Origin of the sequence: uncultured Lactobacillus sp., assembly GCF_944327175.1 — a bacterium.
Taxonomy (GTDB): domain Bacteria; phylum Bacillota; class Bacilli; order Lactobacillales; family Lactobacillaceae; genus Lactobacillus.
Genome location: NZ_CALVGT010000017.1, coordinates 1 through 112,255 on the forward strand (window position 1 = coordinate 1; position 112,255 = coordinate 112,255).

Annotated in this window: 111 protein-coding genes, 1 tRNA gene and 1 other RNA gene (1 of these 113 cut by a window edge); 17 read left to right on the forward strand and 96 right to left on the reverse strand. The window is 51.6% G+C overall.

What is annotated here, in order from left to right:
• Positions 1–177: 177 nt before the first annotated feature.
• The 3 genes from Q0J41_RS02355 to Q0J41_RS02365 all read right to left on the reverse strand — a co-directional run bounded on the left by Q0J41_RS02355 (position 178) and on the right by Q0J41_RS02365 (position 3,997).
• The gene (locus tag Q0J41_RS02355) at positions 178–1,779 is read right to left on the reverse strand and encodes a peptide ABC transporter substrate-binding protein (protein WP_296225639.1); all 1,602 of its coding nucleotides are present in this window, start codon (positions 1,777–1,779) and stop codon (positions 178–180) included.
• 174 nt (positions 1,780–1,953) lie between these two features.
• On the reverse strand, positions 1,954–3,294 hold the full coding sequence (locus Q0J41_RS02360; protein WP_296225640.1) for a glucose-6-phosphate isomerase: 1,341 nt from the start codon (positions 3,292–3,294) through the stop codon (positions 1,954–1,956).
• 76 nt (positions 3,295–3,370) lie between these two features.
• Positions 3,371–3,997 carry a VanZ family protein gene (locus tag Q0J41_RS02365; RefSeq protein ID WP_296225641.1) on the reverse strand — a complete coding sequence of 209 codons (627 nt, stop codon included), beginning with the start codon at positions 3,995–3,997 and terminating at the stop codon, positions 3,371–3,373.
• Positions 3,998–4,146: 149 nt separating this feature from the next.
• Between Q0J41_RS02365 and Q0J41_RS02370 the strand changes: the two genes are divergently transcribed.
• Positions 4,147–6,369 (forward strand): LTA synthase family protein, encoded by a 2,223-nt coding sequence (locus Q0J41_RS02370; protein ID WP_296225642.1) that lies wholly within the window; start codon positions 4,147–4,149, stop codon positions 6,367–6,369.
• A 47-nt stretch (positions 6,370–6,416) separates the two neighbouring features.
• On the opposite strand, the gene Q0J41_RS02375 is transcribed toward Q0J41_RS02370, so the two are convergent.
• From Q0J41_RS02375 to Q0J41_RS02475, 21 genes are all read right to left on the reverse strand, one after another.
• Positions 6,417–7,982 carry a HAMP domain-containing sensor histidine kinase gene (locus Q0J41_RS02375; RefSeq protein ID WP_296225643.1) on the reverse strand — a complete coding sequence of 522 codons (1,566 nt, stop codon included), beginning with the start codon at positions 7,980–7,982 and terminating at the stop codon, positions 6,417–6,419.
• A complete protein-coding gene (locus Q0J41_RS02380) occupies positions 7,979–8,704 on the reverse strand; it encodes a response regulator transcription factor (protein WP_003613569.1) in 726 nt (241 codons plus the stop codon). Before Q0J41_RS02380 ends, Q0J41_RS02375 begins: the two co-directional genes overlap by 4 nt.
• 178 nt (positions 8,705–8,882) lie before the next feature.
• Positions 8,883–9,038: a hypothetical protein gene (locus tag Q0J41_RS02385; RefSeq protein WP_296225674.1), complete on the reverse strand. Its 156-nt coding sequence runs from the start codon at positions 9,036–9,038 to the stop codon at positions 8,883–8,885.
• Positions 9,039–9,332: 294 nt separating this feature from the next.
• Positions 9,333–9,694: a transfer-messenger RNA gene (gene ssrA, locus Q0J41_RS02390) on the reverse strand.
• Between the two features lie 66 nt (positions 9,695–9,760).
• Positions 9,761–10,948 carry an acetate kinase gene (locus Q0J41_RS02395; RefSeq protein WP_296225676.1) on the reverse strand — a complete coding sequence of 396 codons (1,188 nt, stop codon included), beginning with the start codon at positions 10,946–10,948 and terminating at the stop codon, positions 9,761–9,763.
• A 33-nt stretch (positions 10,949–10,981) separates the two neighbouring features.
• Positions 10,982–11,980, reverse strand: coding sequence for an N-6 DNA methylase (locus Q0J41_RS02400; RefSeq protein WP_296225678.1), 999 nt, complete (start codon positions 11,978–11,980; stop codon positions 10,982–10,984).
• Positions 11,981–12,122: 142 nt separating this feature from the next.
• On the reverse strand, positions 12,123–12,728 hold the full coding sequence (locus Q0J41_RS02405; protein ID WP_366937237.1) for a hypothetical protein: 606 nt from the start codon (positions 12,726–12,728) through the stop codon (positions 12,123–12,125).
• Positions 12,697–12,963, reverse strand: a complete 267-nt coding sequence (locus Q0J41_RS02410) for a type II secretion system protein (RefSeq protein ID WP_296225683.1) — start codon at positions 12,961–12,963, stop codon at positions 12,697–12,699. Before Q0J41_RS02410 ends, Q0J41_RS02405 begins: the two co-directional genes overlap by 32 nt.
• Positions 12,953–13,390 carry a type II secretion system protein gene (locus Q0J41_RS02415; RefSeq protein ID WP_296225686.1) on the reverse strand — a complete coding sequence of 146 codons (438 nt, stop codon included), beginning with the start codon at positions 13,388–13,390 and terminating at the stop codon, positions 12,953–12,955. Before Q0J41_RS02415 ends, Q0J41_RS02410 begins: the two co-directional genes overlap by 11 nt.
• Complete coding sequence (gene comGC / locus Q0J41_RS02420) at positions 13,387–13,710, reverse strand: competence type IV pilus major pilin ComGC (protein WP_296225688.1); 324 nt, start codon at positions 13,708–13,710, stop codon at positions 13,387–13,389. The genes Q0J41_RS02415 and comGC overlap by 4 nt, the downstream gene beginning before the upstream one ends.
• Before the next feature lie 17 nt (positions 13,711–13,727).
• Complete coding sequence (locus tag Q0J41_RS02425; RefSeq protein WP_296225691.1) at positions 13,728–14,726, reverse strand: type II secretion system F family protein; 999 nt, start codon at positions 14,724–14,726, stop codon at positions 13,728–13,730.
• Positions 14,698–15,669, reverse strand: coding sequence for a competence type IV pilus ATPase ComGA (gene comGA, locus Q0J41_RS02430; RefSeq protein WP_296225694.1), 972 nt, complete (start codon positions 15,667–15,669; stop codon positions 14,698–14,700). Before comGA ends, Q0J41_RS02425 begins: the two co-directional genes overlap by 29 nt.
• A 166-nt stretch (positions 15,670–15,835) precedes the next feature.
• On the reverse strand, positions 15,836–16,705 hold the full coding sequence (locus tag Q0J41_RS02435; protein WP_296225697.1) for an ROK family protein: 870 nt from the start codon (positions 16,703–16,705) through the stop codon (positions 15,836–15,838).
• Positions 16,706–16,845: 140 nt separating this feature from the next.
• Entirely contained in the window at positions 16,846–17,952 is a 1,107-nt protein-coding gene (gene ugpC / locus Q0J41_RS02440) for a sn-glycerol-3-phosphate ABC transporter ATP-binding protein UgpC (RefSeq protein ID WP_296225699.1), read from the reverse strand.
• Positions 17,953–17,968: 16 nt separating this feature from the next.
• On the reverse strand, positions 17,969–19,243 hold the full coding sequence (locus tag Q0J41_RS02445) for a glycoside hydrolase family 32 protein (protein WP_296225701.1): 1,275 nt from the start codon (positions 19,241–19,243) through the stop codon (positions 17,969–17,971).
• Positions 19,244–19,248: 5 nt separating this feature from the next.
• Entirely contained in the window at positions 19,249–20,094 is an 846-nt protein-coding gene (locus tag Q0J41_RS02450) for a carbohydrate ABC transporter permease (protein WP_296225703.1), read from the reverse strand.
• Positions 20,087–20,968 (reverse strand): carbohydrate ABC transporter permease, encoded by an 882-nt coding sequence (locus Q0J41_RS02455; RefSeq protein WP_296225705.1) that lies wholly within the window; start codon positions 20,966–20,968, stop codon positions 20,087–20,089. The genes Q0J41_RS02450 and Q0J41_RS02455 overlap by 8 nt, the downstream gene beginning before the upstream one ends.
• Positions 20,969–21,014: 46 nt before the next feature.
• Positions 21,015–22,307: a sugar ABC transporter substrate-binding protein gene (locus tag Q0J41_RS02460; RefSeq protein ID WP_296225707.1), complete on the reverse strand. Its 1,293-nt coding sequence runs from the start codon at positions 22,305–22,307 to the stop codon at positions 21,015–21,017.
• A 176-nt stretch (positions 22,308–22,483) separates the two neighbouring features.
• Entirely contained in the window at positions 22,484–23,503 is a 1,020-nt protein-coding gene (locus Q0J41_RS02465) for a LacI family DNA-binding transcriptional regulator (RefSeq protein ID WP_296225709.1), read from the reverse strand.
• A 136-nt stretch (positions 23,504–23,639) separates the two neighbouring features.
• Positions 23,640–24,371 carry a YebC/PmpR family DNA-binding transcriptional regulator gene (locus Q0J41_RS02470; RefSeq protein WP_296225711.1) on the reverse strand — a complete coding sequence of 244 codons (732 nt, stop codon included), beginning with the start codon at positions 24,369–24,371 and terminating at the stop codon, positions 23,640–23,642.
• A gap of 82 nt (positions 24,372–24,453) precedes the next feature.
• Positions 24,454–24,975: a VanZ family protein gene (locus Q0J41_RS02475; RefSeq protein WP_296225713.1), complete on the reverse strand. Its 522-nt coding sequence runs from the start codon at positions 24,973–24,975 to the stop codon at positions 24,454–24,456.
• A gap of 108 nt (positions 24,976–25,083) precedes the next feature.
• On the opposite strand from Q0J41_RS02475, the gene Q0J41_RS02480 reads away from it, so the two are divergent.
• Complete coding sequence (locus tag Q0J41_RS02480) at positions 25,084–25,965, forward strand: zinc ABC transporter substrate-binding protein (RefSeq protein ID WP_296225715.1); 882 nt, start codon at positions 25,084–25,086, stop codon at positions 25,963–25,965.
• 82 nt (positions 25,966–26,047) lie between these two features.
• On the opposite strand, the gene Q0J41_RS02485 is transcribed toward Q0J41_RS02480, so the two are convergent.
• Both Q0J41_RS02485 and msrA read right to left on the reverse strand, forming a co-directional pair.
• Positions 26,048–26,896, reverse strand: a complete 849-nt coding sequence (locus Q0J41_RS02485) for a patatin family protein (RefSeq protein ID WP_296225718.1) — start codon at positions 26,894–26,896, stop codon at positions 26,048–26,050.
• A 17-nt stretch (positions 26,897–26,913) separates the two neighbouring features.
• Positions 26,914–27,441, reverse strand: a complete 528-nt coding sequence (msrA, locus tag Q0J41_RS02490; protein ID WP_296225720.1) for a peptide-methionine (S)-S-oxide reductase MsrA — start codon at positions 27,439–27,441, stop codon at positions 26,914–26,916.
• Between the two features lie 258 nt (positions 27,442–27,699).
• On the opposite strand from msrA, the gene Q0J41_RS02495 reads away from it, so the two are divergent.
• Positions 27,700–29,331 (forward strand): APC family permease, encoded by a 1,632-nt coding sequence (locus Q0J41_RS02495; RefSeq protein WP_296225722.1) that lies wholly within the window; start codon positions 27,700–27,702, stop codon positions 29,329–29,331.
• 86 nt (positions 29,332–29,417) lie between these two features.
• Here Q0J41_RS02495 and Q0J41_RS02500 read toward each other — a convergent pair whose 3' ends face one another.
• The 18 genes from Q0J41_RS02500 to murB form a co-directional block, all read right to left on the reverse strand.
• Entirely contained in the window at positions 29,418–30,074 is a 657-nt protein-coding gene (locus tag Q0J41_RS02500; protein ID WP_296225724.1) for an NAD(P)H-binding protein, read from the reverse strand.
• Between the two features lie 96 nt (positions 30,075–30,170).
• Positions 30,171–30,629, reverse strand: coding sequence for a low molecular weight protein-tyrosine-phosphatase (locus Q0J41_RS02505; protein WP_296225727.1), 459 nt, complete (start codon positions 30,627–30,629; stop codon positions 30,171–30,173).
• A gap of 265 nt (positions 30,630–30,894) precedes the next feature.
• Positions 30,895–31,650: a hypothetical protein gene (locus Q0J41_RS02510; RefSeq protein WP_296225728.1), complete on the reverse strand. Its 756-nt coding sequence runs from the start codon at positions 31,648–31,650 to the stop codon at positions 30,895–30,897.
• A complete protein-coding gene (gene crcB, locus Q0J41_RS02515; protein WP_296225730.1) occupies positions 31,647–32,006 on the reverse strand; it encodes a fluoride efflux transporter CrcB in 360 nt (119 codons plus the stop codon). Before crcB ends, Q0J41_RS02510 begins: the two co-directional genes overlap by 4 nt.
• A 4-nt stretch (positions 32,007–32,010) precedes the next feature.
• Entirely contained in the window at positions 32,011–32,397 is a 387-nt protein-coding gene (locus tag Q0J41_RS02520; protein ID WP_296225732.1) for a CrcB family protein, read from the reverse strand.
• A 137-nt stretch (positions 32,398–32,534) separates the two neighbouring features.
• Positions 32,535–34,454: a copper-translocating P-type ATPase gene (locus tag Q0J41_RS02525; protein WP_296225734.1), complete on the reverse strand. Its 1,920-nt coding sequence runs from the start codon at positions 34,452–34,454 to the stop codon at positions 32,535–32,537.
• A complete protein-coding gene (locus Q0J41_RS02530; protein ID WP_296225736.1) occupies positions 34,454–34,828 on the reverse strand; it encodes a cupredoxin domain-containing protein in 375 nt (124 codons plus the stop codon). The genes Q0J41_RS02525 and Q0J41_RS02530 overlap by 1 nt, the downstream gene beginning before the upstream one ends.
• On the reverse strand, positions 34,822–35,265 hold the full coding sequence (locus Q0J41_RS02535; protein WP_296225738.1) for a CopY/TcrY family copper transport repressor: 444 nt from the start codon (positions 35,263–35,265) through the stop codon (positions 34,822–34,824). Before Q0J41_RS02535 ends, Q0J41_RS02530 begins: the two co-directional genes overlap by 7 nt.
• Positions 35,266–35,345: 80 nt before the next feature.
• The gene (locus tag Q0J41_RS02540; protein ID WP_296225740.1) at positions 35,346–36,308 is read right to left on the reverse strand and encodes a serine hydrolase; all 963 of its coding nucleotides are present in this window, start codon (positions 36,306–36,308) and stop codon (positions 35,346–35,348) included.
• Positions 36,309–36,366: 58 nt separating this feature from the next.
• On the reverse strand, positions 36,367–37,179 hold the full coding sequence (locus tag Q0J41_RS02545) for a Cof-type HAD-IIB family hydrolase (protein ID WP_296225741.1): 813 nt from the start codon (positions 37,177–37,179) through the stop codon (positions 36,367–36,369).
• 149 nt (positions 37,180–37,328) lie between these two features.
• The gene (gene glmM, locus Q0J41_RS02550; RefSeq protein ID WP_296225744.1) at positions 37,329–38,681 is read right to left on the reverse strand and encodes a phosphoglucosamine mutase; all 1,353 of its coding nucleotides are present in this window, start codon (positions 38,679–38,681) and stop codon (positions 37,329–37,331) included.
• 23 nt (positions 38,682–38,704) lie between these two features.
• Positions 38,705–39,655, reverse strand: a complete 951-nt coding sequence (locus Q0J41_RS02555; RefSeq protein ID WP_296225746.1) for a CdaR family protein — start codon at positions 39,653–39,655, stop codon at positions 38,705–38,707.
• Entirely contained in the window at positions 39,655–40,494 is an 840-nt protein-coding gene (gene cdaA / locus Q0J41_RS02560; protein WP_296225748.1) for a diadenylate cyclase CdaA, read from the reverse strand. Before cdaA ends, Q0J41_RS02555 begins: the two co-directional genes overlap by 1 nt.
• 31 nt (positions 40,495–40,525) lie before the next feature.
• A complete protein-coding gene (locus Q0J41_RS02565) occupies positions 40,526–41,608 on the reverse strand; it encodes an ABC transporter substrate-binding protein (protein ID WP_296225750.1) in 1,083 nt (360 codons plus the stop codon).
• Complete coding sequence (locus Q0J41_RS02570) at positions 41,605–42,408, reverse strand: ABC transporter permease (protein WP_296225752.1); 804 nt, start codon at positions 42,406–42,408, stop codon at positions 41,605–41,607. Before Q0J41_RS02570 ends, Q0J41_RS02565 begins: the two co-directional genes overlap by 4 nt.
• The gene (locus tag Q0J41_RS02575; protein ID WP_296225754.1) at positions 42,405–43,217 is read right to left on the reverse strand and encodes an ABC transporter permease; all 813 of its coding nucleotides are present in this window, start codon (positions 43,215–43,217) and stop codon (positions 42,405–42,407) included. Before Q0J41_RS02575 ends, Q0J41_RS02570 begins: the two co-directional genes overlap by 4 nt.
• Positions 43,218–43,219: 2 nt before the next feature.
• Positions 43,220–44,308, reverse strand: a complete 1,089-nt coding sequence (locus Q0J41_RS02580; protein WP_296225755.1) for an ABC transporter ATP-binding protein — start codon at positions 44,306–44,308, stop codon at positions 43,220–43,222.
• A gap of 39 nt (positions 44,309–44,347) precedes the next feature.
• Entirely contained in the window at positions 44,348–45,241 is an 894-nt protein-coding gene (gene murB / locus Q0J41_RS02585) for a UDP-N-acetylmuramate dehydrogenase (protein ID WP_296225757.1), read from the reverse strand.
• A gap of 124 nt (positions 45,242–45,365) precedes the next feature.
• On the opposite strand from murB, the gene Q0J41_RS02590 reads away from it, so the two are divergent.
• Positions 45,366–45,899 carry a 3'-5' exonuclease gene (locus Q0J41_RS02590; RefSeq protein ID WP_296226023.1) on the forward strand — a complete coding sequence of 178 codons (534 nt, stop codon included), beginning with the start codon at positions 45,366–45,368 and terminating at the stop codon, positions 45,897–45,899.
• 53 nt (positions 45,900–45,952) lie between these two features.
• Here the strand turns inward: Q0J41_RS02590 and tsaE are convergent, their stop codons facing one another.
• Genes tsaE through Q0J41_RS02605 form a run of 3 tightly spaced genes read right to left on the reverse strand, consistent with a single transcriptional unit; the run spans position 45,953 to position 48,144 of the window.
• Complete coding sequence (gene tsaE, locus Q0J41_RS02595) at positions 45,953–46,441, reverse strand: tRNA (adenosine(37)-N6)-threonylcarbamoyltransferase complex ATPase subunit type 1 TsaE (protein ID WP_296225760.1); 489 nt, start codon at positions 46,439–46,441, stop codon at positions 45,953–45,955.
• Between the two features lie 10 nt (positions 46,442–46,451).
• On the reverse strand, positions 46,452–47,441 hold the full coding sequence (gene pta / locus Q0J41_RS02600; protein WP_296225762.1) for a phosphate acetyltransferase: 990 nt from the start codon (positions 47,439–47,441) through the stop codon (positions 46,452–46,454).
• Positions 47,442–47,460: 19 nt separating this feature from the next.
• Positions 47,461–48,144, reverse strand: a complete 684-nt coding sequence (locus tag Q0J41_RS02605; RefSeq protein WP_296225764.1) for a uracil-DNA glycosylase — start codon at positions 48,142–48,144, stop codon at positions 47,461–47,463.
• Between the two features lie 161 nt (positions 48,145–48,305).
• Here Q0J41_RS02605 and Q0J41_RS02610 point away from each other — a divergent pair, with 161 nt between their 5' ends.
• A complete protein-coding gene (locus tag Q0J41_RS02610; RefSeq protein ID WP_296225766.1) occupies positions 48,306–49,190 on the forward strand; it encodes a Cof-type HAD-IIB family hydrolase in 885 nt (294 codons plus the stop codon).
• Positions 49,187–49,756, forward strand: coding sequence for a hypothetical protein (locus Q0J41_RS02615; RefSeq protein WP_296225768.1), 570 nt, complete (start codon positions 49,187–49,189; stop codon positions 49,754–49,756). Before Q0J41_RS02610 ends, Q0J41_RS02615 begins: the two co-directional genes overlap by 4 nt.
• Here Q0J41_RS02615 and Q0J41_RS02620 read toward each other — a convergent pair.
• The 5 genes from Q0J41_RS02620 to Q0J41_RS02640 all read right to left on the reverse strand — a co-directional run bounded on the left by Q0J41_RS02620 (position 49,713) and on the right by Q0J41_RS02640 (position 54,916).
• Complete coding sequence (locus tag Q0J41_RS02620; RefSeq protein WP_296225770.1) at positions 49,713–50,279, reverse strand: GNAT family N-acetyltransferase; 567 nt, start codon at positions 50,277–50,279, stop codon at positions 49,713–49,715. The two genes, Q0J41_RS02615 and Q0J41_RS02620, sit on opposite strands and share 44 nt — an antisense overlap.
• A gap of 455 nt (positions 50,280–50,734) precedes the next feature.
• Entirely contained in the window at positions 50,735–51,493 is a 759-nt protein-coding gene (gene tpiA, locus Q0J41_RS02625; protein WP_296225771.1) for a triose-phosphate isomerase, read from the reverse strand.
• Between the two features lie 18 nt (positions 51,494–51,511).
• Positions 51,512–52,723, reverse strand: a complete 1,212-nt coding sequence (locus Q0J41_RS02630) for a phosphoglycerate kinase (protein ID WP_296225773.1) — start codon at positions 52,721–52,723, stop codon at positions 51,512–51,514.
• A 95-nt stretch (positions 52,724–52,818) separates the two neighbouring features.
• The gene (gap, locus tag Q0J41_RS02635) at positions 52,819–53,835 is read right to left on the reverse strand and encodes a type I glyceraldehyde-3-phosphate dehydrogenase (RefSeq protein ID WP_201330120.1); all 1,017 of its coding nucleotides are present in this window, start codon (positions 53,833–53,835) and stop codon (positions 52,819–52,821) included.
• Between the two features lie 37 nt (positions 53,836–53,872).
• Positions 53,873–54,916, reverse strand: coding sequence for a sugar-binding domain-containing protein (locus tag Q0J41_RS02640; protein ID WP_296225778.1), 1,044 nt, complete (start codon positions 54,914–54,916; stop codon positions 53,873–53,875).
• Between the two features lie 296 nt (positions 54,917–55,212).
• Here Q0J41_RS02640 and Q0J41_RS02645 point away from each other — a divergent pair.
• Positions 55,213–55,284 (forward strand) — tRNA-Arg (locus Q0J41_RS02645).
• 85 nt (positions 55,285–55,369) lie between these two features.
• On the opposite strand, the gene Q0J41_RS02650 is transcribed toward Q0J41_RS02645, so the two are convergent.
• From Q0J41_RS02650 to Q0J41_RS02665, 4 genes are all read right to left on the reverse strand, one after another.
• Positions 55,370–56,134 carry an ATP-binding cassette domain-containing protein gene (locus tag Q0J41_RS02650; protein ID WP_296225780.1) on the reverse strand — a complete coding sequence of 255 codons (765 nt, stop codon included), beginning with the start codon at positions 56,132–56,134 and terminating at the stop codon, positions 55,370–55,372.
• Entirely contained in the window at positions 56,127–57,023 is an 897-nt protein-coding gene (locus tag Q0J41_RS02655) for an ABC transporter permease (RefSeq protein WP_296225782.1), read from the reverse strand. The genes Q0J41_RS02650 and Q0J41_RS02655 overlap by 8 nt, the downstream gene beginning before the upstream one ends.
• Positions 57,024–57,041: 18 nt before the next feature.
• Positions 57,042–58,022, reverse strand: coding sequence for a tryptophan ABC transporter substrate-binding protein (gene trpX, locus Q0J41_RS02660; protein WP_296225784.1), 981 nt, complete (start codon positions 58,020–58,022; stop codon positions 57,042–57,044).
• Positions 58,023–58,382: 360 nt separating this feature from the next.
• Complete coding sequence (locus tag Q0J41_RS02665; protein WP_296225786.1) at positions 58,383–59,879, reverse strand: SH3-like domain-containing protein; 1,497 nt, start codon at positions 59,877–59,879, stop codon at positions 58,383–58,385.
• A 182-nt stretch (positions 59,880–60,061) separates the two neighbouring features.
• On the opposite strand from Q0J41_RS02665, the gene Q0J41_RS02670 reads away from it, so the two are divergent.
• Positions 60,062–60,646: an ATP-dependent Clp protease proteolytic subunit gene (locus Q0J41_RS02670; protein ID WP_296225788.1), complete on the forward strand. Its 585-nt coding sequence runs from the start codon at positions 60,062–60,064 to the stop codon at positions 60,644–60,646.
• Positions 60,647–60,713: 67 nt separating this feature from the next.
• On the opposite strand, the gene whiA is transcribed toward Q0J41_RS02670, so the two are convergent.
• The 18 genes from whiA to Q0J41_RS02760 form a co-directional block, all read right to left on the reverse strand.
• Positions 60,714–61,646 carry a DNA-binding protein WhiA gene (whiA, locus tag Q0J41_RS02675; protein WP_296225790.1) on the reverse strand — a complete coding sequence of 311 codons (933 nt, stop codon included), beginning with the start codon at positions 61,644–61,646 and terminating at the stop codon, positions 60,714–60,716.
• Between the two features lie 7 nt (positions 61,647–61,653).
• A complete protein-coding gene (locus Q0J41_RS02680) occupies positions 61,654–62,673 on the reverse strand; it encodes a gluconeogenesis factor YvcK family protein (RefSeq protein WP_296225792.1) in 1,020 nt (339 codons plus the stop codon).
• 9 nt (positions 62,674–62,682) lie between these two features.
• Positions 62,683–63,561: an RNase adapter RapZ gene (rapZ, locus tag Q0J41_RS02685; RefSeq protein ID WP_296225794.1), complete on the reverse strand. Its 879-nt coding sequence runs from the start codon at positions 63,559–63,561 to the stop codon at positions 62,683–62,685.
• Positions 63,562–63,661: 100 nt separating this feature from the next.
• Positions 63,662–64,720: a P1 family peptidase gene (locus Q0J41_RS02690; RefSeq protein ID WP_296225796.1), complete on the reverse strand. Its 1,059-nt coding sequence runs from the start codon at positions 64,718–64,720 to the stop codon at positions 63,662–63,664.
• An 8-nt stretch (positions 64,721–64,728) separates the two neighbouring features.
• Positions 64,729–65,532 (reverse strand): M55 family metallopeptidase, encoded by an 804-nt coding sequence (locus tag Q0J41_RS02695; protein ID WP_296225798.1) that lies wholly within the window; start codon positions 65,530–65,532, stop codon positions 64,729–64,731.
• 120 nt (positions 65,533–65,652) lie between these two features.
• Positions 65,653–66,195 carry an HdeD family acid-resistance protein gene (locus Q0J41_RS02700; protein ID WP_296225800.1) on the reverse strand — a complete coding sequence of 181 codons (543 nt, stop codon included), beginning with the start codon at positions 66,193–66,195 and terminating at the stop codon, positions 65,653–65,655.
• Between the two features lie 95 nt (positions 66,196–66,290).
• On the reverse strand, positions 66,291–69,149 hold the full coding sequence (uvrA, locus tag Q0J41_RS02705) for an excinuclease ABC subunit UvrA (RefSeq protein ID WP_296225802.1): 2,859 nt from the start codon (positions 69,147–69,149) through the stop codon (positions 66,291–66,293).
• Positions 69,139–71,181, reverse strand: a complete 2,043-nt coding sequence (gene uvrB, locus Q0J41_RS02710; protein ID WP_296225805.1) for an excinuclease ABC subunit UvrB — start codon at positions 71,179–71,181, stop codon at positions 69,139–69,141. The genes uvrA and uvrB overlap by 11 nt, the downstream gene beginning before the upstream one ends.
• A 120-nt stretch (positions 71,182–71,301) precedes the next feature.
• Positions 71,302–72,234, reverse strand: a complete 933-nt coding sequence (gene trxB / locus Q0J41_RS02715; RefSeq protein ID WP_270447514.1) for a thioredoxin-disulfide reductase — start codon at positions 72,232–72,234, stop codon at positions 71,302–71,304.
• A gap of 70 nt (positions 72,235–72,304) precedes the next feature.
• Entirely contained in the window at positions 72,305–73,321 is a 1,017-nt protein-coding gene (locus Q0J41_RS02720; protein WP_296225808.1) for an NAD(P)H-dependent glycerol-3-phosphate dehydrogenase, read from the reverse strand.
• Between the two features lie 5 nt (positions 73,322–73,326).
• The gene (gene lgt / locus Q0J41_RS02725) at positions 73,327–74,160 is read right to left on the reverse strand and encodes a prolipoprotein diacylglyceryl transferase (RefSeq protein WP_296225810.1); all 834 of its coding nucleotides are present in this window, start codon (positions 74,158–74,160) and stop codon (positions 73,327–73,329) included.
• Positions 74,160–75,119 carry an HPr(Ser) kinase/phosphatase gene (gene hprK / locus Q0J41_RS02730; protein ID WP_296226026.1) on the reverse strand — a complete coding sequence of 320 codons (960 nt, stop codon included), beginning with the start codon at positions 75,117–75,119 and terminating at the stop codon, positions 74,160–74,162. The genes lgt and hprK overlap by 1 nt, the downstream gene beginning before the upstream one ends.
• Positions 75,094–75,396, reverse strand: a complete 303-nt coding sequence (locus tag Q0J41_RS02735; protein WP_270447506.1) for a hypothetical protein — start codon at positions 75,394–75,396, stop codon at positions 75,094–75,096. The genes hprK and Q0J41_RS02735 overlap by 26 nt, the downstream gene beginning before the upstream one ends.
• Before the next feature lie 10 nt (positions 75,397–75,406).
• A protein-coding gene (gene prfB / locus Q0J41_RS02740; protein WP_296225813.1) for a peptide chain release factor 2 occupies positions 75,407–76,523 on the reverse strand; the annotation gives its coding sequence in 2 pieces (ribosomal slippage) (positions 75,407–76,450 and positions 76,452–76,523; 1,116 coding nt in all).
• Positions 76,524–76,610: 87 nt separating this feature from the next.
• A complete protein-coding gene (gene secA, locus Q0J41_RS02745; RefSeq protein ID WP_296225815.1) occupies positions 76,611–79,013 on the reverse strand; it encodes a preprotein translocase subunit SecA in 2,403 nt (800 codons plus the stop codon).
• Positions 79,014–79,172: 159 nt separating this feature from the next.
• Positions 79,173–79,730 carry a ribosome-associated translation inhibitor RaiA gene (raiA, locus tag Q0J41_RS02750; RefSeq protein WP_003614803.1) on the reverse strand — a complete coding sequence of 186 codons (558 nt, stop codon included), beginning with the start codon at positions 79,728–79,730 and terminating at the stop codon, positions 79,173–79,175.
• Positions 79,731–79,809: 79 nt separating this feature from the next.
• Positions 79,810–80,496, reverse strand: a complete 687-nt coding sequence (locus tag Q0J41_RS02755; RefSeq protein ID WP_296225820.1) for a ComF family protein — start codon at positions 80,494–80,496, stop codon at positions 79,810–79,812.
• The gene (locus tag Q0J41_RS02760) at positions 80,493–81,770 is read right to left on the reverse strand and encodes a DEAD/DEAH box helicase (protein WP_296225822.1); all 1,278 of its coding nucleotides are present in this window, start codon (positions 81,768–81,770) and stop codon (positions 80,493–80,495) included. Before Q0J41_RS02760 ends, Q0J41_RS02755 begins: the two co-directional genes overlap by 4 nt.
• A 44-nt stretch (positions 81,771–81,814) precedes the next feature.
• Here Q0J41_RS02760 and Q0J41_RS02765 point away from each other — a divergent pair, with 44 nt between their 5' ends.
• Entirely contained in the window at positions 81,815–82,474 is a 660-nt protein-coding gene (locus tag Q0J41_RS02765; RefSeq protein WP_296225824.1) for a YigZ family protein, read from the forward strand.
• 52 nt (positions 82,475–82,526) lie between these two features.
• On the opposite strand, the gene Q0J41_RS02770 is transcribed toward Q0J41_RS02765, so the two are convergent.
• The 13 genes from Q0J41_RS02770 to Q0J41_RS02830 all read right to left on the reverse strand — a co-directional run bounded on the left by Q0J41_RS02770 (position 82,527) and on the right by Q0J41_RS02830 (position 96,870).
• Positions 82,527–83,741 carry a glycosyltransferase family 4 protein gene (locus Q0J41_RS02770; protein ID WP_296225826.1) on the reverse strand — a complete coding sequence of 405 codons (1,215 nt, stop codon included), beginning with the start codon at positions 83,739–83,741 and terminating at the stop codon, positions 82,527–82,529.
• Positions 83,742–83,844: 103 nt separating this feature from the next.
• Positions 83,845–85,488, reverse strand: a complete 1,644-nt coding sequence (gene rny / locus Q0J41_RS02775) for a ribonuclease Y (protein ID WP_296225829.1) — start codon at positions 85,486–85,488, stop codon at positions 83,845–83,847.
• 148 nt (positions 85,489–85,636) lie between these two features.
• Positions 85,637–86,746: a recombinase RecA gene (gene recA / locus Q0J41_RS02780; protein ID WP_296225831.1), complete on the reverse strand. Its 1,110-nt coding sequence runs from the start codon at positions 86,744–86,746 to the stop codon at positions 85,637–85,639.
• 208 nt (positions 86,747–86,954) lie between these two features.
• Positions 86,955–87,518, reverse strand: a complete 564-nt coding sequence (pgsA, locus tag Q0J41_RS02785; protein WP_296225833.1) for a CDP-diacylglycerol--glycerol-3-phosphate 3-phosphatidyltransferase — start codon at positions 87,516–87,518, stop codon at positions 86,955–86,957.
• A 44-nt stretch (positions 87,519–87,562) separates the two neighbouring features.
• On the reverse strand, positions 87,563–88,699 hold the full coding sequence (locus Q0J41_RS02790) for a helix-turn-helix domain-containing protein (RefSeq protein WP_296225835.1): 1,137 nt from the start codon (positions 88,697–88,699) through the stop codon (positions 87,563–87,565).
• A 68-nt stretch (positions 88,700–88,767) separates the two neighbouring features.
• On the reverse strand, positions 88,768–89,496 hold the full coding sequence (locus Q0J41_RS02795; RefSeq protein WP_296225837.1) for an SDR family NAD(P)-dependent oxidoreductase: 729 nt from the start codon (positions 89,494–89,496) through the stop codon (positions 88,768–88,770).
• Positions 89,493–90,746: a pitrilysin family protein gene (locus tag Q0J41_RS02800; protein ID WP_296225839.1), complete on the reverse strand. Its 1,254-nt coding sequence runs from the start codon at positions 90,744–90,746 to the stop codon at positions 89,493–89,495. The genes Q0J41_RS02795 and Q0J41_RS02800 overlap by 4 nt, the downstream gene beginning before the upstream one ends.
• Positions 90,743–91,966 (reverse strand): insulinase family protein, encoded by a 1,224-nt coding sequence (locus Q0J41_RS02805; RefSeq protein WP_296225841.1) that lies wholly within the window; start codon positions 91,964–91,966, stop codon positions 90,743–90,745. Before Q0J41_RS02805 ends, Q0J41_RS02800 begins: the two co-directional genes overlap by 4 nt.
• Positions 91,967–91,971: 5 nt before the next feature.
• Positions 91,972–94,299 carry a DNA translocase FtsK gene (locus tag Q0J41_RS02810; RefSeq protein ID WP_296225843.1) on the reverse strand — a complete coding sequence of 776 codons (2,328 nt, stop codon included), beginning with the start codon at positions 94,297–94,299 and terminating at the stop codon, positions 91,972–91,974.
• A 19-nt stretch (positions 94,300–94,318) separates the two neighbouring features.
• Positions 94,319–94,714 carry a DUF1149 family protein gene (locus Q0J41_RS02815; RefSeq protein ID WP_296225845.1) on the reverse strand — a complete coding sequence of 132 codons (396 nt, stop codon included), beginning with the start codon at positions 94,712–94,714 and terminating at the stop codon, positions 94,319–94,321.
• 30 nt (positions 94,715–94,744) lie between these two features.
• Complete coding sequence (locus Q0J41_RS02820; protein WP_296225847.1) at positions 94,745–95,302, reverse strand: tRNA (cytidine(34)-2'-O)-methyltransferase; 558 nt, start codon at positions 95,300–95,302, stop codon at positions 94,745–94,747.
• The gene (locus tag Q0J41_RS02825) at positions 95,299–96,480 is read right to left on the reverse strand and encodes an AI-2E family transporter (RefSeq protein WP_296225850.1); all 1,182 of its coding nucleotides are present in this window, start codon (positions 96,478–96,480) and stop codon (positions 95,299–95,301) included. Before Q0J41_RS02825 ends, Q0J41_RS02820 begins: the two co-directional genes overlap by 4 nt.
• Before the next feature lie 9 nt (positions 96,481–96,489).
• Entirely contained in the window at positions 96,490–96,870 is a 381-nt protein-coding gene (locus tag Q0J41_RS02830; RefSeq protein WP_296225851.1) for a PTS glucitol/sorbitol transporter subunit IIA, read from the reverse strand.
• A 164-nt stretch (positions 96,871–97,034) separates the two neighbouring features.
• Here Q0J41_RS02830 and Q0J41_RS02835 point away from each other — a divergent pair, with 164 nt between their 5' ends.
• The 3 genes from Q0J41_RS02835 to Q0J41_RS02845 all read left to right on the forward strand — a co-directional run bounded on the left by Q0J41_RS02835 (position 97,035) and on the right by Q0J41_RS02845 (position 99,156).
• On the forward strand, positions 97,035–98,045 hold the full coding sequence (locus Q0J41_RS02835; protein WP_296225853.1) for a lactonase family protein: 1,011 nt from the start codon (positions 97,035–97,037) through the stop codon (positions 98,043–98,045).
• Positions 98,046–98,068: 23 nt separating this feature from the next.
• On the forward strand, positions 98,069–98,896 hold the full coding sequence (locus tag Q0J41_RS02840) for an undecaprenyl-diphosphate phosphatase (RefSeq protein ID WP_296225855.1): 828 nt from the start codon (positions 98,069–98,071) through the stop codon (positions 98,894–98,896).
• 71 nt (positions 98,897–98,967) lie between these two features.
• Positions 98,968–99,156, forward strand: coding sequence for a hypothetical protein (locus Q0J41_RS02845; protein WP_270447475.1), 189 nt, complete (start codon positions 98,968–98,970; stop codon positions 99,154–99,156).
• A 59-nt stretch (positions 99,157–99,215) separates the two neighbouring features.
• Here Q0J41_RS02845 and Q0J41_RS02850 read toward each other — a convergent pair whose 3' ends face one another.
• From Q0J41_RS02850 to Q0J41_RS02860, 3 genes are read right to left on the reverse strand one after another with little or no spacing between them, the layout of a single operon-like run.
• Entirely contained in the window at positions 99,216–100,109 is an 894-nt protein-coding gene (locus Q0J41_RS02850) for an RluA family pseudouridine synthase (RefSeq protein ID WP_296226028.1), read from the reverse strand.
• 14 nt (positions 100,110–100,123) lie between these two features.
• Positions 100,124–100,921, reverse strand: a complete 798-nt coding sequence (locus tag Q0J41_RS02855; protein WP_296225857.1) for an NAD kinase — start codon at positions 100,919–100,921, stop codon at positions 100,124–100,126.
• The gene (locus Q0J41_RS02860) at positions 100,918–101,550 is read right to left on the reverse strand and encodes a GTP pyrophosphokinase family protein (protein ID WP_296225859.1); all 633 of its coding nucleotides are present in this window, start codon (positions 101,548–101,550) and stop codon (positions 100,918–100,920) included. Before Q0J41_RS02860 ends, Q0J41_RS02855 begins: the two co-directional genes overlap by 4 nt.
• 104 nt (positions 101,551–101,654) lie before the next feature.
• Between Q0J41_RS02860 and Q0J41_RS02865 the strand changes: the two genes are divergently transcribed.
• Both Q0J41_RS02865 and Q0J41_RS02870 read left to right on the forward strand, forming a co-directional pair.
• Positions 101,655–102,263 (forward strand): CYTH domain-containing protein, encoded by a 609-nt coding sequence (locus Q0J41_RS02865; protein WP_296225861.1) that lies wholly within the window; start codon positions 101,655–101,657, stop codon positions 102,261–102,263.
• 74 nt (positions 102,264–102,337) lie between these two features.
• Positions 102,338–102,982, forward strand: coding sequence for a DsbA family protein (locus Q0J41_RS02870; RefSeq protein ID WP_296225863.1), 645 nt, complete (start codon positions 102,338–102,340; stop codon positions 102,980–102,982).
• 12 nt (positions 102,983–102,994) lie between these two features.
• On the opposite strand, the gene Q0J41_RS02875 is transcribed toward Q0J41_RS02870, so the two are convergent.
• The 6 genes from Q0J41_RS02875 to Q0J41_RS02900 all read right to left on the reverse strand — a co-directional run bounded on the left by Q0J41_RS02875 (position 102,995) and on the right by Q0J41_RS02900 (position 107,691).
• Complete coding sequence (locus tag Q0J41_RS02875) at positions 102,995–103,855, reverse strand: competence protein CoiA family protein (protein ID WP_296225865.1); 861 nt, start codon at positions 103,853–103,855, stop codon at positions 102,995–102,997.
• Between the two features lie 102 nt (positions 103,856–103,957).
• On the reverse strand, positions 103,958–104,707 hold the full coding sequence (locus tag Q0J41_RS02880; protein WP_296225867.1) for an adaptor protein MecA: 750 nt from the start codon (positions 104,705–104,707) through the stop codon (positions 103,958–103,960).
• A gap of 102 nt (positions 104,708–104,809) precedes the next feature.
• Positions 104,810–105,214 carry a transcriptional regulator SpxA gene (gene spxA, locus Q0J41_RS02885; protein WP_270447465.1) on the reverse strand — a complete coding sequence of 135 codons (405 nt, stop codon included), beginning with the start codon at positions 105,212–105,214 and terminating at the stop codon, positions 104,810–104,812.
• A 175-nt stretch (positions 105,215–105,389) separates the two neighbouring features.
• Positions 105,390–107,117, reverse strand: a complete 1,728-nt coding sequence (ptsP, locus tag Q0J41_RS02890) for a phosphoenolpyruvate--protein phosphotransferase (protein ID WP_296225870.1) — start codon at positions 107,115–107,117, stop codon at positions 105,390–105,392.
• On the reverse strand, positions 107,117–107,383 hold the full coding sequence (locus Q0J41_RS02895; RefSeq protein ID WP_003614073.1) for a phosphocarrier protein HPr: 267 nt from the start codon (positions 107,381–107,383) through the stop codon (positions 107,117–107,119). Before Q0J41_RS02895 ends, ptsP begins: the two co-directional genes overlap by 1 nt.
• 107 nt (positions 107,384–107,490) lie before the next feature.
• Complete coding sequence (locus Q0J41_RS02900; protein ID WP_296225879.1) at positions 107,491–107,691, reverse strand: hypothetical protein; 201 nt, start codon at positions 107,689–107,691, stop codon at positions 107,491–107,493.
• Positions 107,692–107,860: 169 nt separating this feature from the next.
• On the opposite strand from Q0J41_RS02900, the gene Q0J41_RS02905 reads away from it, so the two are divergent.
• The 3 genes from Q0J41_RS02905 to Q0J41_RS02915 form a co-directional block, all read left to right on the forward strand.
• Positions 107,861–110,056 (forward strand): ATP-dependent Clp protease ATP-binding subunit, encoded by a 2,196-nt coding sequence (locus tag Q0J41_RS02905; RefSeq protein ID WP_296225882.1) that lies wholly within the window; start codon positions 107,861–107,863, stop codon positions 110,054–110,056.
• Positions 110,057–110,172: 116 nt separating this feature from the next.
• A complete protein-coding gene (locus Q0J41_RS02910) occupies positions 110,173–110,451 on the forward strand; it encodes a DUF1827 family protein (protein ID WP_296225884.1) in 279 nt (92 codons plus the stop codon).
• Between the two features lie 298 nt (positions 110,452–110,749).
• Positions 110,750–112,255 carry the 5' portion of a multicopper oxidase family protein gene (locus Q0J41_RS02915; protein WP_296225886.1) on the forward strand. 132 nt of this gene lie beyond the right edge of the window, so the window shows 1,506 of its 1,638 coding nt (coding positions 1–1,506); it begins with the start codon at positions 110,750–110,752; its stop codon lies beyond the right edge, outside the window.

The following is a 112,255-nucleotide window of genomic DNA, read 5'->3' on the forward strand; positions in this document are numbered from 1 at the left end:
CCTTGGGTGTGATGACATGGATAACGTAGTTCCTCTATCCAGTCAGCCGAAGCCGATTGGATAGCTTAGTCTAGACAATGAAAGCCGGATTTCTCCAGCTTCCCTGCTAAAGATAAGAGACCTAAAGGTTGCGCTTCAAGCCTCTTACTTCAGTAAGGGGTTACCATTGACATTACTTTACTTAGTCACATAGGCTTCCTTGAAGTTCCACTCGCTCCGCTTACAGATCCAGCCCTTGGCGTTTGACCGGATCAGCCAGGCATCGTCCTCGTAATAAAGCGGGATGACGCCGGCATCGTCAAGCAGGATGCTTTCCGCCTCACTCATGTCCTTGAGCCGCTTTTCCTGGTCATTGGTGTTCTTGGAAGCCGCAATCAGCTTGTCATACTGGCTGTTTTTCCAGGAGCCGTAGTTGGAGCTGTTTTTACTGGTCAAAAGTTCCAAGAAGGAAATCGGGTCACCGAAATCAGCGATCCAGTCTGACCCGCAGATCTGGAACTGGCCTTTTTCCCGCCGGGCCAAGCGGGTCTTGAAGGGAACGCTGGTGACCGTCAATTTCAGCCCTGGCAGCTGGGTTTCCAGCATGCTCTGCAGGGCCTCGCCAGTCTTCTTGCCCCCGTCGCTGTCACTGGTCAAAAGGTTCAAGGTCAAGCTGGACTTGCCGACTTCACTTAGGCCCTTTTGCCAGTACTCTTTGGCCTTGCTTGGCTGGTACTTGTAGAGGTCTTTGGCCGAGGAGGAAATCATGCTGGTGTAGTCTTCCCCGTCATATTCAGTCAAGCCCTTGGCTGTGTAAGTATTGGCCACTTGGTTGTTGCCGCCTAAAATCCGGATCAGGTTCTCCCGGTTGATGGCCAGGGAGATGGCCTTGCGGATGTTGCTGTTGGCCAGGTTCGGGTTCTTTTCATTAAGTTCCAGGTAGTAAGTCCCCCCGTTGGAGAGGCTGTAGTAGTTCTTCTTGCCCTTGAACTGCTTGGTCAAATTGGAGTCCAGGCCCAGGGCATCAATCTTGTTTGACTGGTAGAGGTTGTAGGCGGTAGTCGCCGTCTTGTTAACCGTGAAGTTGATCTGGTCAAGCTTGACGCTCTGCTTGTCCCAATAATCCGGGTTCTTGACCAGTTTCCAGGACAGGTTGGAACCCGTCCATCCCTTTTGGATAAAAGGCCCGTTATAAGCCATGTACTTGGAAGCCGTCCCGTACTTGTCCCCATATTTCTTGACAGCTTTTTCCTCCTGCGGGAAAAAGACTGGGAAGGCCATGAGGTCCTTAAAATATGCCATCCGCTTCTCTAAAATGACGACCAGCTTATACTTGCCCTCAGCCTTGATCCCCAGGCTGGAAACCGGCTTTTTGCCGTTTTGGATGGCATTGGCGTTCTTGATCCCGGAAAAAAGATATGAGTACTCGGCCTCAGTCTTGGGATTGACGGTCCGCCGCCAGGAGTAGACAAAGTCCTGGGCAGTTACGGGCGTGCCGTCATTCCACTTGGACTTGCACAAGTTGAAAGTATAAGTCAGCCCATCCTTGGAAACCTGGGCGCTAGTGGCCAGGCCCTGACTTTGCCCGTCCTTGCTGTTTCTGTAGAGCCCTTCCATTGAATTGATCATCTGGCTGAAGCTGACCACGTCCGTAGCCTTGGAGGGGTCCATCGTGGTGATTTCCCCGCCGACTGACCAGTTCAAATCCTGCTCCTTTTGACTGCTCTCCTGCTTGCTGCAGGCTGTTAACGTTAACGCAGCTAAAGCAAGTCCGGTCAAGGCAATTTTACTTGATGACATCTTCCTTTACCCCCCTATTACTAAAACGGTAACATAAGCAATACTCTTTTGGTTTCCCTTAAATTGTAGCACTTAATCTAATTATTTTATTATCTTTGGCCGAAAAATGTCAAATTGAACAAAAAAAGAGCAAGATCCGCGGATCTTGCTCTTCTTAGTTTCATTTACGAAAGATTACAGGCGGCTTGCCAGTTCGTCGTGCAAGTCTTCGTAGCCTGGCTTGTTCAAAAGGCCAAACATGTTGCGCTTGTAAGCTTCAACGCCTGGCTGGTTAAATGGGTTGATCCCATTCAAGTAGCCGGAGATGGCAACTGACAATTCGAACCAGTAGATCAAGTAGCCCAAAGTGTGTTCGCTTTGGTCAGCGATGTTGACGGTCATAACTGGAACCCCGCCGTCAGTGTGGGCCAAAACAACGCCTTCGTAAGCCCGGTCGTTGACATAGTTCATGGTCTTGCCGGCCAGGAAGTTCAGTTGGTCCAGGTTGCTTTCGTCATTTGGAATTTCCACGTCAGCCCGTGGGCCAGCAACGCGGACAACAGTTTCCATCAAGTTCCGGCGGCCTTCTTGGATGTATTGGCCAAGTGAGTGCAAGTCGGTCGTGAAGTTAGCACTTGACGGGTAGATGCCCTTTTGGTCCTTGCCTTCTGATTCACCCATCAATTGCTTCCACCATTCGCCAAACATTCTGATGCTTGGTTCGTAGTTTTCCAAAAGTTCAGTGGTGTAGCCCTTGCGGTAAAGGATGTTTCTCAAGGCAGCGTATTGGTATGGAGAGTCCTTGCTTACGTCAGGGTCAGTATAAGCAGCCCGGGCGTCAGCGGCACCTTGCATCAAGGCGTCGATGTCGCAGCCGGCAGCAGCAATTGGCAAAAGGCCAACAGCTGACAACACGCTGAAACGGCCGCCGACGTCATCTGGAACTACGAATTCTTCGTAGCCTTCAGCGTCAGCTTCGGTCTTCAAGGCACCCTTTTGGCGGTCAGTGGTTGCGTAAATACGCTTGGCTGCTTCTTCCTTGCCGTACTTTTCAATCAACTTGGCCTTCAAAACCCGGAAGGCAACTGATGGTTCAGTGGTGGTACCGGACTTGGAGATGATGTTCAAGGAGAAGTCCTTGTCGCCCAGCCAGTTGATCAAGTCTGACAAGTAAGTGCCTGACAGACTGTTACCGCAGAAGACAACTTTAGGATAGTCGCTCTTTTCAGCCATGTAGAATGATGAGTTCAAGAATTCAATGGCTGCTTGGGCACCCAAGTATGAGCCGCCGATCCCGATCCCGATCAAAACGTCGGAGTCGCTTTGGATCTTCTTAGCAGCCTTCTTGATGCGGGCGAATTCGTCCTTGTCATAGTCAACTGGCAGGTCCAGCCAGCCGCGGAAGTCGTTGCCGGCACCAGTGCCTTCGCGAAATTCCTTGTCAGCGGCGTTAACCATTGCTTGCATTTCCTTCAGTTCGTTTTCGTGAACAAAAGGAGTCAATTTACTACTGTCAAAACTTACTACACTATTCATTGATTTATGCTTCCTCACTAGAAAATGTTAAATAAATCATTCACAAGATAATAGTATCATTGTTGCCCTTTCATTGCTAGTCTTTATTGGGATTTTTTACACAAATTTGAACTAGCAAAAAGTAGAGCCCGTAGCCCAGCAGGACCCCGCAGGCATTGAAGAAGACGTCGTCAATGTCGCTGACCCCTGTCATGAGCAAAAACTGCAGGATCTCGATCATTACCGATGACAAGACCCCCAGGAAAAAGACCCGGCCAAAACAACGCTTGACTTGCAGCAGATTGGGCAGCAGGGCCCCGAAGGGTACGAAGGCTAAGATATTGCCCATAGAGTTATAGTAAAAATCGACCTTACTCTGGGCATAGATTAATTTCCAGGTATTCTTCATGAAGACCAGGTTGATATTGCTAAGCGGCCGCGTCCAATGGAAATTCAGTTCCCAAGGGAAGTAGAATGACCTGAAGGTCGTCAGCATCAGCACCAGGAGAAAGTAAAAGACGAAGAGCCAGAGGCCGAATTCTGACCAGAGCCCGCGCCTTTTACGGACAGCCAAAAGCCAGATGACCCGGACCAAGGCAAAGAGCAGAAAGTAAAAAATAGTTTTGTCCAGGCCCTGCAAGGTTAACTTGATTAGGGCAAAGTGATTGATCCTGGTGGCGTACTGGCTGGCTAAATAATTGTATAAAGGTGCTAAAAACAACATGCTCGCTGGGTCCAATCTACTAGGGTCTGCTTACATTATACAAGCTTTTTTTGGGGAAAAATTTTAAGAAAGCAATAACTCTGGGGAAATATTTGTCTATTTTTGCCACAACCTTTAAAATTAAGACAGTTATAAAAGGAGAAACGACATTGAAACACAGCAAATTTCTCGGCAAATTTCAAAGCCGGACTGGCTTTTTGGCCCTCCTGGTCATCTGTTACTGGCTGAAATACCTCTTTGTCGCTTACTGCGACTTCAATCTAGGCCTGGCCAATCCCCTCCAGCACATCATCATGTGGTTCAGCCCCCTGGGCATGAGCATCATTTTGATCAGCCTGGGCTTTTACTTTTCCAAGCCTCTGGCCTCCTACATCGCCATGCTGGCCCTCGATTTTGCCAACACGGCGCTTTTATTTGCCAACGTCCTTTACTACCGGCAGTTTACCGACTTCATCACGGTTAAAACCATGGCCAACATCAGCAAGGTTTCCCAGGGCCTGGGCAAGTCCAGCGCGGCCCTTTTGGCGCCCAGCGACATTTTGATCTGGCTGGACCTGGTCGTGATCATTATCCTGCTGGCGATAAAAGTAATCAAAATTGACCAGCGGTCATACGGCTTTTCCAGGACCTTTGCCATTACATCCTTCGGCCTTTTCGTTTTAGGCCTTAACATGATGATGGCTGAATGCAACCGGCCCCGCCTGCTCAAGAACACTTTTGACCGGACTTACGTGGTCAAGTACCTGGGCATTGACACCTTCACAGTTTATGACGCTATTAAGAACGAATCCAGCTCGACCGTAACCAAGAATGCTTCGACCAGTGAATTGAACAAGATCATCAACTTCACCCGGCAGAATTACGCCCCGGCTAATTCCGAATACTTCGGAGCGGAAAAAGGGAAAAACGTGATCATCATCCACCTGGAGAGCTTCCAGCAGTTTTTGATCGGGATGAAAGTCAACGGCAAGGAAGTTACTCCCTTCCTTAATTCCCTCTACAAAAACAAGCACACCCTGTCTTACAGCAACTTCTACCACCAGGTTGGCCTGGGCAGAACCAGTGACGCGGAAAATATGCTGGAGACCAGCACCTACGGGATTTCTGACGGGTCACTCTTCACTTCATTAGGCTCCAACAACACCTTCCAGGCTGCCCCGCAAATCCTGCGGGCAAACAACAACTACACCTCTGCCGTCTTCCACGGCAATGTCGGCAGCTTCTGGAACCGGAATGATGTTTACAAGAATATGGGCTACAACTACTTCTTTGACAAGAACTACTTCAGTCAGGAAAGCAGGGACAGCTCCGGCTACGGGCTTAAGGACAAACTCTTTTTTGCCGAAAGCGTCAAGTACCTGGAAAGAATGCAGCAGCCCTTCTATGCCAAGTTCATCACGGTCACCAACCACACACCTTTTGAACTGGCCACGGCTGATCAGGATCCAAACTTCAAGACCAGCTCAACCAGTGACGCGACAATCAATAATTACTTTTTGACCGCTCACTACCTGGACCAGGCCTTGAAGGAATTTTTCAATTACTTGAAAAAATCCGGTCTCTATGGGAAGTCGATGATCGTCATCTACGGGGACCACTACGGCTTGAGCAATGAAGAGTACACCACCCTGGCGCCTTTGATCGGCAAGGATCCGAATGACTGGTCCAGCTACAACACCGCCCAGATGCAAAAGGTACCTTTCATGATCCACGCTTCCAATTTAAAGGGCGGGATCAAGTCAACCCTGGCCGGTGAAATCGCCGTCCTGCCAACCATCCTCCACCTGCTGGGCATCTCCAGCAAGCAATACGTCCAGTTTGGCACGGACATGCTGTCAGCTAAGCACAAGCAAATTGTCGTCTTCAGAAATGGGACGGTCATCAGTCCGAAATACGTCTTGATCGGGGGCAAGACCAGCAAGGGCAATGTCTATGATGCCAGCGGCAAGCTTTTGACCAAGCTGACCGAAAAGCAAAAAGCCGAAGTCAAGAAGCTGGCTGCTTATAGCAAGACCTCCCTGGCTTACTCGGACTCCCTCAACAACAAGAACCTGCTCCGCTATTACACCCCAAAGGGTTTCAGCCCGGTCATCCCGAGCGATTACAACTACAGCACCAACTACCAGCAGATGATGGACCTGATTGAACAGCTGGGCAAGCAGTCAACAGCCATCATCAGCCAAAAAGGCGACACCAGCAAGCTCTACAAGACCGACGCAAGTGAACTGGCCAAGCGGCAAAGCGAGATCACCCAGATCCCGGAAAGCGTCCTGTCCTCATCCAGCTCCATGAATGAGAGCATGACTGCAAGTTCATCCAGCTCAAGTAAAAGTTCCAGCTCAAGTAAAGCCAGCAGCAAGAAAACTAAATAGAAGAAGCAAAAAGCTTACCGGCAGCAGTCGGTAAGCTTTTTTAGTCGCTATTCTTTATCTTTGGACTCTTTCTTGTCCTTTTTATCATAGTGCTTCTCATGCCCTTGGTCAAAGAGGGTGATCATGAAGGTTGAGCCTTCATGCGGCTTGGAAGTAACCTTGATTTCCCCGCCGTGCTGGCGGACCAAAGAGAGGACGATCGACAAGCCCAGGCCGGATTCACCAGTGCCGCCGTAGCGGGCCCGGGCCGGGTCAGCCTTGTAGAAGCGCTCGAAGATGTACTTGCTTTGCTCCTGGGTCATCCCGATCCCGGTATCCTGGACGCTGAAGGTCGCCCCATGCTGGAAGCGCCGGCCCCTAAGCGTGATCGTCCCGTTGTTGGTAAACTGGATGGCGTTCTGGGTCAAGTTGACCAGCATCTGCTTGAAGCGGTCCTGATCAGCATAAACCGGTAAATCTTCTGGGGCATCAAGGATGATCTTGTCCCCATTCTTGGCCGCGTTCTGGGTCAATTGCTGCTGAACGTCGTTCATGATGGTCCGGGCATTGAACTGGGACTTCATCATCTGGATCTTCCCACTTCTGATCTTTTCGTAGTCCAGGTTTTCATTGACCAGGCGAATCAAGCGCTTGGTTTCCCGGTTCATGAGGTCAATGGACTCTGGAATTGATTCTTCCGGGATGGCATCATACTTCATCCCTTCCAAAAGGCCATTAATGGTCGTCAGAGGCGTCCGCATTTCGTGGGCCACATCCTGCATGAACTGTTCCCTGCGCTCTTCCTGAGCCTTGACTTCTTCATTTGAGGCCTTTAGAGACTGAACCATTTCGTTGAAGTTTTCAGCCAGGTCGTCGATTTCATCGGCATGGCGGTGGTCAACCTGGACGTCCAGGTCACCGTCAGCAACCTTGCGGGCAGCCAGGGAGAGCTTCTTGATCCGGCCAGTTTGGTAGTAGGCCAGAACAAAGCTCAAGATCAAGCTGACTGCGAAGGTGATCACCAGGGCCCGGGCCAGGTTTGCCTTGGCCTGACTCACGGCCTGCAGGACGTCCTTAACCCGGGAACCAATCATGATGGCCCCGACTACCTTCTTGTTTGAACCCGATCCTTGGATCTGGGGAACCACGACCCAGGTATAGCTTTCAGCAGCAAAAAGTCGGTTGCTCCGCTTTCTTAAGCCATCGCGCTTTACCCAGCCCTGGATTTTCGGGGCAAGGCCCTGCTGCTCGCTGCTGTGGTCGTCTTTGATCCGGACTACCTGCCCCTTTTTCAGCATCGATTTAGCTGACTTCTTCAAGATGTCATAGCCGCCAAGGGGATAAGTCGTCTTAAAATTCTTATCCATCAAAAACAGTTTAAGATTTTCATCCCGCATGACGAAAGAGAACTTCTGCAGAAAATCCGTGGAAAAAACCGGCGGTGAGTTCTTGCTCTGCGTCTTTTTAGAGTACAGCTGCAGGGTCGAGAGATTCTCGGCATAACTTTCCAAGCGCGTATAGTTGCTTTGATAGGCCTGTTCCTTCTGATAATTGATCGTTGAAAAGCCAATGATCATGACTGAAGTCAAGATGACTACCAAAAAACTCAGAATATGCTGATAAATCAGTTTCATGCGTTAACCTGTGAATCGTCAAACTTGTAGCCCACGCCCCAGACGGTTTGAATGATCTGCGGGCCGGACTTTTCCAGCTTCTGGCGCAGCTTCTTGATGTGGGCGTCAACAGTTCTTTCTTCACCGAAGTATTCGTAGCCCCAGACAAGTTCCAGGAGCTGTTCCCGGGAGAAGACTTGCTTTGGCTTCTGGGCCATGGTGTAGAGCAGGTCAAATTCCTTTGGCGTCAAGCCTTCAACCCGGTTTTCGTCAAAGTAGACTTCCCGCCGGCTCTTGGAGATCCGGATGTGGTTGGTTTCCAGGTCGAAGTCGTTGCTTGGGATGTTCTTCGGCAGGTTTCTTGGCTGCCCTTCCAGCATTACCCGCCGGTGCAGGGCCTTGATTCTGGCAATCAAGGCGATTGGGCTGAATGGCTTGGTTACGTAGTCATCAGCTCCGACGCCCAGGCCGAGAACTTGGTCAGATTCGCTGTCACGAGCCGTCAGCATAATAATCGGAACCGTTTCAGAAATCCGGCGGATTTCCTTGGCCACTTGAATCCCATCCTTCTTTGGCAGGTTCAAGTCCAAAGTGATGATATCAAAGTCCCGCGGGTGAGTCTGGAAAATTTCGACTGCTTCTTCACCGTCGTAGGCAGAAACTTGTTCCCAGCCTTCCTTCTTGAAGAACAATTCCATCATTTGTGAAACTGACTTGTCATCTTCTACCATTAAGATCTTCATGTTTTAACCCCTTACCAAAAAATTGTGCAATCCACACTGTATTATCATCGTAGCAAAAAAGTATCAAAAGCCGCCAATCATTCTATGAAAAAAGCTTGAAACTTAACTCACAAGTTTGGGGCTAATTGACTCAACTATATAGTTTTTCACTTAATTCCTACAAGAAAAAAGTTTACTTTTAATCATCGCCGCTGGTCAAGAATTTGTAAACCACCCAGGCAAAAAATGCCGTTGGCAGCAGGCCTGGGGAAAGGTCGACCTTGAGCTTGGTCCTGCCCTTGTCATTGACTTCTTGGCAGCTATAAGCTCCTAGCAAAAATTCTTTGAGTTTCATAGTTGACCTCCCGCACTAAAAAGTGTATTTACAGTCAAAACAATAGCTTCTACTCTTTTAATTATACTCTTGATTCCTTTGCGATTTATTGCATTTGTTATTTTATTCCAGTGGCTAGCTTCGGAAAATCATTTTCATTTCTTCCCCTTTAGTTACACCTTCTAAACACTTATCTCTTATACTATACCGCTCTTTCCAGCTTATCGTTGCATATATTGGAGAATTCTTTCATTTTTGAAGATAAAAATTCCACAAAAAAGACGCGTGCATTAATCACACGCGCCTTCTTTAGACAGATGGAGATGAGGGGAATTGAACCCCTGTCCAAACGCATCCCGTCACTAATCTCTACGATCATAGTCATATTATTTAACCTTCACCGGGGCAAAACGCCATATGACAGGGCTAAACAGCTACGGCTAACCTGTTAGTCTCTTCTCGCTTATTCAGGTGTGATAAGCAAGCGTATCCCGTAAGGTTGATACCGCAAGACCGCCACGGGCAGGCAGTCTATTGGCAGCTGGGCTGAACTAAGCAGCTACAGCGTATGAGTTTTCGTTTGCAGTTAATTTAAACTGTTTAACGTTTTAACGTAGACGTAACCTACGAATCGCAACCAGCGCGGGTCTGCGCCTGTCGAATCCCAAAACATCCCCAAAATAGAGAACATGATTATTTTAGCAAAAAATGACCATGCCCTCAAATATTCTGCTTAAAAACTTTTACTTAAGCTTAGCCAAACGGACAACGTCACGTTCGATCATCAATTCTTCGTCAGTTGGAATTACCAAGCCAGCCAGCTTGGAATCTTCCTTGGTGATGAAACCTTCGTCGCCCGCCTTGTTAGCTTCGACATCAAAGTCAACGCCCATGAATGACAATGCCTTCATGACCCCTTCACGGACTTCATCATCGTGTTCGCCGATCCCGGCAGTGAAGACAACCGCGTCTGCCCCGCCCATTTCAGCAATGTAAGAGCCAACGTAGCGGACTACCCGGTTGACGAAGACAGCACCAGCCAACTTGGCACGCTTGTCATCACTTTCTCTGATGTCCCGCATGTCGCTGGAGACGCCGGAAATGCCCAGGAGGCCTGACTTGTGGTTTAAAATGTCGATCATTTCGTTGAAGTCAGTGATGCCTTCCTTCTTCATGATGTACTGCAGAACTGACGGGTCAACGTCACCTGACCGGGTCCCCATGGTTACCCCAGCCAAAGGTGAGAAGCCCATGGAAGTGTCGTAGCACTTACCATCCTTAACTGCAGTAACTGAAGCGCCTGAGCCCAGGTGGCAGACAACCAGCTTAAGGTCCTTGAGGTCCTTGCCCAGGAATTCAGCCGCCTTGCCGGAAACGTAACGGACAGAAGTGCCGTGGGCACCGTACTTACGGGCCTTGTACTTCTCGTAGTATTCATATGGCAAGGAGTAGATGTAGTGTACTTCATCCATTGACTGGTGGAAGGAAGTGTCAAAGACGCCAACTTGCGGCACGTCCGGCAGGAGGTTCATAAAGGCTTGAATGCCGCGGCCTTCTGCAGGGTTGTGCAGAGGAGCGTAGTCAGTCAAGTCGAAAATCTCGTGGATGTTGTCCTTGTCGATGATTGCTGAGTCTGGGAACAATTCCCCGCCGTTCACGATCCGGTGGCCAACGCCGACAATTTCCTTAACGTCTGCAATAACGCCGTATTCCTTCAGCCAGTCAAGCAGGGTTTGCACGGCTACTTCCTGGTTTGGCAGGTCAACTTCTGCTTCATACTTACTTCCATCAGCCAACTTCATTGAAAAGGTTGAACCATCGATACCAATACGGTCGCCCAAGCCGGAAGCTAATACACTCTCATCAGCTAATGAGAACAGCTTATACTTAAATGAAGATGAACCAGAGTTGATTGCTAAAATCTTATCCATTATTAAAAGACTCCTTTTACTCACTTCACAAACTTAATTATCTTTTTTAGTATACCACTCGTTCAGTTTAATATTAAGGGCTACCAAAGATTCTTCCTTCTTCAGATTCTCAAGCTTTGTGAGCAAAACTTCCTTCGGCGGCTTGCTTTGGCCGTGGTTTTGGAAGATAAGGATACTTTTTTGACTTATCTTGCTTTGGAATAAGCTGCTTGGCAATTGCACGATGGCCTGCAGGTGGACCTTGCTGGCCAACCAGGGCATAAAGTCGGCCCCAACCGTCCCGGTCAGCATGTTCTGCGGCACCAGGAGGAAGGCAAAGCCGTCTTCAGCCAGGTTCTTGACGATTTGCTCAACGAAGAGGGCGTGCGCGTAGGCGTGCCCCTCCTTGGTCCGGAGGTCAAAGTTCTTGGCATTGTCATCGTTGGCGTAAAAGCCGATCGGCAGGTCGCTGACCACTACGTCTGGCTTGACTGGCCAGTCGGTCAAGGCATCCTGGCAGTAAAAGTCTGCTTTTAACCCCGCCAAGTGGGCGGCCACGTCGGCTAAGTTAAGCATCTCTTCGTCATTGTCCAGGCCAACCAAGTTAAAGCGGTCTGCTGAATGGTTCTGGGCAGCCAATTGCTGGTCAACTGAGAAGAGCAAGTTGCCGCTGCCAACTGCCGAGTCCAGCAGAACTTGCTTTTTCTTAGGCAGGAGCTTGTCCATAAACAGGGTCAAGACCGTGGCCAAAAGTGGCGGAGTCGGCATTTGGTTGGCATCCCGGCCGTCATCATTGATGGCCTTAAGGACCAGGAGGCCATAAACCTGCTCTTTCTGGGCCTTGGACCAGTTCTTGTAGTCCAAAGCTGCGTAGCGTTCTTCAAGCTCAGCCACCGTCTTTTGCTCCGGGGCTCCCATTTCCACGCGGATTTCCCCGCTTTCCAGGTTGTCAAAAGTTTCCACCAAGGCATCAGCCAGGGACACGTTCAAGGCTTCTTGCAAGCATTCGACTGCTTCCAGAGTCTGCCCAAACAGTTCTTCTATTCTATTCATGACTTAAGTCCACCCTTCTTTGCAATACATACCAATTCTAATGATTTACAAGGAAGGGTGCAAGAAATTTCACCCACCCCAGAGGTAATTTGCCAGCAGCTGGTTGATCCAAATAATGTGCTTATAGGCATCCAGATATCTTTCAATCAGCAGAATGGTCGTGGCTAGCAGCAGCACGCTGGTCAGCAGGGCGCTCCCCCTTTGCCGGTTTAGCCTGATCTTCACTCTTTTTCTCAGCCTCCTTCTCTTTTTCCGGCGCCTTATCGACTTTAAAATACAAAATTGACCTTTTCCCCTTTTCATTGATATGGACCTCCATCAAGCCATCCTTGGCCGCGAATGTTGCCCCCCAGATTGGCAGCAGGGTCATGTTGCCGCCGTCTGTCCCGGATCTTCTGACCCGAAGATTATTTCCGCCATTGTCCATCTCCAAGACGTAGCCAACTTTGTCTATCTTTTCTTCCCCCTTCTTATCTTTCTTTTTCTCTTCTTTGATAAACATGATCTTCAAAGGATTGGTATAGTCAAAATCAATATAAGTTCGCTGGCTGTCCTTTTTCAAAAACTTGGCGAACTGGACGTAAGAAAAGGCCAGTTCATTGGGGTCGTGCCGGTCTTTTTCAAAAAGGGTAAAAAGCTTTAGGCACGATGACAAGAGAGACAGGCAAATCACCGTCACTAAGAGGGCGACCATGGTCTCCATCAAGCTAAAAGCCTTACTTCTGGCAAATCTTCTGCTGGGTTTCATCATACAGGTCTCCTTTGCCGGTCAAGACATACTCATGGTCTCTGACCTTAACCCGCTTGACCGGGCACTCTTTCAGCATCCGGTAGGCCAGGGCCTGGTTGGCCCGCTGGCTTGACTCTTGCTCTAGTTTCTTCAGCCCGCTGAGGCAGTTCACCATGGCGGTTAGCGCGATGCAGACGATGGCCAGAGCGACTACTGCCTCTAGGGCCAAAAAGCCTTCCTGTTTACTTTTCATTGATCTTCCCCCACGACAGCAAAAAGGTATATTTTTTAACATACTCCTCTTTCCCCTGATCGTTTTTTACGATTTTCAAGGTAAACGGCTGGCTGGTGGTCCCGTCACCGGTGATGTTGAAGCCGGTTTTATCACTGAAAGATGTATAGACCGAAACTCCATCCGGAATCTTGAGGCACTCATGCTGGCCGTCTTGAATGACTTCCAGCTTGCCCTGGCTGCTTTGGTTGTAGACTACGACCCTTTTTCCCGTAATGGCGGCACTTCTGATTTTCTCTTGAAAAAGTCCCGCCGCCTGCCGGCAGAAGCAGTCGAAATTGATCTTGTCCTCAAAGCCTTGAAAGCTCATCTCCCCGATACCCAGCAGCATCCCCGCGATAGCCAAGGTTATCACCGTCTCCAGCAGGCTGAAGGCTCTCTGCCTCATTCTCCGCTCTTGGCGAAGTCACCGATCGCCAGCTTCTTATCCTCAGCCTGCTTCTCCTGCTTTTGCGTCAAGTAATGAGCATCCACCATTTCCTGGAAAGAAACCGGAGTCTTGCCCGTATTTTCCTCATATAGCTCCACTTGGGTCTGGATGGTCGTATTAAAAGCATCGTTAGTCCGCTGGTCAGCGCGATCCTTTTGGGCCAGCAAATTCGGCGAGATCAAAAGAACCAGGGTCGCGATAATTGCCACCACGATCACCATTTCAATCAGGGTAAAAGCCCGCTGGCGCTTTGGCCAGAACCGTCTTAAATGTTTCATTTTTTTCCTCCGCAATACTAAAGCTGCTGCATACTGTCGTAAATCGGCAAAAGCAGCTTCAAATACATCCCGATAATGCACAGGCCGATCAAGATAAAGCAGACCGGCTGCACATTGACAATCAGCTTGGACAGCTTTTGGCGCAAGCGGTTGAACAAAAGCCGGGACAAAAGCAGGCACTGCCGGCTTAGTTCCTCCCGCTCACTGCCCGCTTGCAGCAGTATCAAGAGCTCCTGACTTAAAAAAGGCTCTTTCTGGATGACCTCTTCCACCTTCTTGCCCCGCAAGATCGCGTCTCTTGCCCGCCGGCCCACTTCTTCTTGCAGTGACCCCGGCGCCTGCCGGCAAGCAAAGTCGCACATCTGCTGCAGGGAAAAGCCGCTGGCTAAAAGCATGCCCAGGTCATAGGAGATCAAATACTGTCCGTACAAGGCCACCACCGGCCCTAATACCGGCCAAGTTAAGAGCATTTTGAAAGACTGGTAATCCTGCTTTTTCAAATAAGCAGCCGCGATAACGACTAACAAGATAACCAAAACCAGTAAAAAGACCAAAAGCAGCAAGAGCAGGTCTCCCTGCTTGGCGGAGCTTCCAGCAAATTCTACCGACAAAAAGTTCTGCATAAAGATCAAAATCAAGGTCATCATCCCCGCCAAAACAACCGGGTAGGCCAGTTCCCCCTGCAGCTTCTTGACCTGTTCATTCTTCATCCGCCCCAAAAGGGCCAGCTGGGCCAGGGATTCATCCAGCCGGCCCTGGCTAAGCGCCATATCCAGCTGGGTCACCGTCGTCTTGTTAAAGCCCAGACCCGCTAAAAGCTGACCTAGGTCTTCACCTTGCCGCATTTTTTCATCCAGCCGGGCCAGCTGCTTTTTCCGCTTGGGCCAAAGCAGGGGCAAAAGCTGCAGGCTCTTGGTCAAGGAAAAGCCATTCTTCAGGCAGTTGGCCAAAAAAGCCAGCAAGTCCACTTGCTCACTTTGCTTCAGCTTAGCCGCCTTTATATTGCCTTGCCACATTTTCCGTAATCTCTCCTTTCTCCACCAGCTTGCTCAAGTTTTCCTCCCAAGCCGCGAAATTTCCTCTGACCGGCTGGTTTAAAGCGGCCAGCAAGTCCTCCCGGCTGGCTAAGTCCAGCAGGCAGGCTGGCCCCTTTTTGCCTGGCAAAAGGCGCTGGTAAGACACCGCCGTCAGGCAGTTGACCAGCTCGTTATTTTTAACTCCCAGGCTCTCCAGGCGGGAAATGGTTTGGTAGGTACTTTTGGCATGCACTGTGGCTAAAACCAGGTGGCCGCTTAAAGCCGCGTCAACCGCCAAATGGGCCGTCTCTTCATCGCGGATTTCACCGATGATCAAGACGTCCGGCCGGTGGCGCAGGGCCGCCTTTAATAGACTGACATAGCTGATCCCGGCGCCGGCATTGACTTGCGCTTGAAAAAAGCTCTCCTCATACACTTCCACCGGGTCTTCAATAGTCATCACCATTTTCGTCTGGCTGAGCCTTCTGGCCAACTCATACATGGTCGTGGTCTTACCCGACCCCGTCGGCCCGCTGGTCACGATCATCCCTCGCCGCCAGCAAAGGTCCACCAGGTCCTTAAACTGGTCCGGGAAAAAGTACCGGCTTTCCCCCAAAGCATAGATGATCCGGATGACTAATGAGTCCTGCCCCCGGTAGTCACCCACGCTGGATAGGCGGAGCCAATAGTCTTGCCCTGCCAGATTGACGGCCATGCTGCCGACTTGCGGGCGGCGGTGTTCAGCAATATCCATTTCGGCTTGGTACTTGAACCAGTTGACTAGTTCATTGCCTACTTCCAGGGTCAGGTCTGGCCTTTCTTCCAGATACCCAGCCCGCAGGAGCAATTTATAGCCCCCCTTCTTGGGCAGGAAAAAGATGTCGCTGGCCCGGATCTTGACCGCCTCTTCCAGCATTTGCCGGGCTTTGTCTTCAACTTCCACAAGCTTCTCCTTTCTTTTTCTCTTTTTTCCTCCTCCACTTACTAGTACGCCAAAAGTCGCGATTTTTTTCTGAGAAGGCAAATTTTTTCCAAAAAATCGGAAAAGAAGACAAAAAAACACGGCTTTCCTCAGAAAGTCGCGTTTTACGCTATATAGTTTATAAACATTACTTTTCTAGCAGCTGCCGGGCCAAGTCAAAATTGCCTAAGGTGGCTGACCCATTATCAGCCACGACCGGGCGGACAATCAAATCTTCCAGCGCCGGCGTTTGCACATAGTTATTATTGAATTTGTCAAAGAACTCGCGCACGCTCTTCAAATCATCTTCGCCTAAAACTGAGCCGCCAACGATCATCACGTCAGGCCGGGCAACCAGGTAGGCATTAAAGAGGCACTGGGCGATGTAATAGTGCACATAGGTGAAGACCTGATGGTCACGAGGCAAGTCCTCCCCTTTAATTCCCGTCCGACCTTCCAGACTAGGGCCAGCAGCCATCCCTTCCACGCAGCGGCCATGAAATGGGCAATGGCCTGGGTAGTCATCACCTGGATAAGGTATTACCGGCATGTGGCCCATTTCCGGGTGGTTGGCATAACCAACGAAGTGGCCATTTTGAATGATGCCGCCGCCAATCCCTGTCCCAACCGTCAAGTAGAGGTAAGTCTGGTCATCCCGCCGGCCCCGGGCGACATATTCACCGTAGCAAGAGCCATTGACATCGCTGGTCAAATAGACCGGTATTTTTAAGGCTTTTTCAAAAGTCCCCTTCAGATCAGTCATTGACCAGCCTGGCTTCGGGGTCTTGGTGATGTAGCCACTGGTTGGTGAATGCGGATTGATGTCAACCGGACCAAAAGATGAGATGGCCAGGGCATCCACGGGATATTTTTGGAAAAAGTCCCTGCAGGCTGCCAGAGTTTCCTTAGGACTGGTCGTCTTGATCCGGACCTGTTGCAAAATCTGCCCGCTTTCGTCGGCGCGGGCCAGGATGAATTTAGTGCCGCCAGCTTCAATGCTGCCTAGTTTGATAGTCATGAGTTGCCTCCAATTGCTGCTTAATCAAGTTTTGTTTGATAATAAAAGGCCCGATACTTGATCGAGCCTTTGACACTTTAACCAGAAATTCATAAAGAGAAGTTTTTGAAAAGTTTTATAGAGGAAATAGAGTTTAGTGTTTAGTCAAGTGTCATTTCCGTTGCCGGATCAAAGAAGTGAGCCTTGTTCATGTCAAAGCCCAGTTTAACCTTGACACCGGGCTTGACATAATCGCGGGAGTCGACCTTGCAGACTACTTCATTATTGCCAATGTTTGTGTATAATTGGGTCTCTGCCCCAAGGAGCTCAGAAACCGTAACTTCAGCAGTGGCAATATCTTCTGGGAAGGTTTCCATGAACATCTGCTCTGCGTGAATGTCTTCTGGTCTGATCCCCATAACCAATTCCTTGCCTTGGTAGCCCTGCTGGCGCAGCTTCTTCAGCCGCCCTTCTGGCAAGAGGAAGTTCATGCTCCCGTCATCTGACACTACATGGTCACCATTTAAGTGAACCCGGCAGAAATTCATCGCTGGTGAGCCGATGAAGCTGCCGACAAAGACATTGACTGGGTGCCGGTAAACTTCTTGAGGAGTCCCAACCTGCTGGATCTTCCCGTCCTTCATGATGACAATCCGGTCTGCCAGGGTCATGGCTTCAACTTGGTCGTGAGTCACGTAAATCGTGGTGGTCTTCAATTGGTGGTGAATTTTAGCAATTTCGGCACGCATTGAAACACGGAGCTTGGCGTCCAAGTTTGACAAAGGTTCGTCCATCAAGAAGATTGGCGCGTCCCGGACGATGGCTCTACCCAGGGCCACCCGCTGTCTCTGCCCACCGGACAGGTCGGCCGGCTTGCGCTTCAAGTATTCGGTCAAACCCAAGACCTTGGCCGCGTTCTTGATCTTCTTGTCAATCACGTCTTTAGGAGTCTTGCGGATCTTTAAGCCAAAAGCCATGTTATCATAGACAGACATGTGCGGGTAAAGGGCGTAGTTTTGGAAAACCATGGCGATATCCCGGTCCTTGGCCGGCAAGTCATTCATCCGCTTGCCCCCGATCTTCAAGTCCCCCTTGCTGATGTCTTCCAGGCCCGCGATCATCCGCAGGGTTGTTGACTTGCCGCAACCTGACGGGCCAACGAAGACAATGAATTCTTCATCATTGATGTGCAGGTTGAAGTCAGTAACGGAATAATCCTTCGCCTTCTCATATTTTTTGTATACGTGTTCTAAATCAATTTGTACCATTGCTACTCTTCCTCACTTATTCCCAGATTGCTTGCTTAATCCCGTAAATGAAGGTAAAAAGACTTAAAGTCTGCTTTTGGGCAAACAGCTCCAGGCATGAATTATCAAAATTAAGGCTCAAGTCATCACCAGCTGCTGGCAATTGGTATGACCGCTGGTAAATTGGCGAGACAACCGCGACTTGATAGCAGTCCGGCTGGCGGCTGATTTCAATCCGCCCGTTTGTGCCGATCAAGCTCAGCTTCTTGCCAGGCTTGAAGTCTGGCAATTGATAACTTCCATTTTCAACTTCAGGGCCAAATTCCTTCCACTCAGTTACCGGGCTTTGGACCAATTGCCCATCAAGCAGGCTGAGCCGGCGCGGCAAGCCCATCATGCCATTCCAATTATGGCCAGTATCAGCCAGGTAGTCAGCTTGATCCACGCTTCTCAGCCAAGGAATCATGATTCGCCGGCCATCTTTGTCAGTGAATGATTGTGAAGCATAGAAGTCAGGACCGGCGTCGAAGAGCTGCTGGTCAAGCGGGGTCATTTCTCCGCTTTCCCAGTCCATTTCTCCCTTGACAATATTGACTGTGCTGAAGTGACCATCACCATGAATCGTACTGAAGGCCAAGAAGGCTTGACCATCAATTTCAAAATAGTCTGGGCATTCAGTCATCCGGCCCATATATGGCTGGTCCTTCAAGATGGCTGAAACATATTCCCACTTGACCAGGTCGGCTGATTTAAACAGGAGAACCTGCCCGTGACCATTTACCGCCCCGGCAACAACCAGGTAGTAGCTGCCGCCATGTTCAAAGACCTTTGGGTCCCGGAAGTCAGCCTTGGCTAGTCCGGCTGGGCCATCGGCCGCCGTTAAAATCGGGTTTTCGGGATATTTTTCGAAATTCAAGCCATCGTCTGAATACGCCAGGCACTGAGTCTCATCAATCGTCCCGTCACTGGCAACGTGGTGGGCCGTGTAGAGTAGATATAAGCGGTCATCCTTGACGATGGCAGAGCCGGAAAAGACTCCGCCCTTTCTCTCGTAAGCTTGGTCTGGCTCCAGGGCCACCCCCAAGTCTTCCCAGTGCTTCAAGTCCTTGCTGCGGGCATGGTACCAGTGCATGGTATCCCAATGGGCCCCGTAAGGGTTGTACTGGCAGAAAAGGTGGTACCAGCCCTTAAAGTAAATCAAGCCATTTGGATCATTGATCCAGCCAACCGGCGCCGTAAAGTGCTGGTCTGGCCGGAAAGGATCTTGGTCAAGAGCCCGGACTTTTTGATAGATATATTGATTAGCGTTCATTGTCATTATTTGTCACCATTACCTGCTGAGCCCAAACCTTGGACCAGGTACTTTTGCGCGAAAATGTAGACCAAGACCAATGGAATCGTAGAGATCGTCAAGATAGCCATCACTTGGTTCATGTAGACTGGCTGGGTTACATTGACATTGGTAATTGCCACTTGGAGCGGGAACTGGCTTGAGTCGTTTAAGACCATCAGTGGCCAAACGTAGTCGTTCCAGCTGCCGATAAAGGCCAGAGTGCCGACCGTGGCAATGGTTGGCTTAGCCATTGGCAAGAGAATATTCCAGAAGATCCGGAAGCTGCCGGCCCCTTCCATGGCTGCGGCTTCACTAACGCTTTCCGGGATGGCTTCAAAGGCATTCTTGAACATGTAGATGTAGAAAGGACTCGCCATCCCCGGCAAAACAACTGCCAGGATCGTGTTCAGCAGACCCATGTTTTTGGCAATCTGGAATTGCTGGATGATCAAGGTCGCGCCTGGAATAACCATCATCGCGATCAAGATGCTGAACAAAATCTTGTTGCCAGTAAATTTGAACTTGGCAAAACCATAACCGGCCAAACCATTAATGACTAAAGATCCAGCGGTAAGACACAGGGCATAAGTCACTGAGTTCAAAATATAGTGCATGATTGGGAAACGCTTGAACAGTTGCGCGTAAGCCCCAAACCATTCATTGATATTAGCTGATGGCAGGAAGGCCTTCCAGCTGGTCATATTTTTGTAAATTTCTGCTTCGCTCTTCATGGATGAAGTAATCATCCAAACCAATGGGAATAAGAAGAACAAGGCAATCAAAGTAATCAAGACAGTCGTCCAGATCAGATTGAATCTTTTTCTAGTCATCTTTTTGCGCTCTCCCTTCAACCTTTCTTTGAATGATCGTAAAGAAGATAATGACGATACCGTAGATGACACTCATCGCGGAGGCCAGGCCCAGTTGTCTGTCCGTAAAGCCAGTCCGGTAAATGTAGTAGATTGGCGTCATCGTCGCGTTGTCCGGCCCACCCTGGGTCATGATCATGGCTTGGGTCATCAAATTCAAAGCCGCAATCAAGGTCGTAGTCATAATCATCATCGTCGTTGGCCGCAAAGACGGCATGGTAATGTGGCGGAAACGCTGCCAGGCATTGGCTCCATCTAATTCAGCCGCCTCATACAAGCTGTGGGGAATATCCTGCAAACCAGCCAGGAAAATCAGCATTTGGTAGCCAGCTCCCTGCCAGGCAGAAATCCCGATGATGACAAACATCGCCTGTTTAGGTGAAGTCAAGAGCGGCTGCGGACTGATATGAATCAAGCCAAGCAAGTTGTTCAGCAAACCTTGGTCAGGGTTGACAATATACATCCACAAAACGGCAGTAACCGTCAATGAAACCACGTTTGGGGCAAAGAATGAGATCTTAAAGAACATGTTACCCGGCCGCTTTTTATTAACGATCAAAGCTAAGCCTAAGGCCATCCCCAACTGAATTGGGATAATGAAGACCACAAATTGCAGAATATTGCGCAAACTCTTGATAAAGACCGGGTCTGTAAGGGTTTGGATATAGTTTTGCAAGCCGACAAACTTTTTCAGACCTGGGGTCAGCATGTTGTAGTCAGTAAAAGAATAGTTGACTGACATGCAGAATGGAATAATCAAGAATGTCAACAGCAGTAGCAATGCTGGCAAGACATAGAGCCAGCCAACTTGCTTGTGCCAGCCTTTTTGATTCATTTTGTTTCCTCTTCTCAAAAACTCTGTTTACCTGTCAAATGCAAGTCTAGTTCTTTTGGTCCAGGTACTTTTGCATTACCTTGGCCTGCTTGTTCAACAGGCTTTGCACATCGGTATTTGGCTTGTAAGTCGCATCTTGCAGGGTTTCAGCAAAAGTTCTGGTGATTTGCGGGTAGTTGACGATAACTGGACGGGCGTGGCCGCTTTGCTGGTTTTGCTTGATAAAGAATTTGGTTGCTTCATCAGCCTGCTTCAGCATCAGCTTAGAAGTTGACTTCCGGGCTGGCAAAACAGTGTTGGCCATGTCGGTCCGGTAGCTGGCCTTAGTGCCAGCCAGGTAGTTGACTAAGGCCCCAGCAGCCTTCTTGTTCTTGGCTTGGGATGACATTGCATATTGCCATGAACCAGTTGGAGAAACCAGCTTCTTGGTCTTTGGTGATACTGGGTAAGGCAAAACGCCCCAGTCAAGGTTCTTGTATTGGGTCTTCAGAGTTTGCACTTCCCAAGTCCCAGTCATCAGCATCGCGTACTTGCCAGTTTCAAAGCCCTTGTCCTTTGGGCTGACAGTGGTGTACTTGTTCTTAACCAAGTCTTGGATAAACTTCACGGCTGAAGCAGTTTCTTTGGAATTGAAGTAGCCCACAGCCTTAGTGCCAGCCTTGTTGGTAATGTCGCCGCCAGCTGACCAAATAAATGGTGCCAGTGAGTACAAGGACATTTCTGAGTGGTCGTTCAAGCTCATGTTCAAAATTGGCGTCTTGTACTTGTCATGCAACTTCTTGCAGATCGCGTTAAACTGGTCCCAAGTCCATGGCTTGCTCAAAGTTGGCAATTCAGAATCGCTGATACCGGCTGCCTTGAACATCTTCTTGTTGTAGTAAAAACCAATGCTTGATTCTGAGTAGCCAACTGCGTAAAGCTTACCCTTGTAAGTCCCCTGGGCCTTGATAGTTGGCAGGATATCATCCTTCTTGGTGATATACTGGCCAACTGGTTGGATAATCTTAGCATTGGCGTAAGCCGCCGTATTTGGCCCGTCCAAAGTCAAAACATCTGGCAAACTGCCGGAGTTCACGGCCGCGTTCAGCTTGTCTTCATAACCGCCACCTGAACCTGACCGCGGGATATACTTGACAGTTGCATGATAGCCATGCTTGTTGCTCTTGTTGAAATCCTTGATGTTCTTGGCCAAGGCCTTGCCTTCTGGGTCAGTATTTGAGAAGTGAACCCACATGGTAATGTCCTTGCTGTCAGCGTTTTTTGATCCATTTGAGCAGGCTGTCAAGCTCAAGCCAGCCAAGGCTGCCACCGTCATCACGCCAATTTTCCAATGCTTCATATTTTTTCCTCCTATGAATTTGAAACGTTTCAAATTCCATCTTATTTAAAAGTGGCCGAACGATTTTTGACCACTTTTTGAAACGTTTCATTTTACAATATTAACTATAATAGCGCTTGCAGGAGATGTCAAGCGCTATTATAGAAAATATTTTTATTTTTTGCCAGGTATTTTTATCAAGGCATGGGATCTTTGAGCAGCTTGTCCCAGTCTTGGCTGCAGTTATTCTTAGTCGTAAAGCCTTCGACAAACTTGACTGGGAAGAAGATGTGCTTTTCCTTCATCATTGGATTTTCCAGCTTGTCCAGGGCCAATTTAACGGCCATCTCTGCCATCGCCTTGATCGGCTGGGCAATTGTTGAAACCGGCAACCGCTGCTGTTCAGTCATCCTCATGCCATCATAGCCTACCAGCTGCAGCTGCTGGGGGACTACGATGCCACGGGCAAAGCTCCAGCGCCAGACATCATATAAGAGTGTATCCGTATTGCAAAAAAGCCCATCGATCTCAGGGTGCTGGTCAAACAGCTGATCCAATAAAGGGAAAAAGCTGGCAACCGGTTCTAGTTCCCGGATTGCCAAAATTGGCAGCTCTCTTTCTTTTAAGTAGTCACAAAAGCCTTCATACCGGCGTCTGGTATCGTTGGGATACTGGTTGTAGCTGCCGACAAAGGCTAGGTGTCTGGCCCCGTGCTTTAGCAGTTCGGCCGCAGCCATGCGGCCCCCTTCATAGTTCTGACTGGCGACGTAAGAAACCCGCTGTTTATAATAACGGTCAATCGAAATAAAGGGCAGGCGTGAATCAACATATTTATCGATATCACCATAGCTGATTCCAATAATCGCGTCAATTTTGTTTTCCTTGACCATTTGGATATAATCCAGTTCTCGCTTGGGATCAGCGTCATAGTCGCAGAGCAGCATTTTATAGCCTTGCTTATCTAATGCCTTTTCCACGTGATAGGCAAATTCCGCGTTAAAGGAGTTCCAGATCGTCGGCACCATCAAAGCGATTGTCATCGACCGCTGAATCTTCAAGCCGCGCGCATACTGATCCGGGATATAGTTCAGTTCTTCAATTGCCTGCTTGACCTTGGCCAAGGTGGCTGGCTTGATCCCGCTGGCATGGTTGATGACTCTGGAAACCGTCCCTAAACTTACTCCAGCCTTCTTGGCCACGTCCTTCATTGTCGGCATTTTAACCACCCCGATTTGTTTATTGTCCTGTATTTAATATACGCTCTTTTTAATATACGCTCTTTGTCCCAAGTCCGTCAAAAAACACGGCTTTCCTCAGAAAGTCGTGTTTTGGATAGCTTAATTTACAGCTTGCTTATTCTTCGTCTTCAGCTGCAGCGGTGTAAACGTTGGAAACGTCATCGTCGTCTTCCAAAGCGTCAACCAGCTTTTCGAATTGTTCCTTCTTGTCGTCTGGAACCGGAGTGGTGTTTTGCGGCACCATGGTCAGTTCGGAAACTGCCAGCTTGTAGCCGGCCTTTTCCAAAGCATCGCGGACAGCAGTGAAGCTCTTGGCGTCAGTGTAGATTTCGTAAGCGTCGTCGCTGGTTTGCAGGTCGTCGCCGCCGGCTTCCATAACGTCCATCAGCATTTGGTCTTCGTCTGCGTCAGTAGTTGACCGGTCGATTACAATGTAGCCCTTGCGGTCGAACATGTAGGCAACTGACCCCGTAGCACCAAGGCTGCCGCCGTTGCGGGTGAAGGCCACGCGTACGGATGAGGCAGTCCGGTTCTTGTTGTCAGTCAAGGCTTCAACCAGGATGGCAACACCACCCGGTGCGTAACCTTCGTAAGTTACTTCATCGTAGTGTTCGTCTGAGTTGCCTTCAGCCTTCTTGATGGCCCGTTGGATGTTGTCCTTTGGCATGTTGGCAGCCCGTGCCTTGTCCATAACCAAACGCAAGCTTGGATTACCTGAAGGGTCAGGACCACCACTCTTTGCAGCCATGTAAATTTCACGGGAGAGCTTTTGGAAAACCTTCCCTCTCTTAGCGTCTTGCGCATTCTTGCGGCCTTGAATATTGTGCCATTTTGAATGTCCTGACATTTAGGATCCTTCTTTCTGTAATTAATATAATCAACTTTTTTATAATAACTCAGGAAGGGCAGAAATTCAACGGTTTCAGCCCTTAAATGGCCGACTTTTTTCGCTCCCGCTCCTGCCTCATTTGATAAAAAATCACCGCCAAAACAATGGCCAGCAAGGCCCCGTTGGCGTCCAGCATCACGTCGTGCACACTGGGGGTCCGGTCCCCGGTTAGGAACTGGTGGAACTCATCCATAGCCGCGAAGGCAAAAGCGCTGGCCCAGACAAAGAGGGGGCCGGTCCATTTGATAACAAAAACTCGCCGCAGACCCAGATAGGCAAAAAGGCCATAGAAGAAGTAGCTGGTAAAGTGGGCCATTTTCCGGACCACGAACTGGGTAAAGCCGGCTGACCCGTCAGTCTTGACATTGTGCCAGACCCCGCCGTAATAGATGTTGAGCCGGTGAATCAAATCTTCCAGCCAGCTCAGGTAGGTATGGATAAAACCGGCCTTCATCTTCTGCTCATGGTAGGTCATCGAGCTTGAGATGAAGAGCATGACCAAGACAGCCAGGGCCAGGAGGAGGTAAACTTTTTCTCTTTTGCTAAACTTAAAATCATTCATGTCGTTTATTTTACCATTATTTTCGTCATTCTTATTGACTTTTGGTTGTTTTTCCCGTATTCTAGTATGATTTGCAGGCGTGCTGTAAATCTTGAAAGGAAAAGATTTATGAAGAAAAAATACAGACAGTTAATTATCTGGCCAATTTTACTTTTGGCCACTCTCTTTTTAGCCGGCTGCGCCAAGGATGAACAAACTTCCAAGAGCCAGATCAAGATTATAACTTCGACCAATATTTATGCCGACATCGCCCAAAATATCGTCGGCAAATACGGGAAGGCTACCGCCTTGATCGCCAACGGCAACTCTGACCCTCATGACTATGAGCCGACGACCAATGCCGCCAAGACGATGGCTGACGCCGACATCATCGTTGCCAACGGGATGGGCTATGACAGCTGGATGGGCAACCTGGCTGCCTCCAACGGCAAAAAAGCCGTCAAGGTTGGGGAAGACTTGATGCAGCTGGATTCCAGCGCCAACCCCCACATCTGGTACAACTTAAATATGCCGAAAAAGTATGTCACCTACCTGGTCAAGAAGCTCTCTAAGCTTGACGAAAAGCACACCAGCTACTACCAGGCCCAGGCCAAGAAGTACTTGAAGAAGATCGCCAAGATTGAAAAACTAGCTGACCAGATCAAGGGTAAAGATGCCAAGCCGGTCTTCGTCAGCGAACCGGTTTTTGACTACGCTCTAGAACGGACCGGCTTCAAGATCGGCAACAAGAACTTTGAAGAAGCTACTGAAAAAGAAACCGACCCAAGCGCGGCCGTGATCGCTCAGATGAATGAGGCTATCAAGAAAAAGCAGATCGCCTTCTTCGTCAACAACACCCAGGCCAGCTCAGACATGGTCAAGTCCTTCGTCAAGAAGGCCAAGAAGCAGGGCATCCCGATCGTGGAAGTCCGCGAGACCATGCCAAACAAGATCAGCTATGCTGACTGGATGCTGGCCAACTACCAGAAGCTGGCCAAGTTCGGCGACTAAAAGAGAATAAAGAGAGAACACTTAACAAGTGCAAATTAAAACGGTGGTTGAGCCTTAGCTCAGTCACCGTTTTTGCATATCATCAGTCTTGTAAAAATTCCTTCAAGGCAGCCATTTGCCGCTTGGCATCCCTGACACCAACCTGGTAGACCGCCTTGAGGCGGTTGGAATCCTTCTCCATGGCGCTGACGTCGATCCCCTGGCTGGGCCGGAAGACAAAGAGGCGGCCAGCTGCTTCCTCTTTGGCGATATAAGCCAGGCAGTCATTATATTCCAAATGCCGCTGCCTTAGGCGCGCCACGACCGCCGGGTACTTTTTCAAGACCCGGTCAACGACTGGCTGCAGGCGTGACGGTCCTTTTTGATAGCCAGCTGGCTGGGTCAAAATAACCACTGCCTTGTCATATCCCTTGTCCAAAAGAAAGCGGACCGGGATGGAGTCGCTGACTCCCCCGTCCCAGTAAGCGCGACTGCCGATTTTAACCGGCCGGGCAAAAAAAGGAATCGAGGCTGAAGCCCGGATCCAGGCCACATCCCGCCCCTTGCCGGTGGTCAATTTGTGGTAGGCCGGCTGAGCCGTTTCCACGTCCGTTGCCACGCACCAGAAGTCCATGGGGTTTCTGGCAAAGGCCGCCGTGTCAAAAGGATCCAGTACTTCCGGCAAAGTGTAGTAGCAAAAGCCCGCTCCATAGAGATCCCCGGTCTTCAGCCAGGACCGCCAGCTCTTAAACTGGGGCCGGCCACCGTAGCGGAGGTTGTAGCGTAAAACTCTCCCGGGCTGCAGGGACTTATAGTTGCAGCCAAAGGCCACTCCGGCTGAAACGCCAACCGCCCCGTCAAACTTGATCCCGTATTTCATGAGGACGTCCGTCACCCCGGCCGTATACAGGCCTCGCATGGCGCCGCCCTCCAACACTAAACCTTTCTTCATGCCATCCCCCCTAATGCCTACTTGCCCCAGTGCTCCTTGATAAACTGGGCCCGGCCGCCGGCTTCTTCAGCCGCGTAGCGGACTGGATGCTTTAAATAGAACTGCTGGTGATAGTCTTCCGCTTCATAAAAAGGGGCTGCCGGTTCAATCTTGGTCACGATCGGGTCATCAAAGCGGCCGCTTTCCGCCAGTTCCTGCTTGGACTTTTCCGCTGCCGCTTTCTGCTCTGGTGAATTGTAAAAAATCACCGGCCGGTAGTTGTCCCCCCGGTCCTGGAACTGGCCGCTGGCATCGGTCGGGTCCGTCACCTGCCAGTAGTAGCCCAGCAAGTCCTCATAAGACATAAGGTCCGGGTCAAAGACGATCTTGACCGCTTCGGTGTGGCCAGTCGTGTGGCTGCAAACTTGTTCATAAGTCGGATTAGGCACGTGCCCGCCCGTGTAGCCCGCCGTGACGCTCTCAATGCCCGGCAAAGTGTCAAAAGGAGCAACCATGCACCAAAAGCAGCCGCCTGCGAAAATCGCGCTGTCTAATTTTTTCTCCATAAAATCACCTCGTCAAATTTAACTTGTCCTTAATTGTACTCCAAATAAAACAGATGGGAAATCTTCTGCTCAGAAAATATTCGCCCAGGAACCGTTATCATGGTTAAAAGACTATTTTTCCCTTTATAAGTACTGTAAAATAGATTTTGCTTTAAAAAAGCTTAATAATCGCTAGATTGGAGATGAAAATGGATTCGCTGAACAAGTCCCCGGGCCAGACTTCTTGTTAGTGCAAGTGATTAACAGGAAGGATTTTTTATGGACGAATTAGATAAAAAGGGAAATTATATTTCCTGGCAGACTTTAGCCATGATGGCCTTTGTTACGGTCATCGGGCTGGAAGATATCATGTACAACTTCCAAAACCAAGGGATGGCGGTCATCACCTCCTGGGTTTTGATGATGTTCCTTTACGTGGTTCCTTACGCTTTGATCGTTGGCCACTTGGGCTCCGTTTTCAACCATGAAGGCGGCGGCCTCTCCTCTTGGGTCAGAGCCACTGACGGTGAGTTTTTGGGCTATTTCACGGCCTGGACCTACTGGGCCGCTTCGATTCCCTACGTGGTCGACACGGCCAACTGCCTTTTGGTCGACGTCGGCTGGGGGCTGACCGGGACTGACGAGTTTGAAGACCCGAAATTCCTTTCAACCGCCATGTTTACGGCCATCACCTTTGTCATTTTTATCCTTTTGACCCTGCTGGAGCACAAATTCTCTAAGTCAATGGAAATTTTGTCTAACATCGGGGGCTGGGCCATGTTCATCATGACCATCCTCTTCGTGCTCTTGGCCTTTGCCGGCCTGGCCAAGTCCGGCGGCAAGACCGCGACACCATTTACCTGGAAGACCATCATCCCCAAGTTCGACCTCAAATACTTCTCAACCGTGGGGATGCTGATCTATGCCGTCAACGGGTCTGAACTGGTCGCCCCATACGTAACCAGGATGAAGGACCCGAAGCGGGAATTCCCTAAGGCCATGATCGCCCTGGCCCTCATGACCTGCTTTTTGACCATCTTCGGCTCAATTGCCCTGGGCATCTACATCGATGCCAACCACATGCCAAACGACTTGAAGATGAACGGTGAATACTATGTCTTCGGCGCCATGGGCAAGCAATTCGGCGTGGGCAACTTGTTTGTCTACATCTACGCCTGGGCCTCCTTCTTCTACAATGTGGCCCTCTTGTCCGTTTTGCTGGACGCCATGACCAGAATGCTGATCTCCGACACCGGGGACAAGTACATGCCGAAGTTCCTCAAGAAGACCAATAAGGACGGCCTGCCGATCAACGGCTACATTCTGACTGTCTTTTTGAGCGGCTTTATCATGGTTCTGGGGATTTTCCTGCCGGACATGAACGACATCTTCAACTGGCTTTTGAACTTGAACGGGATCATCTCTCCAGCTGTTACCTGCTGGATCTTCTACTCCTTCATGAAGGTCCGGGGCAAAAATTCCTCTAAGTACCCGTCAGTTTACCGCTATATTAAAAATGACACTTTTGCCTGGTGGGTCGGCTTTGCCCTCCTGGCCGTCACGGCTGTCGCTACGGTCTTAGGCTTCATGCCCCAAGACGTCAAGGAAGGAAGCTGGGTTTGGTGGTATGAACTCTCCATCAATATCGTAGCCTGCCTGGTCTTGATCGGCCTGGGCGGGATCTTCCCGGGCATCCGCAGAAGAGAAGAAGAATACGGCCTGGCCTTTGACAAGCAGCAATGGACCTGGATGATTACCCTGGTTTTGGGCTCAATCGTCTTCAACGTCTGGCTGGGCGGGACCACTATCAAGCTGCGGGCCCTCTACATTGTCATTGAATCAGTCATCGCCATCTTAGCTGTCTGGCTGATTGGCCGCCGCCTGCCAAAAGGGGCTAAAGGCAGCAAGTAAAGGCAATAACGGCTAAAAAACAATATGCGATATTTTTAAACCAAAAAGGCCTGCACGCTCGTGCAGGCCTTTTTCTTTGGCTTATTTTAGTAAACTGGCCGGACGTAACCCGCCGTTTCCGGCTGGGAGATGCCGACGCTGGCGCGGGAGTACTGGCTTGGATCAGCCATGATCTGCAAGACCAGGTCAGCCACGCTGGCTCTTGAAACCGAGGTGCCGACGAATTCGTCATAGCGGCCGGTCAAGGAGTACTTGACATCTGGCCAGTCAGTCAAGGCCGGCATTCTGATCAAGGTGTAGTCCAGGTCAGCTTCTTCCAGACGGCGGGCAGCCTCTCTGGCTGGCAAAAAGCGGCCAGAGCCCACCCATTCATCAACCCAGGTGCCGAATTCCCCGGGAATTTCATAGTAGAGGCCGGCCAGGCTTAATTCAATAACCCGGTCAAAGTCGTTTTCCTGGCTTGCCTTAACCAGGTTCTTGCTGATCACCGTGAACTTCTTGTCGTCAACCTTGCCCAAAAAGACCAGGTCGGCGTCCCTGGTAACTTCCAGGATCTTGTCCAGGTCGGTTGCCGTCCCTTCGGTCAGCTTGATCCGGTCAGCCTCTGCCAGGTCTGCCAAAAGTTCCGGCCGCTGGGTCAAAAGTTCCAGCTCCACGTCACTGAACTGGGGGGCAGCCAGCAAGTGCTTGATGACCAGGCGGGAGATCCGGCCAGTTGGGTGTAAAATGACATACTTTTTCATAAACAAATCCTTACTATTTCCAAAAACAATTAAAAAATTTCTTACAACTTACACCCTTAATTGTACTCGCTTTAAGCGTTTTCGTAAATTCCCAGCCTAAAGCTGGTCTAACAGGCCCCGGCAACCCCGGCTGATCTCTTGGAAGGCCAGGTCAAAGTCATTTGTATACCAGGGATCATCAATGTCATCATAGCTGCCGGCAAATTGAAGCAGCTTGTACTGCTTTCTTTCCGAGTCTCCCCCGCAAATCTGGTTCATAGCCATGAAGTTCTCACTGTCCATGGCGATCAAGTAATCATACTTGTCATAGTCTTCCCGGGTCAAGAGCCGGGCCCGGTGCTGGCTAAAAGGCACCCCGTGCTTGGTCAGTTCCCTTTGGGCCCGGGGGTCCAGCGGATTGCCGACCCCGCCAATAATTTCATCGCCCGTCACGGCCGCGGAAGCAACTTCCACCTGGTCAGCCTTGCCGGCCTCAGCCAGGAGCTGCTTCATGATAAATTCGGCCATTGGCGACCGGCAGATGTTGCCATGGCATAAAAATAAAATTTTCCGCATTTTTGTCACCTTTCCCTAAAGTGCAAAAAATATTATAGCATGCAGCTTTTTCAAAGGAAAAAGAGACGCCTCAGTGATATAACCCCCGAAATTAGTGTCCCAATTTTGGGGGTCACATCAATTGCCCAGTATTAATCTATTTTTTATATTATATAAAAGTTGTTATAGCAGAGCAAGCAGAGTCCCTCTTTCCATAAGAAAAAGCAGGGCTTTTCCCGGCATAAAAAGAGTCAAGACTAGCCGCCTTGACTCTTAACATAGTTTCTTAATTATTTTTAGCTTCTTTATCCGCAACTTTGCTTGTCCCCTTTTTTGTCCGGTAGCGGCAAACATCCAGATAAAAAAGGTAGCCGGCCAGGGCCAGGGCCAGGAGAAAGCCAGCCCAGCTGCCCCAGGAGTAGGTGAACAGCATCTTGGAGTAAACTTCCTTTTGGACCATTTCCGTCAAGGTATGGGTAATAAAGACCTGGAAGCCAAAGGCACTAGCCGCTCCCAGCACAAAAGGCAGCCAGGACCAGTAACGGTTGAAGAGGAGTAGGGCCACGCCCAGCAAGTAAAGGACGCAGATGATCCACAAGGAGAGCTGGTAGATTTGCGTAATCTGCTGCAATTCCCCTTCATGTACCTTCAGTTCGCTATTGACCAAATAGAGAATTAAATCATCCATAAAAAGCTGGACCTTGTTCTTGGCTGGCAGCTTTAAATTGCTTGACTGCAGGCGCTTGTTTTGCCGGTAGCGGGAAACCAGCCGGTAGAGGCTGAGATAGGACTCGCTGATCTCTACCTTGTCTGGCAACTGATCCACCAGGTCCTGCTTCAGACCCGACTCAACCGCCGCTTTAGCCGCGATCGACATGGCACCGCCATCGCTTTGATTGGCAAAAGTGTCGATTAAACTGGACGCATAGTCCTTGACCTCATACATTTTAAAGGTGACAGGGCTACTCAAAAGAGCGACCAGGGAAATTATGGCTGCCAGGCTGCACAAGCTCTTGCGCAGAATTAGTTGGCTTTTTTTCATAGCAGGCTTCCAAGATAATATCCGCCAGTCAAAAGGACAGCCCCGCCCAGATAGCTGGCCAGCAGATAACGCTTGAGGACGTGCTTTTGCCCGTTTTCAGCCAAAGAGACCATTTCCGTGTTCAAGGTAGAAAAAGTCGTGTAGCCGCCCAGGACGCCGGTGCCTAAGAAGGCATAGACTCTAGCCGGTAGCTGCAAGGCAAAAGCCAGGCCCAGCAAAAAGCTCCCTGTCAGATTGATCAACAGAGTCGGCCAAGGAAAAGCTGTCCCCTGCATCCAGTGCTTCTTGCCATAACTGGTCAAAGCGTAGCGGGCTACCGCTCCTAGGCTGGCCCCAAATCCAACCGCGAAAATCATCTTGTTACCCCCTTTCCAAAAGTTTGTCTGCGGCAAGGTTGGCTGCCTGCTTGCCTGCCCAGGCAAAGAGGAAACCAGCCGCGATCGTGCCGATGAAGTAAAGCAAAGCCCCCAGACTCTGCCCACCAAGCAGGAGCTTGAAGGCGTCCAGGTTGAAGCTGGAGAAAGTCGTAAAGGCCCCGACAAAGCCGGTCCCCAGGCCGGCGTTCAGCCAGGCCCGGGTGCTCGCTTTTCTTAGGAAAAAGTAAGTCAAAAAAGCCAGAAGAAAGCAGCCCAAAAGGTTGGCAATCACCGTCCCGTAAAAGGAAAATGCTTCCGTTAAGCCATAGCGGGCCAGACCGCCCCAAAAGGCAAAAAAAGCCACGCTAAGATAATTTTTTACTGCATCCATATTTGTCTCTTCCTACATCGTTTATTAACGCACTAATTATTAGATTACATCAGAAAGCGCTTTAAAGGCAAACAAAAAATGGAAGCACCAGCCTGGCACTTCCATTTAAAGCTTTATTTTATTATTTCATAGTTGCTTTATCTACTTTCGCTGGCCCCGGCAACCTTGGTCCAGTTCAGCATGAGAGATGAGAGCAGGACTGAGACGGAACTGAAGGCCATGGCCAAAGCCGCCAGTTCCGGACTGAGGCTGACCCCAATAAAGGAGAAGAGGCCGGCAGCAACCGGAATCCCGATCAAATTGTAGATCAAGGCCCAGAAAAGGTTCAGCTTAATCCGCGTGAAGGTCTGCTTGGACAAGTCAAGTGCCCGCAGAACCCCGGTCAAGTTGCTGGTCATCAAGACGATGCCGCCGGCTTCTTTAGCCACGTCAGTCCCGCTGCCCATGGCAATGCCGACATCAGCTAGTGACAGGGCTGGCGCGTCATTGATCCCGTCGCCGACAAAGGCTACTGGCCCTGCTTCTTTCAACTTGGCCAAGCGGTCTGCCTTTTCCCCGGGCAAAAGGCCGGCTTCAACCTGGACAATACCTAGCTGCCGGCCGATTTTTTCCGCCAGCTGCTGGTTATCGCCAGTCAGCATGACAGTCTTGATTCCGCGCTTTTTAAGCTCTGCCAAGACAGCTTTAGCTTCTGGGCGGGGAGCATCCTGCAGGGCTAAGAGGCCAATGACGGCAGAATCTTTTTGCACATAAACTACCGTCTTGCCGGCTTCCGCCAAGCCTTTTGCCTGCTGGCGCCAAGCGTCCGGGGCGCTAACATAGTCAGCCCGGCCCACCTTGACTAGGTGCCCGGCTACCTTGCCTTCTACCCCCTTGCCTTCTTCAGCCGAAAAATCGTTGACTGGCCAAAGGCGCTGGCCGCCTTCTTTAGCGCTGGTCACGATGGCCTGGGCCAAGGGGTGTTCAGAATTTGCTTCTAGACTGGCCGCCAGGCTGAGGCTTTCCGCCTCTCCCGCCTGGTCAACCAGCTGGGGCTGGCCGACCGTCAAAGTCCCGGTCTTGTCAAAAACAATGGTCTTAATTTTCGCTGCTGCTTCCAGGATTTCCCCGTCCTTGATCAAGACGCCCATCCGGGCGCTGCGGCCGCTAGCCACTATCAAGGCTGTCGGAGTTGCCAGGCCCAAGGCACACGGGCAGGCAATCACGATGACGGAAACAGCGTAGAGCATGGCCTGGACCGGCCCTACCGGGCTGAAGACCTGCCAGAGGGCAAAGGCCAGAATGCTAGTGATCAAAACCGCCGGCACAAAGTAGTTGGCGACCTTGTCCGTCAGCTTTTGGATTGGGGCCCGGGAATTCTGGGCCTGCTTGACCACTTGGACGATCTGGGCCAGCATGGTCTCTTCCCCGACTTGTTCAGCCACCATCAAAAAGCTGCCGCTGCCGTTGATGGTTGCCCCGATCACCTTGTCACCCGGCTTTTTTGCGACTGGCATGCTCTCCCCGGTCACCATGGCTTCATTGATGCTACTTCGCCCGGAAAGCAGGCGGCCGTCAACCGGCACCTTGCCGCCCGGCCGCACCTTGATTATGTCTCCGGTCTTGACCTGGTCCAGGGGAAGCTTGACAAAATCTTCTCCCCGCTTGACTTCAGCTTCACTGGCTTGCAGTTCCAGCAGCTTGTTTAATGAGGCCGCTGCCCGGTCGTGCATTTTTTCTTCCAGGGCATCCCCCAGCAAAACAAAAATCAAGATAAAAGCCGCGCTTTCAAAATAGACCGGCCGGCCCGTGAAGTAGGCAAAAAGGCTGTAGACATAAGTCACGCTGGTGCCAATAGCGATCAGGCTGTTCATGTTGGCCTGGTGGCGTTTTAAAGCAGCCCAGGCGCTTTGAATGTAGGGGCCAGCCGCGACCAGCATAATCAAGCTGGTCGCGATCAGCGAATAAGTCTTAATCCCGGCCAGCATGATTCCCCAGATCATGAGCAGCATCTGGGCCAGCATCGGCAGGGCTAAAAGCAGGGAGAGCCAGAAGCGGCGCCAATTAGTCAATTTCATTACTTAACCACGATCTTTCCACGAAACATGTCCATGCCGCAGGCGTAGTCGATTTCCCCGGCCTTGTCAGTTGGGATCTGGACTTTGGCCAGCTTTTCCTTGCTTAGGTCCTTTTCAACGCCCAACGAAGAAAAGACCACATGGCTGAGGCAGGAAGTCTTGTCTTCCATCTTAAAAGTCACTTCCGCCGGCACGCCCTGCTTTAAGTAGAGAACTTCCGGCTCATAGCCGCCTTTGACGACCACTTGCCCTTCCTGGCGGCCATTGGCCAGGTCCGCCTGCTGGCTGCTCTTTTGGAAATTACCGAAAAACCACCAGATGATCAAGCCGATCAAAGCTGCCGCAGCCAAAATTACTAATCCATTAACTAACATTCCCGTTCACCTTCCATATGTTCACAAGCACTTAAACAATTGCAATCAACTTTTTCCGGAGCTGTCTTCGCCTTTTCAGCTGCCTTTTTGGCAATCGCTTCAAGGTCGCTTTTGCTTAAAGGCAGGTCATCCAGCAGCCGGAGAAGCATCTCTCCCTTGTGCATGTCGCACATAGCAGCAAATTCAGCCGTCAGGCTCTCATGCATCGCTTCGCCTTCTGCTTTAGCCGCCCGGTACACGAAGCGGTGACCTTGCCGGTCAACCAGCAAAAAGCCCTTCTTTTCCAGGCGCCGCAGCAAAGTTTTGACCGTTGACGAGCTCCAGGCACATTTTGCCGCTAATTGTTCAATAATCTGGCTGCTATTGGCCTGACCCAGGGTCCAGACAACCCGCATAACCTGCCATTCCGCGTCTGAAATCCGGCAATCCTCGTTCATTTCCTTCCTCCTCGTTTACATCTGTAGCCTTTATAAATACTATTCTACACTATCGTTTACATTTGTCAACGGATTATCTTTTACTTTTCTTGCCGGTAGCCGCCGCCAAAAAATGTCTTGGCCGCCTGCCGGCGGGCTAGCAGCCAGGCCTCGTTGCCCCGCTTGGGGTAAACTGAGCTGGCCAAAATAACCAGGGTCCGCCCATTTTCAAAGTCCAGGCCTAATCCCGGGCCAGTAAAGCCGGTATGCCAGAGAAAGCGGCGGCCTTTTTGCCAGCGGATCCAGGCCAGGGTACGCTCAAAGCAGTCATAGTCAAACAGGCTGGTAACAAAGGGTCTATCCGTCGTCAGATAAAAAGAGCTGAAGCGGGCCAGGTCATCCAGCGTTGAAAAAAGTCCGGCATGGCCGGCCAGACCGCCCATTTGCCAGGCCGTTTCGTCATGGACGTTGCCCCAGACCTGCCCTCTTTCTTTGGTTACTTCCGTTTTGACAAAGCGGTCCCTTTTCCCTTTAAGCAAGAAGCCGGTCTCCAGCATCCCCAAAGGGGCAAAAATCTCCTCCCGCAAAAAGCTGCTTAAGTCCTGCCCGCTGACCTGCTCTAAAATCTTGCCCAAGATAATGAAGTTGAGGTCGGAATAAATTGACTCCTGGCCAGGTAAATAAAGGGGCTTAGTTGCTAATACCGCCTCCCAGACTTCCCTTGGGCTCTGGTATTGCCAGACATTGTCCAAGTCAGCCGGCAGGCCACTGATATGCAAAAGCAGATCTTTTACTGTAACAGCTGAACAAGCCGCTGGGAAAAAGTCCCCCACCTGGTCATCTAAGCTGATTTTCCCCTCATCTATTTCTTTAAAAATCCCGCTGGCCGTCCCCACCACCTTGGTCAAAGAGGCCAGGTCATAGAATTGTCCTGGCTCAGCCTGGCCCAGGTAGTGCCGGCTGATCCTTCCCTGGTCAATTAAGGCATAAGAAACCCCGTTTACTATTTTTTGCTTAACCGCCTCTTTAAAAATATCAGTGATTTTTTCTTCAATTTCTGCCATAGTGATTTTTTCCTCTTGAAAAAGAAAAAGGGCAGATCCGCAGATCTGTCCTCTTCTCTTATAAAACTAATTTCCGCAGTGCCTTGGCGATCCCGTCGCGCTCGTTGGTGTCGGTGACGTAGTCAGCCAGGTCCTTGATCTCGTCGATGGCATTGCCCATGGCCACTCGCTTGAAGTCAGGGATTTCAAACATGGACCGGTCGTTGCCCTGGTCACCGAAGATCATGACTTCACTGTTCGACAGGCCCAGTCTTGAGGCCAGTTCGCTGACGGCGTAGCCCTTTGAAGCGGCCAGCGACCCGACTTCAATGACTTCCGGCCAGCTGCGGACAACCGCGTAGCTTTGGAAAAACCAGTCTGGCAGCCGGTTCCATAAACGGTCAACCTGGTCCGGGTCATCGCACTGATAGACTGCCTTGGCAAAGGTAAAGTCCTTCTTGAAGTCGCTTCTGTCTTGAATCCAGAGCTGGTTCTTGGTTTCCGCCCCGTCGATCTGCAGGCGGATGGAAATCTTCTTATCCAAAGTGTAGAAGCGGTCTGGGGTTTCAAAGTCCAGGTTGACGTCACTGAGCCGCTGCATGTGTAGCAGGGTGTTGAAGTCGCCAAAGTCCAGTTCATGGCTGATCAAGACCCGGCCGTCTAAGTTCTGCACCACGGCCCCGTTGAAGAGGATCGCGTACTCTTCACTGCCGCTTAAGCCTAATTCTTCCGCGTAACCCTTAATGCCCGACAGGGGCCGGCCGGAAGTCAGCACAATCTTGATCCCGGCTGCTTTTGCTTCCTGCAGGGCCTTGTAAGTCCCTGGCAAAATCGTCTTGCTGTCAGTCAGCAGGGTGCCATCCAAGTCGATGGCCAGCATTTTAATCGCCATATTTTCCTCCTATCTAGTCCAAAGCCTGTTCTTAATTTATTATTGCAGAATTTTTCCCGTAAAAAAAGAAAAAATCCATCCAAAAGAAAAGGAAAGCTCATTTTGAACTTTCCTTTTTCACCGGCTTTACAGCCATTTAACTTGCTTTTTTATTCGCCCATTTCTGCCGTAACTACCTTGACGATCCGGTCAACGTATTCCTTGGTGATTTCCTGGGTTGGGCCTTCAGCCATAACCCGGAGCAGCTCCTGGGTACCTGAAGGACGGACCAGGACCCGGCCGTCACCAGCCATGTCTTTTTCAACTGATTCGATAGCGTCGACAACTGCCTGGTGATTCTTCCAGCTGTTCTTGTCCTTAACTGGAACGTTGACCAAAACTTGCGGGTATTCCTTGAAGTCGGCCAAAAGTTCAGTCAAGGACTTGCCAGTCTTCTTCATCACCAGCATCAAGTGAATCCCAGTCAGCATCCCGTCACCAGTGTTGTGGTAATCGCTGATGATCACGTGGCCGGATTGTTCCCCACCAAGGCTGTAGCCGTTGGCCCGCATTTCTTCAGAAACGTAGCGGTCACCGACTTGGGTGCGGATATTCTTGATGCCCCGGCGCTCCAAAGCCTTGGTGAAGCCCAGGTTGCTCATGACAGTCGTCACGATCGTATCCTTCTTTAAGCGGCCGTAGTCAGCCAGGTAGGAGCCAATCACGTACATGATGTGGTCACCATCGACTTCGTTGCCGTTTTCGTCAACCGCGATGCAGCGGTCAGCATCCCCGTCAAAGGCCAGGCCCAATTGGGCACCCTGCTTGACGACTTCTTCTTGCAGGCGCGCCGTGTGGGTGGCCCCGCAGTGGTCATTGATGTTCAGCCCGTTCGGGTGGGTTGAAATAGTGGTAAAGTCTACGTCCAGGTCAGCAAACAAACGGGAGATGAAGGCACTGGCTGCCCCGTTGGCCCCGTCAATTACGACCTTGATCCCGCTCAAGTCTTCTGGAATGGTGTTTTCCAAGAACTGGATGTACTTGTTGCTGCCATCACGGAAGTCGGTTACCGTGCCCAACCCCTCTGCTGATGGCCGCGGCAGCATGTCCTGCTTGGCGTCGATCAGTTCTTCGATTTCTTCTTCCTTGGCATCAGACAGCTTCAAGCCATCGCTGCCGAAGAACTTGATCCCGTTGTCTTCAACCGGGTTGTGGGAAGCGGAAATCTGCACGCCGGCGTCGGCCCCTTGGGCCCGGACCAGGTAGGACAGGCCAGGCGTAGTCATGACCCCGCATTCCAGAACTTCGATGCCGACTGACAGCAAACCGGAAATCAAGGCGTATTCCAGCATTTCACCAGAAATCCGGGTATCTCTTGAAACCAGAACCCGGGCCTGGCCGCCGTCTTCCTTTTCCTTGGTCAGCACGTAGCCGCCCATCCGGCCCAGTTTAAAGGCCATTTCCGGGGTCAAAACCTTGTTGGCTTCACCGCGAACACCGTCAGTACCAAAATATTTAAGCATGTTGAAAGAACCTTTCTTTATTTCTAGTTGTTCGAATCACTGACTTCGATCTGGACGTCCACGCTGCCTGGTGAAATCCAGGCAACTCCGCTTGGAACTGGCAGGCGGAATGATTTGGTGACCGAAGACTTGATATTAGTCAGATCAACGTCCAAAGTCAGGGAACTGATCTTTTTCAGGGCTTCTTTTTGCCCATAGAGGGTAACTTTTTCCTCTTTGGCCGTCAAGGAGTAAACTTTCTTGCTTGAGCCATGACTAGCATTTAGCTTCAGCTTGACCGTCTTCTTGGAAACCGACAAAGGCAGGGTTACCCGGGCCGTTGCCGGACTGATCACCACGTTGAGCTGGTGACCCTTGGCGTCATAAGCAGCCAGAAGCACGTTCCGCCGCACCGTTTCGGTGCTGCCGTTCGGCACGACCAGCTGGGCCTGCACGTAGTCGATCGCTTTTACTTCGCTCTGGGCCCCGGTGACTTCAACCATCTCCGGGCTGACTGTCGGCGTACCGATGTCATAGCCTTGAGCAACAGCATTTTTATTATAACCTATTTGGACCGGCAAGGTGCGGGACTTTCGCTTTTGGATGTTGACTTTCACGCTTTTTTGCGACAATTTGTAGGAAACCTGTCTGGGCAGGCCGCTGACCTTGACCGGGACCTGGTGGCTGCCGACGCCCAGCTTGTTTAGGTCAATGTAGACCCGGAAGTTCAGGGTGTTGACGGCGGAAGTAACCAGGGCATTCGGTCCTTCCAAGGTCACCTTGATCTTGGAAGGATAGCCGGTGACATAGTACTTGTCAGCATCCACCGACACCTGCAGGGCTATCTTCAGGCTCTGCTCAGTGCTGGCCGTTTCCTGGACCTTGGTCTGGTTGCTGGTGTTGACCTGAGTGTTGTCAACGAAGGCAACCAAGACGATGGCCAAAAGCAGGGAAAAAAGCTTGTAAAACCATTTTTGCTCAATCAGTTTGTGCATTATTTATCCCCCCAGTTCCAAATGCCCCGGGCCAGGCGGATCGGCCATGGCTGCTTCCTCTTTTCTTCAGTGACCAGTTCGGCCCGCAGGTACTTGAGGTATTCCTGCTGGCTGAGGTCGACCATGAACTGGCCGTTTCTGGTGATGGTCACCCCGCCCGTTTCTTCAGAAACGACCACGGTGATGGCATCGGTTACTTCAGAGATTCCGACGGCTGCCCGGTGTCTGGTCCCCAGGCTCTTGGGAATCATGGCATTGTCAGACAGGGGCAGGTAGGCTGAGGCTACCTGGACCCGGTTGTTCTTGATAATGACCGCCCCGTCGTGCAAAGGAGTGTTGGGGATGAAGATGTTGATCAATAATTCCCCAGTAACCAGGGCATCGAGCTTGATCCCCGTTTCCACGTATTCTTCCAGGCCGGTCTTTTGTTCCAAAGTAATCAAGGCCCCGATCCGACGCTTAGACATATATTGGATCGCCTTGTCCAGCTCCTTGACCAGCCTCTCCTGCTGCTCGTGCTCGCTGTTTTCCAAATCAGAAAACAGGGAGACCCGGCCCAGGCGCTCCAGGCCCCGGCGGATTTCGGGCTGGAAGATGACGATAATCCCAATGACTGACCAGGAAACAATCTGGTCCAGAATAAAAGTAACGGTCGTCAGCTGGGCCCAGCCGGCCAAGACCCGGGCCACCATGATCAAAATGATCCCGTTGGCCAGCTGGACAGCCTTGGTCCCCTTGATCAAAAGGGTCAAGTGGTAGATGAAGTACCAGGTGATCAAGACGTCCAGGACCACCGACAAGGTATGCCAGGTCCATAGACTTGCAAAATCAAACTGCATGAAATTTTCCCTTTCTAAAATCTTCTGTCAGCTAGTTGCGGGCATACATCTTGAACTCCAGGAAGAGGTCATTGTATTCCTGCACCTTGCTGCTTGGCAGATCCCGATAAACTTCCAAATTCTTGACCGTCGACATTGGCGGGTAAAACTGCTGGTCTTCCCTAACGGACTTGGGCAGGAGCTTTTGAGCCGCGGTGTTCGGGGTTGAGTAGCCGATGTATTCGGCGTTTTGAGCCGCGTTCTTGGGTTCTAGCATGAAGTTGATGAACTGATAAGCGGCTTCCTTGTTCTTGCAAGTCTTCGGAATAACGATATTGTCAAACCACAAGTTGGACCCTTGAGCCGGCACCACATAGTGGATATGGGAGTCCTGGTCCATCATCGTCGCAGCTTCCCCGGAATAGGTAACCCCGATCCAGGCCTCATTTTGCACCATGTACATCTTCAGCTCGTCAGCCACGATTGCCTTGACGTTCTTGCCAATCTTGTCCAGCTTGGCCTTGGCGGCCTTGAGGTGGGCAGAATCGGTGTCATTCATGGAGTAGCCCATGGAAACCAGGGACATGCCCATAATATCGCGGGCTGAGTCAACCAGCAGGATCTGCCCCTGGTACTTTTTCTTCCAGAGATCATTCCAGGTCTTGATCTCGCCCTTTTTGACATAGCGGTCGTTGTAGACGATGCCCAGAGTTCCCCAAAAGTAAGGCACTGAGTACTCGTTTTTCTCATCAAAGGACTTGTGCAAAAATTCCTTGCCGATGTACTTAAAATTGCTCAAGCGGCTGGTATCAATCTTATCCAAAAGATTGTCCCGGTGCAGCTTGGTAATCATGTAGTCTGACGATACGGCCAGGTCATAGGCCGTCCCGCCCTGCTTGATCTTGGTGTACATAGCTTCGTTTGAGTCAAAAGTCTCATAGATGACATGGTAGCCGGTCTGCTTTTCAAACTTGGTGATCAAGTCTGGATCGATATAGTCCCCCCAGTTGTAAATAATCAGGTCTTTCTTGCTTGAGGCTGAGCCGTCGCTGGAGCTGTCCAGCTGCTGGGCGCCCAGGTAAAGGCCGAAGCTGACCAACAGAATGGCCAGGGCCGCGGAGAGGATTTTTTTCATCGCAGCAGCCCTCCCAACTTATTGGCCTTCTTGCCCTGCCGCTTGGTCAAGACATAGTAGCCCCCAACCAAAAGAAGGACAAAGAAGAAGATAATCGTACTTAAGGCATTCACTTCCAGGTCGATCCCCTGCCGGGCCCGGGAATAGATTTCAACGGACAAGGTGGTAAAGCCGTTCCCGGTCACAAAGAAGGTAACCGCGAAGTCGTCCAAAGAGTAAGTCAAGGCCATGAAGAAACCTGACAGGATCCCCGGCGTAAGGGCCGGCAGAAGGACCTGACTGAAGACCTGGTAGCTGCTTGCCCCCAGGTCCCGGGCCGCGTCGACCAGGGAGTTGTCCATTTCCTTCAGCTTAGGCAGGACCATCAAGACCACGATCGGCACTGAAAAGGCGATGTGGCTGAGCAAGACGGAGGCAAAGCCCAGGCTGAAACCCAAGGCGGTAAAAAGGATCAAGAAACTGGCCCCGATAATAACGTCGGGTGACACGATCAAGATATTGTTTAAAGAGAGCAGGACCTTGCGGGAAGCCTCCTTGCTGCGCTGGATGGCGATGGCCCCGAATGTCCCCAAAACAGTTGCCGCCAGGCTGGACAAAAGGGCCAGCATGATCGTCTCTAGCAAGATGGCCAAAAGGCGCTTGTCATTAAACAAGGTCTGGTAGTGCTCCCAGGTAAAGTGGCGGAAGTGATCCATGCTGGAGCCGCTGGAGAAAGAAAAGTAGATTAGGTAGAAAATCGGCAGGTAGAGGATCAGCAGCACCAGTCCAAAGTATACCCTGCCCCAAATGGTCTTTTTCATAATTCAATTTCCTTCTTGTGCTGCTTGCGCGAAGTCAGCAGCATTACAATCGACATCAAGGCGATCAAGATAACCCCGATGGTTGCCCCCATATTCCAGTTCATCGTCGTCAAGAAATACTCTTCAACCGCCGTACCCAGGGTGATTACCCGGTTACCACCGATCAAGCGGGTCAGCATGAAGAGGGACAGAGACGGGATAAAGATGGCCTGGATACCCGATTCAACCCCTGGCCAGGACAAGGGCCAGATCACGTAGCGGAAGGTCTGCCAGAAGTTGGCCCCCAGGTCTGAGCTGGCGCTTAAAAGAGCCGGGTCAATTTCCTTCAGCGAGTTGTAGATGGGCATAACCATGAAGGGAATTTCGATATAGGTCGCCACGAAAATAAAGGCGAAGTCGGTAAACATGATCCCGACCGGACCAATGCTAAAGAGGCCCAGGAACTGGTTGACCATCCCGCTTCGGGAAAAAATCCCGATAAAGGCGTAAGCCTTGAGCAAGAGGTTGATCCAGGTCGGCAAAATGATCAGCATCAGCCAGAACTGCTGGTTTTTCAGCCGGGTCAAGACCAGAGCTGCCGGATAAGAGACCAGCAGACAGAAAAAGGTGATCAAGAGGGCATACCAAAATGAATTGGCCATCATCCGCAAAAAGGTGCCGCCAGAGAAAAAGGCGGCAAAGTTTTGCAGGGTCAAATGACTATGAGCATCAGTCAGTGAGTAGCCCAGGATCAAGACCAGGGGGGCGATGACGAAGAGGCCGATCCAAAGCAGGTAAGGCAAAAGAAACAAAAGCCGGTTCTTTTTCATGGCTAGTCCTCACCTTCATAAGCTTCCAGGCGGGCATCGAACTCTTCTTCGGTTTCGCCCAGCCGCATGACGTGGATGTCTTCTGGGTCAAAGAAGATGCCGACTTTCTGGCCGGTCTGGACCCCGTTGGTGGAATGGATCAGCCATTCAAAGCCGTCCTGGCCGATGGCCTTGATTTCAAAGTGGTCGCCCAGGAAAAGCTGGCTCTGCACCGTTACCAAGAGCTTGCCAGCGGCTGCTTCCGTGATATCCAAGTCTTCTGGCCGCAAAACGACTTCGACTTTTTCCCCCGGGGTAATCCCGGCATCGGCACATTCAAAGTCCTTGCCAGCAAATTCCACGGCAAAGTCCCGGATCATCCGGCCAGACAGAATGTTGGAGTCCCCGATAAAACGGGCAACAAAGTCGTTGACCGGCTCGTCGTAAATGTCTACCGGTGACCCGCTCTGCTGGATCTCCCCGTCGTTTAAGACGAAAATCTCGTCACTCATGGCCAGGGCTTCTTCCTGGTCGTGGGTGACAAAAATAAAAGTGATGCCCAGCTTCTTCTGGATGGCCCGGAGTTCAAACTGCATCTCTTTTCGCAGGCGCTTGTCCAAAGCTGACAGGCATTCGTCCAAAAGCAGCACCTTAGGTTCATTGATAATCGCCCGGGCGATCGCCACCCGCTGCTGCTGACCCCCGGAGAGTTCAGAAATCTCCCGGTTGGCATAGCCATCCAGGCGGACAGTGTGGAGGGCATCCTTGACCTTTTCCCGGATTTCGCTTTCCGGCCGCCGGCGCAGTTTCAAGGCAAAAGCAACATTTTCATAGACATTCAAGTGCGGAAAAAGGGCATAATTCTGAAAAACCGTATTGATATGCCGTTTTGAGGCATCAAGATTGGTGATGTCCTGGCCGTCAAAATAGACCTTGCCAGCTGACGCTTCCGTAAAGCCGGCAATGATCCGCAAAATCGTTGTTTTGCCCGAGCCTGATGGCCCCAGCAAAGAGTAGAACTTGCCGGACTCAAGCTCAAGGTTGATGTCCTTCAAGGCTACAAAGCCATCATCATACTGCTTGGTGATGTGATCTAACTTAATAATTTCCATTTGCTGTTCCCATTTTTCTTTTTCTCTTATCCTAAGCTATTATTCCTCGCCAATGATGCGGACTTCTGTCTGCAAAGCAATCCCGTCTTTTTCCTTGATCGTCTTTTGAATATAGTGGATCAAATTGAGGTAGTCAGTTGCCGTGGCCTCGCCCTTGTTGACGATAAAGCCGGCATGCTTGGTTGACACCTGGGCCCCGCCGATCTGCTTGCCCTGCAGGCCGGCCTTGATGATCATCGGGCCGACAAAGTGGCCGGTCGGCCGCTTGAAGACAGAACCGCAGGACGGGTATTCCAGGGGCTGCTTGTAGCTTCTAAGAGCGTTCAAGTAGTTCATCTGGTCCAAGATAGTTGCCTTATCGCCGGCCTTTAAGGCAAAAGTTGCCTCGATGACGATCTCATCATTTTCCTGCAAAAGGGAGTGCCGGTAGGAAAAATGCAGGTCCGCGTTCGTGTAAGTCTTGACCTCACCGTCTCTGGTGACGACCGTGGCGCTTTCCAGGCAGTCCTTGGTTTCACCGCCGTAAGCCCCGGCATTCATGAAAACCGCCCCACCGACTGAGCCGGGAATGCCCGCGGCAAATTCCAGGCCGGACAGGCCGGCTTCCCCAGCGGCGAAAGAAGTATCGATGATTCTGGCACCGGCTTGGGCGTACACCTTGTCAGTTTCAACCTTGATCTCTTTCATTTCCGTTAAAATGATCACCAGGCCCTTGATCCCCCTGTCACGGATGATCAAGTTGGACGCGTTGCCGATCACCGTAACCGGCAGCTGTTCTTCCCTGGCCGCGGCCAAGAGTTCTTTTAATTCTGCCAAATTCTTGGGAAAAGCCAGGTATTCTGCCGGTCCCCCGGTTTGGGTAAAAGTATAGTGGCTCAAAGGAATGTTTTCTTGCAAATCCAGTCCTTGCGCTTTTAAGTCATACAGATTCAATTAAAATTGCCTCCTCTAAATCTTCCTTTTGATATTTTACCGCATTCACGCTATGTTATACTAGCTTGGACCAAGTTTGCTTGGCTTAATTTAACTTACGCGCAAACGGAGGCTTTTACAAATGATGAATTTCGTCGCCATGGACTTTGAAACTGCCAACCAGCACCCAGCCAGCGCCTGCTCTTTGGCCCTGGTTTTAGTGCGGGAGAGTATGATTATTGACCGCTTCTACACGGTTATCAATCCCCAGATGGCTTTTGACGCCCGGCAGGTCAAGGTCCACGACATTACGGCTGAAGACGTGGCGGGAGCTCCGACTATGGCCGAGGTCTGGCCCAAGATCCAGCCCCTTTTTCAGCCAGGGATGCTGGTGGCGGCCCACAATGCCCGCTTTGACTGCAATGTAATGAAGCAGTCCCTGGCCCGCTACGGGATTGCCGAGCCCCACTACCTGGTTTTAGACAGCCTCAAGGTCAGCCGGGAACTGGAGCCGGGCCTGGAAAACTACCAGCTCAACACTGTTTCTGACCTTTTGGGCGTGGAGCTTTGGCACCACCATAACGCCTTAAGCGACAGCGAAGCCTGCGCCGGCATCCTCTTAAAAGAAGAGGAAAAGCAGGGCTGTGAGCTTTTGAAAAAATTTGTCTACCAAGTCTAGGCAAAAAAATGGATCAGCAGGCAGCTGGTCCATTTTTTCTTTAGTTCTTACTTTTATTTCTGCTTTTCCTGGTAAAGGCGGCAGGCTTCTTCTGCCCAAGCAGCCGCTCTTTGCCCGTGCGGGACAAGCGCAACTAAACGCTTGGTTGAATCCCAGGAGTCGTCGACCCGGGTCAAAACCAGCTCTAAGAAGTCACTGGGCAGGTCAGCCTGGATCACCTGGGGCCATTCGATGATGACCACCCCTTCTTCAGCCAGGTAGTCATTTAAGTCGATTGAAGCCAGGTCATCGCCTTCCAGCCGGTAAAAGTCCATGTGAAAAAGAGGCAGCTTCCCTTCCCGGTATTCCCGGACCAGGGTAAAAGTCGGGCTCTTAACTGGCCGCTTGATCCCCAGGGCCCGGCCGAAGCCCTGGGTCATCGTGGTCTTGCCGGCTCCCAGGTCCCCTTTTAAGAGCAAAAGGTCATGGGGCTGGGCGCTTTGGGCCAGGGCCGCGCCAAAGGCCTGCATGTCAGCAGCGGAATTAATTGCTAATTCTGTCATCTCTTGCTTTTTATCCTTCCATAACAGCTTGAGCAGCCGTCAAAATTCCGATCTTGTAGACGTCATCAGCGCTGCAGCCCCGGGAGAGGTCGTTGACCGGCTTGGCAATCCCCTGCAAAACCGGTCCGATGGCCGTAAAGTTGCCCAGGCGCTGGGTAATCTTGTAAGCAATGTTACCTGACTGCAGTTCAGGGAAGATGAAAACATTGGCCTTACCGCCTACGGCTGAACCAGGTGCCTTAAGTTTAGCAACTGCCGGCACGAAGGCCGCGTCAAATTGCAAATCACCGTCAGCAGGGATGTCCGGATACTTTTCCTTAAACATTTTCGCCGCTTCTGCCACCTTGTCTACCTGCGGGCCCTTGGCTGAGCCATGGCTTGAGAAGCTGAGGAAGGCCACCTTTGGGTCAATCCCGATCATCTTGGCCGTAGCTGCTGACTGGGCCGCGAATTCCACCAGCTGGTCGCTGGTCGGGTCGATGGAAATCGCGCAGTCAGCAAAGACATACTTTTCTTCCCCTCTTTCCATGATGAAGGAACCGGAAATCCGGTGCATCCCCGGCTTGGTCTTCAAAATGAAGAGGGCTGGCCGGACCGTGTCGGCCGTTGAGTGAGCCGCCCCGGACACCATCCCGTCGGCCTGGCCGGTGTAAACCAGCATGGTCCCGTAGAAGTTGGCATCGTGCATGGCGGCTTCAGCTTCTTCCATGGTCTGGAAGTGTTTGCCCCCGGCCATCCGGTCGTGGAACTTTTCCACCATCTGGTCAAAGTCCGAGCTGTTTTGGTAGTCAACGATTTCGATCCCAGTCATGTCCAGTCCTTCTTTTTCAGCCAGGGCCAGGACCTGGTCCTTTTGCCCCAAGACGATCGGTTCCACCAAGTCATCTTGCTTTAAGCGGCTGACCGCCGTCAAAATCCGCGGGTCCTCCCCTTCCGGGAAAACGATCCGCTGCTTGTCCTTTCGCTTAATCAATTGCTTTAATTGTTCAAAAACTTCCATCAATAATCTCCTCAAAAAATCATGCTTCCGGGTCAGGCGGCAATTGCCAGTCAACCGGAGTCAAGCCAAATTCCTTTAGGGCCACGTTGCATCTTGAAAATGGCCGGGAGCCGAAGAAGCCGCGGTTAGCCGAAAAAGGACTGGGGTGGGCGGATTTGATAATGACGTTCTTTTCCTGGTCGATCAAGGGAATCTTGTTTTGGGCAAAACGGCCCCACAGGATAAAGACCACTTGCCCCCGCTCACTCAAGGCCTTGATGGCGGCGTCTGTCACCATTTCCCAGCCCTTGCCCTGGTGGCCGTTAGCCTGGCCGTAGGGCACGGTTAAAACGGCATTGAGCAAGAGGACGCCCTGGTCGGCCCAGCGCTTAAGATAGCCGTGGTTGACCGGCTGAGCCCCGACATCGTCATAGAGCTCCTTATAGATATTGCGCAAAGACGGCGGCAGGGGCGTGCCCGGCATGACAGAAAAACTCATGCCGTTAGCCTGGCTGGGATTGTGGTAGGGGTCCTGGCCCAAGATGACAACCTTGGTGTCTTTAAAAGGGGTCAGCTTGAAGGCCGTAAAGATATGGTACATGTCCGGGTAGATCTGCCTAGTCTGGTATTCTTTTTTCAAAAAATCATGCAGCGTGTGATATTCATCACTTTCAAAAACCGGGGCAAGCACCTGGTCCCAATCATTTCCAATAAAATGTTTCATCTATAATTCACCTTAGTCAATCTTACCATGATTGCCCCTTGATTTAAAGAAACTAGTGAAATAATTCACGACAACTTTTTTCAAATAAAGAAATGCTTTGCAGTAATCAAACTTTCTCCTTTATGTTATTATGAAATCGATAACAACAAGGAGGAAATAACATGATTAAACTGATTGCCTGTGACTTGGACGGGACCCTGCTGAACTCTTCTATGGAAATTTCTGACACCAATGTTCAAGCCATTAAACGCGCCCAAGAAAACGGCATCGAATTCATGGTGGCCAGCGGCCGGGCACCCCATGAATCCCAGCCAATACTTAAAGAATACGGGATCGACTGCGGCTTTATCAACTTAAACGGGGGTCTGGTCTTTGACACGGCCGGCAACTTGATCGTCAAGAATCCCTTGAAGCTGGAAACGGCCAAGAAGATCTGCCGCCTGCTCAAGAAGGAAGGCTTTTACTTCGAACTGGTTACCAGCAACCACGTCTACTCAGAAGACTTGAGCCAGCGGATTACCAACGTGGCCCACTTAATGGTGGAACTGAACCCAATGCTGACCTTCAAGGAGGCTGTTTTGGTTTCAGCCAGCAAGCCGGCCATCGTCAGCATCCAGCAAGTGCCAAGCTACGAAGACTTGATGGATGAGCCAGGCACGGAAGTAATGAAGATTTTAGTCTTCGACTCCCGGGGCCAGTACGCCTTCACCAACGTCATCAAGAAAATCAAAGAGATTGACAAGCTTTCGATCACTTCCAGCGCAGCCGATAACATTGAAATCAACGCTGCTGGCGCGCAAAAGGGCCAGTCCCTGCTGGACTACGCGGCGGCCAAGGGCATCCAGCGCGAAGAAATCGCAGCTATCGGCGACAACTTGAACGACGAAAGCATGATTCAGGCTGCTGGCACCGGCGTAGCCATGGGCAATGCCGTTCCGCAGATCAAGACGATTGCCAGCTTCGTCACCAAGAGCAACAATGAAGACGGGGTAGCCTGGGCTATCAACAAGATCATTGCTGACAACCAAAAAGAGCAGGGCCAATGATTTACACCCTCTACCTGACCCAGGAAGGCCGCACGGGCCAGATTCCGATCACCGATGAGGAAGGCAAGCCTTTTGGCTCTATCCGCGGCCGGCTGGACAATCCAAACCACACTCTTTACCTGCTGGACACCAGCGGCAATGAAATTGGCCGTCTGTTTAGCGACGGAACGGGCTTGATTGCCTCTTATACCCTGGATGTGATTCACCACTCCCTGGTCCACGTCAAGAAGGTCAACAGCCGCCAGACCAACCTGTTCTACATCACCCGGCTCAACTACTGGGTCAATGGCAGCGTCAAGCAAGGCAGCTACTCCTTCCGCGGCGGCTTTAAGAAGGTTGCTTCCGTTGACACTGTCGTTGCCGACAAGGGGATTAGCTTGACCTGCCAGATCAGTCGGGAGGAAGATACCCCCTTTATTTTGCTGATCGCGGTCCTCTTTACCCAGTGGCACGTCACCCCGCTTGATCTGCCGGACCTTTTTCCAAATATCAACCGACGGGCAACCAGCACGGCCAGCTTCTTTAAACTTCTTTTATCATGTGGTCGTAAACGCGGTCACCAATAGTCATCGAATTAGTCGTTTTGAAACCCTTGCGCAAGTATAACTGCTGTGCGCGAGGGTTTTCTAGATCCACGTTCAAGCTGACCTTCTTGTAGCCATGCTTCTTGGCCAGTTTCGGGGCCAGTTCCATTAAGCGGCTGGCAATTCCCTTCCCCCAGTCCCGCGGGGAGACGGCTAAGGCATCGATATACCATTCCCCCTTTTGAGCTTCCTTATCGGTGAAGATATCAGTTGTCATCGGCAGACCAACCTTGGCCATCTCTTTTCTGAGGACCACGTCAATAATCCCCTGGGCCTTGTCCGGATACATACAGATCATCCCCCGGACCCGGTCATTTTCGTCGGTCTCGACCCAGATCCGGTTGTAGGAATAGCGGTAGTTTTCTGAGATGAAGCCCAGCCGCATCAAGTCGTAGAACTGGCTCTCCGGCAGGCGGTTGATGGTATCCATATCCATCTCGTCAAAAATCTGCTTTAAAATCGGGTAAACTGCTTCAAAGTCGCTCTTTCTTGCCTTGCGAATCATATTATCTTTTTCTCCTTTTTCTTGTTATTTTTCTATATAAATTGTTTTCTTACAATTCATGTTACTATAGTCAAGAGAAAAAAGACAATCTATCGCCTTTTCTTGGCAAACAAAAAGTTCCTAACAGTTAATCTACTCACGTACTTAACCGTTAGGAACTTCTTCTATCTTCAATTGTCGACTGCATTTTATGGTGGTCTCAGTCCTTTCCCGAGCCTAATTTAGTTATGCTCTGCGAATTTAAGCTAAACTTTCTGGTGGAATATCCTCCTTGAATATTAACTCTTTTCCTTTGTTTACACTTATATAATACCATCTTTGTAAGCGTTGTCAACCGATAGACTGAGATTTTTTAGAAAAAAGTTTTAAAAAGCAAAAGACAATAGAGAAGTAAAGAATACCGGATAAAAGAAAAACGCTCCCGAAGGAGCGTTTTTTGATATGACAGTCAAAAATTAGTCTTGGTAGTTTACCAAAGCCAGGTATGAGTCTGGTACCAATGATGCACCACCAACCAAGCCACCGTCGATGTTTGGCTTAGCCATCAATTCCTTGACGTTGGCTGGCTTTACTGAACCGCCGTATTGGATGCGGACGTTTTCAGTAGTTTCTTCGTTGTACAAGTCCTTAACAGTTTCCCGGATAGTCTTGCACATTTCTTCAGCTTGGTCGCTTGAAGCAGTCTTGCCAGTGCCGATCGCCCAGATTGGTTCGTAAGCGATCACCATCTTGGAAACTTGTTCACTAGTCAAGCCTTCCAAGCCAGCCTTGATTTGGCTGACAACCCATTCGTTTTCCTTGCCGGCTTCACGGGTTTCCAGTGATTCACCGCAGCAAAGGATTGGAGTCAAGCCGTTGGCGAAGATAGCCTTGGCCTTCTTGTTGATTTCTTCATCAGTTTCGTGGAAATAGTCACGGCGTTCTGAGTGGCCGATGATGACGTATTGCACGCCCATTTCCTTCAAAACTGCTGGAGAAGTTTCACCAGTGAAGGCACCGGAGTTTTCCCAGTAGCAGTTTTCTGCACCGACGTGCAGGTTTGAGCCTTCGGCAGCCTTCAGCAAGGCGTCCAAGTCAACTGCTGGTGCACAAATCACTGATTCAACCTTTGATGGGTCTGGCAATTGGTCCTTAACAGCGTTTACGAACTCAACAGTTTCCTTTGGGTTCATGTTCAGCTTCCAGTTACCAGCAATAATTGGGGTACGTGACATTTGAAAAATCCTCCTAAACTACTTATCTGAAACGCAAGCGATACCTGGCAATTCCTTACCTTCAAGGTATTCAAGAGATGCGCCACCACCAGTTGAGATGTGAGTCAACTTAGGAGCGATCCCCAATTGCTTGGCAGCAGCAGTTGAGTCACCACCGCCGACGATAGTAGTAGCGTCTGGCAAGTCAGCCAAAGCACGGCCAACTTCCAAAGTACCCTTGGCGAAGTTTGGCATTTCGAAGACGCCCATTGGCCCGTTCCAAACAACAGTCTTGGCACCTTCAAGAGTCTTCTTGAAGAGTTCAACAGTCTTAGGACCGATGTCCAAGCCCATTTCGTTGTCTGGGATGTCTTGGCCAACAACTTCTGAAGCAGCATCGTTGTTGAATTCAGTTGCAGCAACGTTGTCGATTGGCAGAACCAGCTTGTCGCCAGCCTTTTCCAGCAATTCCTTGGCAAATTCAACCTTGTCGTCTTCAACCAGGGACTTGCCGATCTTGTGGCCTTGAGCCTTAAGGAAGGTATAAGCCATGCCACCACCGATGATGATGTGGTCAGCCTTTGGAATCAAGTTGGTGATAACGCCGATCTTATCAGAAACCTTAGCACCGCCAAGAATAGTCACAAATGGGTGAACTGGGTTAGCAACAGCGTTGCCCAGGAACTTGATTTCCTTTTCAAGCAGGAAACCAGCAGCTGCAGGCTTGCCGGCAGCCTTCATGGCCGTAGCGATACCAACGTTTGAAGCGTGGCTTCTGTGAGCAGTACCGAAGGCGTCGTTTACGAAAACGTCACCCAATGATGCCCAGTATTCGCCCAGCTTCGGGTCGTTCTTTGATTCTCGCTTGCCGAAGTCGTTGTCGATGTCTTGGAAACGGGTGTTTTCCAAAACAACTAAGTCGCCGTCCTTCATGTTGTTGATGGCGTCTTCAACTTCCTTGCCTTCGTTTGAAGGTACGAAAGTTACAGGCTTTTCAAGCAATTCGCTCAAACGCTTGGCAACTGGAGCCAGGCTCAAGCTCTTCTTGTCTTCATCGCTCTTGATCCGGCCAAGGTGGGAAAGCAAGATAGCCTTGCCGCCGTTTTCGATGATGTACTTGATAGTTGGCAAAGCAGCTACGATACGGTTGTCGTCGCCGATAACGCCGTCCTTAATCGGCACGTTGAAGTCAACGCGAACCAAAACCTTCTTGTCCTTAACGTCTACGTCAGAAACAATCAATTTAGCCATTGAAAAAATCTCCTATATTCATCGAAAAAAGGCGGAAGGAAGAAATTTCCCTCCGCCTTCTTTCACACTACTAATTCAATTTAGAGAACTTTAAATTAAAGAGTAGCAAAGTGCAACAAAGTACGAACCATTTGGCAAGTGAATGAGTATTCGTTGTCGTACCAAGCAACAGTCTTAACAAGTTGCTTGTCGCCTGCAGTGATAACTTGGGTTTGAGTTGGGTCGAAGATTGAACCAGCAGTCATGCCCAATACGTCAGTAGAAACGATTTGGTCTGCGTTGTAAGCAAATGATGGGCTTTCGTACTTCTTCATAGCTGCGTTAACTTCTTCAGCAGTTACCTTCTTGTCCAAGATAGTAACAAGTTCAGTTTCTGAACCGTCCTTAACTGGGACACGTTGTGCGTGACCATCAAGCTTGCCGTTCAATTCTGGCAATACCAGGCCGATGGCCTTAGCAGCACCAGTTGAGTGAGGAATGATGTTTTCAGCAGCGGCACGGGCGTTGCGGAAGTTGTTGCCTCTGTCAGGACCATCCAAAACCTTTTGAGTTGCAGTGTAAGCGTGGATAGTAGTCATAGTACCAACTTCGATACCGAATTCCTTGTTCAAAGCGTTAGCCATTGGAGCAAGTGAGTTGGTAGTGCATGAACCAGCTGAAACGATAGTGTCGTCAGCAGTCAAAGTGTCTTGGTTTACTGAGTAAACGATAGTCTTCAAGTCGTTGCCGGCTGGAGCTGAGATCAAGACACGCTTTGCACCAGCGTCAAGGTGGGCTTGTGACTTAGCCTTGCTAGTGTAGAAACCAGTACATTCAAGAACGAAGTCAACGCCGTCGTTCTTAACCCAAGGAATGTTTTGAGCTTGTGGTTCAGCGTATACGCGGTACTTCTTGCCGTCTACAACCAGTGAGTCTTCAGTAGCTGAAACTTCGTGGTCGAAAGTGCCGTGAGTTGAGTCATACTTCAACAGGTGAGCCAACATAGCTGGAGTAGTCAAGTCGTTGATAGCAACAACTTCGATGTCCTTGGTTTCTTCACCCAAGTCCATGATACGACGGAATGCCAAACGACCAATACGGCCAAAACCGTTAATACCAATCTTAACTGTCATATTCGAAAAGTCCTCCTTAAGAACTATAAACAACATTTTATTTTAAGCGGGAAGACCCGTTTAAAATCTGATTTGCGGCTGCCTCATCAGTAATCAGCCAGGTTTGATGAGGAGCGTTGCGCATATAGGCCTTGATGGCCCTAGCCTTTCTCGTGCCAAGGGCAATCGCCAGAATATGCGGGACATTCGTTAGGTTCTCGAACTGCAATCCAACCTGTCTGATGCGTTCGACAACGTGGCCTTCTTCATCGAAGAAACATCCAAAACATTCGGTGACGGCCTTGTTCTCCCGCAGACGGGCCAGGGCAACTGAATCGTAGCCCCGCCTCCTGGCCATCTCGCTGGCCAGGCCAATGCCGTGAATCACGACATCGCTTTGGGAGATATCCTGCAGCACCCCGCTGATTTCCGGATCCCGGACCAAAGAACGGTAAGCGTCCTTAGAAACATGTTCCGGTAAAAAGAGGGATTCGTAGCTGCCCCCAGTCGCCCGGGCCATTTCCTGAACGACTGCGTTGCTTTCCGTGTTGACCCGGCCGCCCAGCGCCCCTCTGCCAGGGACGAAGATCAAGGTCCGGTTCTCACTCAAGCTGCGGTTCAGCTTCTTGGCCACTTTGGCGGTCGTCTTGCCGCCCATAACGGTGACAATGCAGTCTGCCAGGGGCAAGAGCAGATTCAAGGCTGAATTCAGCTCTTCGCCAGCCAGGTCATAAACCCGGCTCTGCAGGTCCGCGTCGCCAGCTACGATAATTGTCCGATCTATTCCTAAAGCCTGGGCCAACCATACTTCTGCTTGGCTGGCATTAAAAAGTCGATCAACAATTGGTGCTGCATCTTTTACAACACTCTCTCCTTTTTCAGTTAGGAACATCCCGAAATTCTTGATTTCGATCAGACCCTGGTCACGCAAGTAATCAGTTTCGGTCCGGATGTTCCGCTCGCTCAGCCCCAGCTGCTTGGCCACCGTCCGGCGGCCGATCGGGGCATGCAGGCTGATCTGTTCAAGGATGAGATATCTTTGTCGAAAGATCTTTAAAGCATCGGGAACAAGCAGTTCGAGCAGGGATAAATCCGTGTTCAAAGTAACCATCCTTCTAGTGGGACGCTTCCTGACCACGCTGTTGTCGTTTTCCGTCCCACATTGCTTAAAAATATAAGAGAAACAAGACTTCGCTTCAATCTCCATTTCTCTCTCGACACTCTTAGTATAACAGAATTAGCTCCGTATGCAAGTTTTTTTCTCACCCTACCCGGGCAAAAAGCCTATTTTATAACTTTCTTGATCTTTTTCGCAGATACTTTACAAGTTTTTACAATTTTTTTGTTTTAACCCCTTCCCATTCTCTGAATCTCTGCTATAATTAATAATTGTGATTGGGACCCTTAGTGTAATGGATCGCACGCAAGATTCCGGTTCTTGAAATCTGGGTTCGACTCCCAGGGGGTCCATCATATTAAAACCGCTGCTTTTTAGCAGCGGTTTTCTTTTTGTCTTTTCACCCTATCTTTTTCTGTCTGTTTTAACCCTTCTATGTCAGTCAAAGAGAGCGGCCAAGTCTTGCAGAGTCAAGTCCTGCTTGGCCTGGCCTTGATAGTCGTGACTGATTTGACCGTGGTCTAAAACCAAAAGGCGATTGCCATACTTTAAGGCGTCTTCCATATGGTGGGTGATCATCACCGCGGTGATCTTCTTGGCCCGGATCTGTTCATCGGTTGCCTCCATCAGCTTGCGGCTGGATCTGGGGTCCAGGGCCGCGGTATGTTCGTCTAAAAGCAAGAGCTCCGGCTTATTATAGGTAGCCATGACGAAGCTCAGGGCCTGCCGCTGGCCGCCTGAGAGTTGGTCGACCGGCAGGTCCAGCTTGCCGGCTAAGTCGGGGTTGACCTTTTCCAAGGCCTTTTTGAAGGCTGGAATGTTTTCCTTCAGCCGACGCAGCTTTAGCCCCCGCTTCTGCCCTCTTTTTGCGGCTAAAAGCAAATTCTCTGCCACCGTCATCCGGGGCGCCGTCCCCAGCTTGGGATCCTGGAAGACCCGGGCGATGTAGCTGCTACGCTTGACCTCGCTTTCCTTGCTGATGTCTTTGCCGGCGTGGAGAATTTGTCCGCTGGTCGGCTGGATAGCCCCAGCCAAAACGTTGAGCAGGGTGCTCTTGCCGGCCCCGTTGCCGCCCAGAAGGCAGATGAAGTCACCTGGCTTGATCTTGAGGCTGAGCTTGCCCAGGATCTTGTTTTCCTCGCTTGTGCCGCGACCCACGACCACTTCCAAATCGGTCAGTTCCAGTAAATTTTGACTAGTCATGCTTAAATCCTTTCATAAAAGTCTGCTTGAGGCGGAGTTTTTCTTCAACTTGCGGCAGCATCATGCAGGCGGCCAGAACCAGTGAAGAAATCAAGTTCAAGTTGTTTGAAGACAGACCTACCTGGAGAACTGCCAATAAGAGCAGGCGGTAGATAATGCTGCCCAGGCTGACCGCGAATAACCGGCTGGCCAGGCCCAAGTTTCTGAAGACGACCTCACTGATAATAATGGAAGCCAGGGCGATAACGATCGTCCCCATCCCCATGTTCACGTCAGCGTAGCCGTTGATTTGGGCGACTGCCGCCCCGCAGAGACCAACCAGGCCGTTGGAAATCATGAGGCCTGCCACCGTCATCTGCTGGGGGCTGATCCCCTGGGACTTGGCCATCTGCGGGTTGTCACCCGTGGCGATAAAGGCCTGGCCAAAGTCAGTTGACAAGAACCAGATCAAGACGCAAGTGACCAGGACCATCAAAATAGTGCCAGCAGCGACGCTGTCAAAGTACTGGGGCAATTTTTGCAAAAATGGCAGAGAATAGATGGTCTTTTTGCCTAAAAGGGAGACATTAGACTTGCCCATAACCATCAAGTCGATGGAGTAGATCCCGGTCATGGTTAAAATTCCGGCCAGCAGGCTCGGAATCCTGCCCTTGGTGATCAAGAGGGCAGTGACCAGGCCGGCTAAAGCCCCGGCCCCAAAGGCGGCCAGAGTGGCCAAAAAGGGGTTGGTCCCTTGCACGATCAAGCTGACGGAAACGGCCGCGCCTAAAGGGAAGGTTCCTTCCACGGTCATATCCGTCGTGTTCATGATTCTGAAACTGAGAAAGAGGCCCAGGCCCAGAAGCCCCCATAAGAAGCCCTGGCCGATTGCCGATACGATCAAATTCATAAAAATCCTCCTTGTAAACTACTTGTAGATGGTCCCCTTGGACTTGGCTTCTTTTAAGAAGCTGGCCGGAACCTTGATGCCCAGCTTCTTGGCCTCCTTGAGGTTCAGATACGGGGTGCCGTGTTCAACATAGCGGATGGCCATGTCGCCGGGCTTTTTGCCTTGCAAGATCTGAACGGTCATCTTGGCCCCGATCAAGCCCAGCTGGTACTGGTCTACGCTGTAGGTGGCCAGGCCCCCGTCTTTGACCATGGTGCCGGCAGCCGGGAAGACCGGCTTTTTAGCAGCGTTGGCATTTTTGACCAAGGTCTGCATGGCCCCGGCAATCGTGTTGTCAGTTGGCACGATCACCGCGTCAACCTGGGTCAGCATCTGCTGGGAAACTTGGTTCAAGTCATTGCTGTTAGAAATTGAGTAGGCCTTGTAGTTGATCCCCATCTGCTTGCAGTAGCTGACGATCTGCTTGTAGCCAGACACGGCTGAGCTGTCGCTTGAGGTGTAGATGATCCCCAGAGTCTTCAGCTTGGGCAAAAAGCGCTGGATCAGCTTGAGCTGCTGCTTGATCGGCGCCCGGTCACTGACCCCGGTGATGTTGCCGCCGGGACGCTTGTTGTTCTTTACCAGGCCTGCCCCCTTGGGGTCAGTCACGGCCCCTAAGACGATCGGCTTCTTTTTCGTAGCGTTGGCCAGGGCCTGGGAAGACGGGGTCGTGATCCCGAAGAGGACCTGGTCTTGGCTGTTGACTAATTTTTCCGCCATGGTCTTCAGATTGCTCTGGTCATTGTTGGCATTCTGGTAGTCGATCTTGACCTTGTAGCCCGACTTGGCCAGGCCGGCCTTGTAGCCCCGGTAGATTTCGTCCAGGGCCGGGTGGCGCATCAGGGTCAAGACCCCCACTCTGACTTCCTTGCTCTTTTGGGCCGCCGGCTTGATATTGATAAACAGGGCGGCTGCCAAAAAGAGATAGATTGCGGCAAAGGCCGCGAGCACCTTTTTCATTCTGTTACCTCGCAAATTAAAGCAAAAACTATTTTTTGAAACAAAGGGAAAAATAAAAACAAACGAACCGAAAGCAAAATAAAAAGGAGGATCCGCCTGGATCCTCCTTTACTATCTCAAAAAGAAAAATCCGGATAGATTTATTTACTATCCGGACCCTGATCAACTTTCAGCAATTCAGACAGCAATTCAAGCCAAAACAGATTGAATCGCCCCGCGAAACAATCTCTACTTGAATTGCCAGCTGTCTTTTACCATTGCTTGAAAGTTCATCTTTTTTACCTCTCGGTTAACATTTAATTTATTTTTAACTAATCTTACCGGAAAGCCTTTTCCCTGTCAAGGCTATTTTTCAGCTTTTTACCAGCGGCCGGAAAGAATTTCCCCTCTTTGGGCCAGTTGGGCGTAAAGCTGGCCGCCATCGCTGGCCAGGCCCTCGATTTCCCGGTTGGAGACATGCTTCCAGGTCTTCTGGTAAGTCCCTTCAGTCTTCAGCTTAAAGATCAAGTTGTTGAAGGCCAGGTACATGTTGCCGTTGCTTACGCTAAAGCCTTGAACTGGAGAATTGCCGGCCTGCTGCTTGACAAAGTGGCTCTGGGTGGCCTTAACCTGGCTGACTTGCCAGCGGTTGTTGACCAGGTTAAGGCGCCAGAATTCATAGCGGCCAAAGGCGGCGTTGTGGAAGACCCCGTACATGGTATTGTCGCCGGCAAAGGCGGCGTTGTGGAAGTAGCGGCCGGAAGTGCCGACGTCAACCCGGATGGTCCAGACCTTGTTAATGGTCAAGTCGCTCTTCTTCAGCTGGAGAATTTCTTCAGAGTAAAAGCCGTTGCTTGCCCTGCCCGGCAGCTTGTTTTCGTTGGCCAGGACATAGATGTACTTTGCGCTTGCCCCCAGTGACTGGCCATGGCCTAAGCGCAGGTACGGGCTCACCTTGACATTTTGAGAGTAGGTCTTGAACTTGCTAAAACTCAGCTTCTTGTAAAGGTAGCTGCGCGGTGACAGGTACTGGGCCTGGTACTTGTTCAGCTTCTTCATATTAAAGGCCACGATATTGCCCTTGAGCTGATCGCTGGCGGCAGCTGACCGGTACCAGCTGCTGTAAGCCCAGCCGCTGTTGATCGCCAAGCCTTCCATAACGGGGCCGACTTGCTGCCAGTCATTGGTCTCCAGGCTCAAGTTGCGCGGTTCCCAAAGCTGGGTGGCCAGGGTCAAGCCGCCGCTGGTCCAGCGGTTGCTGCTGGTCTCTGTGCCGTAGCGGTGGGCGGCATTCCAGTTCTTAGAGCTGCCGGAGTGCTTTCTCGTGCTGGCCACTTCTTTTGGCCCCTTCTTGGCAGTGATGGCCGACTTAAGACCCCGGTTCGGGTTGTCCGTCTTCACCAATTTAACGGTCGTCTTGGCCTTGCCATAAGTAAAAGTCAGCTTGTCACCGGCCAGGCTGGCCTTAACGGCGCCATTTGCCGGGTCAACCATGGTCCCGTGAGCGTCTGTCACATAGCTGATGGCGTCCTTGTAGTTGAAGCGATTGTCATCTTTGACCAGGTAAATCTGCTTGGCCGCGGAAATCTTGTTTCTGACAAACCACTTTTCACTAACCCAGCCTAAAGGCCGGCCGTTGGCATAGATATAGGCATAAGTCCCCTTCTTGGTCTTCTTGCTGGCCGTTGACTGGATCTTGCTGTACTTAAAGTACTTAGTGGTCGTCACTTTCTTGCTGGCGCCCTTCTTGCTTACTTTGGCATAGATCCCCATCTTTTTGGTCCCCGGCATTTTGCTGACCGTGGCCGCCTGGGCCGTTTGGGCCTGGCCAATAAAGGCTGCCGCCAGCAGGAGCGAGCAAAGCAGTTTCTTATTCATTTCTTTTTCCACTTTCTACATAAATTATATTTTCCGGCTAAAAAAGCCTTTTCGCACAAGGACATTATAGCACCAGTTTATTTTCCGGAAAAGAGTGCGCCAAGTTTGACAGACCGGGCCAGGAGTGTTTTAATTAGCACTGTATCCAAATGAGTGCTAATCCAATCACTAGGAGGAAAATTATGTTAGTACCTACAGTTATTGAACAAACGGCCCGCGGCGAACGCGCTTATGACATTTACTCCCGCTTGCTGAAGGACCGGATCATCATGTTGAGCGGTGAAGTTAACGACCAAATGGCCAACTCCATCATCGCCCAGCTGCTTTTCCTTGACGCGCAAGACAATACTAAAGACATTTACATGTACATCAACTCACCAGGCGGCGTAATCACTTCCGGTATGGCTATCGTGGACACCATGAACTTCATCAAGTCACCAGTCTCCACTATTGCCACCGGTATGGCAGCTTCCATGGCCTCAATCATTTTGGCTGAAGGCGAAAAGGGCAAGCGTTTTGCCCTGCCGCATGCTACTGTCCTGATCCACCAGCCTTTGGGCGGGGCACAAGGGCAAGCTACGGAAATCCAGATTGCCGCTGAAGAAATCTTGAAGACCAGAAAGATGATTAACGAAATCTTGGCCAAGGACTCCGGCCAGGACATCGAAACCATCAAGCGCGACACTGAACGCGACCACTACATGAACGCCCAGGAAGCCAAGGACTACGGCTTGATCGACGATATCATGGTCAACCAAAACAAGTAATCCGCTTTTAGGGAAAAGAAAATCCAGACGACTGCTACAGCCGTCTGGATTTTTTGTTATCTGATTATTAGCGAAGATTTTCCGCGATCTCATGCAATTTCTTCAAGCGGTGGTTGATCCCGGACTTGGAAATCGGCCCGTCGGGAACCTGCTCAGCCAGTTCCTTGAGGGAGAGCTCCGGATGCTGCAGGCGGAAGCGGGCCAGGCTGGCCAGCTTCTCCGGCAAAGACTCCAGGCCCTGCTTTTGGTCAATCAATTCAATGTCTTCCACCTGCTTGGCAGCCGCGCTGGCCGTCTTGCGGAGGTTGGCCGTGTCGCAGTTGACCAGACGGTTGACGGAATTGCGCATATCCCGCATGATCCGCAGGTCCTCAAAGGCCAGCATGGCATTGACCGCCCCGACCACGTGAAGGAAGTCACCGATTTTTTCCGCTTCTTTCAAGTAGACGATGCTGCCGCTTCTGCGGGCCGTTACCTTGGCGTTGAGGTCGAAGTACTTGTTCATGATTTCCTGCAAGTCCCGGCAGTGGTTGCCATAGGTGCAGTAGATTTCCAGGTGGTAGCGGCTGGTTTCCGGATTGTTGACGCTGCCGCTAGCCAAAAAGGCCCCCCGCAGGTAGGACATCGACCGCTGCTCAGAATGCTTGATCTTGTCCGGCACCCCGGTGATGAAGCCTTTTTCCGGGGAATAGATCTCTAAATCTGCCATGATCTCACTGACCATCTGGGCCACTCTGACCAGGTACTGGTGGTTCTTCTTCAGCTTCATCTTCCGGGTCACGATCAGCTGGGGCTCAAAGCCGTATGCCGTCTTGATTAGGGAAAAAATCCGCCGGGCAATGGCCGGGTTTTCCGTCACGATATCCAGGCTCATCTGCCCGTCATGCCGGCTCAAAACCGCGTTCATCCGCAAAAAGGCCGCCAGTTCCGCCTTGGCATGCTCGGGATGGACCTCGATTGAAGTCAGTTCTTTTTTTACCTCACTGGCATAACTCGCCATTAACTTCCTACTTTCTCTTAAACATTTCCTGCAGGGCCAGGTCAATGATTTCCCTGGCCACCTTGTCGCCATCATGGAAGACCAGGCCGCTTCTCTGGTCGATAAAGTCGTCCGTAATCACCCGGCAGTTCTGTTCCCGCAAGCCGGCAAAATCGTTGGCGACCGGCTTTAAATACTCATCATAGTCTTCCGGATGGAACTTGGTCATGTCGATTTGGGCCCCGTTGACCAGGGCCGTGTCGATATAGTTGCCGCCCAGGTGCTGGTTGATGACCCGGACGTGGTCAGCATCGCTTAAGCCCACCGTTTCCCCGGCCTGGGTCATGATGTTGCAGACGTAAACCACTTCAGCCTTGGTCTCCCGGACCGCTTGCCCGACATTAGGGATCATCAGGTTAGGCAGAATTGAGGTGAACAGAGACCCCGGCCCCAGGACAATGGCGTCAGCCCGCATAATGGCCTCAATCACCGGACTGGGAGCTGCCGGCTCACCATCATCAGCCGTCACCCAAACCCGCTTGATCTGCTTGTGCTGGCTGGTAATTTCTACTTCCCCGCTGCTTTGGCTGCCGTCCATGAATTCCGCGTTCAAGGTCAAAGGCTCGTTAGCAGAAGGATAAATGTGACCATCGACCTCCATCATGGCTGACAGGGTCTGGACGGCGTCAAAAATATTCCCTTGCATCTCGCTTAAGGCCGCGATGATCAAGTTGCCGATGGCGTGGCCGGAGAAAAAGGAGTCCTTTGAATCAAAGCGGTACTGGAAGATCTGCTTTTTCCCCTGTGAGAGGTCGCTCAAAGATACCAGGACATTGCGGATGTCGCCTGGGGGAACGGCATTGATGTAGTTGCGGATGATCCCGGATGAACCGCCATCGTCAGAGACGGTCACGATCGCTGTAATCTCCGCGTCCTGCTTTTTCAAGGCCTGCAAAATAACCGGCAGGCCGGTCCCCCCGCCGATGACGACCACCCGGGGCCGGCGGCGCTTGATGACGCGGATGATCTTGTTTTTGCCAATAGACATGCTGAATTCCTACTTTCTGAGATAACGGCTAATTTCCCGGTGGGTAATGTCAACCGGATATTTTTCAGACAAGTCGCGCGCCAGCTGCTGGGCAATCGAGACGCTACGGTGCTGACCGCCCGTGCAGCCGATGGCAATCGTCAGTTTTTCCTTGCCTTCGTTGATGTAGCCTGGAATTGCCGTTAACAAGAGGTCCAGCAGCTTGCCATAGAAGACCTTGGTTTCGTCCTTATCCATGACATAGTTGAAGACCCGCTTGTCCAGCCCCGTGAAGGGACGCAGTTCCGAAATGTAGAAGGGATTGGGCAAAAAACGGACATCCATGACGATGTCGGCGTCGATCGGCATCCCGTACTTGAAGCCGAAGGACATGACCTCAATCCCGAATTTTGGCTTGTGGAGTGCCCCGAACTTGCTCTGCAGCTTCTGCTTCAGCTCCTTTGGCGCCATCTTGGAAGTATCCAAAATATAGTTAGACCGGTTTCTCACCGGGGTCAAAAGGCGGCGTTCATCCCGGATCCCGTCTAAAAGGCGGCCGTTTTCCGCCAAAGGCGGCAGGCGGCGGGTTTCCTTGTAGCGGGCCACCAGGGTGTCGTCAGAAGCCTCCAAAAAGACGATCGTGGCCTGGGTCTGGCCGCTGTCTTCCAGGGAGTTGATTTCGTCGATCAAGTCCTTATAGAAGGACTTGACTCTAAGGTCGATTACCACGGCAACTTTTTCAAAGTCTTCCGAGGTGTTCATCAAGTCCCAGAAATTGCCCAGCAATTCCGGGGGCAGGTTGTCGACCACGAAGTAGCCGACGTCTTCCAAGGAGTGGGCGGCGACCGTCTTACCGGCCCCACTCATCCCCGTCAAAATCAACAGCTGTTTCTTGTGTTTTTCATGCATGATTCCTTATTGCTCCCATAAAACGTTAAACTCTATCATACCGGGCGTGCCACGTCTTGGCAATTATTTCGCCCTGCCTGCATTTCTATCCTGTAATCTTTTACAAAAAATCCCCTAAACCGTAGACCCTTCTCTCCTTAAATCCGGTCAAGGTTTCCGCGTGCACCAGGGCACTCAGGACCGCTTCCTCAATTGTCTCGGCGCCGGCTTCAAAGACCGGGTCCAGCTGACTGTCCGGCAAAAAGCTGAACTCTTCCGCTTTTTTGGCGAAATGATCCACTCTTTGCGCCGTGGAAAAAGCCAGGGCGATGTCGCCGGACCCATCGCCGATATACGATCCCGTTCTGGCTAAGCCAACCGCGCTGCGGCGGGCCAAGCGGCCCAATTGCCGGCTGGAGAGGGGCAGGTCGGTAGCGATCACCATCACAATCGACCCCTGGTCTTTTTGGTAGCGGTCATAAAGCTGGTTATTTTCTGCTTTTGCCCGAGCCAAAACGGCATCTTTTAATTCCTGCCCCAAAAGGCGGCCGCCGGCCCGCAACTTGCCAAAGGCCCCGAAATTGGCGCAAACCAAGCTGGCCACGTGATATTTTTTCCCGGCCAGGGTCAAAAGCCTGGAGGCCGACCCAATGCCGCCCTTAAAGCCCAAACACCGCATCCCGGTTCCGGCACCGACATTTCCTTCCAGCAGAGGCGGATTCTCTTCCGCTAAAAATAGTGCCGCCAGAGCATTGCTTTCTTTAACCGGCAGGGATCTGATATCGTTCAAGTCCCCATCGTTACACTCCATCACGACCGGGTTGACTGTCCCAGTTGTCAGGCCTATCTCCGGATTCCGGTCCAGCATGTAGCGGGTTAGAGCCGTCCAGCAGGTTCCCACGGCCAGAGTGTTGGTCATGAGGATCGGGGTCTCCAAAGTGCCCAGCTCATTAATCTGGACCAGGCCGGTCGTTTTGCCGAAGCCATTGATGACCTGGCCGCTGGCCAGCATTTTTTGCTTAAAAATATCACTCCCGGGCAAAATTGCCGTGACGCCGGTATTGACTCCACCCTTTCGCAGGGTCACCTGGCCCACCTTAACCCCCGGAACATCGGTAATGTCGTTTTTCTCTCCGGTCTGATAGGCCCGGGGCAAAAACAGTTCTCCTTTTAATCCCATCTTCCACCTCAGATTTCCGTCATGAACATCTTCGCGGTCAAAAGCTCCATAATGCTCTTGGCCCGGTAACGGACGACCCGCTCGCCGGATCTTTCAGCTCCCGGATAAAAAGAAGCGGCTCTGGCCCGGCCAGCGGAAGAAAAGCAGAATTCTAGCAGGTATTCGTCAGCTAAAACTGGCAGACCACCCGGGCCTGCCAGGGCTTCCTTGATCCCAGTCATGATGCCCGCTGCGACTTCCTCCGGGCTCTTATTGACAGTCGCGCTGCCCACACCTTTTTTAGTGGCGCAAGTCACGATGCCCGGACAAAATTCTTCCGCCCGCCGGCAGATACCGGCATCCCCGGCCAGGAAAAATGAAGGAACCCCATACTGGGCCGCGCAGAGGCTGTTGAAAGTAAATTCCGAGGCCAATTCCCCGTTCAGCTTAACCCAGGAATACCAGCCATGTTCCACCGTATGGTCCAGGGGCGTTTCACTGGAGCCAGCTGGAGAGTGGCTGCCGATATGGATTGCCCCGGCATAGTCAGCGGAAATCCCCGCCATCATTTCTTCCGGGGAAGAGTCCCAGCCCTGGATCAGTTCCGTGCCCGCCGGCAAGAGGGCCGGGTCCAGGTTGATCCCGTCCTCATGCCCGTCTTTGACAGTGACCGCGTAGCCGGCTTTCTGGCAAGCTTTGACCGCGGCCACGGTTTCCCGAGTCATTTCTTTTAGGGCCAGGTCATAGCCCTTCTGGCCGTAATGGGTCTGCTCCCAGCTGGTAACGCCGGTGCAGCCCTCCATGTCGCAGGAAATATAAATCTTTTTCTCCATTTTGCTTTGCCTCCATGCTTTTGCTTTTTTCTTACACTTTTTTACTGCTTACTTTCATTTTACCATCAAAAAAACTGCCGACACTTAAACAATCTGTTAAGTATCGGCAGTTTAAAATGCTTAACGGTGCATAAAGGCCAAAGCAATCTCATTGATCCCGAAGATCACCAAGTAGATCGCGATCAAGTAGACCACGCTCATCCCCGCGATAACCGGTCTCATCAGCAGCATAACCCCGACAACCAGACCCAGGATGTTCAAGAGCAGGTTGAAGAAGAAATACCAGCCGGTCTCAAAGAAACGCAGGTGCCAGGCAAAAACAATTCCGATTACCGAGTCGGCGATGAACCAGATGGACACCACGATCGCGATCGTGTATGCCCCGACCTTGTTGTCCCACAGGAAGAAGATCCCGATCAAAATGTCAAAGATCCCCGATAAAAGGGTCGTCCAAGACGGGCCAAAGATGCCGTGAAAGCCGGCATACATGGAAATCCAAGCGATCCCCTGCATGATCGACAAGACGGCCAGAATGATGACCAGGCCCCGCAAGCCCTTGCCAGGGTTGGCAAAGAGAAAAATGCTCAAAACGACGGAGATGACCCCAGCGATGAAGACGCCCCAGTCAAAGCCGCGTTTTTCGTTAAAGCCGGAATCAAACATAAGAATCATCCTTTCACACTAACGTAAAAATTCTGACAATTATTTGTCTTCCGCTTTCATTTTACAATATTTTGCTAAAAAGGTTTAGAGCGTGATTAAGATTCCTTTTCTTTATTTGCAAGACTGTTTTCAGTCAAAGCCTTGTCCCGGTCCAAAACTGGCTTGAGATACCTGCCAGTCCAGGATTCCGGGCAGTCCGCCACTTCTTCCGGCGTCCCCGTGCAGACCACCTGGCCGCCCCGCTCGCCCCCGTCAGGCCCCAAGTCAATCAGCCAATCAGCAGTCTTGATCACATCCAGGTTGTGTTCGATCACCAAAACTGTATTGCCCTGGTCCACCAGGCGCTGGAGGACTTCCAAAAGTCGCTTGATATCATCAGTATGCAGACCCGTGGTTGGTTCATCCAGGATGTAGAAGTTCTTCCCCGTCGACAATTTCTGCAGTTCACTGGCCAGTTTCATCCGCTGGGCTTCCCCGCCGGACAAAGTAGTGGCCGGCTGGCCCAGTTTGACATAACCCAGACCAACGTCGACGATAGTCTGCAGCTTGCGGTGAATTTTAGGAATATTGACGAAGAAGTCGCAGGCTTCACTGATGGTCATTTCCAGGACTTGGGCGATATTCTTTTCCCGGTAGGTCACTTCTAGGGTTTCAGAATTATAGCGCTGGCCGTGGCAGACTTCACAAGGGACGTAGACGTCCGGCAGGAAGTTCATTTCGATCTTGAGGATCCCGTCCCCGTGGCAGGTTTCACAGCGCCCGCCCTTGACGTTGAAGGAGAAGCGGGCCTTGGTGTAGCCCCGCATCTTGGCTTCATTGGTCTGGGCAAAAAGAGTCCGGATATCGTCAAAGACGCTGGTGTAGGTCGCCGGGTTACTCCGCGGGGTCCGGCCGATCGGGCTTTGGTCGATATCGATTACCTTCTCGATATTCTTCCAGCCGGTCAGCTTGTCATACTTGCCTGGCTTGGCAGAATTATGGTTGAGTTTCTGGGCCAGGACCCGCTTTAAGATCTGGTTGACAAGGGTGGATTTCCCGGACCCGGAAACCCCGGTCACGACCACGAATTCGCTCAAAGGGAATTCAACAGTAATGTTCTTTAGGTTGTTTTCCGCTGCTCCAGTCAATTTCAGCTTCTTGCCGCTGCCCTTGCGCCGCTTCAATGGTACCGGGATAAACTTTTCTCCCCGCAGGTACTGGCCGGTCAAGGACTGAGGGTTGGCCATGACTTCTTCGGGAGTTCCGGCAGCCATAACTTCCCCGCCCTGGCTGCCGGCACCTGGCCCCATATCGATCAAGTAGTCGGCTGCCCGCATGGTTTCATCGTCGTGTTCAACGACGATCAAGGAGTTTCCCAAGTCCCGCATCCGCTTCAAAGACGCGATCAAGCGGTCATTGTCCCGCTGGTGCAAACCAATAGACGGTTCATCTAGGACATACATGACCCCGGACAGGTTGGAACCGATCTGGGTGGCCAGGCGGATCCGCTGGGCTTCCCCGCCGGATAAAGTCCCGGCTGATCTGGACAGGGTCAAGTAGTCCAGGCCAACGCTGACCAGGAAGCTCAAGCGGTCGCAGACTTCTTTTAGGATTGGCTTGGCAATGGCAGCTTCCTGCTCGCTTAAGTCAACTTCCTTGAAAAAGTCCAGGCCATCCTTGATTGACAAGTCGCTGGCCTCGGCCAGGTTCTTGCCATTGACCTTGACGGCCAGGGCCTTTTCATTGAGCCGCTTGCCGTGGCAGACCTCACAAGGCAATTCAGTCATGTACTTGCCCATGACTTCCTGCATGAACTTGGACATTGGTTTGGCGTAGCGGCGGTCGACATTGTTGATCACCCCTTCAAACGGCTGCTTGGTGTCGTTGACCCCGAAGTCCCCTTCCAAGTGGAAGTGAATTTCCTTGTCTGACCCATTCAAAATGATGTCTCTTTGCCGCTTAGTCAGCTTTTTAAAAGGCTTGTCCATCGGGATCTTTAAGGCTTCACAGGCTTGCTCCAACATCCCCATGTAGTATTTTGACCCTGCCCAAGGAGCCAGGGCACCTTCTGCCAGGCTCTTGTCCTTATCTGGAACAACCAGGTCCGGGTCAACCGCCAGCTTCATCCCCAAGCCGTCACAGGCCGGGCAGGCCCCGAAAGGTGCGTTGAAGGAAAAGAGGCGGGGCTCCATTTCCCCGACTGTGAAGCCGCAAAGAGGACAGGCGTAGTATTCAGAGAAACTGAGCTTCTCGCCCCCGATCACATCAACGTCCATGTAGCCTTCAGACAGACGCAGGGCCGCTTCAGCTGAGTCAAAGAGGCGGGACCGGATCCCGTCTTTGATGACCAGACGGTCGACCACGATTTCAATGTCGTGGCGCTTGTTTTTCTCTAAAGCAAATTCCTCACTGGCGTCGTGAAGCTCGCCGTCAACGATCACCCGGACATAGCCGGCCCGGCGGATTCTGGCGAAAACCTCCTTGTGCTCGCCCCGCTTGCCCCGGATAACCGGGGACAAAAGCTGGATTTTGCTTCTTTCCGGCAAATCCAGGATCCGGGTCACCATCTGGTCCACCGACTGCCGCTGGATCAAGGTTCCGTCGTTTGGACAGTAAGGATGGCCGACTCTGGCCCAAAGCAGGCGGAGGTAGTCGTTAATTTCAGTAACCGTGCCAACCGTTGAGCGGGGGTTGTGGGAGGTCGTCTTCTGGTCAATGGAAATAGCCGGATTGAGGCCGTCGATTGAGTCAACGTCTGCCTTATCCATCTGGCCCAAAAACTGTCGGGCATAGCTGGACAGGGATTCGACGTAGCGGCGCCGGCCTTCAGCGTACAGGGTGTCAAAAGCCAGTGAGCTCTTGCCAGAGCCGGACAGGCCGGTAATGACAACCAGCTGGTCTTTGGGAATGGTTACGTCGATGTCTTTTAAATTGTGCTCACGGGCACCGCGGATGACGATTTTTCTATCTGCCATTGAAGTCTTTGCCTTTCTTCTTAATCGGTTTTCTTACTGAGCCTTCTAACTCGATAATCGCGTCGCGGAGGTTAGCCGCGCTTTCAAAGTCCAAGCGCTTAGCCGCCTCTTGCATCTGCTCTTTCAAATTGGCGATCATCTGTTTCTTCTGCTTGACCGTCAGCTCGTCAAAATTGAGGTCGGCAAAGGAGTCTGATTTTTCGGCTTCCTTGTCGGCTTTGACCACGGAAATCATGTCCCGGACTGGCTTGATGATGGTCTTTGGCACGATCCCATGCTCTTCATTGTATTTCATCTGGATGGCCCGGCGGCGGTTCGTTTCATCAATCGCCTGCTTCATGGAATCGGTGATCCGGTCAGCATACATAATAACTTCACCGCTAGCGTTCCGGGCCGCCCGACCCATGGTCTGGATCAGCGGCCGGTAGGCCCGCAGGAAGCCTTCCTTATCCGCGTCCAGAATGGCCACCAGGGAAACTTCCGGCACGTCGATCCCTTCCCTAAGCAGGTTGATCCCGATCAAAACGTCAAACTTGCCCAGGCGGAGGTCCCGGATGATCTGCATTCTTTCCAAAGTCTTGATGTCTGAGTGCAGGTAGCGGACCTTGATGCCCAGGTCTTTCAAGTAGTCGGTCAAGTCTTCAGCCATCTTCTTGGTCAAAGTAGTGACAAAAACCCGTTCCTTTCTTTCAATCCGCAGGTTGATTTCAGCAACCAGGTCGTCAATCTGCCCTTCAATTGGCCGGACCTCGATTTTCGGATCCAAAAGGCCGGTCGGCCGGATGACCTGTTCCACGATCCGGCTGGTCCGGTTTAATTCATAGTCACCCGGGGTGGCGGACACATACATGATCTGGTTGACATGCTGCTCAAATTCTTCCAGCTTCAAAGGCCGGTTGTCCAAGGCTGATGGCAGGCGGAAGCCATAGTCAATCAAGGTCTGCTTTCTGTTTCTGTCCCCGTTGTACATGGCCCGGATTTCCGGCATGGTGGCATGGGATTCGTCGATTAAAATCAGGGAATCCTTGGGGAAGAAGTCCAAAAGGGTGTATGGCGGCTCACCGGCTTTGCGGTTTTCCATCTGCCGGGAATAGTTTTCAATCCCGTTGGTATAGCCGACTTCTCTCAGCATTTCCAAGTCGTAGGTGGTCCGCTGCTTGATTCTTTCTGCCTCCAGCAGCTTGCCTTCTTTTTCAAACTTCTTGACCTGGTCGTCCATCTCAGCCTTGATCCGGTCGATAGCGCCGGCCAGCTGGTCTTCGTTGGTCATGAAGTGGGTGGCCGGGAAAAGGGAAATGCTGTCTCTGACCCCGTGCACTTCCCCGGTTAAGGGGTCAACTTCAACAATCCGGTCGACTTCATCGCCAAAAAATTCAATCCGGTAGGCCCGGTCTGAGTAGCCGGCCGGGAAAACTTCCACGACGTCGCCCCGGACCCGGAAGCGGCCCCGCTGGAAGTCGATGTCGTTTCTGTCGTACTGGATGTTGACCAGGTCTCTGAGCAGGGTGTTTCTTTCGTATTCCTGGCCGGTATAGACATTTAACACGCTGGCCGCGTACTCTCTTGGGTCACCCAAGCCATAGATGCAGGAAACAGAAGCCACCACGATAACGTCATTTCTGGACATCAAGGCGCTGGTGGCGGCGTGCCGCAGCTGGTCGATTTCGTCGTTGATCGAGGCGTCTTTTTCAATATAAGTGTCCGACTGGGGCACGTAGGCTTCCGGCTGGTAGTAGTCATAGTAGGAAACGAAGTATTCCACGGCGTTGTTCGGAAAAAATTCCTTAAATTCATTGTAGAGCTGGCCAACCAGGGTCTTGTTGTGGGTAATGACCAGGGTCGGCTTGTTCATTTTGGCAATTACATTGGCCATGGTATAGGTCTTACCCGTCCCCGTTGCCCCCTTGAGGATCTGCTCTTTATCGCCGGCCTGAAAACCGGCCGTCAGCTGGTCGATGGCCTGCTGCTGGTCGCCGGCAGGCTTATATGGTGAGACGAGTTCAAATTTGTTATTGTCTTGCCGCTTGATCACGGTTCTTCCCCCTTAACTTGCAATAATCAATCGTATTCTATTTTACTACCCGAACATAGATTCTAACAATATTTTGCTCAAAGAAAAAGCAGCAGACCACTTGTCTGCTGCTTTTAATATCTATTTCAAAAATCCCTTGGCTTGCAGGTAGTTGTAAGCTTCCTGCCCGGCCACGCTGCCTTCGCCCACGGCGGTCGTGACCTGGCGCAGGTCCTTTGGCCGCACGTCGCCGGCCGCGAAGATCCCTTCCTGCCGGGTCCGCATCAATTCGTCAGTCGGAATCCAGCCGTTTTCATCCAAGATGTCCAGGCCTTCCAGGGCCTTAGTCACTGGCAAAACGCCAACGTAAATGAAGACGCCCTTAGTGGCAAATTCCTTTTCTTCCCCGCTGACCTTGTCCTTGTAGCGGATCCCGCTGACCTTGCCGTCTTCGCCGACGATTTCTTCAGTCAAGGCGTTCCAGACGAACTTAATCTTCGGGTGCTTGAAGGCCTTCTCCTGCAGTTCCGGCTTGGCCCGCAGCTGGTCTCTTCTGTGAACGACCGTGACTGACTTGGCAGACTGGGCCAGGTAGAGCCCTTCCTGGATGGCTGAGTCGCCCCCGCCAATCACAGTCACGTCTTCATCTCTGAAGAAGGCTGCATCGCAGACGGCGCAGTAAGAAACACCATGGCCGGAATAAGTTTCCTCACCCGGCACGTTCAAGTGCTTGTGCTCAGATCCTGTCGCGATGATTACGGCTGGAGCCAGGTATTCCTCGCTGTCGGTAATCACCCGCTTGTAGTCACCTTCCAGCTTAACGGCCTGGACATCGCCATATTCATAGCTGGCCCCGGCATTTTGCACGGTCTGGTACATCTTTTCACCCAGTTCCGGCCCCTGGACTTCCACAAAGCCCGGGTAATTGTCGATGTCGGCAGTATTGTTCATCTGCCCTCCGTAAATCCCCCGGTCTAAGAGGACCGTCTTCAGGTTGGCCCGGGCCGCGTAAACTGCCGCCGTCATCCCGGCTGGACCGGCACCAATGATTACTACGTCAACTTCTTTGGTCATAAACAGCCTCCTTGTTACTTACTTTTTATAAGTAATATGATACAGGATTTTGCAAAGATTGCAAGTCTTTTTAGATTCTGATTTCCGGTCCCATCTGCCGGCTCATCATCAGCTTGATCTCATCGTCAATCTTAGCCCCCTCATAGAGAACCTTGTAGATGGAAGCTGAAATCGGCATGTCTAAAGAATACTTAGCGCAGATTTCGTGCACAGCCTTGACGGTCGTGGCCCCTTCAACTACCTGGCCCATGTTGGCCAAAACCTCATCCAAGGGCTTGCCCTGGCCCAGCTGGTAGCCGCAGCGCCAGTTCCGGGAGTTAACGGATGTACAAGTGACGATCAAGTCGCCGATCCCGGACAGGCCGCTGAAGGTCCAAGGCTGGCCGCCAAAAGCCACCCCCAGGCGGGTGATTTCCGCCAGGCCCCGGGTCATCAAGGCTGCCTTGGCATTGTCCCCATAGCCCAGGCCCGCCAGGATCCCGGCCGCGATGGCGATGACGTTTTTCACGGCCCCGCCGACTTGGACCCCGATTGGGTCGTTGCTGGTATAAAAGCGGACGTAGTCATTGGAAAAGATCTTCTGCATCTTGGCCGCGTTATCCAGACTGGTTGAAGCCAGGGTGATGGCCGTCAAGTCCTTTTGGGCGGTGTTTTCCGCGTGGCTGGGACCAGACAGGACGATCATCTTGTCAAAGCCGTCCGGGTAAATTTCGTCTTTAAAAATCTGCAAAACCAGCTTTTTAGTCCCTGGCTCAATCCCCTTGGTGGCTGAAACCAGGTAAGGCTGGCGGCCATTTTCGTCCAAGACTTGCCGGACTGCTTTAGCCACTGACCGGATTGCGCTAGTCGGCACGGCAAAGAGGATAATGTCACAGTCTTTCAGAACCTGCCCCATGTCGGTGCTGGCCCAAACGCTGGGGTTCAAGGTCCAGTCCTTCATGTAGTGCAAGTTAGTGTGGTCTTGGTTGATCTCATCAGCAATAACTTGCCGGTGGGCGTAAAGGGCCACCTCGTGGCCGTTGTCAGCCAGCATGGAGGCTAGGACTGACCCCCAGGAACCGGCGCCTAAAACGGAAATTTTTGTCATTTTTTCTACCTCTCGTATGGATATTTTAAACCGCTTCCTTCAAGATACCACTTTGGCTTGACTTTGACACGCCGGTAGACGAATAAAATAACCACAGCGATTAAAAGCAGGAGGCTGAGGGACTGGGAAACCCGGATGACTCCGAAGATATAGAGGCTGTCCGTCCGCATCCCTTCCACGAAAAAGCGGACCACGGAATACCAGGCCAGGTAGAACATGAAGACTTCCCCTTGCTTGAAGAGGTGCTTCTTGTGGCGCAGGGAAAGGATGATGATCAGGCCGATCAGGTTGAAGAAGGATTCATACAAGAAGGTCGGCTTGTAGTAGCTGCCATTAATGTACATCTGGTCGATGATGAACTGGGGCAAGTGGAGATTTTGCAGATACTGCAGGCTGCACTTGGCCCCGTGGGCCTCCTGGTTCATGAAGTTGCCCCACCGGCCCAGGACCTGGGCCGCCATCACACCCGGCGCCACGATGTCCAGGACAAGAAATGGCGGCAAGAAGCGCCGGTAGCAGAAGGTCAAAAGGACAATCGCCCCGGCGATCAAGCCCCCGTAAATGGCGATCCCCCCGTTCCAGATGGCGATAATTTCATCCGGGTGCTGGGAGAAGTAGCCCCATTCAAAAATGACATAGTAGATCCGGGCCCCGATAAAGCCGATCGGCACGCCCCACAAGAGCAGGTCGATGAAATCGTCGCTCATGATCTGCCGTCTTTGCCCTTCTCTGATCGACATGAAGGTGGCCAGCAGGATCCCGCAGGCGATGATGATTCCATACCAGCGGACATGAATGTCGCCGATACTGAAGGCGATTGGATTCAGTGCTAAAGTCACTAGTCGTCTTCACCCCGCTTTTCTTCTTCAGTATTTTCCGCGATCAAGCTGGTCAGGTTTTCGTCAAAAGTCTTGGCCGCGTCAAAGCCCATGGCCTTGGCTCTGAAGTTCATGACGGCCACTTCCACGATGTTTTCCATGTTCCGGCCGACCTTGACTGGGATGGTAACCTGGGGAACCGCGATCCCGCAGATGATCCGGGTGTTTTCCTGGAAGCCCAGGCGGTCGTAGTTAGCCTTGGAGTCCCAGTTGGTTAGGTTGATGACCAGGGAAATTTCGGTTTCGTCCTTGATGGCCCCAATCCCGAAGAGCTTGAGGACGTCAATAATCCCGATCCCCCGGATTTCCATCAAGTGCTTCAAAATGCGGGGAGCTTCCCCAACCACGGTCTCATGGTCTCTTTGGTAGACGTCCACCCGGTCGTCAGCAATCAAGCGGTGGCCGTGCTGAACCAGGGCCAGGGCGGTTTCAGATTTGCCGACCCCGGATTCCCCGGTCAAGAGAACCCCCATCCCGAAGACTTCAACCAGGACCCCGTGGAAGCTGCTTCTTTCAGCCAGCTTCACGGCCAGGTACTGGGTGATCATGCTCATCAAGTAGGTCGTGGTGTCATTGGAAATCAAGATCGGAGTCCCGGCTGCTTCTGCCGCCTCCTTCAGTTCAGCTGGCACCGGCAGGTTGCGGGAAACCAGCAGGCAAGGAGTTTCTTTCTGGCAGATTTTTTCAAAAACTTTCCGGCGCAGGTCGTGATCCAGCCGGGCAGCGTAGGAGATTTCCGTTCTGCCCAAAAGTTGGACCCGGTCGGCCGGGTAAAAGTCAAAGTAGCCGCTCAGTTCCAGTCCCGGCCGGTAAACGTCAGAAACCTTAATCTTCTTGCCAGCCACGCGTTCCTGCCCCTGCAGAACCCGCAGGTTGGAATTATCTTTAATGAGCTCAGTTAGTTTTACCATGTTCGTCATCATGTGCCTCACTATCATCAACATCTCGCACTGTCACATCTTGCGCCTGTTTCCGCGGCCGCTCCGGATCTGCCTGGCTTGCCTTGAACCAGTCGGTCTCCGGCCGGCTGGGCAGCTGGTATTTTTTCCGCCAGTAAAAGCGGTAGTAGAGCCATAACAGCAAAATTACAACCAGGCCCACCGGCAGCAAGGCGATCAAGGCCTTGAAGAAAACCGAGAGCAGGGCCAGGGCGACTACGGCCGCCAAAACCAGTAGTACTATCGTGGTAAATGACATATTTTTCCTCTTATTCTGGATTCTCCTGGCTCAAACGCCACTGAAGATATGCGTAAATAAAGGGATCCAGCTTCCCGTCCATCACCCCGCCCACATCGGCGGTTTCGTAGCCGGTCCGGTGGTCTTTGACCATGCTGTATGGGTGGAAGACGTAAGAGCGGATCTGTGAGCCCCAGGCAATGTCCAATTGCTCGCCCTTCAGGGCCGCCTTTTCCTTGCGCTTCTTTTCTTCTTCCAGGTGGAAAAGCTTGGCCCGCATTTCATTCATGGCCGTGTCCCGGTTCTGGAACTGGGACCGCTGGGCCTGGGAAGTCGTCACGATCCCGGTTGGGATGTGGGTGATCCGGACGGCACTAGACGTCTTGTTGATGTGCTGGCCGCCCGCCCCGGATGACCGGTAGACGTCAATTCTGAGATCCTTTGGGTCAATGTCGATTTCAATGGAGTCATCGACTTCGGGGATAACTTCAACCGAGGCAAAAGAAGTGTGCCGTCTTTTGGCTGAGTCAAAAGGCGAAATCCGGACCAGGCGGTGAACGCCATGTTCAGACTTCAGCAGCCCGTAGGCATTCTTGCCGGAAATCCGGACACTGACACTCTTTAAGCCAGCTTCATCACCTGGTTCAAAGTTGTTGACTTCAAACTTAAGGCCGCGGGAGTCGCAATAGCGCTGGTACATCCGCAGCAGCATGTTCCCCCAGTCCATGGCTTCGGTGCCGCCGGCCCCCGGGTGGATTTCCATCAAGGCGTTATGGTCATCGTACTCGCCTGACAAGAGCAGGTTCAGTTCATACTGGTGGAATTCTTCCTGCAGCTTGGCCAGCTGGTCCTCGGTGTCCTGTTGCAGGTCTTCGTCTGCTTCCAGGCGCAGCAATTCCAAGGCCGTTTCTTCATCGGTCAGGTCTTTTTCCAAGGCCAGGAAGGAGTCCCGCTTTTCCTTGAGCAGGTTGGTCTCACTGATCAATTTCTGGGCCTTTTCCTGATTGTCCCAAAAGCCCGGTTCCGCCATCTTAGCTTCGTTGATTTCAATGCTTTCGCTAATATTATCGAAGTCAAAGAGACCCCCTGAAGTGGTTAAGCCGGGTCCGCAACTCGTCTAAAGCATTTTGAATTTCACTAATTTCCATTGTCTTTTTCCTTTGCTAAAAATACTCTTTTTGTTTACTACATTATAACCAAAAAGAGGGGGCGGGAGCCCCCTCTTTGCTGATTTATTACCGACTCAAGTTGTTTCTGATCTGAGCCTTCATGAAGAGGCGAGTCACGTCAAACTCGATGTCGCTGATCATTTCTTCAAACATGTTGTAGCCGGAGTCCTGGTATTCAACCAGCGGGTTCAGCTGGCCATAGCCCCGCAGGCCGATTGACTGCCGCAATTGGTCCATGGCGTCAATGTGGTTGGTCCAGTGTTCGTCAACCACGCGGAGGATAACCACCTTTTCAAATTCCAGCATTTGTTCCGGATCAGCCAGGGCAGCTTCCTTTTCCTGGTAGTTGTCTTCAACCAGCTGGTAAAGCTGCTGCTTAAGGGCATCTGGCATGAAGGTCTTGAAGTCGATTTCTGAATCAACGTATTCTTCACTGGCCAGGCTGGACACGATGAAGTCGCGCAAGGAGTCCAGGCGCCAAGTCGACCGGTCGCCTTGGGTGAACATGTCCACTTGGTGGTCGATAGTCCGGTGGATCATCGGCATCAAGACACTCTTCAAGGACTGCTGCTCATCGATAACCTGCATCCGTTCCTTGTAGATGATTTCACGCTGGATCCGCATAACGTCGTCGTATTGCAGGGTCTGCTTACGGGTGTCGTAGTTGTTCCCTTCAACCCGCTTCTGGGCTGATTCAACCTGGCGGGTGATCAAGCGGCTTTCGATAACCTTGTCGTCATCATTGTCAGACAAGCGGTCAAGGAAGTCCTTGACCCGGTCGCCCCCAAAGCGCTTCATCAAGTCGTCTTCCAAAGACAGGTAGAAGCGGGTGTAGCCCGGGTCACCCTGCCGGCCGGACCGGCCCCGCAACTGGTTGTCGATACGGCGGGATTCGTGTCTTTCAGTCCCGATTACGGCCAAACCGCCCAGTTCCTTGACGCCAGGCCCCAGCTTGATGTCAGTCCCACGCCCGGCCATGTTGGTGGCAATCGTAACTGCCCCTCTTTGGCCGGCATTCATGATGATGGCTGCTTCTTTAGCATGGTTCTTGGCGTTCAAGACGGCATGCGGGATGTGTTCCTTATCCAGCATGTGGCTCAAGCGTTCTGAAGATTCAATGGCCACCGTGCCGACCAGGATTGGCTGGCCCTTGGCGTGCCGCTCCTTAATTTCATCAACCACGGCCTTGAACTTGGAGTCCAGGGTCGGGTAGAGCAGGTCAGGCATGTCCTGTCTGATGACTGGCCGGTTGGTCGGGATGGTGATGACTTCCATGTTGTAGATTTCACGGAATTCTTCTTCTTCCGTCTTGGCCGTACCGGTCATCCCAGCCAGCTTCTTATACATTCTGAAGTAGTTCTGGTAAGTAATCGTGGCCTGAGTCTGGGATTCTTCCTGGATCTTAACCCCTTCCTTGGCTTCGATGGCCTGGTGCAGGCCATCTGAGTAGCGGCGGCCTTCCATAACACGGCCGGTAAAGGAGTCAACGATCAAGACTTCACCATCTTGAACCACGTAGTCGATGTCCTTGAGCATGATGTAGTTAGCCCGCAGGGCTTGGTCGATGTGGTGAACCAGCTTCTGGTTTTCAACGTCGTAAAGGTTCTTTAGGCCGAAGTGGTCGCAGGCCTTCTGGATCCCGGTTCTGGTTAGGGAAATGGTCTTGGTTGGCCAGTCGATCTTATAGTCGCCGTGGTCTTCATCGTCATCGGCGTCGTTGTCGCTCTTGTCTTCAACCAGCTTCTTGACGAAGCGGTCAGCCCGGACGTAGTCGGCGTTGGCTTGTTCAGCTTCACCGGAAATGATCAAAGGCGTCCGCGCTTCGTCAATCAAGATGGAGTCAACTTCGTCGATGATGGCGTAGTTAAGCGGACGCTGCACCATTTGTTCCTTGTAAACAACCATGTTGTCCCGGAGGTAGTCAAAGCCCAGTTCAGAGTTGGTTGAGTAAGTTACGTCGCAGGCATAAGCTTCCCGCTTTTCTTCCGGAGACATGGTGCTGACGTTCAAGCCGACCGTCAAACCCAGCCAGCGGTAGAGCTGGCCCATTTCAGTTTCGTCACGGCTGGACAGGTATTCGTTGACAGTAACAACGTGCACGCCCTTGCCAGACAAAGCGTTAAGGTAAACTGGCATGGTGGCCGTCAAGGTCTTACCTTCACCGGTCATCATTTCGGCAATGTTGCCCCGGTGCAGGGCAATCCCGCCGAGGATCTGCACGCGGAATGGGTACAGGCCCAGAACCCGCTTGGAAGCTTCCCGGGATACAGCAAAGGCTTCCGGCAGCAGGTCATCCAGGCTTTCGCCCTTTTCAATCCGGCTCCGGAATTCCGGCGTCTTGGCCTGCAATTCTTCGTCAGAGAGAGCAGCCATTTGGTCAGCGTATGACTCTACTTGGTCAGCAATTTTTTCAAAACGCTTAAGTTCTCTTTTATCAGCGTTGTATAACTTCTTTAAAATGTTTGCCATCTAATCGTCCTTAATTCTGATATTTAGTCTAAAATCACAGAATAATTTTAACATGTAAATGCCAAAAATTAAAATAATCTACAAAAATAAGCAGGGCACAATAGTTATCGTGCCCTGCCTGGCTTATAGCCTTAGTATTCAGTTGGATAAGCGGCGAAACTATTCGTTAGTTTCAATCAAGCCGTAGCTGCCGTCGTTACGGCGGTAAACCACGCTAGTGCCGTTGGTTTCAGCGTCTTGGAAGACGAAGAAGTCGTGTTCCAGCATGTCCATTTGCAAGATAGCTTCTTCTGGGTCCATTGGCTTCAAGTTAACCCGCTTGTTGCGGACGATCTTGAACATTGGAGCCTTTTCTTCCTTCTCCTCTTCAACCGGAGCTTCTTCAGGGATGAAGAATTCTTCAACGCCCTTTTCACGGCTCTTGCGGTTGACGCGGGTCTTGTACTTTCTGATTTGGCGTTCAAGCTTTTCGGAAACAAAGTCAATGCTACGGTACATGTCATCCGTAGTTTCTTCAGCTCTCAATACCAGGTATGGAAGCGGGATAGTAACTTCAACCTTAGCTGAGTGGTCACGGTATACCTTCAGATTTACATGAGCGATTACGTCCTGGCTCAAATCAAAGTACTTTTCCAACTTGGTCAAGCGCTTTTCAACATAGTCTCTCAAAGCTTCAGTGACTTCAATATTTTCGCCACGAACATTGTACTTTAACATAATAATTATCTCCTTTCCCGCTTGCGCGGTTTCCTTACACCCATATTATACCAAATTTGAAAGCGCTTTGTGAAAATATTTAGCGACTAATTGAAAAACTTTCGACCTGGCATTCAGGAAAAGCCGTTTCAATCGCGTCGCGCGCATGGTAAAGTGTTCGGCCTGTGGTGTAAATGTCATCCAAAAGGATGATCTTGCCCGTTATTGTACCCCCAAATTCCGGATTTAAAAAGAAATTTTGCTTGGCCTGCATCCGGGCTTTTTTATCCTTTTCTCCCTGGGCCCCGGCCCCAGCCTTTTTGGCTAAAAGGGGCGTCAAGGGCAAAAGGGGATTAAAAATTTCCCAGACCGTGTCATAGCCCCGCTTTTTCCGGTGTTCAGGTGAAGTCGGGACAGGGACGAAGTAGTCAGCTGCTAATTTTTTAACGGCAGGGGCCGCCAATTCCTGCAAGACTTGGCAGAGCAGATAATCCCCATAGCGCTTGTAACGGACCATCAAGTCGTGAAAGGCTTGATTATAGCAGTAGACAGCCTGGCTTTGCAAAAAATTCCCCTGGTAGATCCGCCGCCACTTCTGGCAGTCCTGGCAGATTTTCCCATTATCCTGCCGGCGGCCGCACTGGGGGCAAAAGGCAGGGCCAATTGCTTCAAACTGCTTTCGGCAAGATGGACACAGGCAGGAAGGCTTGCTTTTGCCCGGCAAAAGCAGGCGCCTGATATCCAGGTCTTCGGTAAAAGGCTGGTCACAAAAAAGACAAAGGCTCATCCCCGGTTCATCTCCTTAATCTGCTTGACCGCGCTTCTGATCTGCCGGCTGTAGCGCCGGTAGCAAAAAAGTACCAGCCCGTCCGGGTCCTGCTTGTCTCTGCCTACCCGGCCGGCGATCTGGACCAGGCTGGCGGCGGAATAAATCTCATCATCAGCCGCCACGATAATCACCCAGACATGCTTGAATGTCACCCCCCGCTCCAAGATCGTGGTCGTCAAAAGCAGGTCCAGGTCCCCTTTTCGGAATTTTTCCACCTTCTCCAGCCGGTCCAGGTCCTGGGCGTAAACAGTCGCCAGGCGCGAATTGGGCAGGAGCTTTTTAACAGCGGAAAAATACTGGGGCATCTGGGAAATTCTGGGCAAAAAGACCAGGAGGGGGTGGCCGCTTTTGGCCGCCATTTTAATCCGCCTGGCTAATTTGGGATGCAGGCGGCCCTTGGTCAAAAAGGGTTTAACGTACAAGTCAAGCCGGGGCACGGGCAAGGGATAGCCGTGAAAGCGACGGTTGAGCCTAACGATGGCTAGTTTCCCCTGCTTGGCTGCTTTCACCAGGTCTTCCGGCGGCGTGGCCGTCAAAAAGACCCGGCTGCCCGTCTTTTTAACGGCATTGCCCGCGGCGAAATGCAGCTGGGGATTGCCGGCATATGGGAAAGAATCGATCTCGTCAATGATCAAAAGGTCAAAAGCCTGGTAGTACTTAAGCAGCTGGTGGGTCGTGCAGATGACCAGCTGCTCATTGGCAGGCTGCTTTTCCTCCCGGCCGTGGTACTTACCGATCTCAACTTCCCCAAAAGCGGCTACTAAGCGGGGGTAAAGCTCATTAACCACGTCGATTCTGGGCGTGGCGATTGCCACCCGGCAGCCGCGGCTAAAAGCCTCAGCCAATAAAGGAAAAATCATCTCCGTCTTTCCCGCCCCGGTCACGGCCTCAACCAAGCAGTCCTCTTTAGCGGCAAATTTTTCCAGCAAAAAGCGGCTCACGCCCTCCTGGCGCTCTTGCAGCTGCCCCGTCCAGGTCATCCCCGCCCTGGCCGGGTAATGACCGCCGGCGGCCTGGCGGACCAAAAGCTTGCCCTCATCCAGCCGGCCCAGGCCCACGCATGCACGACAATACAAAAATCCCGACGGCAGGCGGGCCCAGCAGGAGCTGCCGCAGCGCTGGCAGATGCCATTTTTGATGGCGGGAATTGCCGTCTGCCCCTCTTTTATGCTATTATCCACTTTGTCAACCAGCCATTGGCGGCCGGCCAGAGATTCTTTTTCTTCTGTCACTTTTTTCGCCTCCACTAACTAATACACCAAAAAGGGATGATTTTTTGTCAAAAGAAGCAGATTTTTTAACAATCAAAGAAAATGGCCAGCATGAGCTGGTCATCAAGAAGAGCCGCTTTATCGCGACTTTTGCCCGGGTTCAGACTGAAGATGAGGCCCGGGATTTCATCGCCGCGACCAGCAAAAAGTACCATGACGCCACCCACAATACCTATGCCTATACCTTGGGCATTAACGATGACCGGGTCAAAAGCAGCGACAACGGCGAACCCGCTGGCACGGCCGGGGTGCCGGAATTAAAGACCCTGCAATTGATGGGCTTAAAGAATGTCGCCGTCGTCGTGACCCGGTACTTCGGCGGAATCAAATTAGGAGCTGGCGGCCTCATCCGGGCATACTCTTCTAGCGTCAGCGAGGCAGCTGAAGCCATCGGCATCGTTAAGCGGGTTAAGCAGCAGGAATTGATTTTTACCATCCCCTACAACCGCTATGACAAGGTCGACCACTTCCTCAAGGGAAAAGAGGTCTTCGTTGCCGGCACTGAATATGGCGTAAACATCACCATTTCCGTCTACCTCGACCTGGACCAGCTTGACCCCTTTATCAGCGATTTGACCGAGCTCTTAAACCGGGAACCCGACCTGATCAAGGGCGATCAGCGCTATAACGAAATTCCCGTTAAAAGCGGGGAAAAAAGATTCTAACCAAAAATGACCAAGCAAATTCTGCTTGGTCATTTCTTTTATCTCTTCAGCTTTATTGTTTTTTATCGCTATTTTTACCAGAAGCCTTTTTATCTTCAGGCTTATGACCGCCCTTGGACCGCTCCTGCCACTTCTGGGGCTTGGCCTCGCCCTGGTGCCAGACTTCAACGTTTGGCTCCTTAGTGTGGGTGCTATGCAGAACCAGGCGGTTAATCAAGTGGCTGAGGGGCTTGTATTTTTCGCCCAAAAGGCCGATCGATTCCACAAAAAGCTCAACGGCGATCAAGAGGCCGACCAGCAAGAGAGCCATGGCCCAGATCGGCGATAAGAGGAAGAGCATGGAAACGAAGGAGAAGATCAAAGACAGAGCGTAAATCACCAGCACCGTCTGTCTTTGGGTCAAGCCCAGGTTCATCAGCTGATGGTGGAGGTGATGCTTGTCCGCCTGGGAAATCGGTTTCTTGTTCAACTTGCGGCGGATCATGGCGTAGACCGTATCAGAGATCGGTACGCCTAAGATGATGACCGGCACCAAAAGAGAAATAAAGGTCACGTTCTTCAAGCCCTTCAAGGCTAAGACTGAAATCATGAAGCCCAGGTAAAGGGCCCCGGTGTCTCCCAAAAAGATCTTGGCCGGATTGAAGTTGTATGGCAAAAAGCCCATGAGGCAGGACGCCAGCATAAAGCAGGCGATCGGCACGTACAGGCCCTGGTTGCGCAAGAAGAAGTAACCGACAATCCCCATGGTCAAAAGGGAGATGCAGGACACACCAGCCGCCAGGCCGTCCAAGCCGTCAATCAAGTTGACCGCGTTGGTCAAGGCCAGGATCCAGAAGATGGTGATCGGCAGGCTGAGATACCAGGGCAAATTGATGGTCTGGCCGGTAAAAGGAATATTCAGCTCTGTCATCCGGATTTCAGCCAAAAAGTAGGTAATCATGGCCGCGATGAAGATCCCGCCCATTTTTTGCCTGGGCTTGAGTTCTAAAATATCATCGATCATCCCGGTCAAGACGATCACGCTGGACGCCAGCAAAAGGGCAAAGAGCTCGTGGGTCGGAAACTGCTCTCTGAGCAAGATGAAAGTCCCGATATTGTAAGTCACGAAAATCCCCAGCCCCCCGATAGTCGGCATGGGCTTCTTGTTGACCCGGCGGGCGTTAGGATTGTCCACTGCCCCCAGGACAAAGGCCAGGCGCCGGATGAAAGGCGTGATCGCCACTTGGATGATCACCAGTAAAAAAAGGTCAACGATAATCTTAAACATGGAATTCTGCTTTCTGAGTCTAGTTGAATTAATTATACCGGGCTTTAAGGCGATTTGCCAAATGCTAACAAAAAAGTCCAGAATTCAATCTGGACTTTCCCTATTATTTGGCAACAGCCACGGCACGTTTCTCCCGTATTACGGTTATCTTGATATTGCCCGGGTAATCGAGTTCTTCCTCGACCCTGTCCCGGATTTCGTGGGCCAAAACCGTGGTCTCATCATCTGAGATCTTGCCTGGCTCAACCATTACGCGGACTTCCCGGCCGGCCTGGATGGCATATGCCTGCTTGACGCCGTCATAGCTGCCAGCAATGTCTTCCAGTTCCGTCAAGCGGCGGATGTAGTTCTCCAAGCTTTCGCTTCTTGCCCCAGGCCGGGCGGAGGAAATCGTATCCGCCGCCACGACCAGGTCAGCGATGAAGGAGAGCTTTGGCACGTCGCCGTGGTGGGCAGCGATCGCGTTGACCACCAGGTCCGGTTCATGGTATTTCCGGGTCAATTCAACACCGATTTCTACGTGGGAGCCTTCGATATCGTGGTCGATTGCCTTGCCAATATCGTGTAATAATCCCGCGCGAACCGCTAATTTTTCATCCAAACCAAGTTCAGCTGCCATGGTCCCGGCCAGCTTCCCAACTTCAATCGAGTGCGCCAGCACATTCTGGCCATAGGAAGTCCGGTACTTCAGCCGGCCTAGGATCTTGACCAGTTCTGGGTTCATCCGGTGGATGCCCAGTTCCATCAAGGCACTTTCACCAGCCTCGTAAATATCATCGTTGACTTCCTTGCGCGCCTTGTCAACCATCTCTTCGATCCGGGCCGGATGAATCCGCCCGTCCTTGATCAGTTTCTGCAGGGCCCGCTTGGCCACTTCCCGTCTGATGGAGTCAAAGCCGCTCAAGGTGACCGTCTTTGGCGTATCGTCAATGATCAGGTCAACCCCGGTCATGGCTTCAAAAGAGCGGATGTTCCGGCCTTCACGGCCAATAATCCGCCCCTTCATGTCATCGTTTGGCAGGTCCACGACTGACACGGTCGTTTCCGCGACTGTATCCGCCGCGCTGCTCTGGATGGCATCCACGATGATTTGGTGGGCAAAGCGGTCGGCTCTGGCACTGATTTCTTCCTCGTTAGCCCGAATCAGCTCCGCCTTCTCCTTGGTCAGGTGGTCGGAGACCTGGGCCAAGACGATCTTCCTGGCCTCTTCTTCGTCTAAGCGGGAGATTTCCAGCAGCTTGTCATTCTGCTTCTCGACCAGCCCGTGCGCTTCTTCCAGCAAACCAGCAGCTTTTTCCTCCTGCTGTTTGATTTGGTCTTTCCTTTGTGTGAGTTGTCTCTCCCGGTCATCGAGCAGGCTGCTGCGGTGATCCAGGGTATCTTCTTTCTGCTGAAGGCGGTTTTCCTTGCGGGCCGCTTCATCGCGGCGCCCGTTCAGCTCGTCTTCAACCTTCTGCCGGTAATCCCTAATTTCTTCCTGGGCCTCCAGGATCTTGGCCTTCTTCTCCGTTTCAGCATCCCGCTTAACGGCTTCAGCGGCCTGCTTCTGCGCCTGAACCTCGGCCTTGGCGACTTCGACTTCGGCTTTCGCCTTGGCCAAAATCGCCTCCCCGCTCTGCCGGGCATTTTCCGCCTTGGTTTCCCAGGCATTCTTCCGGATGGCATAACCAATTAGGCATCCCACGACAAGTGAAATAAGAAAAATTACAGCGACTGTTGCGAGAAAAAATATAGTATTATTCATCATAAGTTACGTCGCCTTTGTATTTAGAATTATTCACACATTACTAATCATATGTTACATTTTTGGTCAAGTCAATTCCTTAGCTGCATTTGCGGAAACAAAAAAGACTGCCAAGCTTCTGCTGGCAATCTTTCTATTGGCCAAAAATGGCCTATTTATCAGTCTTTTCCGGACTTGCAACTTCATCTTGCTTCTCTTCGGCAGGAGTTGCCTTCTTAGCCCGCTGCTCCTTGACCTTCTCCGGATTTTCCTTTTCTTCCAGAGATTCGGCATCGATCCCGTAAGCCTTGCGGACCTGGGTCTGGATATCCTCGTAGATGTCCGGGTGCTCTTCCAGGTACTTCTTGGCGTTTTCTCGGCCCTGGCCGATCTTTTCGCCATGGTAGGAGTACCAGGCCCCTGCCTTGTCAACGATGTCCTGGTCAGCGGCCATGTCCAGCAGTTCGCCGGACTGGGAGATCCCCTGCCCGTACATGATGTCGACTTCAGCTACCTTGAATGGCGGGGCAACCTTGTTCTTGACCACCTTGATCTTGACCCGGTTACCGATAACGTTGGTGGACTGCTTGATCTGTTCAGCCCGGCGGACTTCCAGCCGGATGGTTGAGTAGAACTTCAAAGCCCGGCCACCTGGAGTGGTTTCGGGATTGCCGAACATGACGCCGACCTTTTCCCGGATCTGGTTGATGAAAATGGCAATGGTCTTGGTCTTGGCAATCGTCCCGGAGAGCTTGCGCAGGGCCTGGCTCATCAGGCGGGCCTGCAGGCCGACGTGGGAGTCACCCATTTCGCCTTCAATTTCAGCCCGCGGCACCAGGGCGGCAACGGAGTCGACCACGACAATGTCAATGGCCCCGCTGGAAATCAAGGTGTCCGCGATTTGCAGCCCTTCTTCCCCAGTGTTTGGCTGAGACAGGATCAACTGATCGATATCAACGCCCAAGGCTTCCGCGTAAGCCGGGTCCATGGCATTTTCCGCGTCGATGTAGGCAGCCGTGCCGCCCCGCTTCTGCACTTCAGCTACGGCGTGCAGGGCAACGGTCGTCTTACCGGAAGATTCCGGACCGTAGATTTCCACGATCCGGCCCCGCGGGTAGCCGCCCACGCCCAGGGCCGCGTCCAGGGCCAGTGAGCCTGACGGAACAGTCGAGATCTGGGTGTCGACCTTCTCGCCCATCCGCATGACCGCGCCTTTACCGAAGTTCTTTTCAATTTTCTTTAAAGCCGCTTCAAGAGCAGCTTGTTTTTCATCTTTAGCCAAATTTTTTCCCTCCTGGAAACTTACTAATAAATATTATACTTTGAAGGCCAGGTAAAAAGCAAGAAAAATCCGAACTAACGTTCAAATTATTTCTCCTCCACTTACTAGTACAAGAAAAAATCCCTTTTTTCCTTAAACTGACTTAAAAAATAAAAAATGAGTACCTCGCTGATACTCATTTTTAAAAAAATAGTGATTTTCTAAATGCTTACATTGAGCCCTTGAAGACGTCCCATGAAGAATGGAAGTAGTCGTAGCCAGAGTAGATCGTGAAGATCAAAGCCAGGTAGAGCAGGATGGTACCCAGGTGGAAGATGTCGCCAAAGAGCAGGAAGATGATTGACAGCATCTGGCAGGTGGTCTTGATCTTGCCAGGCATGGCTGCGGCCATAACCTTGCCGTTGTTTTCAACCACGATCAGGCGCAGGCCGGTAACAGCCAGTTCCCGGCAGACGATGATGGCTACAACCCAGGCCGGAGCCAGGTTCAACTCAACCATGAAGATGAAAGCCGTCATGGTCAGCATCTTGTCAGCCAACGGGTCAGCAAACTTACCAAAATTGGTTACCAGTCCCCGGGACCGGGCGATGTGACCGTCAAACCAGTCGGTTGCGGAAGCAACGGCAAAGACGATCATGGCCACCACCCGGCTCCACAGAATTTCAGTCCCTGCCAGGGCGAATGAGCCGGCTGGCCATTGGACGATCAGCAGGATCATGAAGACAGGAATCAAGAAGATTCGGAAAACAGTCAGTTTATTTGGTAAATTCATTGCTTTAAATTCCTCACTTTTCAGACTTAAAGATCATTCTTCTCTTATTGCTTGCTGCTGGAAGCGGCAGATGATGATGGCGCGGCTGATGACTGGGTGCTTGAGGCAGCTCTGGATGAAGCTTGAGAGCTTGATTTAGCGCTGGAGCTGGAAGCAGCTGGCCGGCTAGAAGCTGAGCTTTGCACACTAGAACTTGCCCGGCTGCTGTAGCTCGTGCTGGTACTGGTGTTGGCAGTCGTGCGGCTTGCCGCAGAGCTGCTTGATGCTGAAGCAGAGCTGTCACCCAGGTAGATGGTCAAACGGGTCGTGCCGTTGATTGGAGTGAACGGAATCTTCTTGCCGCCAACAGTTACAGTCACGCCAGTGTCAGTCCCCAGGTAAACGATCAAAGTTTGCCCCTTCTTGACAGTTTCCGTGTGCTTTTCACCGCTTTGCAGGGTCCCCTGGTTGGTGATCACGTTGTCAACGGAAACGTAGTAGTAGATGTTTTGCTTGCTTGACCGGACTACCAAAGGAGTGCTGAACTTGATGCCAGTTACCCGGTAGCTTGAGCCGCCAAGTGAAGCAACCTTGATTGAGCTGGTCTTCTTTTTCTTAGATGAAGCAGAAGCAGATGAGCTCTTCTTGCTGGAAGCCTTCTTGGAAGTGATGGTGACGCTGGAGCCAGCATTTTCCTTCTGGCTGCTTGACCCGGTCTTCTTCATGTTGGCAAAGGCCATCCCCCCGATCAAAAGCAGGAGGGCAATCCCGCAGCCCAGGGCCAGGCGGGGCACAAGCTTGCGCCACTTAGCGTCCTTAGGAGCTTCTTCGGTAACTTCCCGCTTGGCTGGCCGGCTGGCACTGATTCTGGCCGGATTAGTTTCAACCGGCTCTGCTGGAGCTGTTTCTTCTTCATGAGCCTCCTCATGAACTTCTTGGGCCGGACTTTCTTCTGGCTGGCTGACTTCATTTGCGACTTCGCCTTGGTACTGGCTCAGCAATTCCCTGCCGTCCAGGCCAACGATTTGTGCGTACTGGCGGATGAAAGCCCGGACGTAAAAGTCGCCTGGCAGCTTGTCGAAATCGTTGTTTTCGATTGCTTCCAGGTAGCGGCTCTGGATCTTCGTAGCCTTCTCAATATCGGAAATTGAAAGGCCCTTGGCCTCTCTTGCCTTACGTAGTTGTTCTCCAATGCCTGACATTATTAACCTCTTCAATCACTTTAAAATTCGTTTATAAATTATAGCACAATGGCCCCGCCTGTGTCGCCCTATTCCAGCCAGCCGCCACTGACGTAAATCGTTTGCCCGGTCAGGTAGTCGCTTTCAGGGTTGAGCAGACAGTCAACCCAGTAGGCGATTTCCTTGGGCTTGGCCAGGTGGCCGGCGGGAATTTCTTCTGCCAGTTCCTTCAAGGTTTCCGGGGAAAACATGGCGTTCATGGCCGTGTTGACTGCCCCTGGCGCCACGACATTGACCGTAAAGTGGCTGGCGGCCACTTCTCGGGCATAGGCCTGGGCAAAGCGGCTAATCCCGCCTTTAGTGGCGCTGTAGACAGCCTCCATGGCACTGCCCTGGCCCCCGTAAACTGAGCCCAGGTAGACGATCCGGCTGTGCTCTTGCTTTAAGAGCTGGCTTTCCAACAACTTGGTCAGCTTGATCGGGTTCTCCAAATTGACCTTGATGATCTGGTCAATGACCTGGGAACTTTGGCTGCCCAGGAAGTCATAGTTGGTTATCCCTTGGGCAAAAACGACCGCGTTGACGGGCAAAAGGCCGCTGGCAAAGTCCTTGAGCTGGTCATCGCCGGCTAAAAAGTCCTGCTTGATCGGCATGAAGTCCTGCAAGGGGTGCTTTTCGGCCAATGCCTTAGCTAATTTGCTGGCCGCTTCCCAGTTGCTGTTGCAGTGCAGGTACATGGACCAGCCAGACTTAGCTAAGCGGCTGGCGATAGCCTGGCCAATGCCGCCGGTTGCCCCGAAAATCAGTGCTCGCTTCATTCTTCATCCCCCTCAAGCAGGCGGGCCGTGTTGATGCTGGCGCCTTTGAAAAGTTTCTGGCAATAAGCCCGGTAATCAGCAAAATTCATGGCCTGCATCTGCTCAACATTGGCAAACAGATCTTCCTCATCCAGGCTTTCTTCAGCCATCTCCACGGCAAAGCCGGATAAATTGTCCAGGCTGCGCACGGTTTGGGCCAGCCAGCTTCTTTTGTGAATCTCAAAGAGCTGGCGCATTTCTTTTTCCTGATCGGCTGTAAAAAGCTTGTCTGGGGCCAGTTCAGCCTTGATCTGATCAAGCAGCTTTTCTGCTTCCGGGCTCATCCCCAGCAGGACCGCGTAGGCTCCCTGCCGGGTATAAGTCACGCTGATCTGAAGGGGCTGGCTGACCAGGCCGGCTTTTCTGGCACTGGCGAACCAGTGGCTAGCGGCACCTAGCTTTGATTCTAGCATGATTTCCAGCAAAATTTGACTCATATCCCGACTTGCTAAAACTTTCTTAAAGTTTGGCAAAGGGATGGCTGCCGCGAACAGGGGTACATCCCCGCCGGGCAAAACCCAGTCTTGGCCGCTGGCCAAAAGGGACACTAAGTCACTTTCTTTTTGCGGACTTCCTGTCTTTAAATATTGGTCTGACAGTTTCCTGGCCTGCCTCAGAATAGTCTTGACCTGGTTGTCGGTAAAGTCTCCGCAGGCAACAAAGGACATGCGGGCGGCCACGTAATTTTCATCATATGCCGCCTGGAGCTTTTCCTTAGTCACGCTGGCAATTGATTCCTTGGTCCCGGCCACGTCGATGGCCAAGTTGCAGTCCCCGTAGCTGCCTCGCAGGAGCCGGTCGCCCAGGATCCAGTCAGGCTCATCCTGGTACATGGCTAATTCCTGCTGGATGATGGGGATTTCCTTGGCCACGTTCTCATCGGTAAAGTAAGGCTGGCCAACCAGCTTGAAGAGCAGGTCGATCATGGGACCAACATTCTTGACCCCGCTGGCGTAATACATGGTTTCATTGAAAGCGGTAAAAGCATTGACGCTGGCCCCCATTTTTTCAAATTCCAGGGACAAGTCGCCTTCTTCCGCGGCAAAAAGCTTGTGCTCCAAAAAGTGGGCCAGGCCGGGCACAGGCTGAGGATCAGCGCTGCCGAAATCGACAATAATACCGAAAAAGCGCTGGTTGAAGCCCTTGCGCCGGATCACCTGGGCCTTGAAGCCGGAAGGGAAATCTTTTCTGATAATTTCTGGTTTGATCATTTTAATACATATCTTTCATTCAGATACAGCTTTTGGGCAAAGTCGGCCAGCCGGCCGCTGGTCACCCGGCTTACCGCGGCCATCATATCAAAGTCCTCGTAGTCAGCATGGAGCTTATAGCGGAGGTCTTTAGCCAAAAGCCAGCTGGCGTGGTCCTGGTTGAGCAAGTGGCGGTTGGCCAGAGCCTGCCGGGACTGCTTAAGCAGGCCCGGGTCGATCCGGCCGGCTGCCACCATCTGCATCTCCTTGCCGATAATCTGCCCGGCTAAATCCAATTTGTCCGGGTCCAGGCCGGCGCTAACCAAGAAAAGGGCGTTGTCGGCATACCAGTTGCTTTCCACCGCGTAAGCCGCCCCGTTTTCTTCTCTGACCTTGCTAAAAAGCCGGGAGGACTGGTCTCCGGTCAAATACTGGCGCAAAACTGTCCCGGTCGCCAAATCCTGCAGGCTTGGCTGGCCCTTGTAGGCATAACCCAGGAGAAGCTGGGTCTGCTGCTTGCCCTGCTCGTCTGTTTTCTCAAGCCGCAAGTCCGGGGCCGGAATCAACAAGTCCCGGCTGCCAAATTCCAAGGCTAGGCCCGGCCAGCTTTCTTCTTGCAGCTTCTTTTGCAAAAGGCGCTTAACCTGGCGGGCATCATAGACATGGCCAAAGACGCAGCTGGCCTGGGTCTTGATAGCGTCGGCAAAGCGGCGGACTTCCTGGCTAGTGGCAGCCTTAATGTCTGCAATTGAGCCAATAAAGCTGGCCGCGTAATCGGGCTGATCCGCATACCAGTTGTTGAAAAAGGCGCTTAAAGCCGCGTTGCTCGGCTCAGCCATGAGCTCCTGGTATTCTTCCTCCAGCTGCCTTTGGGCCAGCTGGACAGAGCTTGGAGTAATTAGGGGCCGGGTGGCCAGGCCGGCAAAAGTTTCCGCTATCTGCCGGTAGTTGTAGTCCGGGTCCAAGATCTCCTGGGGCTCAACGAAATTGGCCAGGTAGGAAATGATCATTTCCTTGCCAAAAAGCTGCACTACTGCTTCAAACTGGAAAGAGTAGCGCTGCTGCAATTCAACCTGCTGGACGCCGGGATCTGGAAAGAGCTCACTTTCGTTCATCTGCATACGGCAGAGCAGGCTAGCCATGGCCATATTGTGCTTGGTCAGCGGCAGGCGGACGAACAAGCCCAGGTTGCCGCTGGTAAATTTTTGATTGCTTTGAATGCTGATGTTTTCTTCGTTCATTATTTTTATTCTTCTTGTCCTTCAGGCGGCAAAAGCACCTTGCGCGGCTTGGAGCCTTCCGGCGGGCCGACTACCCCGTGCTCTTCCAGCTCGTCAATCAAGCGGGCAGCCCGGTTGTAGCCGATTCTGAATCGCCGCTGCAGCATGGAGGTGCTGGCTGACTGCTGGTGGCGGACCAGGTCCACGGCCTGCTGGTAGTATTCGTCGTCAACGTCGTCATCGCTATTTTCGCCATCATCCCCGGCCTGGGGAATCATTTCCTCGTCGTATTCAGCGCTTTGCTGGCCCTTGACCCAGTCAACGACGGCTTCCACCTCGTCGACGTCGATATAGGCCCCCTGAATCCGTTCCGGCTTGGAGGCCCCGATCGGCAAATAGAGCATGTCCCCCCTGCCCAGCAGCTTTTCAGCGCCGACCTGGTCCAAAATGGTCCGGGAGTCGACCCCGCTGGAGACGGCAAAGGAGATTCTTGACGGCACGTTGGCCTTGATCAAACCAGTGATGACGTCCACGCTCGGTCTTTGGGTAGCCAAAATCATGTGAATACCGGCGGCCCGGGCCATCTGGCCCAGACGAACGATGGAATTTTCCACGTCGTGGCCGCCGACCATCATCAAGTCACTCAATTCGTCAACAACGACCAAAATATACGGCAAAGGCTCCATTACTGGCCGGCTGCTGTCTTTGTTGTTCTCAGCCACCTTGCGGTTGTATTCGCCCATATTGCGGACGCTGCCGGCAGCAAAAAGCTTGTAGCGCCGCTCCATTTCGTCGACGACTTTTTTCAGGGCCTTGGAAGCCAGGCGGGAGTCAGTGACAACCGGGATCATCAAGTGGGGTACTCCGCTGTAGACTGACAATTCAACCATCTTCGGGTCGATCAAAACCAGCTTGACTTCATCCGGCCGGGCCTTCATCAAGATGCTGGTCAAAATCGTGTTAATGGCCACAGATTTACCAGACCCGGTTGACCCGGCTACCAGCAAGTGGGGCATCTTGGTCAAGTCAGCACTGATAATCTGACCGGTCACGTCCTTGCCTAAAGGCACCATCAAAGGATGGTCCTTGGCCTTTTGGTCCTGGTGCTCCATGGCGTCCTTAAAGGCTACGGACTGGGCCTTCTGGTTAGGAACTTCGATCCCGATATAAGGCTTGCCCGGAATCGGAGCTTCAATTCTGATATCCTTGGCGGCCAGGGCCAGGGCTAAGTCATCGGCCAGGTTGACGATCCGGGAGACCTTGACTCCGACGGCTGGCTGGACTTCGTAGCGGGTAATGGTCGGGCCCAAAATTGCCTTTTTAACATTGACTTCCACCCCGAAACTCTTGAAGGTTTCCTCCAAAATAGCCGTGTTTTGCCCGATTTTGTCCTTGTCGCTGGACTGGTCGCTAGCTTGGACAGCCTTTAACAGGGATAGGGGCGGGAACTGGTAGTTGTCATCATAGCTGACCATGCTCTTGTCCAGTCCATGGTCAACCTGCTGGTCGGCCAAAATCATCTTCTGGTCGTCTTCAGCCTGGCTACGGGGCTTGGGCAGGTCATCCAGTTCCAGTGAATGGGTAACCGGCGGGTCAGGATGCTGCTCAGCCACCTGGATTTCCGGCAGGGATGGCTTGGCCGGCTGAGTCTCTTCGCTATCCCGCCAAGGGTCGGCCAGCTTCTCCCGGTTGTTGGGTTCTTTTCTTTGCTGCTCCCTGTATTCAGAATACTTTTCCTTCAGCTGGCCAGCTCCATCCTTGCTCTGCTGGATGAAGGAGCGGCTGATTTTTTGAAAAGCGGTGACCAAGTCGCGGAATTTGACATCAAAGAACATCAAAATCCCGCTGATTATGTTCAAAACGGCCAGGAACAAGCCGCCAATCTGGCCTAAAAGCTGGTAGAAGATCCCGTACAGGAAGCTCCCGATCCAGCCCCCGCCGACGCTGACGGTGATATTGGCCCGGGCTAGTTCTTCAAAGATCACGTTCTTGAAGGCGGGCAAAAATTCGCTGTGGACGCTTCTGACATTGAAAAAACGGCTGGCCAGGATGTACAAAAGGCCCAGGTAAGCCAAAGTTAAGCCGCTGGTCCGCTTAAAACCGAAGCGGGGCGGCTGCCCGTAAATCAGCATGACTAGGCCCAAAATAGCCAGAAAGGCGCCGCCTAAAAGGTAGCTGTCCCCGATCAAAAGCCGCAAGAGGTTGGCCAATTCCTTGCCCAGCCAACCAAAGCGCAATAACGCCAAAATGGCTACCAGGATCAAGACGATCCCGGTAACCACCCAGCTCAAAGATTCTTCTGTTTTCTTTTTACTTTTATTTTTACGATTAGCCTGCCTTTTCTTTCGAGGCATTTCTTCACCTGCTCAATTCTTAGAAATTAGGTTCAAAGTCCAAGTTGATCGGTTCGTCCAAGGCAACCTGGCTAACTTCGTAAGTCAAGGTTTCGATGTATTCAACCAGCGGCCGGCTGAGCAAACGGTAGGTTTCCTGGTCCAGGTCCTGGCCGTCGCCGTGGTATCCTAAAAGTTGAACGACTTGGGTGTTGACCCCGCTGATTTCGATGATGTTGTCTTCGTCTGGCGTAACATCGTAGACAACGGCTACTTCGTAGTAGCCGCCTCCTTCGCCAGCATCTTCAACGCCGTCTTCGCCAGTAGCGACTACCTGACGGATAGCCACGTTGACTTCGTTCTTTTCTTCTGGTTCATCGAGCAGGTCATAGTGAAAGGCGCGAACGATGATTGGGGTCTGCTTGTTAAATTCCATGATTTTACCTCATAAATTTCTTTTTAGCCACTAATGCTTAGGCAGGTTCCGCTGGTAGCGGCCAGGACGGTTGTAGTCGTCCTTAAGCTTGTCGTTGTCATAGTGGTGGGACTTTTCCATGTGGGGGAAGCCTTGCTGGCGCAGAGCTTCAAAAATTACGATTGCTGCCGAATTAGACAGGTTGAAGGCCCGGATCTTGTCGGACATGGGAATGCGGAGATTGCGGTCTTCGTATTGCCGCATGAAGGTTTCCGGCAGGCCGGTCGTTTCCCGGCCAAAAACAAAGTAGTAGTCCTTGCTTTCATCCGTATAGTCGACCTCAGTGTAGGACTTGCTGGAGAACTTGGAGATCAAGTACATCTCGGCATTGTCCGGCAAAGAGTCTAGAAAAGCCCGCAGGTCATCGTGGCGGCGGATTTCGACTTCACCGCCGTAATCCAGAACTGCCCGCTTGAGGTGCTTGTCATCCAAGCGGAAGCCCAAGGGCTCGATCAAGTCCAAGACCGTGTTGGTTCCCGCGCAGGTTCTGGCGATATTGCCAGTATTGTCGGGGATTTCCGGCTCAAACAAAACAATATGGTTGGTCATTTATTTCCTTTCTTTTCTTCTTGTTCAGCCTGGTCTTCATCCTGGAAACTGTCGTCATAGAGGTGGGAAACCTTCCGGTAGTACTGGTAGATGTGGGTCAAAAGGATCTTCATCACCGCGTAGGCGGGAATTCCGCCGACTACGCCCCACAGACCCCAGACTGAGCCCGCCCCCAGCATGACAATGATCGTCGTGGCCGGATGCATCTTCAAACGGTTGCCGACAACCAGCGGACTGATGACCCGGGTTTCGATGATCTGCTCAATGAAGAAGACGGCAAGAACCTTCGCCACCATCGGCAAATTAGTCACCAAGGCGATGATCAAGGCCGGAATCAAACCGATAAAGGTCCCAAAGTAAGGGATCAGGTTCAAACAGCCAGCGCAGATCGCCAGGGCTGCCCCGTAAGGCTCGCCGATAATCGCGTAGCCGATGAAGAACATAATCCCCACGCAGATGGCCACAGAGACCTGGCCGATCACGTAAGAGGACACGGCCTGGTTGACTTCGTGAAGCAGGTTACTGGTCGCCTGCTCCCAGCGCTGGGGTGCGAATTTGACCAGAAACGGCCGCAATTTGTGCCCATCTTTCAGCATAAAAAAGAGCAAAAACGGGGCCGTGGCTAGGGTCGTGAAAACAGCCGTCGCCACGGTAACCGCGCTGGTCAAATTGCCCAAGGCGCTGGAGACGGTTGACCCCATACTCTTGCCGAAATTCTTCTGCAAAGAAGTCATCTGCTTTTGCAGAGAATCGCGCAGACCGCTGAATTTCGGGCTGTGCAGGAGTTCATCAACCGCGTTGGTCGAATTCTTCCAGATCGTGGGCCAGTTCTTAACTAAAGAGTCAATCTGGCTCTGCACGACCGGGATCAAGGAATTGATAGCCCAGATCAAGAAGACCGTCACTATGGCAAAAATCACCAGGATGGTGACCGTCCGCGGCACCTTGAACTTCTCCTCTAGCTTGTCCACCACCGGCTCCATCAGATAGTACTGGACCATGGCCACCAAAACTGGCGGCATGATGGCACTGATGAAGGTGTTGACCGGGTTCAAGATAAAGGAAATCTTGTTGAAGACCAGAATGATCACCAAGGCCAAGAGCACATTGATCAAGCCGACGCTGAAGCGGTTATTAAGCACCCAGTCCGTAAAAAGGCTCGTGTCTCTTTTCTTCATTAATCCAGCCTACAGGTGTTCGTAAACGATTTCGTCGTTGACTCTGAACTTAGGCATTTCCTGGTCTTCTGGTAAGTCCAGGTAGAGGGCGTTGGACATTGGCTTCTTTGGCACTTTGTCAGTGAAAAAGAGGCTGGCATGCTGCAAGGCCCGCAAGTTGCTGACCGCCATAGGTCCAACATAGTTGATCAAGAAGGTCGTTCCATCGATGGTTACCGTGTCCCCCTTCTTGAGCACGACTGCCTGGGCAGCCTGTTCATCATCGAAGGCTTGGATGACGGAAACGTCCTGCAGTTCATCATTGGCCGTCTGGCCAAATAAAATTACAACGCGGTCTTTTTCACTGATTGCGTTTGGTCCGATTGTTTTAATTGTAGATATCCATTTCATTTTTATCACCTGGTTAAATTCTAACATACTCACTGCCAACTTAAAGCAAAGAAGAAAAGAATTGTTAATTATTCTTTACGGACGACTATCTCTTATCGACATTTGCCAAAGATAAGCTTAATATTTAAATTAGACTTATTGTGGAGTAAATAAGGAGGTTTAAATTGCATATTTTAATCGGCGGCTACACCAGGCACGAGTCAGCCGGCATCTACCAGTTTGACTTTATCGGCTCCAGTGACCAGGCCCATCTGGAACAAAGAAGAAACGTCGTTGAAGTCGGCGGGCCAACCTATTTCCAAAAAGACGGCCAGTTCATTTTTACCATTAAGAATGAAAACGGCCAAGGTGGCATCGCGGCCTTTGCAAACGGCAAGCTGGTCAGCCAACTGCTGCACGAAGGGTCTTCTCCGGCTTATATCGGTATCAACAAGGAAAAGAAGCTGCTCTACACGGCTAACTACCACACTGGCGTCTTGGCCGTCATCAGCTATGATGACCAGGGCCAGCTGACCCTGCTTGACCAGGTCAAGCACGAAAACAAGGCTTTGGGGCCGCGGCCTGAACAAGCCGGCGCTCACCCGCACTACTTTGATGAAACTCCGGGCGGGCACCTGGTTTCCTGCGACCTGGGCCAAGACAGAGTCGACTTCTACGCTTTTGACGGGCAAAAGCTTGAGCATTTGGCTAGCTACCAAAATGAAGACGGCTTTGGCACCCGCCACCTTGCCTTCTCTCCGGACGGCAAGTACTTCTACGTGGCCGGCGAACTTTCCAGCCAGGTCAACGTGGTCAAGTTTGACGAGGGAAACTGGATGTTCCGGTCCCTGGCGACCTATTCAACCATTCCGGAAAGCTGGGACCAGCACAACGGGGCAGCGGCCATCCGCCTGTCAAGTGACGGCAAGTTCCTTTACGTGTCCAACCGCGGCCACGACTCAATCGCCGTCTTTGCCGTTTTGCCAGACCAGACCTTGAAGCTGGTCCAGCGGGTGTCAACTTTTGGCGAATTCCCGCGGGACTTCAACTGGGACGCGGAGGAAAAGTACGTCGTTGCCGCCAACCAAAACAGCAACAACGCTACCCTTTACCAGCGGCAAAGCGATGGGACTTTGACCCCGCTGGAAAAGGACATCGCGGTTCCGGAAGGCACCAGAGTTTTATTCACTGATTAAGTTAGGAGTATTTTTTTAGTAACATGCTAGACATTTTCAAAGCCATCATTCTCGGCATCATCGAAGGGGTTACGGAGTTTCTGCCGATTTCCTCAACTGGCCACCTCTACCTGGCCGACTACATCATCAAGTTAGACCAGCCAACCAGCTTTATCAACATGTTCATGGTTGTCATCCAGCTGGGAGCCATCTTGAGCGTCATCGTGATCTACTTTAACAAACTGAATCCTTTTGCCCCGTCAAAGAGCAAGCGGGAAAAAGGGCAGACCTGGCAGATCTGGTTCAAGGTCATCGCGGCTGTCCTGCCGTCAATCATCATCGGCCTGCCGCTGAATGACTGGCTGGAAGAAAACATGACCTCCTGGCAGGTAATTTCCGCCACCTTGATCATCTACGGTATCCTCTTCATCGCCTTGGAAAATTACTACGCCAAGCGGCAACCGAGCATGACTGATTTAAACAAGATGAGCTATAAGACCGCTCTCTTGATCGGCTGCTTCCAGGTTTTGTCCATGATCCCAGGGACTTCCCGGTCCGGGGCAACTATTCTGGGGGCCATGCTGATCGGGTCAAGCCGCTACGTGGCAACTGAGTTCTCCTTCTTCCTGGCTATCCCGACCATGTTCGGGGCATCCCTTTTGAAGCTGGTCAAGTTCTTCAAGGCCGGTCACGTCTTTGTCGGCAACCAGCTGGCCATCCTCTTGGTCGGCATGGTCGTTTCCTTCATCGTGGCCTACCTGTCAATCAAGTTCCTGCTGAAGTACGTGCAGACCCACGACTTCAAGCCATTTGGCTGGTACCGGATTGTTTTGGGGATCATCGTCATCATCTGCGGTCTGGTATTTGCGTAATACTTGTATTCGCGCGAAAGTATGCTATGATTACTGCTTAAGGATAGCAAGCTAGAGGACGGTGAATAAACATGTTAAGTTTGCTTTGCTTACTATTTATTTTATGGCTCTGCTGGAAGATGGGCGTAGCCCTCTGGCGGGTTCTGATCTTTTTGATCGGAGTCGGCCTGGCCTTTGCCTTGATCAGCTCAGTAGTTTTGCCGCTGCTGGCCATCTGTGCCCTCGGGGGCCTGGCTTGGGCAGTAATCTCAAACGCGTAAAAAATAGATAACAGATAAATAAGAAAAGGAGACAGGCCTGCCTGTCTCCTTTTTTGCTTTTATTTTTCTGCTTCCTGCTTTAGCTGCCGCCACAAGCCCTGCATGTCGCTTGGGTCGGGAATCTCAATCTCTCGCTCTTCCCCGCTGAAGGGGTTGGGGAAGGCCAGGTAGAAGCAGTTCAAGGCCTGGCGGGCAAAATCATCCTTGGCCCCGTAAAGGTCGTCTCCATAAAGGACATGGCCGATAGAAGCCATGTGGATCCGGATCTGGTGGGTCCGGCCGGTCAACAGGCGGAGTTCAACCAAGCTGGCCCCCGGGACCTGGTCAAGAACCCGATATTCAGTCAAGGCCCTTTGCCCCTTTGGGTTGACCTCCCGCTTGACCGTGTCCCCCACCCGGGCGAGGGGCTTGTCGATCAAGCCGCTTAAGTCCTCTTCGGCGAAGTTGCCATGGACGATAGCGTGGTACTTTTTGATAAAAGCATCCTTGCCCAGCTTGCTGAAGCGGTCATGGGCAATGGCGTTCTTGCCCAAGAGAACCAGGCCGGAAGTATCCTGGTCCAGCCGGGTCACGATGTGGGGCTTGACGTAGGCCGGATTGACCCCCTGCTTTTCAAAGTAGGCCAAAACCCGGTTGATTACCGCGTCTTCTGCATGAAAGCCGGAAGGAATCGACAAGAGGCCAGCTGGCTTGTTGATCACCAAATAGTCAGCCGTTTCTTCAACGATGGCCAGGGGTCGGCGGGAGACCTTGAGCCAGGGGTTGACCGGCTCTTGGCCCATCAAAAAGTGGACCACGTCCCCTTCTTTTAGCCGGTAGCTGCCATTCCGGCGGTGGTGGTTGACCAGCATCATCCCGCCGTGATTCTTGCAGTTGTTGACTGCCCGTCGGGAAAAACCTTTTTTCAGCAAAAAATGACTCAGCTGGCCTGGGTCATTTTTCGCGACAATCATTTTGTATACTTGCACTATCTGTCACCAATGAAGGCATCGTTGACCCGCTCCCAAAAATGGTGGTGGCCATACTGGTAAAAGCGAATCTCTTCCGCCGCAATTTTATAATCTACTTTCTGCACGTCGGTCAAGCTGATCCTTTCCCCGTCGACGATCACGACCGCCCGGTCGGAAATCTTCGGCACGATGGTGATCCACTCATCCGGGGCAATAACGACAGGCGAGCCCACCGTCCGGAAGACCAGGTTGTTGATCGAGGCAATTTCGGTCAGCTGCAGGGCCTTGAGGCGGGGGTGGATTACCGCTCCGCCCAAGGACTTGCTGTAGGCCGTTGACCCGGTCGGGGTTGACACGCAAAGGCCGTCGCCCCGGAAATTCTCAAAGCGCTCGCCCCCGAGCCAGACCTCAGCTTCCATGGTCTTGGAAATCCGCTTGATTGAGGCTTCATTTAAGGCCAAAAAGCGCTTTTCCCCGCAGCTGGTGGTTACCTTCATGTCCAAAAGCGGGTAGCCCACCTCGTTTTCTTCAACGGGATGGCTGGCCAGGGCGTCAACCAGCTTCTCCATGTCATAGTTCCGCCAGTCGGTGTAAAAGCCCAGGTGGCCGGTGTGGATGCCGGCAAAGCAGACCTTGTCCAGCTGCTGCTTATACTTGTGAAAGGCAGAGATCAAGGTCCCGTCACCGCCGACGGAAATTACCAGGTCAGGATGCTGCTGGTCCTGCAAAATGCCTTTTTCCGCGAGCAGCACCTGCAGGTGCCGGACCGCCACCTGGGTGGTCACGCGGTCATTGTGAACGATAGCTACTTTCATGACTTTTCCTTGCCCTTGTTCTTGGTGAAGATCTTCTGCGCTTCCTTGACCTCATTTCTGATCGAGGACATCTCTTCATCCAGCTGGTAAGCAGCTTCCGCCGTCCGCTTGAGCCGCTCTGAAATATCTTCCGGGTAGGCCCCCTGGTACTTGTAGTTCAAGGTGTGCTCAACCGTGGCCCAGAAATTCATGGCCAGAGTCCGGATCTGGATTTCCGCCAAAAGGCGCTTGGCCCCCTCGGGCAGATAAACCGTGTAGGCCACCACCATATGGTAGGACCGGTAGCCGGACGGCTTGGCATTTTGAATATAGTCGCGCTCTTCGACGACCTCCAGGTCATCACGGGCGTGGAGCAGGTCAACGACCCGGTAGATGTCATCGACAAACTGGCACATGATCCGGATACCGGCAATGTCCTGCATGTCGGTTTCGATCACGTCCGGGCTGATGACCCGCCGCTGCATTTTCTCTTTAATGGAGTCGACCGTTTTTACCCGGCCAACCACGAATTCTATTGGCGAATGCTCTCCCTTGGTCAAGAAACTCTGCCGGAGAGCTCTGAATTTAACTTTTAGTTCACTTACGGCTTCGTTGTATGGCCATAAAAAAGTATCCCAATCAGTAATCACAGACATTTTCCTTCCATCTCAAACAAATTAATTTTAACATAGATGTTAGCGAAAGCACCAACGCAAGCTTTTTAATTTTTATCTAACAAAGGAGTCTTTAAAAAATGAGCAAACACCGCGAAATTGAAGCCAAAGTCGCCTTGGACCAGGCCAGCTATGAAGCGATTGCCGCTGCCTACCCGGTCAAGAGCGACTTCAAACAGAGCAACCACTATTTTGACACCCCGGACAAGCAGCTAAAAGAAGACCACAGTGCCCTTAGAATCCGCTGCTTCCAAGACCGGGCCGAGGAAACCATCAAGGTTCCGGTCAAGAAGCTGCAAGAGACTTACCATGAAAGCCTGGAAATCAATGATGATTTAACCCTGCCTAAAGCCGAGGACTTTTTAAAAAAGGGCCGGCCAAGCCTGACCGGCAATGTCGGCCAGTACCTTCTGGAACATTACCCGGACAAGGCTGACCAGCTGGCCCTTTTTTCCTGGAGCAAGACCCGGCGGATCCTTTTAGACGGGCCAAAGGGCTGCGAGCTGACTTTAGACCAGACCAGCTACCCAGACGGCTACCAGGACTGGGAGATGGAAATTGAAAATGACTCCCCGGCGGCCATCAAGGAAGCCCTGGCAGAAATCAAGACCCGCTTTAACTTGCCAGTCAAGTCAGCCAACAACCAGAGCAAGATTGCCCGGGCCAGCCTGCATGCCAAGCAAAAATAGCCGAAAGCTTTTCTTTTGTTTTCAAGTAAAAGTTTTGTTAAAGTAGCAGATGAAGCAAAAATTGGAGGTCGACCATGTTCGAACTGTTTCTGTTTATCAATCCGTTAGGTTTGTCCTGCTACCAGCTTGAAAAACGCATCCGGCTATTGGCGGCAAAGCTGCAGCTTGAAATTTCCGTCAATTACATTCCCCTGGTAACCATGGAAGCCATGAAGGCCGACATGGTCAAGCGGAACTGGAACTTCAACACTTCCATCAATTTAGCCAATTATCACAATGCCTCACTCAGCGCCCAGAGCTTTTACTATGCCGTGCAAATCGCTTATGGCAAGAAGAAAGCCAGAAGCTTCCTGTTTAAGCTGCAGGAAAGCTTGAGCGACGGCCAGCAGTCTTATTCCCCGGCCTTGGCTGAAGAATTACTGGAAAGCCTAAATATCAAACCAGAGAAAATTTCATCTACCTTGAATGATGCTTGCCTTAAAGACGTCATTGCCCAGGACCAGCAGCTGGCCCGGAAATTCCAAGTCACTGCCCTGCCCTCAACTGTGATCTTTGACGACCAGATCGAAGGCAGCGGGCTCTTGATTGACGGCGAATTAAGCGACGACGACCTCCTGCAAATTTTTCAAAATAGCGCGGACTGCTGCTTTGAACCCTTGATGCAGCTGACGGAGAATGCTCCGCTCTACTATCCGGTCAGCCACCTTCATCTCTTATAGCCAGCCTCTCCTTTAGGGGCTGGTTTTTTGCTGCAAAAATTTCAAGAGCCAGCTTTTCTCCCCCGGCCTGCGCCAAGTTGAAAAAGCTTCCTTGGGCAAAGTAAAGACGGTATAGCCGGCTAAATACATCAATTCTCCCAGCTTCTGGCCCTGCTTGCTCTTTTCCTTCAGCTGCTGGTCCAGATAGTCCCGCTCTTTGACCCAGTCATCGGCTAAAGGCGGGGGCAAAAGGGGCTTGAAGTGCCATAAAGCGGCAATCCCTTCCGCGTCCAAGGCGAAGTCCACCTGCCGGTAGAGCAGGGTCCGGCTGACAGGGGCCTGCCTTATTTGGTACTTCAATCTAATCAAGCCTGCCTCTTGGTGGATTTCCAGATAATAGCTCCCCCAGCACCGGTTTTCCCGGAAAAAGATCAGCTGGGTCTGCTTTAGCTTTTCCCCTAAAAAATGGCGGCGGCCGACCAGCCAGACATCCTTAATCCCAATCGCCTGGTAAAGGGCATGCCGGTGGGCAAACTCCCCCTTGCTTAAGGGCGCGCACTGGATCTCAAAGGCCAAAAACGGCGTGGCTAAAACATCAGCCCGTAAGGCTCCGTCAGCCAGCGGCACTTCAGTTTTCGCATTTAGGCCCGCCGCGGTCAAGGCGGCTTTGAGAAGCATTTTCCCCTGCCGGTGCTCTTCTTGTTCTCCCAGCCCCCGGTAAGCCTGGTAGTGCTTGAAAAATGGCTCAGCCTTCTGCGACAAAACCAGGATAACTGGTTTCTGGCAGCGCGGGCAGCGGTAGACTTCCTGGTTGAGATAGGCCGGGTTTTCCCGGACCTTTCCCGCCTCGCTGACGGCCAGGACCAGTTCTTTATTTAATAAAGCTGCGTACAAAATAATCCCCCATTAACTAGTACGCCAAAAAGGGGAGATTTTTTTAAAAAAGCAAAAATAAAAGGACTCCCGAAGGAGTCCTTAAATTATAGTCTGTATTTCTTAAGCCCGCTTGCTGGCAAACTGCCGGCGCAAAGCTCCCAGCGCGTCCTGCTGGAAAAGGCACTGGCCATACTCTTGGGCCTGTTGGAATTCGTCAGCGGACACCTGACGGCCAAATTCATTGGCGATCGCCCAGGCATCAGCTGGCTTGATTTCCGCGTAATTCTCGTCCATAAAAGCCAGCTTGAGGTAAAACTGCTGCTTGTAGTAGTAGACGCTAGAAGCCAGGTCACTGACCTTGAGGCTGTCAGCCAAAGCCAGGAGGTCATCAATATCGTCAAAGACTAAAACATGGGTCTCCTGGTAACTCCAGTAGTCCTCGTAGTCTTCATCATCGGTGTTGCCCAGGTCCTGCATGATCACCGGATCCATCTCAGTGTTGGCGTCATCAGCCGGGTTCAAGTCGGAAAAGGCCCAGTCATCTTCTTCAACCGCTTTCGCCATATCGTCTCCGACCCCATTGGCTTCAGGATCAAAGAAGCGCCGCATTTCTTCCGGCAGGTCGCTGTTATTATTCATCTTGGTAATCAAGAGATCGATCCCGCCATCATTAGGCATGACTTGGAAAGTCACCGGCGCATCGCTGGCAAAGTCATTGTCCTCGTCTACTTCGCGCAGAACTGACAGGAAGAATTCCTGGACTCTTTCCCGGTTGCCGAGCAAGTCCAGGATCTTTAAGCCCCGCTGGTTCAGATCCTCCCGGGTCATGCTTACGCGGAGCGTGTTCTCATTCACCTTTTCAACGCGCATCTCAATCCCTCCTTTGTGTGTACTGTTATTGTAACCTAAAAAGCTGACAAAGCAAAAGCGTTAGCTTCTAGAAGCCAACGCCTTCAACTATCTTTTCTGAAATTATAAATCCTGGTCTGCCAGGCGCTTAGCCCGGGCCATTTCCAGCCGGCGCACGCTGCGCGGCAAGAAGCGGCGGATTTCATCTTCATTGTAGCCGACCTGCATCCGGCGGTCATCCAAAATAATTGGCCGTCTCAGCAGGCTTGGGTTCTTTTCAATCAAATCGATCAGTTCGTTCATTGAAATATCGTCCAGATCGATGTTCAGCTCTTGGAAAGCCTTCGACCGCGTTGACACGATTTCTTCCGTGCCTTCTTCAGTCATTCTCAGAACATGAATGATTTCTTCCCGGTTCAAAGGATCAGAAATAATATTTCTTTCCTTGTAGGGAATATTGTGTTGTTCAAGCCATTGCTTTGCCTTACGGCATGAGGTGCAGCTCGGGGAAACATATAAATCTACCATTGTTTGTTACCACGCTCCTTTAACATGAAATTGCATGAACACACATTCGTTACTTACTATATAGTTTAGCATGGATACTTACAAAAAGGAAGGGGGTAATTGGTTTTCTTTTAAATTTCTTAATTAATCAAGCAAAAAAGCGGTCAGCTCACGCTAATCGCTTTTAATTTGCTCTTTACTTGTCAGCCATCAAGTTCTTAACCAATTCGATGTTGTCTTCGTTGGTCAATGATTCCTTGGTTGCCTTGTCAGCCAGGCTGGCGAGTTCTTCAGTTGAGAGCTTCTTCATTTCGTTTCTGATCCGCAGAATTGAAGTTGCGCTCATTGAGTATTCGTCCAAGCCCATGGAAAGCAGGATTGGGAACATAGTTGAGTCACCAGCTGCTTCACCGCACATCCCGCACCAGATGCCAGCTTCGTGAGCTGAGTCGATCGTGTGCTTGATAAGGCGGAGAACTGACGGGTTGTATGGCTGGTAGAGGTAAGAAACGTTTTCGTTGCCCCGGTCAGCAGCCATAGTGTATTGGATCAAGTCGTTGGTCCCGATTGAGAAGAAGTCGACTTCCTTAGCAAATTGGTCTGCCAGAACAGCAGCAGCCGGAACTTCGATCATCATGCCGACTTGCAGGTCGTCGCCAACCTTGACGCCTTCCTTGACCAGCTTGTCCTTTTCTTCAGCCAAAACAGCCTTAGCTTGGTGAAGTTCGTCCAAAGTACCGATCATTGGGAACATGATCCCCAGCTTGCCGTAAGCTGATGCTCTCAGCAAGGCCCGCAGCTGGGTGCGGAAGATTTTCTTGTTCTTCAAGGACAGACGAACGGCCCGGATACCCAGGAATGGGTTCATTTCTTCTGGCAGGTCCCAGTAGGACAGGTGCTTGTCGCCACCGATGTCCATGGTTCTGATGATAACCTGCTTGCCGTTCATGCCTTCCAGAACCTTCTTGTAGGCTTCAAACTGGTCTTCTTCAGTTGGGAAGTCGTTTGAGTTCATGTACAAGAATTCAGTTCTGAACAGGCCGACTGCTTCAGCACCGTTTTCCAAAACGCCAGCCAGGTCGTCTGGAGTACCGATGTTGGCAGCGATCGTGAAGTGCTTGCCGTCAGCAGTTACTGATGGTTCATCCTTCAACTTCCGCCATTCAGCCTTTTGCTTAGCGAAGTCGTCGCCCTTCTTGCGGTAGTCAGCCACTTGTTCTTCACTAGGTTCAACAATGGCAACCCCATCCAAACCGTCAGCAATCAGCATTTGGCCGTTTTCTACAGAAGTGGTGATCTTTTCAGTCCCGACAACAGCTGGGATTTCCAAAGACCGGGCCATGATGGCTGAGTGGGCAGTCCGGCCGCCCAAGTCAGTTACGAAACCCTTAACGTACTTCTTGTTCAATTGTGCCGTGTCACTTGGCGTCAAGTCTTCAGCAACCAGAACTACTTCGTGGTCGATGCTTGCCAAGTTAGGCAACTCCTTGCCCAGCAAGTGCGCCATGATTCGCTTTGAAACGTCGCGAACGTCAGCGGCACGTTCTTGCATGTAGGCATTGTCAGTCATACTTTGGAAAATAGTAATGAAGTTTTGGGCAACTTCGTCCAAAGCTGCTTCACTGTTGACAGCATCGCTCTTGATCTTGGCGCTAATCTGACCAGTGAATTCAGGGTCTGACAGGAACATCAAGTGGGCGTCAAAGACTTGCGCTTCTTCTTCACCCAAGCTTTCAGCTGCAACCTTGCGGATGCTTTCCAATTCAGCTTGTGATTCGGCAACTGCCTTGTCAAAGCGGGCTACTTCAGCTTCCGCGTCGGCAACGGACTTCTTTTCAAAAGAAAGGTCCGGTTCGACCAGGAGGTAGGCTGGAGCAACAGCAACGCCGTCACTGGCTGCGATACCCTTCAAAGTTTCAGTCATTATTCAGCCAAACCTTCTTTTGACATAGTTTCAGCAACAGCTGCGATAGCTTCCTTTTCGTCATCGCCTTCAGCGCTGATAGTTACGTCTGCACCTTGGCCAACACCCAATGACATTACGCCCATAATTGACTTAAGGTTAACTGACTTGCCGTTGTATTCAAGGTTGATGTCTGAACCAAACTTTGAAGCAGCTTGTACCAACAAGGTAGCTGGACGAGCGTGAATACCAGTTTCAGCGATAATGTGAAATTCTTTCTTTTCCATCGTAAATTATCTCCTTTAAAAATCAAGAATTGGGTACCAAAGTACCGTTTCTCTTAAAGAATAACATGTTTTCGAGGTCAATACAACTTAATTTGTAAATGTTTTCATTAATACTTGGGCTTATTCTCTATCGAAGTATAGGTAATAACCCCGCCGCGGCCAGCCCGGCCGGTGATTTTCTTGTTTTTTCCGTAATTGCGCAGGCTTTGCTGGAAGGCAAAAGCATCTTCCGGGTCCTTCTGCGGGTCGATCTGGTACTCAAGCAAGTCGCCTGAAACCAATTGCTCCAAAATATCAGTATAGTCCATATTAATGTCACAAACCTCCTAACCATTATTTTAGCGCAATTTTTTGTCAAAATAAAAGGAAGAAATCTCAAAGGCCGACTATTTTCTCCCCTAAGGCTTAGCACTTGACTAATCAGAGTGCTAAGCCCTATAATTTAGGCAGAACTTTGATGAAAGGCGGTATTTTAACATGTTGTGTCAAAACTGCCACCAACGGCAGGCCTCGATACATCTTTACACGAAGATCAACGGCCAAAACAAAGAAATCGACTTATGTCAGCAATGCTACCAAGAACTAAGGAACCAACAAGGCAATCAAATGAATAATGACAACTTTTTCGGCGACTTTGACGACCTCTTCAACGCTTTGAACGGGCGGTCAAATGGCGCAAACCGTGACAATAACCAAAATCCCGGCGGCCCAACCCCGGGCTGGGGCGGCAATGGCGGTGGCCAGTCCCTGCTTGACCAGTTCGGGACGGACTTGACCGCTTTGGCCAAGAAGGGCAAGATCGACCCTGTTATCGGCCGGGACCGGGAAATCGCCCGGGTAATCGAAATCCTCAACCGGCGGACCAAGAACAACCCGGTCCTCATCGGGGAAGCCGGGGTCGGTAAGACCGCGGTTGTAGAAGGCCTGGCCCAGGACATCGTGGACGGGTCCGTTCCAGCCAAATTGCAAAACAAGCGGATCATCTCCCTCAACATGGTTTCCATGGTGCAAGGGACCGGGATCCGGGGCCAGTTTGAACAAAGAATGCAGCAGCTGGTCAAGGAACTGCAAAGCCAGCCGGACATCATCCTCTTTATCGATGAAATCCATCAAATCGTCGGCGCCGGCAATTCTGAGGGCGGCATGGACGCCGGCAACATCATCAAGCCAGCTCTGGCCAGAGGCGAGCTGCAGTTAGTCGGGGCCACGACCATCAAGGAATTCCGGGAAATCGAAAAGGACTCCGCCCTGGCCCGGCGTTTCCAGCCAGTTGAAGTCAAGGAACCAAGCATCGACGAGACGATCAAGATTCTTAAGGGGATCCAGAAGCGCTACGAGGACTACCACCACGTCAAATACACTGACGACGCCATCGAAGCCGCTGTCAAGCTGTCTGCACGCTACATCCAGGACCGCTTCCTGCCAGACAAGGCCATCGACCTTCTAGACGAAGCCGGGTCAAGAATGAACCTAACCATTCCTTACATCGACAAGGAAAAGATCCAGGAAAGAATCGACGCGGCTGAGAAGCTCAAGCAGGACGCCTTGAAGAACGAAGACTACGAAAAAGCTGCCTACTACCGCGACCAGATTGAAAAATACGAAAAGCTGAAGGACCAAAACGTTGACCCGGACAAGAGCCCGACCATTACGGCCAAGGTCATGGACAAGATCGTCGAAGAAAAGACCAACATCCCGGTCGGCGACATCCAGGCCCAGGAAGAAAACCAGCTGGCCAACCTGGCCAGCGACCTCAAGGCCAAGGTCATCGGCCAGGACGAGGCCGTTGACAAGGTAGCCCGGGCTATCAGAAGAAACCGAATCGGCTTCAACAAGTCCGGCCGGCCAATCGGCTCCTTCCTCTTTGTCGGCCCGACCGGGGTCGGCAAGACCGAGCTGGCCAAGCAGCTGGCCTTGAAGATGTTCGGCAGCGAAGACGCCATGATCCGCTTCGACATGTCCGAATTCATGGAGCAATACTCCGTCTCCAAATTAATCGGGTCTGCCCCGGGCTATGTCGGCTATGAAGAAGCCGGGCAATTGACCGAACGGGTCCGCCACAACCCTTACAGCTTGATCCTTCTGGATGAAGTTGAAAAGGCCCACCCAGATGTTTTGAACCTCTTTTTGCAGATTCTTGACGATGGCCGCTTGACTGATTCACAAGGGCGGACTGTTTCCTTCAAGGACACGATCATCATCATGACCTCAAACGCCGGCCAGGGGATCAAGACGGCCAGCGTGGGCTTCGCGGCAGAAAACAACAAGAATGAAGCTGAAGAAACACGCAAGGTGATGAGCCAGTACTTCAAGCCGGAATTCTTGAACCGCTTTGACGACATCATCCAGTTCCACCCATTGACCAAGGGCAACCTCCTGCAGATCGTCAACCTCCTTTTAGGCAAGACCAACGCCATGGTCAGCGACCAGGGCCTGCACATCACGGTTACCGACGCGGCCAAGGACAAACTGGTTGAAGAAGGCTACGATCCAGAAATGGGCGCTCGTCCGCTTCGCCGGGTAATCCAGGAAGAAATTGAAGACAAGGTGGCCGACTACAAGCTGGACCACACTGAAGCCAAGCAATTAGTGGCTGACTTAAAGGACGGGGAAATCACGATTTCCGAAGAAGTTCCTGCCCTGCCAACCGCTGAAACTAGCGAAGAAAAATAACTATCTCTGAGCAGAAAAAACAAGGATTATCCAAAAAGAATCCTTGTTTTTTTCTTGAATGCGCTATAATGAAAGCGAGGGGAATATCAGAGATAAATAGAAACGGGTGAAGTTTTATGCACTTAATTGATGTCACTAATAGCTATGCCGAATTAGTTCACAGTCAGCTAAATACTACGAGCGTGAACTACGTTAAAGTTTACTCCTTAGGCAACACTACCGTAGTTTATACCGAAAGCCCAATCGCCATCGGGATTGTATTAGAAAACCACCACCGCAAGATCCGCGAAGAAGAACTCGAATTCGTGGTCAAGCGGCTGATTCCCGACCGGACCAGTTACCAGCTCACGGTTGACAAGCACCGCCGGGTGGTTGAAATCCACGTTGACAAGTAGTTTCTCAAAAGAGCCCTGCCGGGCTCTTTTTTCATGCCTCTATCTTTTCTCTTTCTTTCCTTATCTTTTTCAGTAAAATTCAAAAAATACCTGTTTTTTTGCAAAATTGTAGATTTACTTGTGAAAAATAGCCTTTTTTTCAAAAAATCCGGCAGAATTGATCTATGTCAATTTTTTATTAAAAAATAGTTCTACAATTTTGTTTGAGCACTGGAAAGCGCTTTTAGGAAAGAAAGTGAATGTGTAAAAAGCAGCAATTTTAAACTGTTGATTTAGTAAAAATAAGGAGGCACTGATCATGACAGTTTATCCGGATTACTTTTATGCTGAAAAAGACTTTGACAAGAGCCACATGGGCTACAAGCCGCTGACAATTCCAGCAGGCGTAGAGGCCCAGCCTTTGGCCGTTCCCCCGCTTTTAGCGCCGGACAAGGTTGACGGCAATGATATCTACTACACCATTGAGGCTCAGGAAGGCGAAAGCCAAATCTTGCCAGGTAAGAAGACCAAGACTTGGGGCTACAATGCACCGCTGCTCGGCCAAACCATGGTGGTCAAGACAGGCCAGCACGTCCACGTCCATTTGAAAAATAGCCTGCCGGTTTTGACTACCTTCCACTGGCACGGCATGGAAGTGCCAGGCCCGATCGCTGACGGCGCCTGCCACTCCCCTGTTTACCCAGGCGAAGAAAAGGATATCGAGTTTACGGTCGAGCAGCCAGCTGCCTTAACCTGGCTTCACGCCCACCCATGCCCATCAACGGCCATGCAGGTCTGGATGGGCCTAGCTATGGGGGTTGTGGTTACTGACGACAACGAAGCCCGCCTGCCGATTCCAAAGAACTACGGTGTTGACGAATTCCCGATCATCCTGCAAGACCGGACCTTCCACGACAACCAGCTCGACTACCGGGCTGACTATGACCCGATGGGCGTCTTTGGTGAAGTGCCTTTGATCAACGGCGTGGTCCGCCCTTACGTTGACGTGACGACCCAAAAGGTCCGCCTGCTCTTCTTGGGCGGGTCTAACCGCCGGGAATGGCGCCTGCACTTTGAAAACGACCTGACCATGACCCAGATCGCCGGGGACGACTCCTTCCTCAGACACCCGATTGACGTTAAGAAGCTTTTGATCGGGCCAGGGGAAAGACAACAAGTCATCGTTGACTTTGCCGGCTACAAGGAAGGCGACGTTGTCAGCCTCTACACTGACGACTTCAAGCTGGTTGAATTCCGCATCCACGCCTTTGAAAAAGACGACCGTAAACTGCCATTCAACATCTTTACTCCGGACGACCCGGCCGTAAACAGCGAAGCACCGGTCCGCCACGTAACCATGGACGACCACGACAAGATCAACGGTCTCCGCTTCTCCATGGAAAGAATCGACATGAAGCAGACCTTGAACTCAGTTGAATACTGGGACGTAACCAACACCAACAACTCTGCTTCAGGGATGCTGCACCCCTTCCACATCCACGGGGCTCACTTCCTGGTCGTTTCCCGCAACGGGCAAAAGCCGAACCCGAACGAAATCAATGTCTACAAGGACACCATTGAAGTCGGCCCAGGCGAAACTGTCCGCCTGAAGGTATACTTCCAAAACACCGGGGTCTTCATGTACCACTGCCACATCATCGAACACGAAGATGCCGGCATGATGGCCCAGATCCAAATCGTTGACCCAAAGGATCCGGACAAGACCTACAAGCTGATGGACATGGAAACCATCACCAACGCCTTTGCAGAAGAAATGGGCGTTGAACCAGGCGAAGTCTTCATGCCAGGGATGGACGTTGAAGAT

What these genes read in the sequence shown, in the direction of transcription:
- Q0J41_RS02355 (WP_296225639.1), bottom strand. Translation starts at nt 1,779, where the DNA reads ATGTCATCAAGTAAAATTGCCTTGACCGGACTTGCTTTAGCTGCGTTA.
- Q0J41_RS02360 (WP_296225640.1), bottom strand. Translation starts at nt 3,294, where the DNA reads ATGAATAGTGTAGTAAGTTTTGACAGTAGTAAATTGACTCCTTTTGTT.
- Q0J41_RS02365 (WP_296225641.1), bottom strand. Translation starts at nt 3,997, where the DNA reads ATGTTGTTTTTAGCACCTTTATACAATTATTTAGCCAGCCAGTACGCC.
- Q0J41_RS02375 (WP_296225643.1), bottom strand. Translation starts at nt 7,982, where the DNA reads ATGAAACTGATTTATCAGCATATTCTGAGTTTTTTGGTAGTCATCTTG.
- Q0J41_RS02380 (WP_003613569.1), bottom strand. Translation starts at nt 8,704, where the DNA reads ATGAAGATCTTAATGGTAGAAGATGACAAGTCAGTTTCACAAATGATG.
- Q0J41_RS02385 (WP_296225674.1), bottom strand. Translation starts at nt 9,038, where the DNA reads ATGAAACTCAAAGAATTTTTGCTAGGAGCTTATAGCTGCCAAGAAGTC.
- Q0J41_RS02395 (WP_296225676.1), bottom strand. Translation starts at nt 10,948, where the DNA reads ATGGATAAGATTTTAGCAATCAACTCTGGTTCATCTTCATTTAAGTAT.
- Q0J41_RS02400 (WP_296225678.1), bottom strand. Translation starts at nt 11,980, where the DNA reads ATGAATAGAATAGAAGAACTGTTTGGGCAGACTCTGGAAGCAGTCGAA.
- Q0J41_RS02405 (WP_366937237.1), bottom strand. Translation starts at nt 12,728, where the DNA reads ATGAAACCCAGCAGAAGATTTGCCAGAAGTAAGGCTTTTAGCTTGATG.
- Q0J41_RS02410 (WP_296225683.1), bottom strand. Translation starts at nt 12,963, where the DNA reads ATGAAAAGTAAACAGGAAGGCTTTTTGGCCCTAGAGGCAGTAGTCGCT.
- Q0J41_RS02415 (WP_296225686.1), bottom strand. Translation starts at nt 13,390, where the DNA reads ATGAGGCAGAGAGCCTTCAGCCTGCTGGAGACGGTGATAACCTTGGCT.
- comGC (WP_296225688.1), bottom strand. Translation starts at nt 13,710, where the DNA reads ATGAAACATTTAAGACGGTTCTGGCCAAAGCGCCAGCGGGCTTTTACC.
- Q0J41_RS02425 (WP_296225691.1), bottom strand. Translation starts at nt 14,726, where the DNA reads ATGTGGCAAGGCAATATAAAGGCGGCTAAGCTGAAGCAAAGTGAGCAA.
- Q0J41_RS02435 (WP_296225697.1), bottom strand. Translation starts at nt 16,705, where the DNA reads ATGACTATCAAACTAGGCAGCATTGAAGCTGGCGGCACTAAATTCATC.
- ugpC (WP_296225699.1), bottom strand. Translation starts at nt 17,952, where the DNA reads ATGGTACAAATTGATTTAGAACACGTATACAAAAAATATGAGAAGGCG.
- Q0J41_RS02445 (WP_296225701.1), bottom strand. Translation starts at nt 19,243, where the DNA reads ATGAACGCTAATCAATATATCTATCAAAAAGTCCGGGCTCTTGACCAA.
- Q0J41_RS02450 (WP_296225703.1), bottom strand. Translation starts at nt 20,094, where the DNA reads ATGACTAGAAAAAGATTCAATCTGATCTGGACGACTGTCTTGATTACT.
- Q0J41_RS02455 (WP_296225705.1), bottom strand. Translation starts at nt 20,968, where the DNA reads ATGAATCAAAAAGGCTGGCACAAGCAAGTTGGCTGGCTCTATGTCTTG.
- Q0J41_RS02460 (WP_296225707.1), bottom strand. Translation starts at nt 22,307, where the DNA reads ATGAAGCATTGGAAAATTGGCGTGATGACGGTGGCAGCCTTGGCTGGC.
- Q0J41_RS02465 (WP_296225709.1), bottom strand. Translation starts at nt 23,503, where the DNA reads ATGCCGACAATGAAGGACGTGGCCAAGAAGGCTGGAGTAAGTTTAGGG.
- Q0J41_RS02470 (WP_296225711.1), bottom strand. Translation starts at nt 24,371, where the DNA reads ATGTCAGGACATTCAAAATGGCACAATATTCAAGGCCGCAAGAATGCG.
- Q0J41_RS02475 (WP_296225713.1), bottom strand. Translation starts at nt 24,975, where the DNA reads ATGAATGATTTTAAGTTTAGCAAAAGAGAAAAAGTTTACCTCCTCCTG.
- Q0J41_RS02480 (WP_296225715.1), top strand. Translation starts at nt 25,084, where the DNA reads ATGAAGAAAAAATACAGACAGTTAATTATCTGGCCAATTTTACTTTTG.
- Q0J41_RS02485 (WP_296225718.1), bottom strand. Translation starts at nt 26,896, where the DNA reads ATGAAGAAAGGTTTAGTGTTGGAGGGCGGCGCCATGCGAGGCCTGTAT.
- msrA (WP_296225720.1), bottom strand. Translation starts at nt 27,441, where the DNA reads ATGGAGAAAAAATTAGACAGCGCGATTTTCGCAGGCGGCTGCTTTTGG.
- Q0J41_RS02495 (WP_296225722.1), top strand. Translation starts at nt 27,700, where the DNA reads ATGGACGAATTAGATAAAAAGGGAAATTATATTTCCTGGCAGACTTTA.
- Q0J41_RS02500 (WP_296225724.1), bottom strand. Translation starts at nt 30,074, where the DNA reads ATGAAAAAGTATGTCATTTTACACCCAACTGGCCGGATCTCCCGCCTG.
- Q0J41_RS02505 (WP_296225727.1), bottom strand. Translation starts at nt 30,629, where the DNA reads ATGCGGAAAATTTTATTTTTATGCCATGGCAACATCTGCCGGTCGCCA.
- Q0J41_RS02510 (WP_296225728.1), bottom strand. Translation starts at nt 31,650, where the DNA reads ATGAAAAAAAGCCAACTAATTCTGCGCAAGAGCTTGTGCAGCCTGGCA.
- crcB (WP_296225730.1), bottom strand. Translation starts at nt 32,006, where the DNA reads ATGATTTTCGCGGTTGGATTTGGGGCCAGCCTAGGAGCGGTAGCCCGC.
- Q0J41_RS02520 (WP_296225732.1), bottom strand. Translation starts at nt 32,397, where the DNA reads ATGGATGCAGTAAAAAATTATCTTAGCGTGGCTTTTTTTGCCTTTTGG.
- Q0J41_RS02525 (WP_296225734.1), bottom strand. Translation starts at nt 34,454, where the DNA reads ATGAAATTGACTAATTGGCGCCGCTTCTGGCTCTCCCTGCTTTTAGCC.
- Q0J41_RS02530 (WP_296225736.1), bottom strand. Translation starts at nt 34,828, where the DNA reads ATGTTAGTTAATGGATTAGTAATTTTGGCTGCGGCAGCTTTGATCGGC.
- Q0J41_RS02535 (WP_296225738.1), bottom strand. Translation starts at nt 35,265, where the DNA reads ATGAACGAGGATTGCCGGATTTCAGACGCGGAATGGCAGGTTATGCGG.
- Q0J41_RS02540 (WP_296225740.1), bottom strand. Translation starts at nt 36,308, where the DNA reads ATGGCAGAAATTGAAGAAAAAATCACTGATATTTTTAAAGAGGCGGTT.
- Q0J41_RS02545 (WP_296225741.1), bottom strand. Translation starts at nt 37,179, where the DNA reads ATGGCGATTAAAATGCTGGCCATCGACTTGGATGGCACCCTGCTGACT.
- glmM (WP_296225744.1), bottom strand. Translation starts at nt 38,681, where the DNA reads ATGCTTAAATATTTTGGTACTGACGGTGTTCGCGGTGAAGCCAACAAG.
- Q0J41_RS02555 (WP_296225746.1), bottom strand. Translation starts at nt 39,655, where the DNA reads ATGCACAAACTGATTGAGCAAAAATGGTTTTACAAGCTTTTTTCCCTG.
- cdaA (WP_296225748.1), bottom strand. Translation starts at nt 40,494, where the DNA reads ATGCAGTTTGATTTTGCAAGTCTATGGACCTGGCATACCTTGTCGGTG.
- Q0J41_RS02565 (WP_296225750.1), bottom strand. Translation starts at nt 41,608, where the DNA reads ATGAAAAAAATCCTCTCCGCGGCCCTGGCCATTCTGTTGGTCAGCTTC.
- Q0J41_RS02570 (WP_296225752.1), bottom strand. Translation starts at nt 42,408, where the DNA reads ATGAAAAAGACCATTTGGGGCAGGGTATACTTTGGACTGGTGCTGCTG.
- Q0J41_RS02575 (WP_296225754.1), bottom strand. Translation starts at nt 43,217, where the DNA reads ATGAAAAAGAACCGGCTTTTGTTTCTTTTGCCTTACCTGCTTTGGATC.
- Q0J41_RS02580 (WP_296225755.1), bottom strand. Translation starts at nt 44,308, where the DNA reads ATGGAAATTATTAAGTTAGATCACATCACCAAGCAGTATGATGATGGC.
- Q0J41_RS02590 (WP_296226023.1), top strand. Translation starts at nt 45,366, where the DNA reads ATGAATTTCGTCGCCATGGACTTTGAAACTGCCAACCAGCACCCAGCC.
- tsaE (WP_296225760.1), bottom strand. Translation starts at nt 46,441, where the DNA reads ATGACAGAATTAGCAATTAATTCCGCTGCTGACATGCAGGCCTTTGGC.
- pta (WP_296225762.1), bottom strand. Translation starts at nt 47,441, where the DNA reads ATGGAAGTTTTTGAACAATTAAAGCAATTGATTAAGCGAAAGGACAAG.
- Q0J41_RS02605 (WP_296225764.1), bottom strand. Translation starts at nt 48,144, where the DNA reads ATGAAACATTTTATTGGAAATGATTGGGACCAGGTGCTTGCCCCGGTT.
- Q0J41_RS02610 (WP_296225766.1), top strand. Translation starts at nt 48,306, where the DNA reads ATGATTAAACTGATTGCCTGTGACTTGGACGGGACCCTGCTGAACTCT.
- Q0J41_RS02615 (WP_296225768.1), top strand. Translation starts at nt 49,187, where the DNA reads ATGATTTACACCCTCTACCTGACCCAGGAAGGCCGCACGGGCCAGATT.
- Q0J41_RS02620 (WP_296225770.1), bottom strand. Translation starts at nt 50,279, where the DNA reads ATGATTCGCAAGGCAAGAAAGAGCGACTTTGAAGCAGTTTACCCGATT.
- tpiA (WP_296225771.1), bottom strand. Translation starts at nt 51,493, where the DNA reads ATGTCACGTACCCCAATTATTGCTGGTAACTGGAAGCTGAACATGAAC.
- Q0J41_RS02630 (WP_296225773.1), bottom strand. Translation starts at nt 52,723, where the DNA reads ATGGCTAAATTGATTGTTTCTGACGTAGACGTTAAGGACAAGAAGGTT.
- gap (WP_201330120.1), bottom strand. Translation starts at nt 53,835, where the DNA reads ATGACAGTTAAGATTGGTATTAACGGTTTTGGCCGTATTGGTCGTTTG.
- Q0J41_RS02650 (WP_296225780.1), bottom strand. Translation starts at nt 56,134, where the DNA reads ATGACTAGTCAAAATTTACTGGAACTGACCGATTTGGAAGTGGTCGTG.
- Q0J41_RS02655 (WP_296225782.1), bottom strand. Translation starts at nt 57,023, where the DNA reads ATGAATTTGATCGTATCGGCAATCGGCCAGGGCTTCTTATGGGGGCTT.
- trpX (WP_296225784.1), bottom strand. Translation starts at nt 58,022, where the DNA reads ATGAAAAAGGTGCTCGCGGCCTTTGCCGCAATCTATCTCTTTTTGGCA.
- Q0J41_RS02665 (WP_296225786.1), bottom strand. Translation starts at nt 59,879, where the DNA reads ATGAATAAGAAACTGCTTTGCTCGCTCCTGCTGGCGGCAGCCTTTATT.
- Q0J41_RS02670 (WP_296225788.1), top strand. Translation starts at nt 60,062, where the DNA reads ATGTTAGTACCTACAGTTATTGAACAAACGGCCCGCGGCGAACGCGCT.
- whiA (WP_296225790.1), bottom strand. Translation starts at nt 61,646, where the DNA reads ATGGCGAGTTATGCCAGTGAGGTAAAAAAAGAACTGACTTCAATCGAG.
- Q0J41_RS02680 (WP_296225792.1), bottom strand. Translation starts at nt 62,673, where the DNA reads ATGTCTATTGGCAAAAACAAGATCATCCGCGTCATCAAGCGCCGCCGG.
- rapZ (WP_296225794.1), bottom strand. Translation starts at nt 63,561, where the DNA reads ATGCATGAAAAACACAAGAAACAGCTGTTGATTTTGACGGGGATGAGT.
- Q0J41_RS02690 (WP_296225796.1), bottom strand. Translation starts at nt 64,720, where the DNA reads ATGGGATTAAAAGGAGAACTGTTTTTGCCCCGGGCCTATCAGACCGGA.
- Q0J41_RS02695 (WP_296225798.1), bottom strand. Translation starts at nt 65,532, where the DNA reads ATGGAGAAAAAGATTTATATTTCCTGCGACATGGAGGGCTGCACCGGC.
- Q0J41_RS02700 (WP_296225800.1), bottom strand. Translation starts at nt 66,195, where the DNA reads ATGTTTGATTCCGGCTTTAACGAAAAACGCGGCTTTGACTGGGGCGTC.
- uvrA (WP_296225802.1), bottom strand. Translation starts at nt 69,149, where the DNA reads ATGGCAGATAGAAAAATCGTCATCCGCGGTGCCCGTGAGCACAATTTA.
- trxB (WP_270447514.1), bottom strand. Translation starts at nt 72,234, where the DNA reads ATGACCAAAGAAGTTGACGTAGTAATCATTGGTGCCGGTCCAGCCGGG.
- Q0J41_RS02720 (WP_296225808.1), bottom strand. Translation starts at nt 73,321, where the DNA reads ATGACAAAAATTTCCGTTTTAGGCGCCGGTTCCTGGGGGTCAGTCCTA.
- hprK (WP_296226026.1), bottom strand. Translation starts at nt 75,119, where the DNA reads ATGACGAACATGGTAAAACTAACTGAGCTCATTAAAGATAATTCCAAC.
- Q0J41_RS02735 (WP_270447506.1), bottom strand. Translation starts at nt 75,396, where the DNA reads ATGTCATTTACCACGATAGTACTACTGGTTTTGGCGGCCGTAGTCGCC.
- secA (WP_296225815.1), bottom strand. Translation starts at nt 79,013, where the DNA reads ATGGCAAACATTTTAAAGAAGTTATACAACGCTGATAAAAGAGAACTT.
- raiA (WP_003614803.1), bottom strand. Translation starts at nt 79,730, where the DNA reads ATGTTAAAGTACAATGTTCGTGGCGAAAATATTGAAGTCACTGAAGCT.
- Q0J41_RS02755 (WP_296225820.1), bottom strand. Translation starts at nt 80,496, where the DNA reads ATGAGCCTTTGTCTTTTTTGTGACCAGCCTTTTACCGAAGACCTGGAT.
- Q0J41_RS02770 (WP_296225826.1), bottom strand. Translation starts at nt 83,741, where the DNA reads ATGTTTAAGATTATCGTTGACCTTTTTTTACTGGTGATCATCCAAGTG.
- rny (WP_296225829.1), bottom strand. Translation starts at nt 85,488, where the DNA reads ATGATGAATAATACTATATTTTTTCTCGCAACAGTCGCTGTAATTTTT.
- pgsA (WP_296225833.1), bottom strand. Translation starts at nt 87,518, where the DNA reads ATGAATTTACCAAATAAACTGACTGTTTTCCGAATCTTCTTGATTCCT.
- Q0J41_RS02790 (WP_296225835.1), bottom strand. Translation starts at nt 88,699, where the DNA reads ATGTCAGGCATTGGAGAACAACTACGTAAGGCAAGAGAGGCCAAGGGC.
- Q0J41_RS02795 (WP_296225837.1), bottom strand. Translation starts at nt 89,496, where the DNA reads ATGAAGCGAGCACTGATTTTCGGGGCAACCGGCGGCATTGGCCAGGCT.
- Q0J41_RS02800 (WP_296225839.1), bottom strand. Translation starts at nt 90,746, where the DNA reads ATGATCAAACCAGAAATTATCAGAAAAGATTTCCCTTCCGGCTTCAAG.
- Q0J41_RS02805 (WP_296225841.1), bottom strand. Translation starts at nt 91,966, where the DNA reads ATGAACGAAGAAAACATCAGCATTCAAAGCAATCAAAAATTTACCAGC.
- Q0J41_RS02810 (WP_296225843.1), bottom strand. Translation starts at nt 94,299, where the DNA reads ATGCCTCGAAAGAAAAGGCAGGCTAATCGTAAAAATAAAAGTAAAAAG.
- Q0J41_RS02815 (WP_296225845.1), bottom strand. Translation starts at nt 94,714, where the DNA reads ATGGAATTTAACAAGCAGACCCCAATCATCGTTCGCGCCTTTCACTAT.
- Q0J41_RS02820 (WP_296225847.1), bottom strand. Translation starts at nt 95,302, where the DNA reads ATGACCAACCATATTGTTTTGTTTGAGCCGGAAATCCCCGACAATACT.
- Q0J41_RS02825 (WP_296225850.1), bottom strand. Translation starts at nt 96,480, where the DNA reads ATGAAGAAAAGAGACACGAGCCTTTTTACGGACTGGGTGCTTAATAAC.
- Q0J41_RS02830 (WP_296225851.1), bottom strand. Translation starts at nt 96,870, where the DNA reads ATGAAATGGATATCTACAATTAAAACAATCGGACCAAACGCAATCAGT.
- Q0J41_RS02840 (WP_296225855.1), top strand. Translation starts at nt 98,069, where the DNA reads ATGCTAGACATTTTCAAAGCCATCATTCTCGGCATCATCGAAGGGGTT.
- Q0J41_RS02845 (WP_270447475.1), top strand. Translation starts at nt 98,968, where the DNA reads ATGTTAAGTTTGCTTTGCTTACTATTTATTTTATGGCTCTGCTGGAAG.
- Q0J41_RS02850 (WP_296226028.1), bottom strand. Translation starts at nt 100,109, where the DNA reads ATGATTGTCGCGAAAAATGACCCAGGCCAGCTGAGTCATTTTTTGCTG.
- Q0J41_RS02855 (WP_296225857.1), bottom strand. Translation starts at nt 100,921, where the DNA reads ATGAAAGTAGCTATCGTTCACAATGACCGCGTGACCACCCAGGTGGCG.
- Q0J41_RS02865 (WP_296225861.1), top strand. Translation starts at nt 101,655, where the DNA reads ATGAGCAAACACCGCGAAATTGAAGCCAAAGTCGCCTTGGACCAGGCC.
- Q0J41_RS02870 (WP_296225863.1), top strand. Translation starts at nt 102,338, where the DNA reads ATGTTCGAACTGTTTCTGTTTATCAATCCGTTAGGTTTGTCCTGCTAC.
- Q0J41_RS02880 (WP_296225867.1), bottom strand. Translation starts at nt 104,707, where the DNA reads ATGCGCGTTGAAAAGGTGAATGAGAACACGCTCCGCGTAAGCATGACC.
- spxA (WP_270447465.1), bottom strand. Translation starts at nt 105,214, where the DNA reads ATGGTAGATTTATATGTTTCCCCGAGCTGCACCTCATGCCGTAAGGCA.
- ptsP (WP_296225870.1), bottom strand. Translation starts at nt 107,117, where the DNA reads ATGACTGAAACTTTGAAGGGTATCGCAGCCAGTGACGGCGTTGCTGTT.
- Q0J41_RS02895 (WP_003614073.1), bottom strand. Translation starts at nt 107,383, where the DNA reads ATGGAAAAGAAAGAATTTCACATTATCGCTGAAACTGGTATTCACGCT.
- Q0J41_RS02900 (WP_296225879.1), bottom strand. Translation starts at nt 107,691, where the DNA reads ATGGACTATACTGATATTTTGGAGCAATTGGTTTCAGGCGACTTGCTT.
- Q0J41_RS02905 (WP_296225882.1), top strand. Translation starts at nt 107,861, where the DNA reads ATGTTGTGTCAAAACTGCCACCAACGGCAGGCCTCGATACATCTTTAC.
- Q0J41_RS02910 (WP_296225884.1), top strand. Translation starts at nt 110,173, where the DNA reads ATGCACTTAATTGATGTCACTAATAGCTATGCCGAATTAGTTCACAGT.